This is a genomic window from Pseudomonas artemisiae (assembly GCF_057128685.1).
Genome location: NZ_JBSKHS010000004.1, coordinates 1 through 114,174, shown reverse-complemented (window position 1 = coordinate 114,174; position 114,174 = coordinate 1). Strand labels below are relative to the sequence as shown.

Below are 114,174 nucleotides of genomic sequence, written 5' to 3'. Positions count from 1 at the left end.
TCAGCATGGCCTCGTCCTGGTTGTGGGTGACCATCAGCGTGGTGATGCCAAGCTGGCGCTGTAGGCTGCGCAACTCACTACACAGGTGCTCGCGCACCTGCGCATCGAGGGCCGACATGGGTTCATCAAGCAGCAGCAAGGACGGGCTCGGCGCCAGGGCACGGGCCAACGCGACCCGTTGTTGCTGACCACCGGAGAGCTGCGCCGGATACTTGTGCTCGCTGCCGGTCAGGCCAACCAGATCGAGCATTTCGGCCACACGATTTCTACTCGCCTTGCGACCCAGCGCGGCCAAGCCGTAAGCGATGTTCTGGGAAACGGTCAGGTTGGGAAACAGCGCGTAGGATTGGAACAGGATGCCGTAATCACGCGCTTGCGGCGGCAAGGTGGAGACGTCGCGGCCGGAGAAAAGGATGCGTCCCTGGTCCTGTCGCTCAAGGCCGGCGATACAGCGAAGCAGCGTGGTCTTGCCGCAGCCGGACGGGCCGAGCAGGCAGACCAGCTCCCCAGGGGTCACATCCAGCGAGACTCCATCGAGTGCTTTGAACGTGCCAAAGCCCTTGTGTATGTCGTGCAGGTGCAGATCGACGGTGGCCATCAGCGGAACCTCGTTTGATTCGAACGAGGTTCATGATGGGGCCGCCGTACTAAGGCTTTATGGCACTTTGGCAAAAGCTGCCGATAGTCACATCGGTATATCTGCGAAGGCCCGCAAGGCCATCAGCGCTCGGAAAATTCCCGCGCGATGGTCAGGAACGCGGCTGGCAGCCGAGCCTGACGGCGCTCGCGCAGGCAATATAGGTACTCGGGGATCACTGGCGCGTCTTCGAGCTCGATGACGCGGAGATCGGGATTATCAGGGACTTCATGGCGGGCAATGACGCTGATACCGATGTTGCGCAGTACCGCCTCGCGGATCGATTCGCGGCTACCAATCTCCAACAGCGGGCCGGGAGCGCCACCTGACTGCTGCAACATCTGCTCGGTGAGCATGCGCGTCGTCGAACCGGCTTCACGCATCAGCAGGCTGTGTCCGGCCAGTGCCGATGGTGGCAACCGTTTGTGAGCCGCCAGCGGATGGCTGCGGTGAACGGCGAGCACCAATGGATCGTGGCCAAGCGTCAGCCGGGTGAAGCGGGCGTCTTCTTCAAGTTGGGATGAGGCAGCGAGGTCGACCCGGTATTCCTCAAGCGCCTCGATCACCTGCTGAGAGTTGCCGATCTCCAGGGTCACCTGGATCTGCGGCATGCGCTCACGGAAGCGCTGGACCAGATCCAGCACGTAATACGGGGCCGTGGCAGCGAGGCGCAAACTGCCCCGCATCTGTCCGCTGTTGCGCAGTAAAAATTCGATGTCGGCTTCCTGCTCCAACAGTTTCTGCACCATCGGCAGCAAGCGTGCGCCTTCTTCGCTGACGGTCAGTCGTCTGCCGCCGCGGTAGAACAGCTCGACCCCATACTGCGATTCGAGGTTACGAATTTGCGTGGTGACGGTGGGCTGGCTGAGTCCGAGCTTTTTCGCCGCGTGAGTGATGCTGCCCATTCGGGCCACCATGTGAAACGACTTGAGTTCGGCTGATAACATTCACAAGCCCTAATGGAGGCGGACCATCTGACATTCAATTAAGTGGTGCGACGTTAACAATGTTGACACAACAGCGGAGTGGCTATGGGATAAAGCGTCGATGACGTGACGATAGTGCAGCATCGAAGTAAGCCTTGTGGCCGGCTGCTTTCGGCGACGCCGACTACAGGCTATCTGCCCCATTATTTCAACCTGGACGGGTATAGCAGGCAGGTGCGAGGAGACTTCACAACTGCTACCTTTATCAAGCAATACCTGCGCTGAGTAGACGTTGGCCCGGTCCTGCAGCGCTCACTTGCTGAAGGTCTGCTATTGGCCGATTCTGTTGAAAAAGTCGGTTTTCTCAAATTGCCAAGAACCTGATCGGTGGAGGGGTCTGTTTTGCGCGTTGCTACGTGAAATCTGTGTCCGAATGTCTCTCTGGTCTGGGAATTCAAGTTTTCAATCTCATGCGCGTGCTTTTCTGCCGTGAAAACCGAGTCCGACTTTTTCGACAGATTCGGCCGATTGCTGCCTTTCGCGAAGGGCAGCTATGGGTCCCATAGCTGACGCTCAGCGGTATTTAAGAAAGCCGAGGGCGGTTCAGTGTTCACAGGCGAGATTCAAATTCCTGAAGTCGATCGAACAGCCTGAACCCGACATAGTCAGGTTTACGCTGGTACAGCCAGCGATGGTAGCAATCCCAGTAGCTGATCATTCGGTCTTGTGTGGCCTGAAAATACTTCTGGTTATCCCTGATGAAGGAGCCGTAAAGCACAGGATCAAGAAGGGACAAGTGGCTTTCGCAGGTGTCGAGGATCTCGATCACATACTCGCCAGTGAGCTGAACAACGAATGGAACGACCCAGGTTTCGGAGACAGGGAGAATGTGCTTAAGATGGCGCTGACGGACATAGCCATTGTGGTGCCTGCTCAATAGGCACGAGTACATAATGCTTTGCGTTCGGCTCAGAGGCTTACAATCCTGCTCGCTGCCCTCGGGGTAGATTCGGTATGGAACGATCACATGATCTCTACCTGCTGTGACCTCTATGCCTGGATGATCACCACATCTGGTATTGCCCATAACCAAACTCAGACGATCTGCCTCCAATTTCAGGTAAGGCGGAAAGGCGTTAGCGATTGATTTCAGCGTGGCTGAAGCCTGTAGCGTGACATCGCTTTCCATGGCGAATCCTTTCTTCATTCAGCTTTTACGACAGGTCTGTCATTGACAATAACGACCTCGGCCGCACTCGTCTGCTATTGGCCGATTTCTGATTTTGGCCGGGTAGTGACGGCTTTGGATCGATTTCCTCGGGTAATCCCCCCATTTTTAGTACGCGCCAGAAGTAGATATCAGGCCACAAGGGCCAACTTCTGTTTGGGGGTGATGCCTCCGAGGGCCATATTCGGACGCTTGTGATTGTATGTCCAGATCCAGTTTGTACCGTAATCCTGAACCTCTGCGATTGATTCAAACAGGTAATGACCTAGCCAGTCATAACGTACTGTGCGGCTGTAGCGCTCAACATAGGCATCTGCTGTGGATTACCCGGTTGAATGTAGTCCAGGAGGATACCCCGTTTCTGGGCCCACAGTGTCAACTTCGTGCTGATGTACTCAGGGCCGTTATCGCTACTACGGATGGCGTGTGGTTTACCACGCCACTCAATCACCTGATCCAATGCCCGCACCACACGCTCGGCCGGTAGCGACAGATCAATCTCCATGCTCAAGGCTTCGCGGTTGAAGTCATCAATCACATTGAACATCCGAAAGCTGCGCCCGTCAGCTAATTGATCGTGCATGAAGTCCATCGACCAGCACTGATTGATCGCCTCGGGAACGGCCAACGGCTCGGGCTTTTCCCGCACGATGCGTTTGCGCGGTTTAATCCGCAGATTCAACTCCAGCTCGCGGTAAATCCGGTACACCCGTTTATGGTTCCAGCGATAGCCCTTCACATTACGCAGATACAGGAAGCACAAGCCAAAACCCCAGTTGCGCTGGTTATGGGTAAGCCGAATCAAGTGATCGGCAATCTCGGCATTTTTCGTCGCTAGACGCGGTTGGTAGCGATAGCAGCAGAGGCTGACCTTGAAGGCCATACACGCCAGCTTGATGCCGATTTTTCCGGAACGTACAGCCTGTTGCGCCATCTCTCGTCGTCGAGATGGCTTCACCACTTTTTTGCCATCGCTTCTTGGATGATTTCGGCTTTGAGGCGCTCCTCGGCGTACATTTTCTTTAAGCGACGGTTTTCTTCCTCAAGCTCGCGCAGCCGAGCCATCAACGATGCGTCCATACCGCCGAACTTGGCGCGCCACTTGTAGAAGGTAGCTGAGCTGACGCCGTGCTCACGACACAGCTCTGGCACTGGGCTTCCAGCCTCGGCTTGCTTGAGGATGGCAATGATTTGGCTGTCTGAAAAACGTGATGTCTTCACGCAGAATTTCCTTGATCCGATTAGGAGAAAATTCTACTTCCGACGAGTACTTTTTTCAGGGGGGATTACCGACAGTACTCATCTTGAAATCGATACCTTTCTCGCGTAGAGCGACAAAGACCGACATGGCATAGGGGCTAGTGAATTGCAAGTCGACGTATAAGCGCAGAGGGCTCATAAAATGATGTCCTTATGCAGAAGACTGCACCCTACGAGATTGAGAAAGGATAGTGAAATCGATGATTTTCATAGGCGCATTCCTGGGCGGAATGCACCAGGTTGAAATATAAATCGCTCACCCAAGATGCCCCTGCGCCTCAATGTTGGACCGCGACAGCCCCATCGCTAGGAGTAGCTGTTTCTGGCCGGTTTCGGCCCATGCTGAGCGGCTGCAATGGGTCGGGAGCGGCCCGTCGCAACCGGCAGCAACCGACCCATAGCAGCCGGTTGTGACAGGTTTCAACCGACCCAAAGCGGACTGGGTATCCCCAGCCCGCAAACTAGGATCAGCTTTGGCAGAACCGGATTCGATTGCCGAATGGGTCATAGACTTCCAGCACTTGCCCCCAGCCTTGCTGAACGATATCTGGCCGTCCGTATCCGTAGCGTTTGCCCTGCAATTCGTCGCGTAGCAGCTCGATATTTTGCATCGGGACGAAGACGGTCGATCCCGGGCTCGCATCGCCATGATGTTCGGAAAGATGGAGTTGCAGGCCGTTTCGGCTGATTCCCAGGTATAGCGGCAGATCTGCTTCGAATCGGTGCTCAAATTCGACCCTGAACCCTAGAAAATCTAGGTAAAACTCGCGTGCCTTAGCTTCGTCGAACATCCGCAATATCGGGATGGCTTTGTCGAAGGTCATGACGGGTTGGGCCGGTTCATGGGGAAGCATCGCAGACGCGGTGTTCCAGTCCTTGAAACCCAATTGATGTGCTACCAGTTCAAGCACCGTTGAGTGAGACGCCTCTTGATTGCGCGCCTCAAGCGAGGCACGCAGCCTCTTGGCCATCTGCTTGGCTTGTTCGATTGAAAACATCGCTCCTCCTGTAGCCGAGGCATTCTGGTGCTCGCGTTGCCAAACCTCGACTCTCAAGAGTTGCGACAGGATTTGGGGGGAGAAGGAATGCTTTCACCTTTCCTTTCAGGAGCGAGCGGCGGGCAGCATCAGCCCGCTCTGATGATACATAGCGGCTCCCGCCAGCGAAAGTTCTCCCGGTTGCATGTCTCCGGCAGGAATCATCAGTCTGCTTTTGGCCGGTTTCAGCCTGTCCCCACCGTCAGCTATGGGTCGGTTGCTGCCGGTTGCGACAGGCCGCTACCGACCCGAAGCGGCCATTGACAGTCCAAGGTATCAGACCCAGGATCGGCCTCCGATAGAGAAGGATCGCGTTGACGAGCCGATGCAATTCATCTAGGACATGACAGCTACAGGCGTGCTGGCCTAGCTTGGTAGGCTACTGCTGAATTGCCGACCCAAACCCAGCAATTCAACCCACTCAGGATCAATACTGTGCCTACAGCCTCCAAAATTGCCCTGCAAGCCGCGCTCGATGAGCAAGTCACAGTTCATTATGAAGGCTCATTCACTGCCTACCAGGGAACGTCGGGCGATGATGTGATTACCGGAACCTCTTGGGTAGATCACATATTCGGCGGCGCTGGGAATGACACCCTTGATGGAGGTGGTCGTAACGACACATTAGTAGGCGGCGCCGGGGTCGATACCCTAAGTGGCCCCGCCCTCCCCAGATCTGGGCTGAAATACGTATTTACGTCGCTCACTGACAGTTACGCCGATGCCCAGGGCTCTCATTCCGATCTGATTACCAATTTCTTCGGCCCATACGATGTATTGGACCTAACTGCCCTTGGCTTGGAGCGGATCGGTAACGGCCACAATGGGGATTTGGCCGTCAGCTATGATGCCGCCACGGACATTACCTACGTGCGCTCGCTAGACAAAGACGCCGACGGCAGGTTCTTCGAGGTACGCCTGGCAGGCGATTTCCAAGGACAGCTAAGCACGACCAACTTCGTACTGCGCCATGACGGCACAGCCGGCAACGATACCCTGGACTTAAACTTCAGCACCAAGCAATACGTGCTCAATGGCCTGGACGGTGACGATACGCTGACCGGCGGGAAAATCGCTAGCGTACTGGATGGCGGCGAAGGTGCTGATCACCTGATCGGCAATAAGGGCCACGACACTTTCCTCTACCACCAGCCCAGCGACAGTTTCGTCAACGACGCCTCGGGTGTGTCCAGCGTTGACCTGATCAGCAATTTCAACCTGTTCCGCGGGGACGTATTGGACGTTTCCGCGCTGGGCTTCACTGGGCTGGGTGACGGCTACAACGGCACGCTGAATTACGCCTATGACAAAACCGCAGGGCATTTTGTGGCGCAGTCGTTCGAAGCCGATGCCCAAGGCAACCGCTTCAAGGTGTATATCGACCAGGACTACCGCCACGGTGACGGCGCTTATCAAGATGTGGATGGCTTTATCTTCGCCGGTGACAACTACTCTGACGAAGCTAACCAGACCCTGACCGGAAAGCCGACCTGGGATGCTCTCTATACGGGATGGGACGGCGGCATTCTGATCGGCGGAGGTGCGGGCGATTTGCTGAACGGCAATGATGGAGTCGATACCTTCCGCTACTTGGACAGCAGCGACAGCATTCATGGCGCCGCAGACCTGATCAAGGATTTTGACGTGACCCAGGATAAGATCGACGTGGCGGCCCTGGGCTATACAGGTCTAGGGGATGGCACCAATGGCACCTTGAAGCTGGTGTACGACACAGACCTGCACCGCACCTATTTCAAGGACTACGACCTGAATGCCGAGGGTCAGCGCTTCGAGATCGCTTTGGAAGGCGGCTACACCAGGACCTTCACCGCAGACAACCTGATCGTTGCGAGCACCGTTTCAATAGGCGAGTACGTTCCTGATGCGCCTATTAAATTAGTAGGTGTTGCGCCTAGTGATATCCATGCTGCTTAGGTGAGGAGCCGCTTAGGCCGCCGGCTCACACCGGCAGGCCTCTGTACTGCTGTGCGTTACTTCGTGACCACGTTCTGTTCCAGTGTTACTGGCATGGCCTTCAATGCGCCACTCAAGGCCAGGTAACGCACATACCCTTCCCCTGCGGGCAACACCTGCCCCCGTTCCACCACACGCTGCCCTTCCACGACATAACGCAAGGTGCGTTCTGCCTGGTCGCTGGTTGCGCGTCCTTGCAGGTCCAACGCCACCAGCGCCATCGTTTCATTCACACAGGTCGCAAGTGCCGCCTCGACCTGCGCCTGTGCCAAACGCCCGTCGTCAACGCACGCTGAACCGCAGCGGCGCAACGACGGGCTACCTACATCCACCTGAGCGCTGTAGAGCGCGCCACCGGCGATGTCTTCGAGGCGCACCTGGGAACTGAGCACGAAATGCATGCGGTCGGCGCTTAATACCAGGCGCGGGGCGATTACCCAGCGTGCTGTGACTGCACCACTGCCTTGCGGCAGCCCGGCACGCACGGCGGCCTGGCGGTAACGCTCGGTGAGCTGTGTTTCAGGGGGGGACGCGCTCAGCAGGTCGGCCAGTGGCTTGGCCTCCTGATCGGCAGCGGCCTGCGCCTTGCGTTGCAAGGCTCCCACACCCGAATGAGCATTCACCGCGGCGGTAACCGCGAGCCCGGCCAGGCCAGCTATGCCATTAGCGCGCAGATTAGCGGCGGTTTGATCCGTGTTGGCCTGGGCGGCCATGGTGGCAGCGCCATCGATGATCGGGGCGGCGCTGACCCATGGCCCCTTAGGCAGGTTCAGCTCCACGCGCGCGCCGTGCTGGTTCAGGTAACCCTGGGCCTGGCTGTCAACGAAATGCGCAGGGCCTGCGGGCACCTGGGCGCAACCTGCCAATGCTCCGGTCAATCCCAGGGCTACCCATAGCGTGCCGCGGGTCATGGGGCAAAAGGCGCCAGCACTTGCTGACGGCCGTTGTCCACGGCTTGGTAATAGGCATTGGAGAGGTTGGCGTAGCCGGGCTGGTCCCACTCACCCTGGCTGGTCTGGGCAGCCGCGAATGGCTTGTACCACATCAAGCGGTTGTCGGCGGTATCCATCAGCAAGCCCCAGCCTGCCACTTGCGGCGTCGGTGGGCTGGTGGGTACCACGCTGTAGTAGCTGCGCATGGCACCCGCAGTGTTCACCGACACCAGCAGCAAGCGGTCGATGCCATATTGCGCCTTGAGCGCGCTCAAGTCCCGGTCCAGATAGCCTTCGCGCCACGAGGTCTGCTTGTATTTGCTGAGGTCGACGTACTCCGGAATACGCTTGACCGTAAACCCTTTGGCTTGCAGCCGCGCGACCAAGTCGTCTGGCAGGCTCTTTAGATCGTCGGTCCCCCACGTGGCGACCTTGCTGCTGAGCGCACTGTTCACTGCCGTGTTGATACCGAACTCGATCAGCCCCTGGTTGCCGGTCAGGGCCAGGCGCGGTGCAGGAAGCGGTCCCATGGCCACGCCAATCACCGGGTTGGTATCAGCAAAGAATTGAGGGTCCAGCCCGACGGGATTTTGAGTGTGGGCACAGCCGGTAAGCGCTGCCAGGGCAAGCAGCATGAGGCACAGCGAACGAGCGAAACGGTAGCGCATGATAGGCAATCCATTCAGACAAGAATCCAAGGGCGGGTGAGGGACCATGCTCTGTGTACCCTCCCCGATACGGATCCAAGGCTAGTGGAAGGATTGTCAAATAACTAGCGTCAAATTTTAAATTACTGTGCACTGGGTCACAAATGCCGCCTACCGGCTACCAACTAATACCGATATGCGGGGTCACTCACGTCTGCCGGTAGGCCGCACGTGCAGGAACAGGCAGATCACGGCGCAAAAAGCGGTCCCTTCCTGGCTCGCTGTCAACCGTTTGCCAAACATGCGGCTACAGCAGATCATCTGTTAAGTGGGTCTGGGTCGTCCAGTTCCAGGCATGGCGTACCCGCGAGCTCACATGCGGTTTTCTCTAGGACCATGCTAAATTTCTTTGGGTCGATAGCGGCCTGTCGGCACCTGTTGCCACCGACTCATAGCGGCCCTTGGCAAATGCCAGCCTTGATTAGAAAGCGGAATACAAAATCTTTAGGTTTTCCCAACCCTGAACGGTTAGATTGATAGGAATAGGCAATATTCCAAGTGGATCCGACATAGGCTCTCCTCACTCCTGACCTTAGCATTGCCTCGTTGCAAATCTCAGGAGTACCTCACATGAATGCAGAGAAAACCCTTTTCGTCACTGGCGTCAGCAGCGGATTTGGCCTAGCGCTGGCCAAGGAGGCGCTTGCCCAGGGGAATCAGGTAATCGGGACCGTGCGCAGCGAATCCGCACTGGCGGCCTTTGCGGCGCTCTCGCCAGAGCGGGCCCATGGTGTGATTCTAGACGTTACCCAATTCGATGCCATCGACGCTGTGATCGCTGAGGTCGAACATCGGCACGGCCCGGTAGATGTATTGGTCAATAACGCGGGTTATGGCCACGAGGGGATATTCGAAGAGTCACCGTTGGCTGAGATGCGCCGCCAGTTCGACGTGAATGTGTTCGGAGCCGTAGCGGTGACCAAGGCATTCTTGCCGTATTTTCGCCAACGGCGGAAGGGGCATATCCTCAATATCACGTCCATGGGCGGGTATATCACCATGCCCGGTATTGCCTACTACTGCGGGAGCAAATTTGCTCTGGAAGGTATATCCGACACCCTGAGCAAGGAGCTTGCCCCCTTTGGCATCCTTGTCACGGCCGTGGCGCCAGGGTCGTTTCGCACGGACTGGGCAGGCCGTTCGATGCAGCGTACTCCACGCAGCATCAGTGACTACGATGCAAGCTTCAACCCGGTACGCAAGGCGCGTGAGGAAAAAAACGGCCAGCAGCTGGGCGACCCGCAAAAGGCCGCATGCGCCATCTTGACGGCTATCGCTAGCCCAAACCCGCCAGCTCACCTACTGCTGGGCAGCGACGCCCTCACCTTGGTACGTGACAAGCTGCGACAAACGCTTGAGAGTATTGATCAATGGGAGGCGCTTAGCTACTCGACCGATGGCTGGGGATAATGATGCAGGGAGAAGTGCAGACAATCGCTGGATCCAGGGACCCGTGCACAGTGCGCATGGTGCAGCTGATGGGCCGATTGGCTCCGTTGGAGGGCTATAACCTGAGCCCGTTGGATGATGTGCGTTTTCTGCGCTCCAACCGATCGCTGACACGCACACCGGTGCTGTATGAGCCTGGTATTGTCATCCTCTGTCAGGGTCAGAAGCGCGGCTATCTGGGTGACCAGATTTTTGTCTACGACCCTCAGCATTATCTGGTTGTGTCGGTGCCGGTGCCCTTCACCATGGAGACCGACGCCAGCCAGGCGGAGCCAATGCTGGCGGTATACCTGCGCCTGGACTTCACTCTGGCCGGCGAGTTGATCCAGCAGGTGGATGAGGTGCGAGGGTTCGGCGCGGCCCGGCCTATGGGGATGTATGCCTCGCCTATGGATGAACCCTTGCGCCGGTCCATCTTGCGTTTTCTGGAAATCATGGAAGAGCGTACCGATGCGCAGATCCTTGGTCCGGCGATGCTGCGCGAACTCTACTACCGTATCCTCACGGGTGAACAAGGTGGCAGCCTGCGCTTGGCCATCGCCCAACAGGGCCAGTTTGGCAAAGTGACGCGCGCCATTCACAAGATCCATCGCTGCTATCACGAGCATCTGGATGTAGAAGCACTGGCCCAAGAAGCGCAGATGAGCGTGCCTAACTTTCATCTGCATTTTCGCAAGGTTACCGACACCTCACCTATGCAGTACCTTAAGTCGACACGCTTGCACCAAGCGCGATTACTGATGCTGCGTAACGACCTAACGGCAGCGAGAACGGCTTTTCTGGTGGGCTATGAAAGTGCCTCGCAATTCAGCCGCGACTTCAAGCGCCTGTTCGGCCGCACACCTTTGGCAGAGGTGGCGTGGATGAAGCGGACCTATGCGTTGCCGGCGCCGATAACACCGTCCCCTTTCGTATCGTCACACTAGTTATTTGTCAGCCTGTCGTCAGCGTCTCCTATGGGTCGGTTGCTGCCTGTCGCAACAGGCCGCTACCGACCCATTGCGGTCGTTCGTGAAAGGTAACAAAGGCCGTAAGCTGACGTCCGCATGCAAACCCCACATCAAAAGACATCAGGTTGGAGTTTACGAAGTAGTAATGGGGTATGTTGTCGCTCCACTCTCCAAACTGACCTGTCATTCCTGCGTGAGTACTCAATGCTGATCTCTACCCTTATCGACGGTCGACTTATAACGCCATCCTTGCAAGGCGAACCCCTCGTGCCCTGGTGGAGTTTCACGAAAACAGTGTTAGCCGCGACCGCCCTTACATTGGTGCGCGACGGTAGGCTCGACTTGGATGCTTCGCTTCCCGAAGGTGTTTTCACTCTGCGCCAACTGCTGCGTCACGAGGCAGGCCTTGCGGACTATGGCGAACTTCCCGAGTACCACGCTGTTGTAGCCAACCATGAGTCCGCATGGCCCGCAGGCGAAATGATGCAGCGCCTGGATGGGCATCGACTCCGATACAACCCCGGAACGGGTTGGCGTTACTCGAATGTTGGTTTCATGCTGGTAACCCAAATCATCGAGCGTGCCGCCGATCTGCCGCTCGCAGACGCTATCAGGCAGCAAGTCCTGAGTCCGCTTGACATAGCGACGGCTCGCTTCGCAACAGAGCGTGCTGAGCTGAATGAAAAGCTCTTCGGTAGTTCGTTGAATTACGACCCCGGCTGGGTCTACCACGGATTGCTGATTGGTCCTGTGTCACAGGCTGCCCGGCTGCTGGATGGCGTGCTCGCTGGAGGCCTCCTACCCGACAATCTGCTTCAGGAAATGCAGGCGACGCGAATACTGGGTGGCCCAATAGCAGACCGGCCTTGGCTAGCGCCCGGTTACGCTCTCGGCATGATGCGAGGCGGAGTCAAAGGTGACCTGATGTTGGCTGGCCATACCGGAATGGGGCCAGGAAGCGTTATTGCGGTCTATCGGTGTGCCGTTGGTGGCTCCGCCGCATGCTGTGCAGCTCACTCGATTGGAACGGACGAGGCAGGTATCGAAAAGCTGGTAGTTCAAGAAATACGAGGAGCGCTGGAAACGACACGCTGAAGCTTCGCGTGCCCCTCGGAACGCCCTCTCTGCGCAATGTCCGCAATGGGTCAAGCCTGTTGAAATGGAAGTCGCCTTATGTTCGAACGTAGCAAACTGGTTCCAGAGTTAATGGTCACTGACTTGGCTAACAGCCTGTACTTTTGGGTTTCTTGCCTGGGACTCGAGCTAGCTTATCAACGTCTAGAAGACGGATTCGCGTATCTCGATTTGAACGGCGCTCAGGTAATGCTTGAGCAGGTTCATTCGGAAGCTGGTCAATGGCTGACTGCTGCCCTGTCTAAGCCGTTTGGAAGAGGAATTAACCTACAGATTGACGTTGTGGCTGTCGAACCCATCATCCAAAAACTCGATCAGGCTGGATTTCCACTCTATCGAGAATGCAAAGACACCTGGTATCGGGCTGACGAAATAGAAGTAGGTCAGCGCGAATTCATCGTTCAGGATCCCGATGGTTATCTTGTAAGGTTGGTAGAGCGGTTGGGTGAGAGACGGGCTTGCTCAGTCTGAACCTAAGCTAAGCCGACCGTCAGCTATGGGTCGGTAGCTGTCTGTCGCCACCGGCCGGAACCGACCCAAACTGGACGTTTTTCAGGCCTACCCACACGGTACGAAGCGAATTGTTGCGATGGCAGTGTTCGGCCTTTTACCACGATTCCGACATATCTAAAGGAGAAACACGAGCCGTCGGCAGACACCTAGTACTTCCTCGCAGTCATAAGCCAGAGCTCAGCTCGTGGGCTGGCTTTGCAGCAGCGGATACAGCGAAAGCACCAACAGGGCCGCCATGCCCCAGTTGAACAGGCGCAACCAGCGCGGCACTCGCAGAACATTACGCAAGGCGCTGCCGAAACCGACCCATACGCACACGCTCGGCAAATTAACGAGTGCAAACACTGCGGCGATGACCAGTACATTAAAAATGTAGCCTTGCGTCGGTACATAAGTAGTAATAGCCCCAACCGCCATCACCCAAGCCTTGGGGTTTACCCATTGAAAGGCGGCCGCGCCCAAGAAGGTTACCGGCTTGCTGCCCTGTCCGCCCGTTTCGCTCATGCCCCCCGAGGTGGCGATGCACCACGCCAGGTACAGCAAGTAAGCAGCGCCTATCCAACGCAGTGCAGTATAGGTCCACGGCACGGCGTGGAAGATTTCACCCAGGCCTAGTCCCACCGCCACCACAAGCAGCATGAATCCCAGACTGATGCCTAAAGCGTGGGGAATGGTGCGCACGAAACCAAAATTTACCCCTGAGGCTAGGAGCATGGTGTTGTTAGGGCCTGGGGTGATTGACGACACCAGGGCAAAAAGCGCGAAGGCAGGCAGCAGATCGAGGAGCATATCCGTATGTTCTCTAGGATGTTGTAAAGGTGACAATACCTGACAACTCACTCTGCGGGTCCGTACAGCCAAGGTTAAATTCAGCGCTACAATCGATGCATTGAGCCGCTTAGTTTTTCTGACCTGCCGGCGATCATGACCGACTACATCCGCCCCATAACAGCCCTTTGAGGAGGAACGGCATTGACAAGAAAACAGCAACCGACCTGGTAGCACAGGCCAGAGGACAAGCCAGCGTGGTCACCACCAAGGTTGGCCGATGCGCACGCACCGAAGCTGGAGGCCGGTCTTCAAGCGAGGCGGTGCAAGATAGGCTTTGTCGCTGCATCAGGGGTACTTGATACTTTCTTATTTTAAAGACCGGCCTGACCGCGCTCCCGCCAGCCCCCTTAAATTCTTTGTCTATTCTCAGGTCGATTCAAGCACTGTGCACTGAACAGTCCCAAATCAAGGAACAACCTGATGGCCACTATTTTCAATGTCAAAGACTACGGCGCTGTCGGCAATAGCCGCACCGATGACACCCAGGCGCTGCAAGCGGCAATCGATGCTGCAGCGGCGGCCGGTGGCGGTACGGTGTACATACCCGATGGCAGATACAAAGTAAGCACCCACTCCCCTAGCACGGTGCTAGTGCTCAAGGATAACGTCAACCTGCAAGGGCAAAGCCGTTCGGTCACTATCGAGCTGGATGAAAAGACGTCAACCGGTGATATCGACGGCATCATTCATATCAGTGGCACCCATACCAGCGCCCAGGACATTAGCGTGGACGGCTCTGGCGCCTATGACGGCGAAGTCAGTGCCTGGTCCATAGGTGATGGGGTAAAGGTGACCCTTGACCGCATCAGCGCCAGCGGCGTTACCGGGTTCGGCATGGACCTGCGCGCAGAGGGCAGCCAGGTTCAGCTCACCAATTCGAGGTCCGACGCCAACGACGGGGGCGGTATCGTCGCTGCGGGGCTGGTGAACAGCACCTTGAGCGACACCTCGGTTTCAGACAACGGTGGAACCGGGTTGGACGTGACCGGCCCGCTGACTGTCCAAGACATGCACATCTTCTATAACAGCGGACACGGCATTGTCGTCCAGGGCGACGACCAGGGGCGAGCCGCGACGTTGGTGGCGGGCAATTCCAACAGCAATTCAGGCGCAGGGGTGGTGATCAGTAACGCCCAAGGAGCTGTGGTCGACCATGTGTGGGTTGAGGCCAGTGCAGGCTCAGGAATCGTTGTTAGACACTCTGGCAGTACCAAGATCATCTCCAGCGAGCTGGAGAGTAATGTCCAGTACGGGGCTGGGCCAGAAATCCTGCTGGAAGACAGTACCGGAACCTTGGTGCAGGGCAACACTATCGGCGATCAGACTACGTCCGAGGCGGGGCATGCTACCTATGGGGTTGAAGAGCGCGGGCAAAGCGACGCAAGCCTGATCGTCGATAACTTCATCACCGGCACGTCCAAAGGCGAGGTCAAGGTGGTCGGCGCAAGCACCCGCGCAGGCAATACTGCGGTAGTAATGACCACCTTCGGCACCGCTGGCGACGATACGATTTCGCATTTTCGGGCGGCATACAACACCCTGGTATACGGTGGTGGCGGGCGAGATACGCTTATTGGCGGTACCGGGGACGACACCCTGATAGGCGGCGCGGGGGCCGATCTGATGTCCGGATACCAGGGTAGCGATACCTTCCGTTTTACCCGCCTGGGCGATAGCTACTCCACCGGCACCGCACGTTTTGCAGACACCATCACCCGCTTCGACGCAAGCCGCGACAGCATCGATGTCACCAGCATTGGCTTTAAGGGCCTGGGCGACGGTCATAACGGTACCCTGGCAGTCACGTACAGCGCTTACGACAATCTGACCTACCTAAGAAGCCTTGATGCCAACGCCCATGGGCAAGCCTTTGAAGTGATTCTGGATGGGAATCACCAAAACAGCCTGACCAATGACAATTTCCTTGCGCTGGTGAAGGGAACCCCGGGGAACGACATTCTGTATGGCACCAGCGATGGGCGCGATACGTTGGTTGGCGGCGCTGGCGCTGATTTGCTTTCTGGTCGTGACAGCGCCGATCGCCTGATTGGGGGCGAGGGTGCGGACCGGCTCACGGGGGGTGCTGGTGCCGATACCTTCACCTTTACCCGCACCAGCGACAGCCAGGTCGACGCGGCTGGCAGGGATCAGGGGCGCGACCTGATTCTGGATTTCAACGGCACGGAACATGACCAGCTTGACCTCACCGCCTTGGGCTTCACCGGCTTGGGTGATGGCTACGGTACGACGCTCAAGCTCTCCTACGACCCTGGCGCCAATGTCACTCGGCTAAGCTCGCTTGAGCTGGGCGAAACAGGTAACCGCTTCCAAATCGCCTTCGCGGGTGATCGCCTGCTGGACCTGGGCTCTAATACCCTACAGTTTGCAGTGGCCGACCAGCCCAGGGTCATGTCATCGTTCGATAACGATTACGTCGATATCACTGGAACTTCGGGAAGCGACACGCTGACCGGGTCAGCGGGCGACGAGCATATATATGCGCTGGCGGGTAACGATGTGGTGAAAGGGGGCGCAGCCCAGGACACCCTGGTGGGCGGATCAGGCGTGGACCGAATGACAGGTGGCACCGGTAATGACTACTTCGTTTTCCAAACCGTCGAAGACAGCTATCGCACTGCGGACCGTAGCTACAGCGATGTGATTACGGACTTCGGCCAGGGCTATGATTATCTCGATGTGCGCGCCTTGGGCTTTACCGCCGAAGGTAACGGCCTCGACCGCACGTTGAAAATCGATTACAACGAAACACTTGACCGGACCTATGTTCGTAGTCTTGAAGCTGATGACAAAGGGCGGTGCTTCCAGGTGACGGTGGAGGGCAACCACTTGGCCGACTTCCAGAATGGCGACGGGATGTTTTTTGCCCCCGCCGACGCCTTCGCGCCGGTTGAGCTGTTAGGTGCCGCCACCACCTCCGCCGACCACGCCGTAGGTTGACCGCATTTCATGCCCTGACGTGCTCGCCACACAACAGCGAGCATATCAGGGTGTAAAACGCAGCACTGTTTGCACGCGATAGCGATCACGCCGCCAGTTCATGCTCACTCAGCGGTGTGACACCAACGAGGGCTACGTCCGCGGGCGCGTTTTCGAGAGTTGCCGAATCGCTGGCCACCGTCGCGTGCTGCGTGCTGGGCGCGAACACGAAGTTACGGTGTGCCAGGCCAGTAAGGTCCCCTTCGAGGGCCAGTTCAAAGGTGTGGCCTTGAGCATCGGCTTCCAGGCTGCGTACATAGGTACGGTCCGAGCCTTCGCTGTAGATCACCTTGAGGGTGCCCTCCTTGCCATCCCCCAGGCCCGTATAGCCCAGCGCGGCTACGTCCAGCGTGTCCTTGCTCAGCTCAAAATGGCTGATCAGGTCTGCTTGGCCCCGGTAGGTATCGTTGCTGTTTTCGAAGCAGAAGCTGTCCTTGGCCGTGCTGCCAATCAGCCGGTCGGCGCCGCCGCTTCCCACCAGGACGGTGTTTTCACCAGGGTTGTAGAGCACGTCATACGCCTGGCTGCCCGTTAGGGTGTTGTAGAGGCTGCCTGTGGCAGGCCCCTGGGCAAAGATAAACTGATCCGCATCGCTGCCTACGGCGGACGCGAGGCGCCCCGCATAGTCCAGGTTCAACACGAAGCGACCGTCGTAAAAGTCAGATTCGTAGGATTGCACCACTACATGGCCTACGGCGGCGTCGTACCTGTAATGGAGGGTGTTATTGTAGCCATCCCCCAACCCGGTGAACCCCAGGGCCGAGACGTCGATCAGGTCGCCTTTGCCGTAGGCGAAGTGGGTGATCAGGTCGACGGCGCGACTGTTGTTGCCATCCCTGTCATTGATGAAGCTGTCGGTTGGGTTGCCGTACCGGTAGGTATCCTCGCCGCTGACGCCATGCAGTTGGTCAGCGCCTGCGCCGCCAATCAGCACATTGCCCGCGGCCTTGCTGCCGTACAGCGCATCGGCGCCGCCCCTGCCATCAAGCACGTAGGGCGTGGTGGAAGCATGGTAATCAAGCGTGTCACTGTTCTCAGTGCCTACTCCGCCGAGCACGAAGTTGCCGGTGCCCAGGCTGGCACTCACATCACCTTTGATGCGCACCTCGAAGTAATAGCCATCGTAGCTGGCTTCCATGGAGCGGACGTAGGTCAGGTGCCTGCCTGCGTCATAGCTCACCGCCAGGTCACCGTTATAGCCATCACCCACCCGCTGAAGGCCCAAAGCCGTCAGGTCCAGGCGCGAGGAGGTGTTCCAGTCAGTGATCAGGTCGGAATGGGACACCCCATTGATCCCATAGCTGTCGTACACCGATTTGAACAGGTAGGTGTCAGCCTGGCCGCCGCCGGTGAGGGTGTCTACGCCAGTGCCGCCTTCCAGGACGTCCCGCCCGGCACCGCCGTGCAATACATCGTTGCCTGCATCGCCATACAGATAATTGGAACCGGTGTTGCTGGCGGTTATGGTGTCGGCAGCCGCGGTGCCTTCCCAGTAGGCTTGGCCGCGAGGGCCTGCCTGCGGGGTAATCTGCGGGTTGGTCATCGCGGTAATCAGGTTGGCGTTGGTGAGGCTAGTGGCCAGGTTCCCGTCGAGCGCCAGTTCGAAGCGGCTACCGTCCCGTTGCAGCTCATAATTACGCAGCAGCGTAAGGTTGTTCGCGGGGTCATAGATGACTTTCAGCGTGTCGTGATTGCCGCTGCCAAAGCCGGTGAAGCCAGCAGCGGATACATCCAGGAGGTCTTTACTAACGTCGAAATTGAAGACCGTGTCTTCTTGCACGTCGGGATCCAGTGGGTTTATGAAGGCTGCGCGTTTGCCCTCTGTGCTGTCATGGCGGTCCAGATATACAAAGGTGTCGGCACCGGCACCGCCGTAAAGATCATCGCCATCGTCATAGCCAATCAGACGCGCTCCTTCGCTGCCTGCAAGGAGTTCGTCGCCCCCTCCGTCCGAGCCGGTGACTGTGTTGTACTGTGCAGCCGTTGGGGTGTTGCCTGCGAAGTAGAACAGGCCCTTGTCCACTTCAGTGGCCGGATAACCGTCCCGGTACCAACCGTCCAGGTAGAAATGCATCAGGAAGCGGTTGCCTTGGGCATCGGCTTCCTCAGACTCGGCCACGTAATAGCCATGGAGCTGGTCATAGCTGAACTTGAGTGTGCCATTGTAGCCATCGCCCAGCCTGGTAAAGCCTAGAGCGGACACGTCTATGACGTCACGGCCGCTGAGGACGGACCAGATATGGTCGACCCGCGCCGCTCCGGTTTTGTCGTTGACGAAACTATCGGACACCGCTTTGTAGAGGAAGGTGTTCTGAGCGCCGTCGTCCCAGTGGGCAGCAAGATAAATCGTATCGGCGCCCCCGCCGCCATAAAAAGTATTGGTGCTGTCCTGGTCACCGCCGTCAGACAGTTCGTCATTGCCTGGACCGCCATTGATGACGTACGAGCCCTCAGAGGGTCGATCATCAGATTTGTAATCCTCGGAGGTCGCATCCACCCGCAGGATGAAATTGTCCTCGGTGAGGGGTTGGCTTAGCTTCCCCTGCAGGCGGACTTCGAAATAGTCGCCGTCGCTGTTGGGTTCTGTGGCGCGCACAAAGGTGATGTCGCTTGCAGTGTCGTAGCTGACGGTCAGCTCATCAAGCTCCAATCCCAGCGCGGTCAGGTCCAGGCGGTCCGTGGCGGCCCAGTCGGTGATCAGGTCTGAATGCGATCCCTGGGCATTGCCATAGCTGTCGCTGAGGGCGGTAAACACAAAGTTGTCCCGACTGGCGCCACCGGTCAAGGTGTCCACGCCGGCGCCGCCGACTAACACGTCGAAACTGCTGCTCGCGACCAAGGTATCCGACCCTGCGCCTGCCTGCAGGTAGAGCGCGGATCTGCCCCGGATGGTCAGGTCATCACCAGCGTTAGTACCTTCGTAGGCAGTATAAAAACCACGGCTTTTGACAGCAATGTCGCCTTGTATAGCGGCTGCAGCGTCCTTCTGGATGCTCATGAGTAGTCCTCGTCAGGCAAGAGACAGGCACCGACGACGAACTGGAGCCTAATAGATTCAGCGGATCAGACAGTTTCCAGTAAATACCGTTCTGACTTGAGCCCGTACTTGACCGAGCCCCCTATCCTGGCAATGGTCACGATAGGGCATGGGCTATGCCCTTTCGGCCTTATCTGTGATGACACAGGCGGCGCAATACAGGGCCCGCAACAGGCCCCATTCGGTCATTGGCCTGCCGAAGCCGGTAGATCAACGCACTGTTTGCTGCCCTGCCAGCGGACCGTGGACAGCAAGCATGCTGTAACGATCAACCCCCCGCCCAACCAAGCTTTGAAGGTGACCACTTCGCCAAGCCAATACACTGCAAACAAGGCGCCGAACAAAGGTTCGCTCCCCATCAAAAGCGCCACACGGGTGGGGTCGCTGCGCTTAAGTGCATAGTTCTGCGCGAAGAAGGCAAATAACGTACACGCCAGTACCAAGTAAGCAATGTATCCCCAGCCGCCAAGCGCATCGACGGGCGCGTCCAGCCCGGATGGTGACGGTGGTGCTAGCAGCAACAGCGCAGCGCTGCCAAGCGCGACTGTACCCGCTTGCACGGCTGTTACGGTCAGCGCCGGAAGCGCCATGGTACGACCCAAATGTTTAAGCCAGCAGACCTGCGCTGCCCTGAACGCCGCAGCCAACACTACCAACGCCTCCCCCAGGCCAAACCCCGAGGGCTGGCCTGCGGCTAATAACCCGGCACCGATGAGGCAAAGGACTACTGCGCAGACCTCCCGCGCCGCGGGGCGACGCTTGAGCGCTGCCCACTCTACGAGCGGTGTAAGCATCACGGTAAGGCTGATCAAAAACGCAGCATTGCTCGCCGAGGTATATAAAACGCCAAACGTTTCGCAAAGAAAAACACAGAGCAGCAACCCGCCCGTGCCGACCAAGCCCCAAACCTGGGCGCGGGTCAGCCTTCGCAGATGCCCCAGGCTGGGGCTTAGCAGAACAAAGGTGAGCCCAAAGCGTAACGCCAGCAGCCCGAGCACCGGGTAAAACAGCAGTGCCGCCTTGACCACCCCGTAGCTGGTGCCCCATACCACCGCAACTGCCACCAGCATCACATCACTCACACCCACTGATTTACCCTGCGTACTCATGGCCAACTCCTGTGCATGAAGGCTTGCAGTGTGGGAGAAAGTATCCAGCCCGATAATGCACAGTGACGGCACATCATTTATGCTCACGGCGCATAAAAGAGGAAGACCCGGCCATGGACTCAACCGAGCTTTTTGAATCGCTACCTGATATGGCTGTTCTGGTGCGGGTGGTGGAAGGCGGTAATTTCTCCGTTGCCGCTCGCCAACTGGGCGCCCTGCCGTCCACCGTGAGCCGGCAAATGAAACGCCTTGAGCAGCGGCTAGGCGCACGACTGTTCGAGCGTTCAACCCGGAGCATTCGTCTCACTGAAGCGGGCGCCGAGGTGTACCGGCATTGCCGCGATATGCTCAATGCCGCCGGCCATGCGGTAGATGCTGCCGGGGTGGCAGTTGCCGAGCCACGTGGCCGGGTGAACCTCAGCGCGCCAACGGCCTTCGCCAAAACCGTGCTGCATCCATTGATCGTCGAGTTTCTTCAGCGCTACCCCGAGGTGGACGTTCAACTGGTGTATAACGACCACCCCACCGATCCCCTGGTGGACAACCTCGACTTGGTGATTCGCCTTACCCACAATCCTCCCCTTGGGCTCGCTGGGCGCATCCTGGGCAGCGTGCGTTGGCTGCTGTGCGCCTCGCCGGCCTATTTGGCAGCCCATGGCACGCCTTGCGCTCCAAGCGAATTAGCCCACCATCAGTGTTTGTACTTGGGTGAACAGGCCAACGACAACCGCTGGCGCCTGCTTCGAGGCGATGACAGCGAAACGATAACGGTGCGCGGTCGCTACATTGCCAACCACGCCGGGGCGCGTCTGGCTGCGGCCGAGGCTGGGCTAGGCATTGCCAGCCTGCCAGACTTCGCTGCCGAGACGGCTATAAAGCAAGGCCGGGTGGTACCGGTGCTTACGAACTGGGAGTTGGACGCAGGCGCCTACCTAGGGCCTATATGGCTACTTTACCCACCGAAACGGCATCTGCCGCTGAAGGTAAGGTTGATGATTGATTATTTGGCGGAACGATTTGAGCGTGTGGGGCGATCTTAACCAAATACTGAAATTGACGATGACATAGGCGGTCGAGCGTTCTGCAGGTCGACTGATGCAATGTCTTGTTCCATCCTGGGCCCGTTAGACCTCTCACGCTGCCTTTCCCCTTCTTTGCTGGCCGCGTGCCCGCAGGCTTTCCCTCTGCGCGGGGGATCACTTGGAAAAGCACATCTGCTTGGAAGAGCTGTTCGACCACACGGCATCCATCAGGGTGTTGGAAAAGATTGGAATGCACCAGCGTGGCGTGCTCGATGATTTACCGGGGAAACCATCGAGCTTGATTTACGAAATCCACAGCGTCTGGGCAGGTTCAAGCAGAGCGTAAAATGCATCTCTCTGGGATCGGGTGCTCGTTGCCACTCGACGAGCGTCCATTTTGGATCGAAAGGGGCTGGCGTTACGGGCAGCTACCGCCCCGAGGGTGCCCTTCGCGACATGCGGCAACCGGCTAAAAGGGCTCATCCTTTTTTCAATTGAGTCGGGTCAAGCGATTCAACCCCTTGGTTCCAATTACGGAATATCGGGGCTCGGTGATGCCGCGTTGAAACTCAGCACGGCCCGGCCTGACAATAGCTGTGTGAAGGCTGAAACCTTTTTGTCAGCGCGCCCGTCAAGCCAGGCGCGCATTGACCGATAACCCAATAAGCCCCTCATCAGCCCTCTCGAGCAAACTCATGCCGTCTACGCGAAGCTCCCAAAGGGTTCGAAACAACCTATACGCGCTCTTGGCGTTTTACCTGTTCACTATGTTTTTACTGTCCTTGGCCTGGGAGTTTAAACTCGAAGCGCTGGCCATGGGCGCCGTTGGCCTGCCCTACGATGGAGACTTCGAAACCTCCGAACGGTGGCGCTTTGTGTTAACGTCCACCACCTTTGCCATGCTCTCGATGGTGGCGCCCTTCCTACTGGTGCGTCGGCTGTTGCAGCGGTTGCAATTCAGCTACCGCAACCTGATGGCCTCCCAGGCGCAAAGCGAAGCCTTGGCCCGCCATGACCCGCTCTCCGGGCTGCTTAACCGCCGTGTGTTCCATGAGCAGCTGGCCGCCCGCCTGAACCAGGCCGGGCAGGCTACGGCGGTGTTTTTGATCGACCTGGACAGGTTCAAGCAGGTCAACGATACCCTTGGCCATGCCGCCGGGGACCTGGCCATCTGCACCGTGGCCGACCGTTTGCGTGAGGCCACCAGCGGCTGGCAGCCCTCCCTCGCACGCCTAGGCGGCGACGAGTTCGCCCTGGCGGTGAGCGGGCAGTTCACCCGTGCCGACCTGGCAACCCTGGCCGAGGTGGTGTTGGCCAGCATCGCCGCGCCAGTGCCAGGCGCGCCACTGGTCAGCCTCAGCGCTACGCTAGGGGTCGCCGTCGCGCCCATGGATGGTGTTGTGGCCGAAACCCTGCTGCAACGGGCTGACAGCGCCATGTACCGGGGCAAGAATGTGGGCCGGGCGGTGTTTCATTTCTACGAAGCCAGCTTCGAGCGCGAGCAGCGTGAGCAAGCCCAGTTCGAAGACAAGCTGCGCCACGCCATCGAGCAAGGGCAGATCCAACCCTTCTACCAGCCCATCGTCAGCCTGCCGGAGCAACAGTTGGTGGGCTTCGAAGTGCTGGCGCGCTGGGCCCACCCGGAGCGCGGCATCGTGCTGCCGGTGGAGTTCGTGGCCGTGGCCGAACAGCTGGGGCTGATCAAGCCGCTGACCGAAACGCTGCTGCGCCAGGCCTTCGTGCAGGCCGCCCAATGGCCTGGCGCGCTGACCTTGGCGGTGAACATGAGCGCCTCGATGATCGAAAGCCTGGACCTGCCTCAATGGTTGGAGCGCCTGGCCCAGGAAGGTGGTTTCCCCTTGAACCGCATCGAGGTGGAGGTCACGGAGAATACCTTGGTGGCGAACATGGCCAATGCGCGGCACAACCTGGAGCGGCTGCGGGCCATAGGCGTGACCGTGGCCCTGGACGACTTCGGCACCGGTTACTCGGGGCTGTATCACCTCACTCAACTGGCCATCGATAAGATCAAGATCGACCGCTCCTTCCTGGACTCCTCCCTAGACAACCAAAACGAGATGGTCCGCGCCATTCTTGCCTTGGGCAAAAGCCTGCGCATGCAAATCACCGCGGAAGGCGTAGAGCATGAGCGCCTGGCCGAATGGCTGGCCGAGCATGACTGTGATTTCGCCCAGGGGTATCTGTTCGGCCGCCCCCTGCCCATGGCCCAAGTCATGGCGGTGGTGCAGGGCCAGCAGCAGCCGGGGCGATTGCGGGCGCAGGCCTTCGGGGTAGGCGACGCCGCCGGCTAAACCCGTACTGAACGCTGACGTGTAAAGGTTTGTGTCTACGTTGGTTTACGTGCCCTGTGTTTACCCGCGCCTGATCGGCGCGGCGCAGGCGCTTACGTGCGTACCTACTTGCGAGGCTAAGGGGTGTACTCGCCTATAACGTTAGCGCCAACAAGGCCGCGCCCAGGCTTTTGCCGTGGGCATCCAGAGCCAGGGAGCGGGTTACGCCACCTTTGAGCATGCCCGGCAGCACGAAGTTAAGGGCATGCAGGTGGGGCAGTTCATAGCGTTGCACCGCCGCGCCGGGCCCTAACGAGAGGGTGAAGTGCTCGGCTACCGCCCGGGCGGTAAGGCGTTCTACCAGCAGGGGGTAGTCTTCGGCACGGTAGGCAATCACGCAAATGTTGGAAGTATCGCCTTTATCACCGGTGCGGGCGTGGGCCAGGTCGGCCAGGATCATCGGGCTGCTCATGAAAGGTGCTCCTGCAGTTGAAGGGCAATAGCTGCACGGGGCATCAGCAACGAGGCCACCGCCACCACTTGGCGCAGGGCTTTGCTTGCCCCGCCGCCCCCGGCCGGGCCATTGGTGTACAGGGTTTCCACCTCATTACCGATCAGCGCTGCCGTGGCCCGGTCGGGGCAGCGGGCGGTGACTCGCAGGCGCACTTCGGCAGGTACCTGCGTCGAGGCCAGCACCTCCTCGTACAAGGCGTTCATCCCGATCAGGTCTACCCGCACCTCCTGGGTAGCCACGCCGGTCAGGCGCAAGCGCTCCAGTACAATCTCCCCGGCCAAGCGCGCCCGTGCTACGGCATTGGGCCCACCGTAGGACATTTGGCCCTCGCCGATCCAGCCATCGAGGTAGCCCACTGACACTTTCAGGCACTCCGGGCGGGCGTTGCCACTGGCGCCCTGGGCGGTAACCCGGTTCTCTCCCGCAGGTACGAAGTTCACCGCAGAAAAGTCCGCGGTCACATCCGGGGTGAGGTAGCGGGCCGGGTCATGGACTTCGTAGAGCAACTGTTCGGTACAGGTGGCGGTGTCCAGGCGCCCACCGCTGCCCTGTACCTTGCTCAGGGTCGCCTGACCGCTAGCCTCGATTTCCGCGAGGGGGAAACCCAGGCGGGCCAGGTCCGGTACGTCCTTGCGACCAGGGTCGGCGAAATAGCCGCCGGTGACTTGGCCTGCGCATTCGAGCAAATGCCCGATCAGCGTGCCCTGCCCCAGGCGCGGCCAGTCATCGCTGGCCCAGCCGAACTCGAACAGCTGTGGCGCGAGAAACAGCGAAGGGTCTGCCACCCGCCCGGTGATGATTACATCCGCGCCGTTCTGTAAGGCCTGAACGATGCCTTCGGCGCCCAGGTACGCGTTGGCCGAGACCAGCCGCTCGCCCAACTCGGCCAGTTGCAAGCCGTTATCGAGCAGCGCGTGCGGCTGCTGGCGCAGGGTGTGGAGCACATCATCGCCGCTCAGGGCGCAGACCTTCAGGCCAGTCAGCCCGAGGCTACTGGCAAGCTCGGCCACGGCTTTGGCCGCCGCCTGGGGGTTGGCCGCGCCCATATTGGTAATCACCCGCAAGCGGCGCCCGCCCTTGGCTGACTGCGCCACTGCCGGCAATACCCGGCGCATCCGTTCGAGCAATAGCGGATCGTAGCCGCCGCTGGGGTTGCTCAGGCGTTCCAACTGAGCCAGGGCGATGGTGCGCTCGGCCAGGCACTCGAACACCAAGTAATCAAGCTGGCCTTTTTCCGCCAACTCCACCGCAGGCTCGATCCGGTCGCCCGAGTAACCTGCCCCGCAGCCAATTCGTAGGGTTTTCATTCAAATCACTCCCAGCAACAGGGCGGTCAAGGTCATCAGCACGGAGGCTGCGAACAGGAACGGGATGGTAAAGCGCTGGTGGTCGGCCAGTTCAACCTTGCACAAGCCCACCAACAGGAAGGTGGCCGGAGTCAGCGGGCTCACGGGGAAGCCGGTGGTATGCACGCCCAGCAACGAGGCCTGGGCCACCTGCAAGGGGTCTACACCCAGGGACCGGCCCACTTCCGCGATCACCGGCATCACCCCGAAATAATAGGAGTCTGGGTCGAACAACAGGCTAAGGGGCATGGACAAAAAGCCCACCACGGCCGGGATCAACGTGCCATGGCCTGGCGGAATGCCGGCCACGGCCACTTCAGCCATGGCCTTGAGCATGCCGGTGCCTTGCATGATGCCTGTGAACACCCCAGCGGCCAGAAGGATGCTGGCCATGGTCAAGGCGGTTTTGGCATGGGCATCGATGCGCCCGCGCTGAGCGTCCACGTTGGGGTAGTTCAGGCAGAGCGCGGCCACCGTACCCACCATAAACATCACCACGGGGTCCACCCAGCCGGCGATCATCACGGTCATCACCGCCAAGGTCAGTAGCAGGTTTACCACGAACAGCCTGGGCCGGCGCAGGGCCTTTTCTTCGGGGGTAAGGAGGCGCTGAGGCACCGCCTCGGTGGTTTGCGAATTCGGGCCCAGGCCCAGGCGGCGTTCTTCACGCAGGCCCAGGCCCCAGGCGCACGCGAACACGAACGCCAGCCCCACCAACTGCACCACAATCAATGGCTGGAACAGCTCATTGACTGGCACATGCAGGGCCGCGGAGGACCGCAGCACCGGGCCGGTCCAGGGCAGGAAGTTAACCCCCGCCGCCATGGCCGCCACGCACGCCAGAATGCGTTTATCCATCCCTAAGCGGGTATAGAGCGGCAGCATGGCCGGGACGGTCACCAGGAAGGTTACCGCGCCGGAGCCATCCAAGTGAACCAGCAAGGCCAGTAGCGCGGTGCCGAACACGATGCGTGTGGGGCGGGTGCCCACGGCCATGAGGATTCGGTCGATAATGGGGTCGAGCATGCCGGCGTCGGTCATCACGCCAAAGAACAAAATGGCGAAGACAAACATCCCCACCACGGGGGCGACGTTCTTGATGCCGGTAATGATAAAGGTGCTGGTCTGCAGGCCAAAGCCTGCGATCAGTGCCGCCAGGATCGGCAGCGCGATCAAGGCAACCAAGGGTGACAGGCGCTTGCTCATCACAGCCACCAATAGACAAACAATGGTGGTCACACCGACGATCGCGAGCATGGCAGCTCTCCGTGGGGCTATCCGTACCTCTGGGGTCAGGCAGCGAGTTGTTGTTGTAAGGCCAGTATTCAAAGGTTGCGAACGTGTTGTAAATTGAAATACATCTGCTCTCACGTTCGAAAAAACAAAATGAAGAATTCGATCCAATGCATCCGCGCCTTCGTTACCGTGGCCCGCGCCGGTCACTTCGGCAAAGCCGCCGCCCGGCTGAACCTCTCTGCTTCGGCCCTGACCGTGCAGGTAAGGCAATTGGAAAGCTGGCTGGGGGTTCACCTGCTGGACCGCAGCCCACGCCATGTGGCCCTGACCAACGCTGGGCGGCAAAACCTGGGGCCGATGGAAAAACTGTTGATGGACCTGGACAACCTGGTGGAGCAGAACCAGGACCTGACCGCGCTCAAACGCGGCGTGGTGGAAATCGCCGCGCTGCCGTCATTGTGTTCAGGGGTATTGCCGCCGATTCTCAAGGCCTTCAGCGACGCTCATCCAGGCGTGGAGCTGCGCCTGCGGGACGTGGTCGCTGGGCAGATCGAAGACCTGGTGCGAGCGGCGGAGGTGGATTTTGGCTTTGGCGTACGCACTCATGCCGCCAGCGGCCTGAATTTCCAACCGCTGCTGATGGACCGTTTATGCCTGCTACTGCCGCCGACCCACCCCTTGAACGATGGCCGTCGCCTGACCTTGGCCGACCTTGACCAGCAGCCGATGATTCTGACCGGGCGCGATAGCAGCGTGCGCATGCAAGTGGAACGGCTATTCGAAGCCCAAGGCCTTACCCTGAATCGGCGCTGCGAGGCCAATTACATGTCGACGGTCATCGCCTTGGTTATGCAGGGCCTAGGCATCAGCCTGTTGCCGGAGTCCGCGGTGCAAGGCCATGAAGCCTTGGTAGCTCTGAGGCTCGATGAGCCCGATTTGAATCGGGGCCTGGGGTTGATCACCCGTGTCGAAACCCGCCCCAGCCCTGCCGCCAACGCCATGGTGCAACGGTTGGTCAGCGCGTTCACGGCGCCGACAGCAGATCACTAAGGGCATACCATCTGGCGGATGCGTTCGGCCATCTGGTCGAGCGCAAAGGGCTTGGTCACCACTACGCCATTGGCCGGCAAGCGGCCGGTGCCCTGTATGGCGTCTTCGCTGTAGCCGGTGATAAATAGCACGTCCAAGTCTGGGCGTACCGCCCGAGCCGCGTCCACCATCTGTGGTCCATCCATGCCACCTGGCAAGCCGATATCAGTGACCAGCAGGTCGATACGCACATTTGACCGTAGGATGTGCAGGCCAGCCACACTGTCGCCGGCTTCCAGGGCGTTAAGCCCAAGGTCGCCGAGAATGTCGATCAACAGCATGCGTACCGTAGGTTCGTCGTCCACCACCAGCACGGTTTGCCCCTGGCCAAAACGGGGCAGTTCATTAGCCTGAGCGTGCTGCGCCTCAACCTGCACCTCGCCTGGATGGCGAGGCAGGTACAGGGCGACCGTGGTTCCCCGGCCGGGCGCAGACTCAATACGCACCTGCCCCCGGGACTGCTGGGCGAAACCGTAGATCATGGACAGGCCCAAGCCCGTGCCCTGCCCTATGGGTTTGGTGGTGAAAAACGGCTCGAAGGCGCGAGCAACCACTTCAGGGGCCATACCGACCCCGGAATCAGTGACCTTCACGGCTAAGTATTGGCCTGCTGGCACGTCATAGGTGCTGGCCGCAGCCCCGTCCAAGTCGGTATTGGCCGTTTCTATCAAGATACGCCCACCCTCAGGCATCGCATCCCGCGCATTGATACACAGGTTAAGCAAGGCGTTTTCCAGCTGCGACGGGTCGATCAGCGCAGGCCAGGCGTTAGCCTGACCACGCACCTCAAGGCTGATGCCAGGGCCTACGGTGCGCTGGATCAACTCGACCATGCCGCCGACCAAACCGTTGACATCAGTCGCCCGTGGCGCCAGCACCTGACGCCGAGAGAACGCCAGCAGCCGATGGGTCAAGGCGGCGGCCCGGCGAGTCGCGCCCAAGGCCGCCGCGGTGTACTTCTCTACATCCCGCAGGCGGCCTTCGCGCATGCGCGCCTGAATCAGTTCCAGGCTGCCGGACACCCCACCGAGCAGGTTGTTGAAGTCGTGAGCTAGCCCGCCGGTCAATTGCCCTACCGCTTCCATCTTTTGGGATTGCCGCAAGGCTTCCTGGGCTGACCGCAGCACCTCGGCGTGTTCTTTCTCGGCCGTCACATCCCGGCCATTGCAATACAACAGGTCGCCTTCAGGTTCGATGGTCCAGGAAATCCAGCGCCAAGCGCCGTCCCTATGGCGGTAGCGGTCCTCGAAATCCACCGAGTGGTAATCGCCAGCTTGCAAGCGCGCCAACTCGGCGGTGCTGGCTTCTAGCTCATCAGGGTGCTTGAATTCCGCGGTATTACGGCCTGTCAACGTGCTAGGGGCGCGGCCCAGGATACGTTCCCAAGCCGGGTTGGCATTGAGGATGGTGCCATCCATACGGGCCACTAGCATCAGGTTGGCCGATAGCTGCCAGATACGGTCGCGCTCGGCGGTACGGCTGGCTACCTGGCCTTCAAGGTTGTCGTTGAGCTGGCGCAACGCCTTATCTGCTCGTACACGCTCAGTGGCGTCGGTCACGTAGTGAATGACCGCGCTCACTTCCCCAGTGGCGCTCAATACGGGGGTATTGATGGGGTCCCACCAGCGTTCTTCGAAGCCTGCGCCGGGCCGGGCAATGTCGTATTTTTGCACCGGCATGTGGTCCGGCTGCCTACTGGCGATGGCCCGCTCGATAGAGGCCTGGAGGTTGGCCACGCCGTTGGCGCTTGTGTCTTGGGGGTTATCCGGCATCGCCTCGAACAGTGCCAGCCCTACCAACTGTTCGCGGGTTTGCAGGGTGGCCTCAAGGTAGGCATCGTTTACATCCAGAATGGTAAACCGCGGGGCGTCGGTCGCGATGACCAACAAGGGCGCGGGCGCTTTGTCGAACAGCGCCTGGTAGTTTATCGCGGGTGTAAGCGTGCTCATCCGGGTCCGTCGCTTTTGCTGCCATAGTTAACTGACCCGCCTGTATAGCCCTTGTTCCCCCGATTGCACCTGCGCCGCTTCCTGAACTAACAGGCCCAAATCTCTGATTAAGGGCTATTCCTTCTGCCCGAACACCTGGGAGGGGCGCCGTAATATAGGGTCAAAGGGGTTGATCTTTTGGCTGATGGCCACCGCCTCGCGCTTGAGCAGTTCGACCACCGTGGGCATGCGATCGGCGTTAAGGCGGTCGCTCAGGGTGGCCACGCTCAAAGCCGCTACCGCGCGGCCTTCACGGTCCAGGATCGGTACCGCCAAGCCGGCCATACCGGCCAGAACGCCCGTATTGCGCGCCGCATAGCCCAGGCGCCGCACGTTTTCTACTTCCGAACGCAGCAGCACTTCATCGTAGAGGTGAAGGTCGCGCAGCCGTGGCAAGTTGTAACGAATGACCGTCTCGCGCTCTTCTTCAGCCAAGAAGGCCAGGATGGCCACGCTCCCTTGCCCTACCCCCAAGGCCACTCGGCCACCGATGTCCCCGGTGAAGGTGCGAATGGGGTATGGGCCTTCGCTGCGGTCCAGGCATACCGCATCAAAGCCACTGCGGGCGAGCAGGAACAATGAATCGCCCAAGGAGGCCGACAGCCGCAACAGGCTAGGCCGCACGATATCTCGCAGGTTGCCGGACTGCCCAGCGCAGGCGGCCAACGCGAAGAACTCCAGGCTCAGGCGATAGCGCTTGGTGCGGCTATCCTGCTCTACCATGCCCTCGTCCAGCAGGTTGCGCAGCAAACGGTGCGTGGTGGGTTGCGACAACCCTATCTGCTGGGCCAACTGGGTAACCCGTGCGCCCCCATCGGGGCCGCGGCCCAGGCAACGCAGCAGCGCGAATACGCGAGACACCGCACCCGTGCCTACCTCTGTGGCTTGAGTATTTCGCTCAGCGGAATCTTTGCTGGCTATGGCAAAGTTTTTATCCAATGGATGAATAGACTTCAAAAAATTACTCATTCAGTGAAATTGATCGTTGAGGCCACTCTAAGCTTGGGCCTAGTATTCGTCCATAGGGCGATTTGAATAACAGTGGTAGCCGACCCCGTTCGAGCACCAGCGTCCATGGCATCACGCAGCCTTTCTTATCGCATCTGCCCATAACAAAACGCGCGCTTCGGCGGGCTCTAATACGGTGGAACGCAGCCATGGCTTTTCTTCAGCTCGAGGCACTGGGTAAGCGCTATGGCGCGGTGGATGCGGTGGTCGCCACTGACCTTGCGGTAGAACAAGGCGAGTTCGTGTCCTTGCTTGGCCCCTCCGGCTGCGGCAAAACCACCACCTTGCAAATGATCGCAGGCTTCGTGGACGTAACCTTCGGGCGCATCCTGCTCAACGGCCGCGACATTACTCACGCCAAGCCCGCCAGCCGGGGGCTGGGGGTGGTGTTCCAGTCCTATGCGCTGTTCCCCCATATGAGCGTGCGCGATAACGTGGCCTTCGGCCTGAAGATGCGCAAAGTGCCCCAGGCGGACCTGGAACAGCGGGTCAAACGCGTGCTGGCACTGGTACACCTCACCCCCCATGGCGAGCGCTACCCCAGGGAGCTCTCCGGTGGGCAGCGGCAACGGGTGGCCCTGGCCAGGGCCCTGGTGATCGAGCCGCCGGTGTTGCTGTTGGATGAACCTCTGTCGAACCTGGACGCGAACCTGCGCGAGGAAATGCAGTTCGAGATCCGCCGTATTCAGCGGGAAGTCGGCATTACCACCCTGATGGTGACCCACGACCAGGCCGAGGCGCTGTCCACCAGCGATCGGGTGGTGGTGATGGAAGCTGGGCGCATTACTCAGATCGACGAACCCTATAAGCTCTACGAGCATCCGCGCACGCGGTTTATTTCAAGCTTCGTGGGCAAAGCTAACCTGCTGCCCGGCGAACATGATGCGACCGGCACCCTCCAGGTACGCGCGCAGGCCGGGGACGCGGCGCTTAGCCTCAGCCTGCGCCCGGAGAAAATCGACCTGCTGCCCGCCGGTGAAGGCTGTTTGCAAGGCCAGATTCTCACCCGTTATTTCCTCGGCAGCCAGTGGCTGTACCGGGTGGGCACACCCTTGGGCGAGCTGACGGTGGTACGCCGCAACGACGGTCAAGCCCCGTACACCGAGGGCACCGCTGTGGGCCTACAGTGGCCTGCGGACCTGCTGCGGGTGCTGAGCGTGGACGAGGCGCGGCCATGAGCGGCGCTGGGGTGTTGCGTGATACCGGCCGCGGCTACCTGTTGTCCGCCCCGGCATTGGCGCTGTTTATCAGCCTGCTGGTAGTGCCGCTGCTGTTGACCCTGGTGCTGTCATTCAACGTGTTCGACTACGAGGTAGGGGTCAAGGCCGATGCCTGGACCTTCGCCCATTACGCCACGCTGTTATCCGACGCCTACTTTTACGAGATTTTCTTCCGCACCCTGTGGATCAGCGCCGTGGTCACCCTGCTCTGCGTGGTGATTGGCGTGCCGGAGGCGTACATCCTTAGCCGCATGGGCGCGCCTTGGCGCTCGATTTTCCTGATTTTAATCCTCACCCCGCTGTTGATTTCAGTGGTGGTGCGGGCCTTCGGCTGGAGCCTGTTGCTGGGCGCCGAAGGCTTGATCAACCACGGCATTCAACTGCTGGGCGGGCGGCCGATGAAACTGCTCTATACCCCGTTCGCGGTGATCCTGGCACTGGTGCACGTGATGCTGCCTTTTATGATCATACCGGTGTGGACCTCCCTGCAAAAACTCGACGCCTCCGCCGAGCAGGCCGCGCTGTCATTGGGCGCGACCCAGGCCAAGGTGATGCGCCTGGTGGTGTTGCCCCAGGTAATGCCCGGTGTGCTATCCGGCACCTTGATCGTATTTGGGCTGTCGGCCAGCTCTTTTGCCATCCCCGGCCTGCTAGGCGGGCGGCGGCTGAAGATGGTCGCCACCGTGGTGTATGACCAATACCTATCGGAGTTGAACTGGCCCATGGGCGCTACCCTGGCGGTGGCGCTGCTGTTGCTTAACCTGGTGGTGATGCTGTCCTGGAACCGCCTGGTGGAAGGCCGCTACAAAAAAAGCCTGGGAGCCTGAGCCATGTCTAAGAACGGCCCGTTGGCCCTGTGTTTCCATGCCCTGGTGGTGGTGTTTATGCTGGCGCCCTTGGCGGTGGTATGCCTGGTAGCCTTTACCCCCGAGAACACCCTGAGCCTGCCCTGGAACGGTTTTTCCCTGCGCTGGATGAACGCGGTGTTCGAACGCGCCGATTTCATTCAGGCGTTTTACAACAGCGTGCTGCTGGCCCTGGTGGCGGCCACCCTGGCAACCTTGATCGCCGTACCGGCAGGCCTTGCGATCACCCGCTATCAGTTCCCCGGCCGGGGGTTGCTCAACGGGCTGTTTTTGTCCCCGATCATCATCCCGCACCTGGTGCTGGGGGTGGCAATGCTGCGCCTGTTCGCGCTGATGGGCGTCAATGGCAGCTTCGCCTGGCTGATGCTGGCCCACGTGGTGGTGATTACCCCCTATGTGCTACGGCTGGTGATCGCCGCGGCCATTGGCATCGACCGTACCGTCGAGCAGGCGGCCGAATCCCTGGGCGCCAGCCGCTTCACCCTGTTTCGCAAAATCACCTTGCCGATGATCCTGCCGGGGGTCGCCGGTGGCTGGTTGCTGGCTTTTATCAACAGCTTTGACGAAGTCACGCTGTCGATCTTCGTAACGTCACCGGCCACCCAAACCCTGCCGGTGCGCATGTACGTGTACGCCACCGAATCCATCGACCCGATGATGGCGGCGGTGTCCACCTTGGTGATCGCGCTGACCGCCGCCACCATGATCATCCTGGACCGGGTGTATGGCCTGGACCGGGTATTGGTAGGCCGGCACTGACTGCCTTCAGGTGTTATCGACTGCTGCCCACGGAGAACGCGCCATGGCCTTGCTCAAACGGCTGGTAGAACAGGATCGGCCTGTGCTGCCCTTCACTCTCGATGGCCAGCCTGCGAGCGGCCTGCAGGGCGACACCTTGCTGACCGCCGTGCTGACCACGGCCGATCATCTGCGGGGCAGCGATTTCACGGGCGAGCCACGGGCGGGCTTTTGCCTGATGGGCGCCTGCCAGGATTGCTGGGTAAAGCTAGGCAACGGTGACCGAGTGCGTGCGTGCGCCACCTTGCTCGAAGCCGGGCACTGCGTAACCCGTGAACCGGGGCGCACACTGTGACCGGCCCGGCTCAGGTAGTGGTGGTGGGCGCGGGGCCAGCGGGCATTCGCGCGGCCCAAACCCTGTTAGCCCATGGCCAGGCGCCATGCCTGCTGGACGAAAGCCTGCGCGGTGGCGGGCAGATCTACCGCCGCCCGCCAGCGGCGTTCAAGCGCTCGGCCAAGGCGCTGTATGGTTTTGAAGCGGGCAAGGCGAGCAAGCTGCACCGCACCTTCGATCAATTGGCCGGGCGGCTTGATTACCGCCCCCAGACCCTGGTGTGGAACGCCGAAAACAACAGCCTGGATACCCTGACCGGTAACCTGGCTAAAACCGTGCCGTATAGCCACCTTATTGTGGCCACCGGGGCCACCGACCGCGTGCTGCCCGTGCCTGGCTGGACACTGCCCGGTGCCTATAGCCTGGGGGCGGCGCAGGTAGCGCTGAAATTCCAGGGCTGCGCCATCGGCGAGCGAGTGGTATTCGCCGGTAGCGGCCCTTTGTTGTACCTGGTGGCTTATCAGTACGCCAAGGCCGGTGCCCAGGTGCTGGCGGTGCTGGATAGCTCGCCCTTTTCCGCTCAGGTACGGGCACTGCCCGCCTTGCTGGGTCAGTTGGGTACCTTGGGCAAGGGCCTGTATTACCGGGCGTGGCTTACCGCCCATGGGGTGCCGGTCCACCAGGGCGCGCAGCTTAGCGCCATAGAAGGCGAGCGCCGGGTGACCGGCATCAATTGGCATCAAGGTGGGCAGCTTCACCGCCTGCCTTGTGACGCCGTCGCCTTTGCCCATGCTTTGCGCAGTGAAACCCAACTGGCCGACCTACTCGGCTGCCAGTTCGCCTGGAGCCCCTTGAACCGCGCGTGGCTGCCCACCCGCGACCCTGTTGGGCGCAGCAGCGTACAAGGGGTGTACCTGGCCGGTGATGGCGCGGGCATCATGGGCGCGGACGCCGCCGAAGCGGCCGGCGAGCTCGCCGCCCTGGCCCTGCTCAGCGACTTGGGCCTGCGGGTAGACGACGCCCGCCAAGCCCAATTGCAGCAGCGCTTGCAGCGCATCGAGCGGTTCCGCCATGGCTTGGAAACCGCCTTCCCTTTCCCCGAAACATGGGCCACTGATGCGCCGGATGAGTTGATAGTCTGCCGCTGTGAAAGCATCAGCGCGGGCGAGATTCGACACACCGTGGCCGACGGGCATTGGGAGATCAACCGGGTAAAGGCCATGTGCCGCGTGGGCATGGGCCGCTGTCAAGGCCGCATGTGTGGCGCGGCGGCTGCCGAGCTGATCGCCCAGGCCTCGGCCCGGGACGTAGCCAGCGTTGGCAGGCTGCGCGGGCAAGCACCCATCAAACCTCTGCCGTTTGGCCTGGAGATGGACCGATGAGCACGCCGATCAAGGCCGACGCGATAGTGGTGGGCGGTGGTATCGTTGGCGCTTCGGCCGCGCTCTTTCTCGCCCGCGGCGGGCAGCGCGTAGTGCTGCTGGAGCGAGACTTCTTTGGCGCCCACTCCAGCGGCGTGAACTACGGCGGCGTGCGTCGCCAGGGCCGGCCATTGACCCAATTGCCGCTGTCCCAACGCGCCCACGCCCTGTGGAGCGACCTGCCCAACCTTATCGGTACCCAGGGCGAATACCAGCGCTCTGGCCATTTGAAGCTGGCCCGCGGCGACGCGGACATGGCCGCACTGGTGGCCTATGAAGCCGCCGCCCGCAGCTTTGGGCTGAACCTGCAATTGCTCGACCACGCCCAACTTCGGGCGCGCTTTGCCTGGGCCGGGGACATTGCCATTGGCGCCTCACTGTGCGCCGAAGACGGCCACGCCAACCCTCGGCTGGTGTCCCCGGCCTTCGCCCAGGCCGCGCGCAAGGCCGGTGCGCACGTGTTCGAACAGGCCGAGGTAACCGAAACCGACCACGACGGCCAGGCCTTCGAGGTGCTAACGGGCAGCGGTTTGCGGGTACGGGCCCCCTGGCTGCTTAACTGCGCCGGGGCCTGGGCCGCCCGCCTGGCCGAACACTTTGGCGAGCCGGTGCCCCTGCGCACTGGCCACCCGGCCATGCTGGTGACCGAGCCGCTGCCGATGTTTATGGACGTGAGCACCGGCGTGGAAGGCGGCGGCATCTATGCTCGGCAAGTGGCCCGGGGTAACTGCGTACTCGGCGGCGGCCAAGGCTTCCCCTTGGACCGCACCACTGCCCGCCCGGGCCAGGTCGCAATCCTGAACATACTGCGCAACGCCGTGGAACTGTACCCGCCTTTGGCCGGCGCCCAGGCCATCCGCACCTGGACCGGCACCGAAGGCTACCTGCCCGACCGCGAACCGGTACTGGGCCCCAGCACCACTCAGCCTGGGCTATTGCACGGCTTTGGCTTTGCCGGCTCCGGTTTCCAGATCGGCCCTGCCGCCGGGGAAGCCCTGGCGCAAATCGTCTGCGCTGGCGCGCCAGCCCTGTCGCTGGAGGCCTTTTCCATCCGCCGTTTCCAGCCCGCCCCTACCCTTACCGCCCTGCCCCTTGCCGGTCAAGGCATTCCCCCATCGCTCAGAGAAAGGCCCAACCCATGACCCCTATCAAGCGCGTTGCCCTTGCCCGCCTCTCCTGCCTGCCACTGGCCGCCCTGCTAGCACCCCTGGCCGCCCACGCCGAGCCCACGCTGTACTTGGGCATGAACGGCGGCACCATGGAGCGGCTGTACGCCGACCAGGTGCTGCCGGCGTTCGAGAAGGCCAACCAGGTCAAGGTGGTGATCGTACCGGGCACGTCCTCGGACATCCTCGCCAAGGTCCAGGCCAGCAAGGACAACCCCCAGATGCATGTGATGTTCCTGGACGACGGCATCATGTACCGGGCGATCTCCATGGGGCTGTGCAGCAAGCTCACCCCCAACGCTGCCCTGGCCGACCTCCCCGCCCAGGCCAAGATCAAGGACCACGCCGCGGCCGTAAGCCTGGGCGTAACAGGGCTGGCCTACAATACCCGGCTGTTTAAGGAAAACGGCTGGAGCGCCCCCACCTCCTGGGCCGATATGGCAGATAAGCGCTACAAGGAAAAACTGGTGTTCCAGTCCCTGGCCTCGTCTACCTTCGGGCTGCACGGCTTCTTGATGTTCAACCGCCTGCAAGGCGGCGACGAAACCAATGTCGAACCCGGCTTCAAGGCCTGGCCGAACACGGTGGGCCCCAACGTGCTGGAGTACATCGCCAGTTCGGCAAAAATCTCGGAAATGGTCCAAACCGACGAAGCCGCGCTTTTCCCCCTCACCCCTACCCAAGTTACCGCGCTCAAGCTCAAGGGCGTGCCCGTGGAATACGCCCAGCCCAAGGAAGGCGCCGTGGTGCTCAATGTGGCCGAATGCGCCATCGCCAACAACGACCAACCCGAATTGGCACAGAAGCTGGCTGAATACCTACTGACCCCCGAAGCCCAGGGCCCTGCCTTGGAAATGGGTGACCAAATCCCCTCCAACCCCAAAACCCCTACCACCGAGCGCACCCGTGGCCAGGTAGACGCCATGAACAAGTACCTGGAAACGGCCATTACCATCGATTGGGACAAGGTTAACGAAGTGCGGCCGGCGTGGAATGCGCGTTGGAGCCGGTCTATTGAGCGGTAGGGCCGGGCCCGACAGGCTCCAGTGCGCCTTGAGCGCGTGACCGAAAAACACCGCGCTTTGACGTACCTATAAGGCATGTGGGTTTACCCGACCACTTCATGAACGAGGCTTTCATCGAAAAGCCTCTTGGATTAAACACTCAAGCGCAGCGCCAATGCACTGAGCGTAACGATCAGAATCGGTAGCGTGAGCACAATGCCTGTTTTGAAGTAATAACCCCAAGTGACGGTGATGTTCTTCTTGGCCAAGACATGAAGCCAGAGCAAGGTGGCCAAACTGCCAATGGGGGTGATTTTCGGCCCCAGATCACAACCGATGATGTTGGCGTAGATCATGGCTTGTTGAACCATGCCATCGACCTCTGCGCCATGGATGGACAAAGCCCCGATCAGCACGGTAGGCATGTTATTCATGATCGAGGACAACAGCGCGGTTAGCAGCCCAGTACCGAGCGATGCACCCCAAATACCATACCCGGAAAAGGCGCTCAGAACCTGCGAAATATGATTCGTAAGGCCGGCATTCTTCAGCCCGTAGACGACCAGATACATGCCTAGAGAAAAGATAACAACTTGCCAAGGCGCGCCCTTTAACACTTTCCCTGTATCGATTTCGTGCCCACGGGCCGCTACCACATAAAGGATGAGCGCACAGGTTGCAGCGATGACGCTGACTGGCACGCCTAAGGGTTCGATGACGAAAAAACCAATCAGTAGAAGCACCAAAACCCACCCGCCCGTGACGAAGGTTGCCCGATCGCGGATTGCTTCTGAAGGGTGACGCAGTTGAGCAAGGTTATAGGTTGCGGGCAGTTCCTTACGAAAGAACCACAGCAGCATAAGGAGTGTCGCCGCAACGCTGGCAACGTTGACTGGCGCCATGACCGAGGCATAGTCGGTAAAGCCTATAGCGAAGTAATCGGCGGAAACGATGTTTACCAGATTAGACACCACCAGCGGCAGGCTTGCAGTATCGGCAATGAAGCCCGCTGCCATCACGAATGCGAGCGTAGCCCTGGGGGAAAACTTCAGCGCCAGCAGCATCGCGATCACGATTGGCGTGAGAATCAGCGCCGCGCCATCGTTGGCAAACAGCGCCGATACGGCGGCACCCAACAGGATGATAAAGGCGAATAGCTTGTGAGTACTGCCCGCTCCCCAGCGGGCTACGTGCAGTGCAGCCCATTCAAATAAACCGGCCTCGTCCAACAACAAACTGATGAGAATGACCGCGATAAACGTGGCGGTGGCATTCCACACAATGTGCCACACCACAGGGATGTCCCCAACGCTCACCACACCTGAGATCAAAGCCAGCGCGGCACCAAGGCTTGCGCTCCAGCCCACGCCCAAGCCCTTGGGTTGCCAGATGACCAGCACGATGGTGACGATAAAAATCAATACGGCAATTAGCATTTCAAACACTCGAAAAAGGGAGTACCACACCGCGGGCCCTCGCCATTACCCCTTCACGCAGACGACTTGCCGTAAGGTGTGAACCACCTCTACCAGGTCTCGTTGTGCAGCCATCACCGCATCGATATTCTTGTAGGCCATGGGAATCTCGTCAATGACGGCCTCATCCTTACGGCATTCGACGTGGGCAGTCGCCCGAACCTGGTCTGCGACAGTGAAAATCGCCTTCGCCTTGGTGCGGCTCATCACTCGGCCGGCGCCATGGGAGCAACTGCAGAACGCCTCTTCGTTCCCTAATCCACGCACGATGAAGCTTTTGGCCCCCATAGAGCCGGGAATGATCCCCATTTGCCCTTTCTGAGCGGAAACCGCCCCTTTGCGGGTAAGCAGAATGTCCTCTCCAAAGTACGTCCCCCGCTCCACGTAATTATGGTGACAGTCCACGGCGAGCAGGCGCGACTCGAACGGTTTGGAGATAACCAACCTAACGGCCTCGAGGACCGCCAGCATCATCACGGCACGGTTTTGCTTGGCAAAGTCCTGAGCCCACTCCACTGCCTCCACATAGTCGTCGAAACTGGTGGTCCCCTCGCGCAGGTAGGCCAAATCGTGGTCCGGCAGGTTGATCCTATGCTTGCGCATTTCCTGCCGTGCCTTCTCGATGAAGTACGAGCCGATCATGTTCCCCACGCCACGTGAACCTGTGTGCAGCATCACCCATACGTGCTCGCGCTCGTCCAGGCACACCTCGACGAAGTGGTTACCTGTTCCAAGCGTGCCCAGGTGTTTACGGTTGTTAGACTTCTCAATCCTTGGATGTTTGTTGGTGATCAGGCTGAACCGCCCCGCGAGCGCCGACCAAGCCTGATCGACGATAGGCGGCGGGATTTCCCAAGACCCTTTGTCGCGCCCGCTACGACCAGAGGTGCGGCCATGCGGGACGGCTTTCTCAATGGCAGTGCGTAGGCCAAACAGGTTGTCAGGCAGATCACTTGCACGCAGGGAGGTACGAACAGCGGACATGCCGCAGCCCAGATCGACCCCTACCGCCGCTGGGATGACCGCGCCCTTGGTAGGGATCACACTGCCTATGGTCGAGCCCTTCCCAAGGTGGACGTCAGGCATTACCGCCATGTGCTTGAACACGAATGGCATCTGTGCGGTGTTGATCAGCTGCTGCCTGGCTTCGGGCTCAACCGGCACGCCCTGGGTCCACATTTTGATTGGCTTGCCATTGTCCACTTCAAGCAGTTGATAGGTTTGGGTGGCCACTTTCTTTACCCCTGTATACGGCTGTTGTGGAGTCTGTGAATGAGCTGAAACGCCTGCGCCGGGCCTGGAAAACTCCTGTCTACCGTGGATCGCTAAGCAAGCGGATCAAGTTAATCCCAGCAATGGGGCGCTCAAAACAAAACGGCCCCTGGCATCACACCAGGGGCCGCGCTTCTAACACTTACCACCTTACTTGTTGCGGGTCACTCGCCATACGGTGTTGGCCAGGTCATCGGCAATGATCAGCGCACCGCGTGGGTCGACAGTAACGCCCACTGGGCGGCCACGGGTTTTGCCGTCTTCGCCGTAGAAGCCTGTGGCGAAGTCCACCGGCTCGCCAGCGGGGTGGCCGTTGCTAAAGGGTACGAAGATGACGCGGTAGCCTACCGGGTTTGGCCGGTTCCAACTGCCGTGCTCGCCTACGAACACACCGTCGGCGAATTTCTCGCCCATGGCCGGCACCGAGAAGTCCACGCCCAGTGCGGCAACGTGGGAACCCAGGCTGTAGTCAGGTTTGATGGCGGCTGCCACCTTGGCCGGGTTCTGCGGTTGGGCACGTGGGTCCATGTTCTGGCCCCAGTAGCTGTAGGGCCAGCCGTAGAAGGCGCCTTCCTGCACGGAGGTGAGGTAGTCGGGTACCAGGTCTGGGCCTAGCTCGTCACGCTCGTTGACCACCGCCCACAGCTTACCCGTGCCGGGCTGAATCTTCAGCGCCGTGGGGTTGCGTAGGCCGGTGGCGAAAGGCCGATGGGCGCCAGTGGTGGCGTCGATCTGCCAGACACGGGCGCGGTCCAGCTCCACTTCCATGCCGCGCTCGGTCACGTTGCTGTTCGAGCCAATGCCCACGTACAGCATGCGCCCGTCTTCGCTGACCGCCAGGGACTTGGTCCAGTGGTGGTTGATCTCCGAAGGCAGGTCGGTAAGCCGGGTAGGCGCGCCGTTGGCTTTAGTCTGGCCGTCCTGGTAGTCGAAGCTGAGCAAGGCATCTTGGTCAGCCACGTATAGCTTGCCGTTGGCGAAGGCCAGGCCGTAGGGGGCGTTGAGGTTCTCGGCGAAGACGGTATTGACCTCGTACTTGCCATCGCCGTCGGCGTCGCGCAGTAGGGTCAGGCGATTCCCGCCTTTAACTTGGGTGTTGCCCTTGGCCTTGATGTAACTGGCGACCACATCCTTGGGCTTGAGCTTGGCGGCGCTACCGCCGCGCCCTTCGGCCACGATAATGTCACCATTAGGCAGTACCAAGGTCTGCCGAGGAATGGCCAGGCCGGTAGCGATGGCAGTGATGTTATAGCCATCAGGCACGGTCGGCTTTTTATCGCCCCACTGGGCAGGGTCTGCGATTTTCATGGCCGGCAGTAAACCACGTTGCTGGTCGGGCATTTTAGGGTCCGGCCCGCGTGCTTGAGTCGCCTCCCCTTCCCCACCACAGGCGCTCAACAACAAGGCCATGCTCAAAGCCGTCAGTGCGTTGGAATGCTTCATTGGGCCACCTCCGAACGCAGGTTGGTCAAACCGACCCAGGCAGTAATCACTGCCAACACGGTTACGATCACTGACAGAATAAGCGCCGAGGGCATTACCGCCCAAGCGTCCTTGGCATGCTCGAAGGAGTTGATCAAGCCCAGCACCCAGGTCACCAGCAACAGAAGAAAATACAACACGGGACGCCCGGCCTTGTGGGGGGCGCGGATCAGATTCACCAATCCATACAGCAACGCCAGCCCGCAGAACAGCTCGGCACCCGCGAGCAGCCAGGCGGCGAAGTTACTCCACTGGATTTGATAGGTTTGGGCGTAGGCGATATCGCTGAGCAACGCACCGAGAAACAGCGGCACGGTACCGGCGAGCAGGATGGCGTGAAGCGGGCTTGGCGTCCGTCTGTACAGAGGGTAGGCGGTAGTGGTAGCGGTCACGGTGGTTCCTTATCCTTGAGCAACCCCCCTGGGGGCGCCCTGCGAATGCAGGCCGCTTGAAGGGTCGCGCTGACTGGGTATAGGAAAGAGCCTGAGTTCGCTGTCTAAGTTCACCGCGTTTTAACCGCAACGCGGTGTTTGTTCTTGAGCCAGGCCCGAAGGCCCTGCCTAGGCCAGTTTGAAGCGCTGTACCAGGGTACCCAGCTCACTGGCCAGCCCAGAAAGCTGTAAGCCGGCTTCCACGGTCTGGCGGTTGCCGCCTTCACTGGCGATGGACAGGTCGCGGATGCTCACCAGGTTACGATCCACTTCCCGGGCCACATAGGCCTGTTGCTCGGAGGCTGCCGCGATTTGCAGGTTGCGGTCCTCGATCAGCCGTACCGCCTGCAGGATGTCGGTGAGCGCAGCGCCGGCGGCCTGGGCGATTTCATAGGTTTCGCGCACCTGAACGGTGCTGGCCTGCATAGAGCCCACGGCGTTGGCCGACCCTAACTGAATGGCGCCGATGATCTGCTCGATCTCCCGGGTCGACTCTTGGGTACGGTGGGCCAAGGCGCGTACTTCGTCGGCCACCACGGCAAAGCCACGGCCTTGCTCGCCGGCCCGGGCCGCTTCGATGGCGGCGTTGAGCGCCAACAGATTGGTCTGTTCGGCAATCGCGCCGATCACGCTCAGTGCCTTGGTGATGTCCTTGGCCTGGCCTGCCAGCCCTTCCACTTGGGACGAGGTAGTTTGCACTTGGGCGGTCAGCCGCTGCATGGCCTGCAAGGTTTTGTTCACCTCGTGGTTACCGGCTTCGGCAGCGGCGCTCGAATGACGTGCCGATTCGGAGGTAGAACTGGCGTTACGGGCGACTTCTTCCACGGCAGTGGTCATTTCAGTTACAGCGGTAGCCGCCTGGTCGATTTCCGCGTTCTGCCGCAACAGGGTTTCACTGGCCTGGCTGGTCACCCCGTTCATGGTCTGGGCCGCTACATTCAAGCGGGTGGATGAATCGGAGATTCCCCGAATGGTGTCTTTAAGGTTGTTCTGCATCCGCGCCAAGGCTTTCATCAAGCCAGCGGCTTCATCGGCGCCGGCCTGCTCGATCTTGCCGGTCAGTTCGCCGGCGGCGATGGCATTGGCCACCTCAAGGGAGGCGTTGATCGGCTGAGCCAGGCTGCGGGTCAAGCGCCAGGCCAGTAGCAGGGTCAGGATCACCGCGGCTACTATGATGACGAGCATGGTGCTTACGCTGTGGTCGTAAATGTCGGTGGCGTAAACTCCGGCCTGCTTGGCCCCCTGGGCGTTGGCCTCGCGCAGCTTGGTCAGGGTGTCTTGGTAAGCCTGGGCGCGGCCACGTTGCTCGCCGTTGGCCAGGGCCAGGGCGGCGTCGCGGTCGGTACGGGCCAGGCTGACCACTTGATCGAGGCCGTCGAGGTAATTTTTCATGACCTGAGCGGCCTGAGCGAACCGGGCCTTTTCGCTGTCGGTGCTTAGCAGGTGGTCGCGGTAGAACGCGGTGCGCTCGTTCATCAGGTTCTTATAATGCTCTACCTGCTCAATAGCGGTGTTCATGGCACTGGCGTCGGTGCTGGCCAACAAGCGGACGCTTTCAAGGCGGGTGTGCAAAAGGGCAATCTGCAAATCATCGGCGGTCTGAATACTGGCAAGCCAGTTGGACTCCATGGCTTGCTCGGTGGAGCGCAGCTCTTTGATCTGCACAAAGGCAAAGGCCCCCAGCACAAGAACGAACAGCGTAATAGTGCCAAAACACAGAATCGCCCGGGGGGCGATGCGCAATGAGCGAAGGTTCATCCAAGCTACTCCCAGAAAGTCGACGGTGGCCACGCACGGGGCCTTGAAGGCTATCTGCTAGAAAGGAAAAAGCTTGAACCGATCACCTGCCAGAAAGTAAAAGATCGAACCGTTCACCGCCCTGGGGAGCGCGGCCGCATCATCTGCCGCCAGAACCGGCCACTGTCCATGATGCGGGTAGCGGTACTGAGCAAGTGGTCCAAGGCAAAGGGTTTGCGCAGTACAGGCCCGACCGCGTCACCCTGCCCCTCGGTGGAAAACCCGGTCATGGTGATCACCGGGATTTCCGGAAAGCGCCCGGCGATCACATGGCCAAGCTCCAAACCGTTCATGGAGCCGGGCATTTGAACGTCTGTGACCACCAGTTGGATGCGCTGCGCGGTGGCGCTGAGCATTTCGAGGGCCTGGTCAGCGCTGTTGGCCACCAGTGAGCTATAGCCTTCCTCTTCGAAGGCTTGGGACATCATCACCGCAATCAGCGGTTCGTCGTCAACGATCAGCACCAACTTGGTGGGGCTACCCGGTGCGTCTTCGTGCATGCAGTTACTTCCTGATTCGCGAATGCAGCTGACGAGGATACCACTTTCGCTCTAGCCTGGGGCCCCTGCAGGGGTCAGTAGGCAGACGCGGCCGCGCTTTGGCCGGTGACGATGCTTACCCCGGAGCTGGTGCCCAGGCGGGTAGCGCCGGCCTCGATCATGGCCACGGCGGTGGCGTAATCGCGCACGCCGCCCGAGGCTTTTACGCCCATCTCCGGGCCCACGGCGCGGCGCATCAGGGCTACGTCGTCCAAGGTAGCGCCACCGCGGCTAAAGCCGGTGGAGGTTTTCACGAAGGCCACGCCCAGCGCTCGGCATATTTCACAGGCGCGGGTTTTCTGCGCGTCGTCCAGCAGGCAGGTTTCCAGGATCACTTTCAACGGCACCTGACCACAGGCGCGGTGCACAGCGGCGATATCATCGCGCACCACTTCGAACAGGCCGTCACGCAACGCACCGATGTTCAGCACCATGTCAATTTCACCAGCGCCCGCGGCGATGGCCTGGGTTGCCTCGAACGCCTTGCTCTCAGCCAGCCCCGCGCCGAGGGGAAAGCCCACCACCGCGCAGACCTTGACCGCCTGCCCGGCCAGCAGTTCGGCGGCATAAGGCACCTGGCCAGAGTTGACGCACACCGAATAAAACCCATGGGTTTGGGCTTCGCTGCACAGGGCGGCGATCTGAGAACGGGTCGCGTCAGCGGCCAACAGGGTATGGTCGATATACTTAGCCAGTGCCGAAGGTTCGAGAGACGTCATGGTGTAAGGTCCTGATGAAAGAATCGAGAAAAGTGGTCAACGCTGTACGCAACGCCGGAATGTTAATAGAGTACCAATTAATGGTAAATTTACAACACAACCTGAGGCTTGGAAGTACCCGTGGACAGTAAACGCGCAGAACGCATCAAAGTGATTCAGCAAGCCCTTCAGGAGCAGAAAGCCATCCACCTGCGGGAGATGGCAGCGCTGCTGGATGTGTCGGAGATGACCCTGCGCCGAGACCTGAACCGCTACCCGGAACGCTTTCATTTGTTGGGCGGCCACATCACCCTGGCGTTCGACCCCAACGAGGCAGCGGACTATAAAGTCAGCGAGCAAGGCACTCGGCATGTGGAAGAAAAACGCCGAATCGGCAAGCTGGCGGCGAGCTTCATCAAACCGGGAGACACGGTGTTCTTCGACTGCGGCACCACCGTGCCCTTTGTAGTGGATTTCATACCCGACGAGCTTGAGTTCACCGCCGTGTGCAACTCGCTGAACCTGCTACTCAAGCTTCAGCAAAAACCCAACTGCACCTTGGTGTTGTGCGGGGGTACCTTCCACCGCAAGAACCAGGTGTTCGAACATCGGGATGAAGCCAGCGTGCTCGACAGCCTGCGCCTGACCTGGGCCTTCGTGTCCGCGGCGGGGGTGAGCCACACCTATGGGGTGACCTGCTTCAACCTCAATGAGGTGGAGGTCAAGCAGAAGGTGCTGCGCCAGGCCCAGCACCGCATGCTGTTGGCCGACCACAGCAAATTCGACGCTGTGCGTACCGCGCACTTCGCCACCCTGGAACAGTTCGAGGTGGTGGTGTCCGACAAAAAGCTACCCAAGGCCTACCGGGCGCTGATCGAAGGTCAAGGCGCACGGGTGGTGACCTGAACCTCCCTGCGCCCCGCCGCTGCTTGCTGAGCTAAATTAAAGCGCAGCAGCGCTCAAGCCTTTAGCTCGGCCACCAGCCCTTCTCGCTCCTCGGCGGTCAGGTAGCCAGTGGTCACGCTGAAGGCCGCCCGGGCGCCCGGGGCCAACTGCCTGAGGTTGCCCTTGGCTTTCTCCACCAGGTAGCCCTCCGGCTCACAGGTTGCCGGCAGCACAAAGGCCGCCACCGCGTGGTCGGCGTTGTTCAAGATCCAACGCGCGCCGTGGGAAAACTGATCCGGGCGATAACGGGTATAGAAGGCACTCCCTGCCGGGTGCTCCAACAGGAAGTGCGCCTCGCCAGCGGCATCGGCAGTCACGCTTTCGAAGAAGCACACAATCTCCGGGTCATACATCGCCGGCGCATCCAGCGTGGTCAGCCGCTCAGGCGCTGCGCTCAGCTCTGCCATATAGGCAGCCCATTCCGGCGTGGGCTTCACGTGAGCCGGCACGCTGTTGCGTACCCGAGTCACGGCCCGCCCCAGGGGTTCGACAAACCGCGCGCCTGGAACATAGGCATGGTTCATGTGGGCCATGTACATCAAGTCCATAGGCTTGCCTGCCAGGTTGACCACCTGCATCTGAATATCGAACAGGGCAGAACCGGCATGCAGTGTGACCGAAGGCTCGGCGCGGTAGCGGTCGCCGAAGCCTTGCACGTACTCGAACGTACCGCCCAGGCGCAGATAGGCACCGGCTTGGTCCTCGCCGACTTCCAGCCAGGCGCTGTCCATGGGCGCGCAGGGCATCTCGCCGTGCAGCGGGTGGTCATCCTCCGGCGTGGGGCAGCCATTGCGCAGCAGGCCTGCATGGAACATAAAGCAGCCGTAGGTGCCCAGAATGGAAGGCGTTGGCCGTGGCTGGTCGAACAGGCTGCGCATGGTCAGGTCGCAGCCGTCGAACACCGCCGACCAGACCATCTGGCCTTGATACGGCAGCACCACCACACGCCCACGGGCGTTTTCCAAGGCCAGGGCCTTGACCCCACTGGGGTAGGTCCAGGCCAGCACGCGAAAGTCCGCGGATTCGAGCAGCAAGTGCTCCGCGCCGGCGAATTGCTCGGCGCACAGTGTGAAAGTAGTGGGCTTCATGAGGCGGTTACCACGTTGGCGGATACGGGATGGCGACGGCTATGACGCAGGCAGCTCACGGCGTAGGCCACGATCACCACGAAGCACAGCAGCGGCACGCTATAGGCGACCTGCATATTGCCATGGGTGGCGTCGGACAGCAGCCCTTGGAAGATCGGAATCACCCCACCACCGACGATGCTCATCACCAGCAATGAGCCCCCTACCCCGGTGTCCTCCCCCAGCCCCTCGATGGTCAGGCCGTAGATGGTCGGCCAGCACGGGCCCAGGAAGATGCTTACGCCCACCGCGGCATACACCGCGCTGATGTTCGGTACCAAAATAGTATAAGCCAGCAGCACGATCGCCAGTACGCCGTAGAGCGCCAGCACCTTGGCCGGCTGCATCTTGCGCATTAGCAGGTTGGCGACCATCTTGCCCACGAAATAGGCCGCGAAGGTAGTGAGTAAGAACCAGGACGCGCTGCGCTCGTTCATCCCGCCCATTTGCATGGCCAGGCGAATGGTGAAGCTCCATACACCCACCTGGGCACCTACATACAGGAACTGCGCCAGCACCCCGAAGGTAAAGCGCGGGTTGCGCCATAGGCGGCCAAGGCTCTCACCGATACCGGCGGTTTTAACGTTGGCCTGGGCATTGCCTTTGCACGCCGGAAAGCGGGTGATGGCAACCAGCACGAACACCAGAATCAGCACTGCGATCATCCACTTGTACGGCAGCAGGGTGGACTGGATCATCTGCAGCTGTTGCACCGCGGCATCCGCGGCGCTCATCTGGGTCAGTTGTTCATGGGTGGCATCGGTGTCCTTGAACATCACGAAGCTACCCACGTACACGCCAGTCATCGCGCCGAAAGGGTGAAACGTCTGAGAGATGTTCAGGCGGCGGGTACCGGTTTCCCGTGGCCCCATCAGGGTGGAGTAGGTATTGCAGGCGGTTTCCAGGAACGCCAACCCTGCCGCGATCACGAACAGCGCAATCAGGAACATTTCATACTTGGCGGCGGAGGCTGCCGGGAAGAACAGCATGCAGCCGAACATGTAGAGCAGCAGGCCTACCAGGATGGTGGTCTTGTAGCTGAAACGCCGCACCACCAAGGCCGCCGGAATGGCCACGAAGAAATACCCCAGGTAAAACGCCGACTGCACGAAGGCGGTCTGGAAGTCACTGAGCAAAAAGGCCTTCTTGAAGTGGGCGATCAGCACATCGTTCATGCTGGCGGCAGCCGCCCAGAGCGCGAAAATGCTGCACAGCAGCAGGAAGGCGAACCAGGGCGTACGGTTGAGGTAAAAACCGTCCGGGGTCTGTTGGAGCGCGGGCTTTGTCATTGTTGTTCTCCAGGGTGAACAGGCAGGCCCCGCCTCGGGCAAAGCCGAGGCAGGTAGCGCGGTTTAACGGGTGGCGAGAAAGTGGGCGAATTGCGCGGCGTCCGGGTAGGAGCTTTGGGTACCGCGGCCGGTGACCGAGCAAGCGGAATAGGCAACGGCTTGGGTCATGGCGTTGCGCATATCGCCGTTCTGGCTCCAGTGGTGTGCAAAGCAACCGATAAAGGCATCGCCCGCGCCCGTAGTGTCCTGGGCCGCCACGCTCAAGCCCGGCACATGGAATTCACCCTGCTCGCCCACATAAAGCGCGCCGTTCTCACCCAGAGTCACGATCATATGGCGAACGCCCTGCGCTACCAGCTGGCGGGCAGCTACCGCGGCGGATTCGGCACCCTTTACAGGCTTGCCGGTAATCAACGCCAGTTCGCTTTCGTTGGGCACAAAAAAGTCCAGCTGGGTCAAGTGCTCACGGCTCAGCCCTGCTACCGCAGGCGCGGGGTTGAGCAGCACGGCAATGCCGTGGCGCTTGGCGAATTCGATGGCGTAGTACACGGTGGCCAGGTCGATTTCCAACTGCAATACAATCAGCTTGCATTCGCGCAGTGCCGCTTCGGCGGCGTCAATGTCCGCCGGCGCCAAATGCGCGTTGGCGCCTTTGACGATCAGGATGCTGTTGTGGGAGTCAGGCTGCACGAAAATCGGCGCTACTCCGCTGGAGACACCCGGTACCCGACTAACGAAGCGCGAGTCAATGCCATGACGCTGGAAGTTGGCCAGGGTGTTGTCGGCGAACATGTCGTCACCCACCTTGGTCAGCATCACCACCGTAGCACCCAGCTTGGCGGCGGCCACCGCTTGGTTGGCACCTTTGCCCCCGCAGCCTAGGGCAAAGTCAGGTGCCTCCAGGGTTTCGCCCTGGCCGGGCATCCGGTCGATATAGGTGATCAAATCCACCATGTTGCTGCCGATGACCGCGATCTTGTTCATGAATGTCTTTACCTTGTTCACGCCCGGCAGGCACCGGTGCGTCTTTATTTTTGTTATTTAAATAACATTCCTTGTGAGTATTCAACCTTTTTCTGGTGTTTGGCCCTATAGGATAGGGCCCGGTGTGGCGCGCCGAACGGTTATATAAGCCAAAAACCTTGATTTAGAGCGGTTTTACCACCTATCACATGGGCATGCGCGTGCCTAGCAAACGTTTGCGCCACTGTACGCCCTTGCCGCTGGGCGTAACAGGGCCAGGGAGCACTCACAGCCACCCCAAGCTTTAGCGTAAAGTCGCGTTTTTTTTTAAGCCGATGTCAGTTGGGGTGGGCTTTATTAGTTTCAGGCCGCTGACCGATGTAGCGCTCGAGATAAGTCCACGCTTGGGCGTGAGGAAAGTTAATGCACAGGCAAGGGTGTACAGGTGACTGACACGTTCAGTGGTTTTACCCGGCAGGCCCTAGAGGCCGAAGTCACACGTTTGCGCCAGGCCCTGGCCGACGCGGGCGTGGCGCACAGTGCTGCCTCGCACCCAGCGCACGGCAGCGGCACGCCAGACCTGGCCGCCCAGCTTCAGGCGAGCCAGGTTGCGCTGGCCAGTAGCGAGGCGCGACAGCAGGCCATCTTTGAGAGCGCGGTGGATTTCGCCATGGTGCTTACCGACCGTCAGGGGGTAATCACTGACTGGAACTCCGGCGCTCACCACGTGATGGGCTGGACCCAGGATGAAATGCGTGGCCAGAACGCAGGGCAGTTCTTTACACCCCAGGATCGCGCCGAAGGCCGCCCCGAGTATGAGATGAACCATGCCTTGGAGCACGGCCGTACTTCGGACGAACGCTGGCACCTACGCAAGGATGGCCAACGGTTCTGGGCCTCCGGTGAAATGATGCCCTTGTATGGGGACAACAAAACCCACCTGGGCTTTGTGAAAATCCTGCGCGACCGCACCAACGAACACCTGAGCGGCCGGGCGATCGAAGAAGCTCAGACCCGCTACCGGCTTGCGGTAAAGGCCACCAATGATGCCATCTGGGACTGGAACCTGGCAGCCAACCATGTGCTGTGGAACGACACCCTGGAACAGGCTTATGGGCATGTGCTGCCGACCCCGGAAACCACCGGGAACTGGTGGATCGACCATATCCACCCTGACGACCGAGCACGTATCTACAGCTCTATCCATGAGGTGATCGACGGTGCTGACAATGCCTGGACAGGCGAGTACCGCTTCCGCCGCGCCAACGGCACCTATGCCGAAGTGCTGGACCGTGGCCATGTGACCCGCAACGCCGAAGGCGAGGCGGTGCGGATGATCGGCGCCATGCTGGACCTGACCCGCATGCGCAGCACCGAAGAAGCCCTGCGCCGCAGTGAGGAACGCTTCCGTACCATTTTGGACACCATCGAAGCGGCCTTTGCCATTGTGCAGGTGAAATTCGACGCCAACGATCAACCCGTGGATTATCGATTTCTGGAAGCCAACCCCGCGTTCGAACGCCAGGCCGGGGTGGACCTTCGCGGCAAGTGGGTCACCGAGTTCGCCCCAGACCTTGAGCGCTTCTGGTTCGAAACCTATGGCCGGGTAGCCAAAACCGGCATACCGGCAACCTTCGAAAGTTACGCGCAAGCCTTTGACCGCTGGTTCGACGTGCGCGCGGTACGGGTAGGTGAACCCGAGGAACGGCAGATCGCCATTCTGTTCAACGACGTTACTGGCCGGCGCAATGCCCAAGAACGGCTACGGGAAAGCGAAGCCCTGGCGCGGGAGAACGTTGAACGGGTGCAGTTGGCCCTGGCGGCGGGTGCGATCTTCGGCACCTGGCATTGGGACCTGCCTAACGACAGCTTCACCGTGGACGAAGCCTTTGCCCGCGCCTTCGGCCTGGCGCCAGGCTTGGGCCTTAAAGGGCTGAGCCTGGAAGAGGTGATCGCCACCGTGCACCCCGAGGACCGTGAGGGGTTGATCCGGGCGATAAATGAAGCAGTCGCCCGTGGTGGTGCCTATGCCCATCAGTACCGGGTTCGCCGCGCCGATGGCCGCTATTATTGGATCGAGGCCCATGGCCGCGTGGACCACGGGCCAGACGGCACGCCACTGAGCTTCCCCGGGGTGCTTATCGATGTAGAGGAACGCCGCTCGGTAGAAGCCCAGCGCGACCGCGCCACCGCAGCCCTGCGCGCGCTCAACGAAACCCTGGAGCAACGGGTGATGGCGCGCACCGCCGAGCTGATGCAGGCCGAAGAAAAACTGCGCCAGTCGCAGAAGATGGAGGCGGTCGGGCAACTTACCGGCGGCTTGGCCCATGACTTCAACAACTTGTTGGCGGGGATGTCCGGCGCGCTGGAAATGATGGCCATGCGCATCGCCCAAGGCCGCCTGACCGACGTAGACAAATACCTGGTTACCGCACAAGGCGCGGCCAAGCGCGCCGCTGCCCTCACCCACCGCTTGCTGGCGTTCTCGCGCCGACAAACCCTTGACCCTCGCCCAACGGATGTGAACGCCCTGGTGGACGGGATGATCGAGCTGATCCAGCGCACCGTGGGCCCGAGCATTGCCGTGATGCCCTTGAAGGCCGATGACCTGTGGTCTGCCCTGGTGGACACTAGCCAGCTGGAAAACGCGCTGCTCAACCTGTGCATCAACTCCCGCGATGCCATGCTCGGAGGGGGGCGCATTGTGATTGAAACCGCCAACCGCTGGCTTGACGCCGAGGACACCGCGGCGCTGGACATCCCCGAGGGTGACTACCTGACCTTAAGCGTTACCGATACCGGCGCGGGCATGCCCCCAGACGTAATGGCCAAAGCCTTTGACCCCTTCTTCACCACCAAACCCATCGGCCAGGGCACCGGCCTTGGCCTATCGATGATCTACGGGTTCGCCAAGCAATCCGGCGGGCAGGTACGCCTGTCTTCTACCCTGGGGGTAGGCACCACCATCTGTATTTACCTGCCGCGCTACCAGGGCCCGACGCTGCCTAGCGAACGTGTGGCCGCCGCCGCCGCCGCCACCCCTGCTGCAGTAGGCGAGACCATCCTGGTGGTGGACGACGAACCCACGGTGCGCATGCTGTTGACCGACGTGCTCAGCGACCTGGGCTATACCCTGATCGAAGCGGCGGACAGCGCGGCGGGCCTCAGGATACTGCGATCGGACACCCGCATTGACCTGTTGATCACCGACGTGGGCTTGCCCGGCGGCATGAACGGCCGGCAAATGGCCGACGCCGCCCGTGAAGCGCGGCCAGGCTTGAGCACCTTGTTCATTACCGGCTACGCTGAAAGCGCCGCCATCGGCGACGGCCAGCTGGAGCCGGGGATGCATGTATTGACCAAGCCGTTTGCGATCGATGCGCTGGCTGCGAGGGTCAGAGAATTAATGCGCAACTAGCGGCTGGATTTGCCAATTCCCTGGATTGCTTTACTATCCCCGCGCCGGTTACCAGAAGTATTAAAAGGGAATCCAGCGGGCCACGGCCCGAAACGGAACTGCCCCCGCAACTGTAGGCGCCGAGCTTGTGTCCGTGATGCCACTGGGTGAACCCGGGAAGGTGGACACAAGCGCAGACGCGCCAGTCAGGAGACCTGCCGGCCAAGGTTTCACCACTGACCGGCGGGGTGCCCGGGAAGGGCATCTTTTCGGCCAGGCCCATTGCGCCCTGGCGCCGGGGCTCGAATGCCGCCCGGCTGGCCGCTAGGGGTGTGCTTTCCGCGCCGCGCCTGGCCTGCCCGACGCTGGAGAACGCGCACTTGACCTTACCTCGCCTATTGACCCTGGCCCTCGCCTTGGGCCTGCCCACCCTGGCCTCGGCCGCCCCTACCCAGTACCCCTTGACCCTGGAGAACTGCGGCAAAGCCCTCACCTTTGCCCAGGCGCCAGCGCGTACGGTGACCATCGGCCAGGCCGGTACCGAGATGCTCTATGCCTTGGGTTTGGGTGACCGCGTAACGGCGACTTCGCTCTGGTTCAACCCGGTGTTGCCACAGTATCAGGCGCTCAATGCAGGCATAGAGCGGCTGGCGGACAATGAGCCGAGTTTCGAAGCGGTGATCGCCAAGCGGCCGCAACTGGTGACCGTACAGTTCGAATGGATGGTAGGCCCTCAAGGCGCGGTCGGCACCCGTGAGCAGTTCGAAGACGTGCGCGTACCTACCTATATCTTCCCTTCCGACTGTGAGGGCAAGAACAACCTGGTCGGCGCCGACGGCACCCGCCTGCAGGCGTTTTCCATCGACAGCCTGTACAAAAGCATCGAACAGCTGGCGCACATTTTCGACGTGCAGGACCGCGGCGCGGCGCTGGTGCAGAACTACCAGGCCCGGCTGGCCGCGGCACAGGCTAAAGCCAAGCCGGCCAGCGGCAAGGGCTTGTCGGCGGTGATCTGGTTCTCCAGCGCCAACCTTGCCACCGAGCCCTTCGTGGCTGGCCGCCAGGGCGTGGCGGACTACATGCTCAGCACCTTAGGCATTCACAACGTGGTGGAGTCCACCGAAGAGTGGCCCACGGTGGGCTGGGAAACCCTGGCCAAGGCCAACCCTGGGTTTATCGTCATCGCACGGATGGACCGCCGGCGCTTCCCCGCCGACGACTACGAGAAAAAGCTCGCGTTTCTTAAAAGCGACCCGGTGACCCGCAACATGGACGCGGTTAAGCGTGACCGTATCCTGATCATCGAAGCCGATGCCCTGCAAGCCAGCACCCGGTTGATCACGGGCATCGAGCAACTGGCCGATGCCAGCCAGCGTTACGCGCCATGATGGTTCGAGGGGCGCTACTGGCGGTGTTGCTGCTGGCCGTGGCTGTATTGGCCGCCATTGCCATAGGGGAAACCGCCATCGAACCTACGGTGGTACTCAAGGTGCTGGCCAATGAGTTAGGGGGCGCGGCCTTCCCGGTAGACCCTATCGACGTAGGCGTGGTCTGGAACTACCGCCTGCCCCGTGCGCTGGTGGCGGGGGCTTGTGGCGCGGGCCTGGCGCTGTGCGGGCTGATCCTTCAAGCCTTGCTGCGCAACGCTTTGGCCGACCCCTACCTACTGGGCATTTCCGCCGGCGCCTCTACCGGCGCGGTGCTGGTATCGTTGATTGGTTTTGGCGGCGGCTTGCTCTCGCTCCCCGCCGGGGCGTTTCTGGGCAGCGTGGCTGCGTTCTCTTTGGTGGCGCTGCTGGCCAGGGCTTCGCGGCTAAGCGGTGGCAGCGGGTTGATCATCCTTGCCGGGGTGGCCAGCTCCCAGCTGTTCAACGCCCTTACCGCCTTCTTGATTGCCCGCTCGGCCAACGCCGAACAGGCCCGCGGAATTTTGTTCTGGCTGCTGGGCAACCTGGGCGGCGTACGTTGGCCCTCGGTGGCCTTGGCGGTGCCAGCGGCCCTGTTGGCCCTGGCCGTTTGTGCGTGGCACAGGCGCGCGCTGGACGCCTTTACCTTTGGCGCCGACTCGGCGGCCGCCCTGGGGGTACCAGTGCGGCAGGTACGCATCGTGCTGATCGGCTGCGCGGCGCTGGTCACCGCCGTGTTGGTGTCGCTGGTAGGTTCCATCGGTTTCGTGGGCCTGGTGGTGCCTCACGCGCTGCGCCTGCTGGTAGGTACCCGGCATACCCGGCTGGTGCCCTTGGCCGCCGTGGCTGGGGCGCTGTTTCTGATGGCCGCCGATGTGCTGTCGCGCACCCTGATCAAGGGCCAGGTGCTGCCTGTGGGGGTGATCACTGCCTTGGTGGGCGCCCCCGTGTTCGCCCTGTTGCTGCTGCAAGGGGACCGCAAGCGATGAGTGCGCCTGTGCTGGCCTGCGAAGGCGTGAGCGTAACCAAGGGCGGCGCCGCGCTGCTAACCGAGGTAAGCCTGGCGGTGATGCCGGGTGAGCGGCTGGGCATCGTTGGCCCCAATGGCTCGGGCAAATCCACCCTGCTGCATGTGCTGGCCGGGCTACTCAAGCCGAGCGCGGGCGAAGTGACCCTGTTCGGCCAGGCATTGAGCAACCTGAGCAGGCGGGACGTGGCGCAACGCCTGGCGGTGGTGGAGCAGCATGCGCAAACCTCTGACCGCATCCGCGTGCGCGACGCGGTGGAGCTGGGCCGCACCCCGTGGCTGTCTGCCCTTGCCCCTTGGGGCAACGAAGACGACGCTAAGGTAAGCGAGGCCTTGCAAGCGGTGGAGCTGGAGCACCTGGCTCAGCGGCACTGGCACAGTTTGTCGGGCGGTGAGCGCCAGCGGGTGCAGATCGCCCGCGCCTTGGCTCAGCAGCCAAAGGTGCTGCTACTGGATGAACCCACCAACCACTTGGACATCCACCACCAGTTGTCCCTGTTGCAGTTGATCCGCGCCTTGCCCCTCACCAGTGTGATGGCCTTGCACGACCTGAACCAGGCCCTGACCTGCGACCGACTGGCCTTGCTCGACCGCGGCCGCCTGGTCGCCTTGGCCCCCCCGGCCACCGTGCTCAGCCCCGAGCGGTTGCGGGCCACGTTCAACGTGGAAGGCCACTGGCTGCCTGGGCCAGAAGGTAGCGCGCCGGTGTTGGCACTGCGCGCCATCGGTGGCTAAGCCCTGCTGCCCGGCCGGGAGCTGAAGAAAGGTTCATCCGCCCCGCCCACCCCAGACAGCCTGCTGAAAGCCAGGCTCCGGTACCCTCGGTGAGTTTTGCAAGCTGCCGCGGCAATACGATACCCATAATAAAGGAGTACCCTTGGTGGAACTGACCCCCGTTGCCTGGCTGGCCCACGACAGCCGCCTGATGCTCTGCTGCGCCCTGGCCATTGCCAGTATCATCGTGCTGATCAGTGGCACGCGCCTGCCGCCTTTTCTATCAATTTTGGTCGGTACCTTTATCGCCGGTATCGGCACGGGCCTGGCCCCGGAAGAGGTGGCCAAGGCCTTTAGCAAGGGTGCCGGGGGGATTCTCGGGGAAGCGGGCATCATCATTGCCCTGGGCGCCATGCTAGGAGCGCTAATGGCTGAATCTGGCGCCGTCAACCGTATCGCCACTACCCTGCTCACCCTGGGCAAAGGCCGGGCGCTACCTTGGGTCATGGCGGTGGTGGCAATGATCATCGGCCTGCCGCTGTTCTTCGAAGTAGGCCTGGTGTTGATGGTGCCGATTATCTTTGTGATGGCGCGTCAGTCCGGCCAGCCGTTGCTGAAAATCGCCATCCCGGCCCTGGCTGGCATGACCACCCTGCATGCCTTGATGCCGCCCCATCCGGGGCCGTTGATCGCGGTCAGCGCGCTGCACGCCGACTTGGGCCTGACCATGTTGCTTGGCTTCACCCTGGCGGTACCAGCGGTCATCCTCGCCGGGCCCTTGTATGGCCTGTGGTTGTCCCGGCGCTTGCAAGTTGAGATTCCCGCCGAGCTGGGCGAGCTATTCGCTGGCCGCCCCGCTGCCACACGCCAACCGGGTTTCGCGGTATCGCTTGGGATCATCCTGCTACCGGTGGTATTGATGCTCGGCAGCACCCTGGCCAAGGTGGCGCTGCCGGCGGAAAACCACCTGGCGCTGACCTTGAAGTTCCTGGGCGAGCCGCTGATTGCCTTAGGCATTGCGGTACTGGCGGCAGTGGTGCTACTGGGTTGGGCTAACGGCCTGGGGCGCGAGCAGGTAGGCACCACCCTGCGCAAAAGCCTGGCGCCCATCGCCGCGTTGCTGTTGACCATCGGCGCCGGTGGCGGGCTTAAGCAAACCCTGCTTGATGCAGGCGTGAGCCAGACCATCAGCAAAGTGGCCGAGGGCGCCCATTTGCCCTACCTGCTACTGGCTTGGCTGATCGCCGTGGCGCTGCGCCAGGCCACTGGCTCGGCCACTGTGGCCACGACCACTACCGCGGGCATTCTGGCGCCGCTGATGGCAGGGCTGGCCCCCACCCAGAGCGCCCTGATCGCCTTGACCATCGGTGCAGGCTCGGTGTTCTTTTGCCACGTCAACGACGCAGGCTTCTGGATGGTGCGCGAGTACTTCGGCCTGCAACTCAAACAAACCCTTTGGGTATGGTCAGTCTTGCAGACCATCGTCTCGGTAGTAGGCTTGATTGGGGCTTCCCTGCTCTGGCTCTGGCTGGTGTAGCCGGTCCGCTGGCCGCTGCAACGGCGGCCAGCGCTTTAGGTAAATTCACAAGATTTCACGCCCGCCTTCATATTGGCTCCATTGACCGGCCTTAACCTTGGCCGTGCATTGCCTATTGCCTATTGCCTATTGCCGGCGCTGGCCGCGCGCTATGCGAGTTCAACGCTGCCTGTGTTGCTCGCCAGCCCCCGGCACGGTTAATTCTCAAGGAGCCAGTCCATGTCCGTTACGGTTGAGCAAACGTCCACACCTACCGATTCGAACAATTCAGAAAACCTGTGGGGCAACTCGGTGGACCGGGCCAAGGCCAAGGACGCCGGTATCGAATGGCAGCGGCCCGAGGGCGACCAACGCTCGGCCCAAGAGATCATCGACGACTGCCCGCTGCTGAAAAACCTGGGCAACCAAAGCGGCGTAAAGGACACGCTCAAGGAGCGCGTGGGCGACTTCGAAAAAGACCCGGATGCCGCTTACCGGGCGGTGCAAGTGTTGGACCACGTGGAGCTGATCAACGAAGGCGGCGAGCGCATCGTCAAAGGCAGCGCGGGCAATGGCCGGGTGGACGGCTTTACCAAGGGTGGTGACGCCAAGCACGGCACCGAGGCCGGCCGTCTGCAGGATTTTGGCAAGTACGGCTGGGAAAACCTCAAGGGCGAGCTCAAGCACGTGGACAGCGCAGGCGAGCATTCCGACGCCCGCGAGCAGGCTGAAGCCGTGGGCATTCAGTGGGTGCGCCCGGACGGCGACACCCGCTCGGCTCAGGAGATCATCGACGACAACCCGCTGCTCAAGCACCTGGGTAACCAAAGCCATGTGAAAGACATGCTCAAGGAGCAAGTGGGTGATTTTGAGAAGGACCCAGACGCCGCCTTCAGGGCTGGCCAGGTGCTGGACCGGGTGGTGGGCTACGACGAAAGCGGCAAGGTGTTGACCGGCGGCGACGTAGCCGACACCCGCATCAATGGCTTTACCAAAAGCGGCGAGGCCAAGCACGGCACTGAAGCCGGGCGCCTGCAAGACTTTGGCAAGTATGGGTTCTCCTCCTTGCCCAAGGCCCAGGCCAGCAGCGATATCGCCAGCTACAAGGATTTTCTCAAGGCGCACCCCAAGGCCGATGCCGGCTCCCAGATGGTGGCCCAGTACGCGGCCATCCTCGACCAGCACTACGACGCAATCCTGAGCAAAACCGGTGCCGATGGCGCGGTGACCGCGCAGAACATCAAGGATTACAAAGACGCTAATCCACAGTTGAGCGCCGACGAAAAAGCCGCCCTGGACTTCTGGTCTGAGCCGGGGGCGTTCAAGATGCTGGACACCGCCGCCAATACCCTATCCAAATCCGCCGACGGCAAGGCCAACCGCGCCGATGTGCAGGCCTGGCTGAAAACCTCGGCCCCCGCCGACGCCACAGGCCTGAGCAACCTACTGTCCACCGTAGTGTCGGGCAACCTGACCAGCAAGGTGGACACCAGCAAGCTGGATAAAGACGTCTTCGAACACCCTGAGAACTACACCGCCGAGCAAAAGGCAGCCGTGCTGATGGACCTGCAACAGGCACAGAAGCTGGTGGTGGACGGCGCCAATGCCGGGATGTGGGCCGATGACTACGGCAAGGTGGCTATCGCCAATGCCTCCGGGGCGCTTTGGGAGCCGGAGAAGGTCCTGCAAGACATCAATGACCACATCAGCCTGCTGCAAAACGACAAGGCCACCGCTGAGTTTCTGCAAAACAGCAATGCCGATGCCATGAAAGCGCTGTTCGAAGGCAGCCCGGGCCTTAAAGACGCGGTCACTAAAACCTACGAGGACGAGATCAAATCCGGCAAGGCGCTGGACGCGGCCTGGGATGCGGCCACCAAGGACGGCAAGACCGACCAGACCACGGCCCTGACCAACTTCTACGCCACCGCCCAAAGCCTGCAAGGCGCGCTGGGGATCAACAACGCAGCGCAGATCCAGGCAGGGGTAGGCAAATCTTCCCATGGCGAAGCCTTGAAAACCTATTACAAGGATTCGTTGGCCTCCGGCGAGCGCATGCGCGAGCTGCTCAAGAACAACTCGCCAGAAACCGCCGCCAGTTTGTTCAGCATGGAAGTGGCGCTGTACAACGCCAACCTGGACCCGACCTTTACCGCAGAATTCGATAAACAGCTCAATGACAACTTCTCCACCATCGCCCAGGAGAACCTGTTCAAGGGCGCTACCTTCGAGGACATGCAAAAGGCCTATGGCAAGGACGGCGGCCCGGAGCTTGACGAAGACAAGGTACGCAAGCTGATCGACCAGATGCGCCAGGAGTCCCCTGAGCTGCTGATGAACAAAGACGGCACCGTGGCCACCACCGACCAGGTACTGTCGGGCTTCCGTGGCAACTGGGATATGTTCCGCCAGGGCACCAAGGCGCTGGACAAGATGGGCTCGCTTTCCCAGTTCGATCTCAGTGGCAACGCCAAGGGGGCCTACGATAGCGGCACGCTCCATGGCGTGAGTGGTTTGTTCCTGGCGGGCATGACCATCGCTCGGGGCGCGCAGGGCTCGGGCAAGCTCACTGACCGTAATATCGTGGACATTACCACCGGCTCGGTACAGGCGGCGACCGTGCTCACCGAAGGCGGCACCAAGGCCTACCAGCAGAGCCTGGATACTTCCATCAAAAACGGCGAGGCTAAGCTGACGGGGCCAGACAGCAGCAAGCTGACCAGCGAGATGCTCGATAAGATCAAAGATAACGTAAAAGACGGCAAGAATTACAAAGCCGTGGCCAAGCAGTTCGAGGAAGGCGCCAAGGGCTTGGGTGGCCTGGCGGGTATCGCGGTAGGGGCCTATGGGATATTCGATGGCGTGGCGGCGATCCGCAAAGGGGACCCACTCTCCGGCGGCTTTGGCATCACCGCCGGCTCCCTGGGTGTGTTGGCCGGTTCCGCCTCGGCGGCCGAAGGCGGTATCGGTTTGCTGATGGCCTCTAACCTGCCCCGCTTCCTCCCCGCGCTGGCCAGCGCCGCCGGGGTACTCGGTTTCCTCGGCGCCGGTGTTGCCGTGCTGGGCGCGATCATTCCCGGCCTGGTCAAGGAAGGCCAACAACAAGCCAAGGCCGATGACTTTGCGCAAGTCTTGGGCGACAGCATCGAGCGTTACGCCATCGACGGGGTAAAAGACGGCACCATCGACGACCTCCCCACCAAGGACTGGCCAGGCGGCGAAGACTCCACCATCGCCTCGTAAGGCCGGTCGCTGGCAAGCCAGGCTGCTACGGCAGATCCCAACCCGTAGCCGCCGGCCTTGGCGCCAACCGCGTTGCCACGACCAGGCTTTACACCCTAGCTTGGCCAGTCGCTGGCAAGCCAGGCTGCTACGGCAGATCCAACCCGTAGCAGCCGGCCTTGGCGCTAACCTTGGCTCGAAGGCTTCTATATTAAAAGGGCTATAGCAGAGTCAAGTTACAATTTTTATATAACCTAAAGTCATTTCGATTAACAACAGGTTATCTTTTAAATAACCAACATGACCCACTCTAGATATTTCAGTTTCGGCAAATTCTTTAATGCCTAATTCAACTTTTTCACAAGTTTTCACAACCCTTATTAGTTGCCTTCAGTAGTATTCGAAGTGTGCAGCGCAGGCCAACGCGTCACCTGGCACTGACTGCGGTGTGCACCTTTCAGCTCGCCCTGGGCAGCTGAGCTAACTGATCCGAATCCTTAAACCCGCAAGGAGAAACATCATGGCCGAAACTCCAACCGTAAGCTCAGGCAATGCCGACGGCGCTATCGCCAAAATGGAAGCCACCTTCAACATGGCGATCGAAAAATCCGCCAAGATCACCGAGATCTCGACTGCCAAGAAAGCCGAGCTCGACGCCACCAAACAACGTCCGCAGAACTGACGTTGTGCCGTATGGGCGGCCCCGCGCCGCCCGTACACCCCGCCCTACCCCGCCTGCCGCAACTTCAGTAAACACACGCTGGTATCGCGACCATGACCGCCATGATTTCCTACGCTCAGCGGCCCACTCACGAAGCAGACAGCCCGGCTACCACGGTGCTCGAGATTATCGCAGGCCTCCATCAAGGCGTCAGCCTGAGGCTTGACCGCCCTGATTATATGATCGGCCGCGCCAGTACCGCCGACGTGGTACTGCACGACCCTAGCGTGACCGACCACCACGTTCGCCTGCGCTTGCAACGGGGCCAATTGGCCATCGAAGCCGTGGGTGGCGATGTCACGCTGTCCGGCCCCCGCTGCCCTGAACGGACCGTGCACCACGGCCACGGGGTAATCGCCGCGCTGCCTTTGCAGCTACAGGTCGGCGAAGCACGCCTTGCCCTGCAGGCGCCCGCGCAAACGTCTAATAAGGACGCCTGGCGTACTCCACGCCTGGCTGTGGGCGGCGCTTTGCTGCTGGCCTGTGGCGCGGTGTTCGCTGCGCTGCATCAGGCCCCAGTCGAAGATTTTTCCCGAACCCTGCCACCCACGGCCGCAGCCGCCAAGGTGATCCCCACGGTTGCCCAGGCCCGCGCCTGGCTTGGCCGGCAACTGGAGCAGGCTGGTCTAACCGGTATCACTTTGCACGGCGACGAACATCAGCTCAGCGTGACCGGCAGCTACAACGCCGCGCAGCAGGCAAGCTGGGCCACGGTGCAGCAAGCGTTCGATCGTCGCTATGGTCAGTACCTGGTACTGCACGGCAACGTGACCGAGGCCACGGCCCCTACCATCCCTAGGGTGCGTTTCCAAGCCGCCTGGTTCGGCAAAAACCCCTATGTGGTCGATGGTAGCGGCCGCCTGCTCTACCCGGGCGCGGCGTTGGATGACCATTGGGTACTGGATGCTGTTGCCGACGGCAAGGTGGTCCTGGCCCGCGGCGCCGAGCGTTTTACGTTCACCCTATGAAGATCGAACCCCGCGCGCTGCCTCCCACGGGCGGCCAGGCACCAGAGCGCCCCCAGCAAGTAGCTCAGGCACTGCCAGCAGCGCGGCAGGTGGCGCGGTTCGAAGCCCTGTTGGGCCACAGGCAGGCCAACGCGCGCAAAACCCTGCGTGAGGTCGCCGAACAGGCTGGTGACGTACAGGCCCTAGACCCGGCGCTGTTTTCTGGGCCGCGCTCACTGCGGCTGCTGGACCATATTCTGGATGACCTACTGCCGCGGCTGAACCTGGAGCCGGACATTCGCGCCCTGGCCGAAGACTTGCTGCGCGAGGAGATACACATGCGTCACCTGTTGCAGCACCAGCGTAGCGAGGCCGCGGTATGACTAGCCGCCTGACCCATGACAGCCTGGACCTGCTGCGCGGCCTGGGCGACCTCTACCGCCGCGCTGGTGAACCCCGGCGCGGCCTGGTGCTGTTGCTGATCGGTGCGCAGATCGCCCCAGAGGACCCGGCGCTGTTACGCAGCCTGGCCCTGGCCTTTACCGACAGCGGCAACCCGACCCGGGCGCTAAACGCGTTGGACCGCCTACAGGCCTTGGGCGGCGGTCAGACCCACGATACCCTGCTGCGCGCCCGCGCGCTCTGGCACAAGGGCGAGCATGACCTCGCGCGCGCCTGCTTCCAGGACTATCTGGCGCTACCTAAGGCCCGCCCATGAAGATGTTGGACCGCCTTTCCCACCTGGCCCAAGTCGCCGCCAAGCGCACCGATGTAATCATCGTCGCCTTTATGCTGATGGCCATCGTGATGATGATCATCCCCTTGCCCACCGCGCTGGTGGATGGGCTGATCGGCATCAACATCGCCTTGAGCATTCTGGTGCTGGTGGTGGCGTTCTACATTTCCCATTCGGTGGAATTCTCCGCCCTGCCACCGCTGATTTTGCTCAGCACGCTGTTTCGCCTGGCGCTGTCGATCACCACTACCCGGTTGATCCTGCTGCACGGCAATGCCGGGCATATCGTGCAGGCCTTCGGCGACTTCGTGATCGCCGGCCAAGTGGTGGTGGGCCTGGTGGTGTTTCTGATCATCACCGTGGCGCAATTCGTGGTGATCACCAAAGGTGCCGAGCGCGTAGCGGAGGTGGCCGCGCGCTTTACGCTGGACGCCATGCCTGGCAAGCAGATGAGCATTGACAATGACCTGCGCAACGGCGACATCGACCAAGCCGAGGCCCGCCGTCGGCGTTCGCGACTAGAGCGCGAAAGCCAGATGTTCGGCGCCATGGACGGGGCCATGAAGTTCGTCAAGGGCGACGCCATCGCCGGGCTGGTGATCCTGGCGGTCAACCTGCTCGGCGGCATGCTGATCGGCATGCTGCAACGGGACATGGGCTTTGCCCAGGCGGTGCATACCTACTCGTTGCTCACCGTGGGCGACGGGCTGATTGCCCAGATTCCCGCGCTGCTGATCTCGGTGGCCGCGGGCACTGTGGTCACCCGGGTCAACAGCGAGGGCTCACCCCAGGACTTGGGCAGCGAAATCATTAGCCAACTGGGCAACAGCCACCGCGCTCTGGCACTGACCGCCATTATTGTATTGGGCGTAGCCCTGCTGCCGGGCTTTCCGGCCCTGGTGTTTTTGATCCTAGGCGCTGGCCTGGGCGCATGTGCGTTCGTGCTATGGCGCCGGCAACAACGCGCCGAGCGGCAGGCCGCCCTGGATGACTTGCCCGTGCATGAACCGGCCATCCCCCTCAGCGCGGAGCTGATCGAAGACGTTCAGCCCAAGCCCGTTGACGCTCGGGTGCTGCTGTGCGTAGGTACCCGCCTGGCCGAGCAGGCACCTGGGCAACTGATGCAACAGCGTCTGGAAGCCCTTTGCCACGACCTGCGCGCGGAACTGGGTATCGACCTGGCGGTGCCGCGGCTGTACCTGGACCCCACCGCCCCGGCCAATGGCTTTGTGGCGGAGCTTGAAGGGGTACCGGTCACCGAGGGCGAATTGCCCCCCGGCCAGTTGCTGCTGCGCGACGACCCGGTTCACGCACAGCTGCTGGGGATCGAGCCCGAGCAAGGCCCGTCCCCCTTGAGCCTGCGCGGTGGTCATTGGGTAGGCCGCGAACACCAAGAAGCGTTACAGAACGCAGGGATTGGTTTTTTGCTGCCCGATGAAGTGCTGCGTGGGGTGATGGAGCACGTGCTGCGCCGGTACGCGGCAGACTTTTTAGGCATTCAGGAAACCCGCGTACTGCTTGAGCGCCTCGAAAGCCAGTATGGGGAGCTGATCAAGGAAGCTGGCCGGGATGTGCCACTGCAACGCATGGCCGAAACCCTGCGCATGCTGGTGGCCGAAGGGGTATCGATCCGCAACCTGCGGGCGCTGCTCGAAGCCATGGTGGAATGGGGCGGGCGTGAAGCGGACACCGCCCGGCTGGGCGAGCACCTGCGCGCGGCCTTGGCGCGGCAGATCAGCCATCAATATGCCGACGGCCAGCGGGTGATCCGCGCCCTGGCGTTGGCCCATGGGGTGGAAGAGCAACTGCGTGGGGCCCTGCGCCGCCATGACAAACAGGCCGAGCTTCTGCCCGAAGCCTTGAGCCGCACCCTGACCGCGCAACTGCGCCAAGCCTGGGAACGCTTGCCCGAGGATGACCACACCGTGCTGTTGGCCCACCCGGAGCTGCGCCGCGCCTTGCGCAAACTGTGCCAGCGCGCAGACCTGCCCTTGGCCGTGCTGTCCTTCCGCGACCTGGCAGCCGAATACCATGTGCAGGTGGTGGCCCACGTTAGCCTCACCGACCCCACTCCCCACACCGCGCCCCAGGGCGCGTTGACTACCCCCCTGGCGACTGCTTGATGACCTTTTACCCTCACTTGGCCGTTACGCGCTGGCTGCTCGGCGCTACCACCCTGTTGCTGGCAACCTTGGCCCAAGGGCAGTCCATCGCGTCAGGCGAGCACTCTACCCTGGGCCTGAGCAGTGGCCAGGGCCGTATCCTGCGCTTTGCCGCGCCGGTGGCCTCGGTGCTGGTGGCCGACCCGGAAGTCGCCGACCTGCAAGTGGTGGGCCCTGGTGTGCTCTATGTGTTCGGCAAGCATAGTGGCAGCACCAGCTTGATCGCCCTTGATAACGGCAACCAAGAAGTGGCCAACCTTACCCTGAACATTGGCGCCAGCACCCAGGCGGTGACCGCGCCTTTGAAGCAGCTGCACCCGCAAAGCCGGGCCCAGGTCAGCGCCGCGGGCAGCCGCCTGTTGGCCCAGGGCGCGTTGGCCGATGTGGGCGAAGCCACCGACTTGAATGCACTGCTTAGCCTTGAGGGCCAAGGGTTGCAACCGGCGGTGAACACCACCACGGTACCGGGCTCGGCCCAGGTGAACATTCGCGTGCGCTTTGCCGAAGTGTCACGTTCGCAACTGCTCAGCTATGGGGTGAACTGGAACGCCTTGTTCAACAACGGCACCTTTTCTTTCGGGCTGCTCACCGGCGGCCCCCTGGCCTCGGCGGCGCGGGCAGTAGGCGCGACCAATACCATCAGCGCGGGGCTGTCCAGCGGCAACGTGAACATAGACGCGGTGCTCGATGCCCTGCAAAGCAATGGCGTACTGGAAGTGCTGGCCGAACCCAATATCACCGCCATGACCGGGCAAACCGCAAGCTTCCTTGCGGGCGGCGAAGTACCGGTGCCGATCCCGGTGAACCGGGACACGGTGGGGATCGAATACAAGCCCTACGGCGTGTCGCTGCTGTTCAACCCTACGCTGCTGCCCAATGGCCGCATTGCCCTGCAGGTGCGGCCGGAGGTGAGCAGCATCACTAACCAGAACGCCACCCTGGCCAATGGCATCGAAGTACCGGCATTCCGCGTGCGCCGCGCTGACACCCGCGTAGAGGTGGGCAGCGGGCAAACCTTTGCCATCGCCGGCCTATTCCAGCGAGAAAACACCCAGGACATGGACAAAGTACCGGCGCTTGGCGAAATGCCGGTGCTGGGCAGCCTGTTTCGCTCCAAACGCTTTCAGCGCAACGAAACCGAGCTGGTGATCCTGATTACCCCCTACCTGGTGGAGCCGGTACGCGAGCGCACCCTGGCCACCCCCCTGGACGCCCTGCCCGCCAACAGTAACGCCCAGGCTGCCCTGCGCAGCGGTGGCGCGTTCGGCTTTTACCTCAACTGAGAGGCGCACCGATGAAGCCTATGATCCTCGCGGCTACCTTGGCCTGCCTCGCTGGCTGCCAGACCCACCTGCCACCGGCCAGTTATTCCCCCCATTACCAAGGGGTGGCCGATGCCAGCGGGCGCGCCGCTTTATTACCCGTGCAGTGCCTGGCCCCGGCCACGGAGGATGAATTCGACCTGGAGCAGGATTACCGCCCCAGGCTAGCCCCGGGGTGCGCCAACAACCTGGTGCTGCTGCAGATGGTCGAGGCCCGTGGCGACTTGCGCCAGGGCCGCGTCACCGGCCCTACCCTGGCCGCGCCGGTAGGCCGCGCCGCCCAGGTTTATATTGACGGCTATGACCGCGAAGAACTGCGCCGGCGCCTGAAGGAACAGCAGGCCGCCACCGACCAGGGGGGTGCCCGCTGATGGCGTTATTGGGCCGCGATCAACCCCAGCGCGCGGGCCTGGGCCACTGGGCCGTCAAGGGCTTTGATCTGCCGTGCCTGCTGCAGCAAGGCCGCGCGCTGCTGGGCCGTCAGCTCGTCCAGCGCCAAGCCGGAGAGCGTATCCTCGCGCCCGGCCAGCACGGCGATCAATACCGTGTTGCGTTGGTGGCGAGCCTGCACCCGGGGCGAGCGCAACACAGTGCCCATAGTGTTCAAGGCGGCCTCGCCCTGCCTAGCCAGGGCCAAACCCAAGGCTTGGTTGCACTGGATGTCCAGGTCGTCCGGGGCCAGGCCGCGCGCCTTGGCGAAGGCCGCCTGGCCTGCGCTGGTATCGCCGCGCAATACCTGAGCGATGCCCAGGCTGCTGTAGGCGCGTGCCAGGTTGGACAGCCGCGCGGCTTCTTCGAGGGCTGTGACCGCCCGCTCGAAGCGCCCCTGACGCATTTGCACGCTGCCCAGCCCCAGCAGGGCCTCGGTATTATGGGGGGCACCTTGCAACGCCTGCTGGTACGCGCGCTCGGCGCCAGTCAGGTCGCCTGCGTCCAGCCGTGCCTGGCCCAGCTTCAACCACGGCTCGACGCCGGCGCCCGGCAGCTGCGCGGCTTTTTCGTACAACGAGCCGGCACTGATCGGGTCCCCCCGGCTGGCGAGGTCGTCCCCAAGGCGCATATAGCGCGGGTAAGCAGGGTCTGCACTGGGCGCGGTGGCGCAGGCGCTGAGCAGCAGGCTGCCGAACAGCACACCCGCAAGGGGCAACAGGGTAACGCGACGGGGCATAGGCAAGTCTCTTCGAACGGGCCGGGCAAGGGATATCAACCCAGGAGTATGCCGTTGTCCATGTTACAACCCTGGGTTCAGGCCGGGCGCTCGCGCATAAAAACCTTCAAGTGCCTGGTGCGCGCCGGCTGCTGGGCACTGGTGCTGGCCCTTGCCGCCCCCGCTGGCGCCAGTACGGCGGCGCGGCCGGCCTGGTTCAGCGAGCCCTACCCGTACGTGTTGGTCGAGCAAGACCTGCGCAAGGCCATGGACGCGTTCGCCCAGCAACTGAACTTGACCCTGGTGCTCTCCGACAAGGTGCGGGGTAAGTCCAGCAGTGTGGTGCGCGGCGAACAGGCCGGGGATTTTCTGCGCAACCTGTGCCAGGCCAACGGCCTGAGCTGGTACTTCGACGGTAACGTGCTGTACCTGGACCGTGACGATGAAGTCAGCAGCCGCCTGTTCACCCCGCGCGACGTACCCGTTGGCCAGTTACGCCAGTACCTGGCCCAGTTGCCGGTGTACGGCGAGCGCCTGAACGTGCGCGATAACCCAGGCGGTACCGACCTGCTGGTATCCGGCCCGCCGGCCTACCTGGCCCTGGTGCAACAGTACGTCGATCGGGCGCACCGCCCCAGCCCTCCGCCCTCCCTTGCGCCCCCCCAGGGCGTGCGGGTGTTTCGCGGCAACAGCGTCAGCGAAGAACTTCCTCGCTGATTGTCATCCCTGTGTAACAAGGAGCAGCAAGCATGGCCGTCACCCCAGTAGACAACACGCAACCCGCTAGCAGCACCCAAGCCCAGTTCGACGCCGCGGTGAACAGCTCCACGGACATGACCGACCAAGAGCTGACCGATGCGTTGGTCAACCAGGGCGTAATGATCGGTGGGCAGTTCATCCTGATGCCGAAGGCCCAGGAAATGCTCAACGAAGCCATGTCGGACGATGACGAATAAGAGGCCGCTTAATGAGCGTGAACCTATCAGCGACCACGGCGGCTCTGCCGCCGGGAGGTAACCAAGCCTCGCAGAACCTGTTCGAACACATGGCCAGTTCCGCCAGTGCCGCCCCGGGCGGCTCCAGCCCCCAACAAATCGGGCAGAGCCTGATGAACCGCCTCGATGGGTTCATGGACCGCTCCCACGCCTTCAACGCACGGGCCGATGCGCTGACCGCCAACCCCGCCAGTGCCCCGGGCGCTACACAACCGGCGGCAAGCGTTCAGGCCCCGGCCAACCCTGGGCCCTCGCCCACCACCGCCCATGTGGACCAGCTGGTGCATTCGTTGGGCAAGATGTTCGACTACTCCATCGAAACCCAGATGGTGGTGCGTGGTGCTACCCAGATCTCCGGTTCCGCCAACACCCTGCTCAAAGGTCAATGACCCATGAAGCTTGCCCGTATCTTGTTCGTTCTGGTATTCGCCGGCCTGTTGGCGGCCTGTGACACGGCCCTGTACAGCAACCTCGACGAGCGCTCGGCCAATGGCATGGTCGCGGCACTGTTGCAAGCTGGCATCCCGGCCTCGCGCAAAGTTCAGGAAAACGGCCAGCTTAGCGTGATGGTGGACGAAAAACGCTTCGCCCAGGCCATGGCGGTACTTGACGGCGCCGGCCTGCCCGGCGAGCGCTTCGCCAACATGGGGGAGGTGTTCAAAAGCAATGGCTTGGTATCGTCACCCGTGCAGGAACGGGCACAGATGGTCTTTGCCCTGAGCGAAGAACTCTCCCATAGCGTGTCGCAGATCGACGGCATCGTCTCGGCCCGGGTGCATGTGGTGCTGCCGGACAACGACCTGCTCAAACGGGTGATTTCGCCCTCGTCTGCCTCGGTGCTGGTGCGCTACGAACCGGGCACCGACATCGCCCGCCTGCTGCCCCAGATCAAAACCCTGGTGGCCAACGGTATTGCCGGGCTGACCTACGAGGGGGTCTCGGTCACGGCTATCGAGGCCCGTCTGCAGCCAGCCTCGGCCCAGCAGCCGGCCATGGCCAGTTTTATGGGCGTCTGGATGCTCGAAAGCGACCTGCCCAGGGCGCAGTGGTTGTTCGGCGGCGCGCTGGTGCTGGCCTTGGCCTTGCTGGGTACGGTGGGCTGGCATGGCTACCGGCAGCGCCGGGGCGCGCGCACCTATGCCTTGAAGGAGGCGCCATGAGCTGGCAGGCCTTGAGCGCGGAGCCACTGGCCTTCGTACGCCCTGAGGTGCTGACGGCCTGCTTGGCCAAGGCCCCGGCGCGTTGGCGCAGCCAACTGCTAGCCCTGCCGCGTTTTCGCGGTCGCCTGATCGAACACTTGCACGCCACCCATGGCTTGCAACCCCTGGCTAGCCTGGCGCCACCGAGCGCGGCGGCGCTGGCGGTGGCCCAGCTTACGCCGGAGCGTTGCGCCCGGTTACCCCGCTTGTGCGGGGCTATCTGGCACAGCGCGACGCTGGCCCGCGAGGTGCGCGCCGACCTGCAACAGCGCCTACGCCAGCAGCTGGGGGAGGACCTTTACACCTTGGCCCTGGCCCAGCGGGCGCTGGCTGGCGCCGCCGACTTGCTGCGCGACCCCGATGCATTGGTCGTTAGCATCGACCAGGATGGCGCTGCCTGCTTGAGCCAATGGGCCGCCACCCTGCCCCAGGCCTTGCGCGCCTGGCTGGCCCTGCGACTAACCTTGCCCGCACCGCAGCCCGGCGCGCCACTGATCGACCCTGCCCTTGTAGAGGCGGCGGCGCACAGCCTGCTGGCCACCCAGGCGCCCTCGCCATGACGCTGCCCGCGCGCCCGCCGGGGCGTATTCTACGCCGCGAAGACGCCCAGGCCTGGCTCGATGGCTACGGCTTTCTCAGCGCCGCCCAGGCCGAGGCCGAGCGCCTGGTTAGCGAGGCCGAGCAGGTGCAGGCCAATGCCCGGGCCCAAGGCTTCGAGCAAGGGCTGCGCGAGGGCCGTGAACAACTGGTCACGGCCATGGCCGAACAACAGGCCAACCTGGAACGCTGGTTGGCCCAGGCGCAGGTTGACGTCGCTGACCTGGCCTTGGGTATTGCCCGGCAGCTGGTGGGCGAACTCAGCAGCGGCGAGCGTATCCTGGCGCTAGCCCGCACCGCCATCCAAGACTTCGCCCACGACCAGGCGTTGCGCGTGCAGGTGCCCGCCAGCGACGTGGTACATACCCGCCAGGCCCTAAGCCAGGCAGGCTTGGGCTTGACTGTGGACGCTGACAACCTGCTGCAAGCCGGCCAAGCCCGCCTGGTGGGGCCATTGGGCTCAGTGGAGCTAACCCTTGAGACGCAACTGCAGCAGCTGCGCCGGGCCCTGCTGCCCTTTGCCGACGAGGCCGAGGCATGACCGCTTTAAGCCTCAAGACCCTGGTACCCCACCTGGCCCAGCGCTTGGAGCAGGCACGCCCCCGGCCCATGCGGGGGACCTTGCGCAGTGTGCGTGGGGTAGTGCTCCGGGCCACCGTAGGGGGCGTGAGCATTGGTGAACTCTGCCACCTGTGCGACCCGGTCAGTGGCAAAACCCTGGGTGCCGAGGTAATTGGCTTTGAAGGCGCAGAAGCGATTCTGTCCCCGCTGGGCGACTTGCAAGGGTTGTCCGGCAGAACCTACGTTATTCCCAGCGGCAGCCCGCTCGGGGTGGTGGTAGGCCTGGGGCAGCTGGGCCGGGTGGTCAGCCCCATGGGCGACTGGCTGGACGGCGCCGCGCCTACCTCGGGGCTTACCCGTTACCCCTTGCATGGGGAGCCGCCAGCCCCTTTCGCCCGAGCGCTGATCGAACAGCCCATGGCCCTGGGCATACGCGCCATCGACGGCCTGCTGACCCTGGCTCGCGGCCAACGCGTGGGGCTGTTCGGCGAGCCCGGGGTGGGCAAGTCATCGTTGCTGGCCAGCATGGTACGCCACACCGACGCCGAGGTCATCGTAATCGGGCTGATTGGCGAGCGTGGCCGCGAAGTGCGCGAGCTGCTAGACGTGCAATTGGGTGCCGAGGCCCGAGCCCGCACCGTGGCGGTAGTGGCAACCTCCGACCGCCCCGCCGCCGAGCGGGTACGCGCAGCTTTTGCCGCCACGGCCGTAGCCGAATACCACCGTGACCAAGGCAAGCATGTGCTGTTGCTGATGGACAGCCTTACCCGCTTTGCCCGCGCGCAACGGGAACTAGGCCTGGCCGCTGGAGAGCCGCCTACCCGGCGCGGTTATCCGCCTTCGTTTTTCTCCGCCCTGCCGCGCCTGCTGGAACGTGCCGGCCCTGCGGCCACCGGCAGCATCACTGCGCTGTACACGGTGCTCACCGAAGGCGATATGGCCACCGACCCGGTCGCCGAGGAAGCCCGTTCCATCCTCGACGGGCACATTGTGCTGAGCGCGCAGCTGGCCCAGCGCAATCATTTTCCAGCGGTGGACGTATTGCGCAGCCGCAGCCGCCTGATGGACCAGGTCGCCAGCGAGGCGCACAAGCAGATGGCCCGGCGCATACGGGAATTGATGGCCCAGCACGAGGCCGTCGAATTGCTGGTGCGGGTGGGCGAATACCAAAGCGGGTCAGACCCGCTGGCGGATGAAGCCTTGGCCCGTGCATCGGCCATCGAAGGTTTTCTGCGCCAGGGGGCGGGCGAACCCAGCACCCCGGCGCACACCCAACAGCACTTGCGCAAGGTATTGGCATGAACGCTCGGCAACTTCAACAACTGGTAGAGCTGCGCCTGATGCGCGAACGGCGAGCGGTTCAAAGCCTGGCCCAGCAGCGGCGGCAACAGCGGCTGGCGAGCGACACCTTGGCCGGGGCCTGTGCGGCCTTGGCCGCGCAGCAGGCTCAGGAACGCCAGTTGGCCGAACGCCTGGCGGCGCAGCTGGCCACACCGTTGTCGGTCAACCAATGGCACCAGGGCCAGGAGGAACAAGCTGCCTCGGCCGAAGCCACTGCCCACTGCCTGGCACAGGTCAGCGAAGCCAGCGTACGCCTGGCCCTGCATCGAGCCGATGAAAGCGCCCTGCGCCGAGCACTGCTGCGCTGTCAAGGGCAACGGGAGGCCAGCGAGCAGTTGCTTGAACGCTATCGACCTGCCGAAGAGCCTAGCGACCTCGTCGATGACGGCCTGCCCCCTCCTCACTGCCAGGTGCCGGCATGAACCGCGCCGCCCCTGCGCTGCCCTTAGCCCTAAACAGTTTGCCGGCTTTCACCCCGCAAGACGTCACCCTGCTTAACCACCTTCACCGGCGCTGGCAGCCTTGGCAACGCCAGGGCCTGACCCTGAGCTGGCACGCCAGTGCGCCTCAAGCCTGCCAGTGGTTCAGCCTGACCTGGGGCCAGGCGCCCTTACGGGTGAGCCTGCCTTTGGCATTTCTGGATACTCTGGAAGTGATTGCAGGCGAGGGCCCGGTGGCGGCCATGGTGCTGGAAGCGGCGCTGCTGCCTTGGCTGGAGCCCTTGGAAGCCGCCAGTGGCGCGCCTGTCAGGGTGCAACCCTCCGCCATGCCCATGGCCAGCTTCACAACGCTTCACTTGACCCTGAGCCTGGGTGACGGCGGCCCACTGCCGCTGATGCTGGAACTGAGCCGTGACGCCGCGCAGTTGCTGGCTCAACAGCTGCAAGGCCAGCCCCAGGCGCCTGCCGTTTTGGACCACCTCACCCTGCCCGCTCAGGTAAGCGCCGCTGATATTCCCCTGACCCTGGCCGAACTGCGCAGCCTGCGCCCTGGGGATGTATTGCTGATGGACGAGCCGGCCACACCCACCCTGCACTGCGCCGGGCGCCAGGCCGGGCTGCGCCGCGAGGGCTCGGCCCTGACCCTATTGACCCGTTTAGCTTCAAGGAACCCGCCTGCCATGACCGATACACCTCCCACCCTGGGCCCAGACGTCACCCTGGATGATCTGGACCTGACCCTTAGCTGCCAACTCGGGCGCCTGGAACTGAGCCTGGGGGCCCTGCGGGCACTGGGCGAAGGCAGTGTGCTGGCCATGGCCTGCCGTGAAGATCAGGTCGAGCTGATGGTTAACGGCCGCCGCCTGGGTCACGGCCAACTGGTGCGCGTCGGTGACGGGCTGGGTGTGCGGGTTCTGAGCTTCACCAGCCTATGAGCGGGTATCAACCCAACCTGATCGAGATCATCCTGGTCGTTGCCACCATCGGCCTGATTCCCCTGGCCGTGGTGACCCTCACCGGGTTTATGAAAATCTCCGTGGTGCTGTTTTTGATCCGCAACGCCCTCGGCGTGCAGCAAACGCCACCGAACCTGGTGCTCTATGGCATCGCGCTGATTCTCTCGGTGTACGTGACCACTCCGCTGATCGGCGATATGTACCAGCAAGTGCAAGGCCGAGCCTTAACGTTCGAGAACGCCGCGCAACTCGAGGCCTTGGGCGACGCCCTGCGCCCGCCGTTGCAGAACCACCTGCTGCGCTTTGCCAACCCCAGCGAGCGCGGGTTTTTCATGCAGGCCACGGAAACCGTATGGTCCCCCGAAGCCCGGGCCAACCTGCGCGACGATGACCTGGTGGTGTTGATCCCGGCGTTCGTCAGCTCCGAGCTGACCCGGGCCTTCGAGATCGGTTTTCTGCTGTACATCCCCTTTCTGGTGGTGGACCTGCTGGTGTCCAACGTGCTCATGGCCATGGGCATGTCCATGGTCTCGCCCACGTTGATCTCCATCCCCTTGAAAATCTTTCTGTTCGTTTCGCTCAGTGGCTGGTCGCGGCTGATGCACGGGCTGATCCTCAGCTACGGAGGTTGAACCGCCATGGGCCAGGATGTGTTCCTGTCATTGATGAAACAGGCGCTGATGACGGTGCTACTGCTGTCGGCGCCCGCGCTCGGCGTGGCCATTGTGGTGGGCCTGTCGGTGGGGCTGCTGCAGGCACTGACTCAGATCCAGGACCAGACCTTGCCCCAAGTGGTCAAGCTGGTGGCGGTGCTGTTGCTGATCGTATTCGTGGGGCCGCTGCTGGCCGGGCAGATCATGGCGCTGGGCAATCAGGTGCTGGATAACTTTCCCCTGTGGACCCGCTAGCCGATGGACGCCTCTTTTGCCACGGCATTCGTGGAGGTGGCCTACCCGGTGATCAGCTCAGCGGCGCTAGCCGCGGCTCGGGCCACAGGGCTGGTGCTGGTGACCCCGGCCTTTAACCGGCTAGGGCTGACCGGGATGATCCGCAGCTGCGTGGCCGCGGCCATTTCGGTGCCAATGTTCTTCCCCATCTTCGAGCAGTTCAGCGCCTTGCCCGAACACGGCAGCCTGTATCTCTCAGGCCTGCTGATCAAAGAGCTGTTGATCGGCGTATTAGTAGGCCTGCTGTTCGGCATACCCTTCTGGGCAGCGGAAGTGGCTGGCGAGCTGGTGGACCTGCAACGGGGCTCGACCATGGCCCAATTGGTAGACCCACTGGGCTCCAACGAAACCAGTGTCATGGCCACCTTGTTGGTGGTCACCATCGTGGTGCTGTTTTTTATGTCCGGGGGCTTCACCTTGATGGTCGACGGCTACTACCACAGTTACCAGCTATGGCCGGCCATGGCCTTCACCCCGATCTTCGCCCAGCACGCGTTGCTGGCGGTGCTGTCGATCCTTGATCAGGTCATGAAGGTGGGCGTGCTGATGGTCTCGCCACTGGTTGTAGCGCTGCTGGCCACGGACCTGATGCTGGCGTATCTGTCGCGCATGGCGCCGAGCTTTCATATCTTCGACCTGTCGCTGCCGGTGAAGAACCTCTGCTTCGCGGTGCTGATGGTGGTGTACGTGGTGTTTCTGATTCCAGTGATGCTGGACCAGCTCGGGGAGTTCCGCGCCACGGTAGAGCTGCTCAAGACCCTAGCCCAGGGCGCCTGAGCCATGAGCGAAACCAGCGAGGAAAAGTCCCAACCCGCCACACAGAAAAAACTCAAGGAGGCCCGAGAAAAAGGCCAGGTCGCGAAAAGTCAGGACATGGTGTCTGGCGTGGTGATCCTGTGTTGCAGCCTGTGCCTGTCGGTGATGGTGCCCAAGGCCCAGGCGCAGGTGAGCGCCTTGCTCGACCTGCTCGCCGGCCTCTACCTGCAACCCTTCGCCCAGGTCTGGCCCCGCGCCTTGGACACCGCCGGGCAACTGCTGATCACCCTCACCCTGCCAGTGGTGGCGGTCACGGTGGCGGCGGTCATTCTCACCAACCTCATTACGCAAAAAGGCGTGGTGTTTTCCGTCGAGCCCATCAAGCCGGACTTCAAGCGCATCAACCCCATGGAAGGTTTCAAACGCCTGTTCGCGCTGCGTAACCTGGTGGAGTTTTTCAAGGCAATGTTCAAGGTCGCCTGCCTGGCGCTGGCCCTGTATTGCGTGGGCCGTTATGCGCTGCAAGCCTTGATGGAAGCCTCGCGCTGTGGCGCGGGTTGTATCGAAACCACCTTTTACCTGACCCTCAAGCCCCTGATGTTCACCATCATCAGCGCGTTTCTGGTATTGGGCGGCGTGGATGTTTTGATGCAGCGCTGGCTGTTTGGGCGTGAAATGAAAATGACTCGTTCCGAGCAGAAACGCGAACGCAAGGACCTGGACGGCGACCCGTTGATCAAACGCGCCCGTAACCGCCAGCGGCAGGAGATGCAAGCCATGGGCGGCCGTACCGGCGTGGGCCAGGCGTCGATCATTCTGGCTGCCAGTGACGGTACTCTGGTGGGCCTGCGCTACGTACGTGGTGAAACCCCTGTGCCGCTGGTGGTGTGCAAGGCCAGCCCCGAGGAGGCCCCCGCCACCCTGGCCCAGGCGCGCCAGCTAGGTATTGTGCAGGCCCATGCCCCGGCCCTGGCCGCCGATATCGCCCGGCGCAGTGTGGCCGGTGAGCCTATCCCGGACCATACCTTCCAGGCGGTAGCGGATATTTTGGTGGCGGCGCGGCTTATTTAAACCCAGGCTGTCCACGTTAGCCCGCCCGTTCCAGCGAGCCACCATTGAGGCTGCTGGCGGTGCCGCGCTGGCCTTGCACGTTAGCCAAGTCAGCGCTTACCCGGGCGGCCCAGAACCCAGCGCCCTGGGCTTCGGCCGCCACCCGCGCCTGATGCAGGCCCGTGCACACCACTTGACGGCTGGCGCCACTGCGTTGCAACAGAGACGCTCTTAACCGCAGCAACTCAGGCAGGAACCAGTGCTCTCGCCGCGCACGAACCCGCTCCAGCGCATGCTCCAAGGCGTCCAGGCCCCACTGGGGCAGGCCAAGCGCAGCCAACCCCTGGGCATGCTCGGCGGCAAACAGCGCATAAAGTGGCGTGTCATGGCTTTCTCGAAGCTGGCCCAGCAACGCCCCTAGGGCAGTCACCGTGGCTTCGTCGGCGTGGGTGCGCAGGCGTAGCACACAGGCGAAGCACTGGCTGTAGCGCAACCATAGGGCAAAGGGCTGCTCGCCCAGGCTCTGTCCCAGCAGCTTGAGGTACTCGGTGGCCTTGCTTAGCGTACCGGCTAACAACGCCAGGGGCAGCGCGCTGTAACACAGGCAGTACCAAAGCGTGGCTGGGTGGTTCAGGCCGATGGCGTCATGCACGGTGCCTGCAACCAACAGCAACCCCTGCCGATGATGGCCTTCGAGCAATTGCACTTGAGCTTGCAGCGCCCGGGCTGCCAGGCGCTGGTCGAAATGCACGTCAATCACATGGGAGGCTGGCACCACGGGGGCCGCCAGCGCCTCGCCCAGGGCCTTGCGGGCCCCGGTCAGGTCCGCCTGGTAGAACAGCGCCACCGCCTGCATGCGCTTGCCTATCAACCTGTCCGGGCCGCCATCAAGACCTGCGTCCAATGCCAGGTAGCGTTGGGCAAACACCAGCGCCTGGGCGCCCTGGCCGCTGATCACGGCGTCATGCCACAGGCCCCACAAGGCGCGTAATTGATGGGGCGAGTCCTCGCAGGCTTGGGCGTCGGCCAGTACAGCGCTCCAAGTGTGGCGCACCTTGGTGCCACCCCCCTCGGTAAGGGTCAGCAGGCTCGCGGCCAGGGTACGCAATTGCATGCGCGCCCCTGGCGGGGCCAGGGCACAGTGCTCGGCGCGCAGTAGCCCGGTATCGATCCAGGCCTGGCATTCGCGCACCCTCGATACACGCAGCCATAACGGCGCGCTAAGCAACGTGAGTTCGACCCCGAGCCCAGGCTCCGCGCCTTCGGAAAAGGCCCACTGCAAGGCCGTGCGCACACCATCGATATGCGGGGCGTAACGGCTTAACCATTGGCTCGCCGGTAGGCGGTCAAGGAGCGTTACCGCTTCACTCAATTGAGCCTTGACGAACCGAGCCTGGCGCGCGGCGGTGGCTTGGGTTTCCCGGTGCTGGTCGAGTTTCTCGCGAGCATACAGCCTCGTGGCCTGGGCCAGGCGATAGCCCTTGCCCTCCGGGCTGCTTAACGGGATCAGCAGAGACTTGCCTACCAAGGCCTCCACTGTCGAGGCAACGTCGACCCCATGGCGCGAAGCCGTCTCCACTGTGGCCCTGGCCGCGCCCAAGCTAAAGACGCCGCTGAACACACCGAGTTGCCGAAAAGTGCAACGTTCGGCTTCGCTAAGGGCGGCGTAAGTCCAGTCGTGGCTGGCGGCCAGGCTACGATGGCGGGGAACAGCGCTGCGTAGCCCGGTCATGTGCAGGCAAAAATTGCCCTCCAACAACCCGGCCAGGTCGTGCAAGGCAAAGGCTCGAACCCGGGCGGCAACGATTTCCAGTGCCAGGGGGTTGCCGTCCAATTGCTGGCAGAGGGCCGTCAGGGCGTTTAGGTCCTGTTCGTGGAGAGTAAAGCCGGGGTTATGGGCGGCGATTCGGCTGACCAGAAGTTCAATGCTCGGGTAAGCCATGGCTTCGGCCATGCTTAGGCCGTCGGTGGCGCTAGGCAAGGCTAGCGGTGGCAAGGCTTGAATCTGCTCACTCAAGGCTTGCAGGGGCTCGCGGCTGCAAGCCAGTACGTAACAGTTTGCTCGCTGGCCGAGCAGGCTTTGCACCGCCTCGGCCAGCGGCTCCAACACCTGCTCGGGGTGGTCCAGGATCAACAAGAATCTCTGTTCGCTTTCGACAACCGGACGGCTGGGATAGGCCGCTAAACCATCGGCCAGCGCTGCCTTTACATGGCGAGGGTCGGTGGCCGACGCCAGGTCCACATAGGCCGTGCCGAGGTTGAAATCCATCTGCAATTGCCAAGCCGTAGCCAGGGCCAGGGTAGTCTTACCCACGCCCCCGGCCCCGGTCAGTGTCACGAAGCGCCGCTGCAGCAGTTGCTGGCCTAGCGCCTGAAGTTCAGCAGCGCGGCCAATGACGTGGGTTGCTAACGTTGGAAGGCTTACCTTGGCCGTGAGCGGGGCTTGATGCGCGGCCGCCACAGCGGCGTGGATAGGTGCGACAAACCGGTAGCCGCGCCCCGGTACCGTGGTGATGTAGTTCGCCTCACCGCCCTCGCCCAGTGCCTTGCGCAGCGCCACCACCTGGGCTCGCAGGTTGCACTCTTCCACCACGGCCCGGGGCCAGGCCAGGCTCATCAATTCCTGCTTCTCCACCAGCTCACCCGGGCGCCCGGCCAGCGCCAGCAAAAGGCTCATGGCCCGGCTGCCCAGGCTTACCGTTTCACCCTCGCGCAGCAACAGCTGCTGGCGCGGGTACAGCACGAAAGGCCCAAAGGCCAGGCAGCGATCCTCAGTCACTGGGGCTTGCACGCCGCCGCGCATAGGTGTCATGGGTAACCCTTATTGGTCGGTTTGTCGCCAGCCGCCGCAGCCGGCCGTGTAGGCAAAGTGCCCCGTGCCCGTCGGAAATTGGCATAAGTAATGGGCAGATTCTCGCAAGGCTTGGTTACGGTTTGGGGTCTGCTACAGTGGGCTAGGCTTTTTTAGGGCGACCTTGCGTCGCGCTTCTTTCCGTTGATAACAGGCGCCGGCAATGATCGACTTCAACAACAAAGGTTTTTTCAAGCTCAAGCAAAACAACGAATACGCCGAACGGATCACCGCCTTGCTGCTGGAGGGCGAACAGGTGATCGACGCCTACAAGTCGATGCGCGACGGCGTGGTGTTTACCACCAAGCGCATCATCGCCGTGAACGTGCAGGGCATCACCGGCAGCAAGAAGGATTTCACCTCCCTGCCCTACAAGAACATCGTGGCCTATTCGGTGGAAACCTCTGGGACCTTCGACCTGGACTCTGAACTGGAAATCTACTTCTCCTCCCTGGGCCAGGTGAAATTCGAGTTCACCGGCAAAACTGCCATCGTGGAAATTTCCAAGGTCATTTCCAAGCACGTGTTGGGCTAAACGCTGTTCGACAGTTGTCGAGTGAAAGCCAGGCATTGATCAAGTCACGCGGCCTGCCAGCGTACTTACTCGCAGGCCAGGCCATCGTTTAGATGGCCACTTTCGGAACCCACCAGCCCTTTTTGCCACTCAATGGATCCCGGTCGCTGCGTGCGGCCGATGAGCTCATAAGAAAAAAGGCCAATAATGATTTCGCTCAAAGGTGCTCCGGCCCAACCTATCCTTACGCCAATCGATGTCGAGCGCGGGGCGCAAGCGCCAACGCTTCCCGCCCAGCTTCCTCACCCCGACAAACTCTCACCTTCCCGACTCAGTGACAACGCTATTTTGGGGCTGAAAAACGCTGAAACTCGTTCTGACAAAAGCGACCTGCGGATTACATCATTGGTAAGAGACGCTTTGCGTCACGAGGCCTTTCAACTTCATTCCGTTACCCCAGGGCACGTGATCTATAAAGCGGCGGTTAAACCTCCAGCGGGCGCTAACATCACGGGGGCCGCTAACTTAACCAGCACATTGACGCTCGAAGCTCGATTAAATGGTCCATCCCATTACGACCTCATCAGCGCTCGTTTGCAGGGCCCTAAAGATGACGCATTCCTAGACCTGACTAGCCCTGATTCCCCCTCCGCCTCTGCTCAACAGGCTCCCGCTGCTGGCGAGCGGGCACAATTAGGCCTCAACCGTACCTTCTTGCAGTACGCGGTGCCGCCTAGGGAGAACGAAGACCAATGCGTGATGGTGATCGACAAAATGCCGCCACCCAAGGATGGAAAAATGGCGTATTTCCGTGCAACCACTGACCTGAGCACACTCCCCCAGGAGATGGAAAAGGGTGGATTGAGCGATTTGAAGTTGGCGGGCTGCGAGCGTATTTCGTCGGTAAAACAGGTTAATGATATTCGCCATGCTCTTGGAAATGGACCACTCACGGTGCTGGATTTGCGCGAAGAACCGCATGCCGTGATCAATGGTTTACCTGTCACGTTCCGTGGGCCGATGGACTGGGCTCATCCGGGCCTACCTAAAACTGAGCAAGCTGCACGCGAGAAGGCCATCTTTAAGCAACTTAAGCAAAACGACTCGATAACACTGGTCGATGCCGCTTATGTGAAAGGTACTAAAAGTGACCCGCAAACAACAAAGCTGGAGGGTTTGCACATTCAAAGCGAAGAGCAAATAGTCACCTCCGCCGATGCCACCTATCGCCGCGTAGCCATTACCGACCACAACCGGCCCAGCCCGGAAGCGACTGACGAACTGGTGGAAATTATGCGCCACTGCCTGCAGGCAAACGAGGCGATCGTGGTGCATTGCCTGGGGGGTCGCGGTCGTACCACTACGGCTATGACCATGATGGACATGCTCAAGAACGCACAGAAGTATTCTGCGCACACCATCATCGACCGTATGGCCAAGCTGAGCTACGACTACAATATGACGGATGTCGACCGAGGGTCGGACGTCAAGCGGCCGTTCTTGAAGGACAGGCTGGAATTCTTACATGCATTCCACAACTACGCCGCCCACAACCCCGGCGGGCTACCTCTGAACTGGACACAGTGGCGGGCAAAAATGATGGTCAAATAAGAAATAGATCGACGGCGGAATTTTGAAACCGCTGCCTGGTGAAAGCTCCCAGCGCAGCTTCACCGAGTGGCTTTACCACCGGTACACCGCCTGAGAATCTGGCCCAGCTCTTCGGTGGAGTAAGGCTTGTTCAAGAGTTCGTAGCCTCGGGCGCCGTCCTGGGCCAGTTCGTGGCTGTAACCGGTGGCAAGCACCACCGGCAGCCGAGGCAGGCGCGCCTTGAGTATGCGGGCCAACTCTAGCCCGCCCATGCCAGGCATGACCACATCGGAAAACACGACATCGAAGCCAGCCCCATCGTGGCCCAGGATACTCAGGGCCTCTTCGGCGTTCACCGCCCAGGCGGGGCTGTAGCCGAGGTCTTCGAGCATCTGCGCGGCGAAACGGCCAACCTCGATGTTGTCCTCCACCACCAATACCCGCTGGCCCGTACCCATGGGTGCTGCGGTTTCATCGGTCATCGTCAGTGGCAAGGGATCGGAAGCCGGTACGATTTCCGGTAAGAACACGCTGAACACCGCGCCCTGCCCAGAGGTGCTGTGCACCGTAACGTCACCTCCGGACTGTTTGGCGAAGCCGAACACCTGGGACAGCCCCAGCCCTGTGCCCTTGCCCACTTCTTTGGTGGTAAAGAAGGGTTCGAAGATGCGCCCCAGGGTGTCCTCTGGAATGCCGCCACCGGTGTCGGTCATCTGAATCTCGGCGAAACGGCCTGGAGCGGCGGCATGGCCGCGGATGGCCGGCAGCGGCACGTTGGTTCGCAGTTCCACCACCAGGGTACCGGCACCGGCCATGGCGTCGCGGGCGTTGACTGCCAGGTTGATCAGCGCGTTCTCGAACTGGTTGGTATCAGCCTCGATAAAACAGGGTGTGCTCGGCAACCGGGTGCTCACCAAAATGCGCGCGCCCATCAGGGTATTGAGCATGTCGGTGAGTGCCCGAAGTTTTTGCCCCACCTCGAACACCTCAGGCTTTAACGCCTGGCGGCGGGCGAAGGCCAGCAACTGAGCGGTAAGCTTGGCGGCGCGGTCCACGGTTTCAGAGACCGCCGTGAGGTAACGCTGGCGGCGGGTTTCAGTGAGGTCTGGGCGGCGCAGGAAGTCCACCGACGAGCGCATGATGGTCAGCAAGTTATTGAAATCGTGGGCCATGCCACCGGTCAACTGCCCCACTGCTTCCATTTTCTGGGACTGACGCATAGCGTCTTCGGCAAGCACCAGCGCGTCGATCCGCCGTTGCTCGTCGGTAAAGTCCCGGCCAACGGCATTGATCGTCCCGTCGCTGGCGCGGGTCGACCAGCTGATCCAGCGGTAACTGCCGTCTTTATGCCGGTAACGGTTATCGAAGCGGGTATGGCCGATGCCCTGGGCGAGCTCGGCGGCCCCTGCCTGGGTAAGCGCTAGGTCATCGGGATGCACCAGCGCGAACAGGTTGCCGCCCAATAGTTCGGTCTCAAGCCAACCCAGGCATTCCGTCCACGCGGGGTTGACCGCGGTGATCAGGCCATCGAGGGTGCAGCGCAGCATCATGTCTTGGGACAGCTGCCAGAGCGCATTACGGTCTTCGGTGCGCTCTACTACCAGCTCTTCGAGATGGGCATTCATATCCTTGAGACGGCGCTCGGCAAGGATGCCACGGGTCGTTTCGGTGACTACCAGGAAGATCCCGGCGATCTGGCCCTGATCATCCCAGAGGGGGCTGTGGCAATGGGTGAAATACGCCTCGCGGCTGCCACCGTCACGGTCCGGGGTGTAGCAGGCGTCTTCGACATAATAGGCCTTGCCTGCACGTACCTGGTCAAAGATGGGCGTGAGCTGGTCCCACATTTCAGCCCACCATTGCTTGGCGGGGCCGCCGAGGTTGCCCGGGTGCTTGTTGCCAAGGCTCGGGGCGTAGGCGTCGTTATAAAAGGTGATCAACTCCGGGCCCCAGTGCACCATCATGGGGAACTGGGAGTTGAGCACGATGCGCAGCGCGGTTTGCAAGGACAACGGCCAGTTGTCGACTTCACCCAATGGGGTGTTTGCCCAGTCAATGCCGCGCAGCCGCCGCGCGCACTCCCCCTCGCCTGCCAAGCAGCCATGCTGAACCATAAACCTTGCGACCTCTTATGCCCGTGGCGCCTCTGCGCTCGCCGGAAATTTACCATACCCCTGGGCAGGCCGATGGGAATTAGTACCCAGCCAAGGTACCTCACCACTCACGCCCTGCCCTTATGGGTAAGCTATACCTGTAATGCTAGGCCCCCGCTGGAAATGGAGGACACGGACATGGGCAAACCACACAGGGGCGCGCTGATAGCGCTGGGCTTGGCGCTGCTGGGCCTGGCCCGCGAGGCAGCAGGCGCCCCAGCGATAGAAGTGGTCACCGAAGAGCTGCCCCCTTACAACATGACCGAGCACGGGCGGGTCACTGGCCTGAGCACCGAGATCGTACAGGCGGTGATGCGGCACGCCGGGGTGGAGGCGCCGGTACACGTGATGCCCTGGGCGCGAGCGTATGACCGTGCCCTGAGTGTGCCGGGGGTGCTGATCTATTCCATCGTGCGTACCCCTGAGCGGGAGGCTGCTTTCCAGTGGGTAGGCGAGATCGCACCGATGAAGTGGTACCTGTTCAGCCTGGCCGAGCGGCCACTGCGCCTGAACGGCCTGGATGATGCCAGGGGGCATCAGATTGCCGCCGTCAATATGGACGTGGGCCAGCAGTACTTGATCAGCCGAGGGTTCAAGCCTGGCTTCGAAGTGCAGTCCACCAACCGCTACGAAACCAACTACCAGATGCTCAAGGTCGATCATGTGGAGTTGTGGATCTCCAACGAGCTCAACGCCCTGTACCTCACCCGCCGCAACGGCGAGGACCCAGCCAAGGCCTTGGTACGCTCCTTGGAGTTGCACGAGCTCAACAGCGAAGGCGGCATCAACATGGCATTCAGCAACGGCACACCGGCTTCGCTGGTGGCCAGCTTTCGCCAAGGCCTGGCGGCCATCAAGGCCAACGGTACCTATGATGCCATCGTCCAGCGCTGGCTGGCCGGCCATGCCCTGACCAGCCCTTGACCGAACACTGGCGGTACACACCTGCCGTGAAGCGCACCGGCGCCCGATCCTGTGGTCTGAGCACATCATCCATGGGCATCCTGGGAACAAAACAATGGTCTTGAAGCTCACCGGCGCGCTGATGGCGCTGTTTGCATTGGCATTGCTCTACATGGGCGGTGAGCTAGCCTTGGCTGGTGGTTCGCCAGCCTATCTGGCCATTGGCGCTGCGGTACTGGCTACGGCGGTGCTGCTGTACCTGCGCAAAAAAGCAGCGCTGACGCTTTATGGCTTACTGATGTGGGCTATTTTGGCGTGGATCGTCGCCGAAGCCGGCTTGGACAAATGGCAATGGATTCCCCGTGGCGACCTGTTCGCGCTGCTTGGGCTGTGGCTGGCCATGCCCTGGGTCGTACGGCCGCTTGACCCCGCTGGCCAGCGGCGCGTTCATCCGTTTCTTAGCGCAACCTTGGCCGTGATGCTGGCGTTGGTGGCAGGGCTGATGTGCTATGACCCCTACCCGGTCGAAGGCACCCTGGGAGGTTCAGCCACCATCGAGCGCGCGCCTGGCAGCGCCGGTGAGGACTGGACCGCCTATGGGGGTACCCAGGACGGTCAGCGTTTCTCCAGCCTGGAGCAGATCAACCGCAAGAATGTTCACCAGCTGTCGGTGGCCTGGGAATACCACACCGGCGACCTGCGCGACCCGGCCAAGGATGCTCGGGAATACACGTTCGAAGCCACGCCCTTGAAGGTCAATGATCGGGTCTACCTGTGTACCGCCCACAACGAAATACACGCCCTGAACCCTGAAACCGGTGCGCTGGCCTGGAAGTACGCGCCAGAAAAAGACCGCTCCTACCTGCAGCAGCATCAGACTTGCCGGGGCGTAAGCTACTTTGCCACCACCTCCTCTACCGATACTGTCGGGCACTGTGCCAAGCGCATCTTCAGCGCCACCGCCGACGCCCGGCTGATTGCCTTGGATGCTGACACCGGTGAGTTTTGCCCAGGCTTTGGCAATGCGGGAGTCGTGGACCTTTCGGCCAATATGGGGAGGATCCGCCCCCACGCCCTGATGCAGACCGCCGCGCCCCTGGTAGCCGGGGGGTTAGTGGTGGTGGGCGGCTCGGTGATGGATAACGGTTACGAGCAAGGCAACCCCTCTGGGGTGATTCGCGCCTATGACGCGATCACCGGCCGGCTGGTATGGAACTTCGACCCTGCCAACCCCAGCGACACCACGCCCTTGGCCCCTGGCAACACCTACCCCCAAGACACTCCCGTGGCCTGGGGCACCTTGAGCGCGGACCTGAACAACGGGCTCGTGTTTGTGCCCTTTGGCAATGCCTCGCCCGATGAACTGGGCGCCAAGCGCAACCCTGACAGCGCCGCCGAAGCCTCCCGGGATGCCCTGGTAGCCCTGGACCTGCACACCGGCGCGCTGAAATGGCGCTTTCAGACCGCCAATCACGACCTGTGGGACCGGGACATTCCATCCCAACCCAGCCTGCTGAACCTGGGCCACGCCGGCAACACCCAACCGGCGATCGTGGTACCCACCAAGGTGGGTAACCTGTTTGTGCTCAACCGCCTTACCGGCCAGCCGATCCTGCCGGTGCAGCAGGTAAAGGTCAGCACCGAGGGTGGCGTAACGGGTGAACGCTTTGCCGCTACCCAACCGGTATCGGCGCTTAACTTCATCCCGGAACCGCTTAAGGAGGCCTCTATGTGGGGCCTGACGCCCTTCGACCAGATGAGTTGCCGCCTGAGTTTCAATCAGCTGCGCTACGACGGTAATCCCTGGACCCCCGCTACGGAAAAGGGCTCGTTGATCTTCCCCGGCAACATCGGGGTATTCAACTGGGGCTCGGTCGCGGTCGACCCGGACCGGCAACTGCTGATCGCCGCCCCGGTGCGCCTGGCTTACAAGTACCAGTTGATCAAACGCACCGCCAATACCGCCGAGAAGCGGTTATTTACTGAAGAAGGCACCCCTTACTGGAACGAGAACTTCCAAGGGGAGTACGCCATTCGTATCAAACAGTTTGCGTCAGGCTTGGGTATTCCCTGCATGGCGCCGCCCTGGGGCCGGTTGGTGGGGGTGGACCTGAACACCGGCAAAACCCAGTGGATGCGCCGCGCCGGCACGACCAAGAACCTGAAAACCGCCTTTTTGCCGGGGCGTTTCCCCGTGGGCTTCCCGGTGGGCATGGTGGCCCACGGCGGCCCATTACTGACAGCCGGTGGCGTGGTTTTTCACGGCGCCACCGCGGATAACTTCATTCGCGCCTATGCGGTAGACACCGGCGAGCTGCTCTGGGAAAAAGAGCTGCCCGCCGGCGCCCAGGCTACCCCTTCTACTTACCAGGGCCGGGATGGCAAGCAATACGTGATCATCGCCGCCGGTGGCCATAGCGGCCTGGGTACCACCCTGGGGGATAGCGTTATCGCGTTTCGCCTGGATTGATGCTGGCGCTGGTAGTCAGCGCCGGTCTCAAATACCACGCGGTACTCACCCGGTTCGAAGGCGTTACCGGGGAGCGCCGCGGGTGGTTAGCGCAAAGAGGGAGCGGTGTTTTCGAGGGGAGTCAAACCCTATTTAAATCAAAGCCCTATGCCGGAATACTTACCCTGAAGCTCACTTCGCCATTGCCCTGCTCGGCAACGATTCGCCCACCATGGGCACGGGCAATGGCGTCAGAAATGTACAGTCCGAGTCCAAGCCCATCACGGTTGCTCTGCTGGCTGGTTGTGCCCTTGAGCGGCGCGAACAGGTTTTTCAAGCGGTCTTCGCTCATCGGGGCGGCGGCATTGGCAATGGCCAAGTTCAGTTCGCCAGCACCACCACGCAGGCTTAACCGCGCACGGTTGCCAACCCCATGCTGGCTGGCGTTACCGATCAGGTTGATCACCACTTGGGCCAGGCGATCAGGGTCCAGGCTGGCCTTGAGGTTCGGTTCGATATCTCGCTCCAGGTACAGGCCTGGGTAGGCCAGCTCCGCCTCGCTGGCCAGATCTTCCAGCAAGGCGGAAATGTCCGTAGGTACCCGGGTCAAGGCCATGCCCAACCCGGCCTGCAGGCGGCTCAGTTCCATCACATGGCTGACCAGCCGGCTCATACGCCCGGATGACGTGGCGATGCTCTGGCGTAGCCTGGCGGTTCGCTGCTCGTCGCTCGACAGCATGGAAGCTGCCATGGTGATGGACTGCAAGGGGGTACGCAGGTCATGGCCCAGGGCGGCGATCAGCATCTGGCGCATGCTATTGATGTTGCTCACACGGTTGTACACCACGTTTGCGATGGCCTGGCGCAGTTGCTCGGCCACTGTGCGGTCGATACGCGACCAGGGCGTGGACTGCCCGCGCACCACCTCTTCCCAGGCTTCGAATGAACCGCGAGGGGTCAACCGGGCGCCCGAAGGGCCAATGTCCACGATTTTTTCCGGCTTGCCGCCCCAGCGCACGTTCTCTACCTGCTCGGGGCGGAACCACATGATCCAACCGTCTTCGCGCCGGTCAAAGCGCACCGCCAACACGCCGCACAAGCCCTGCTCTGGCTCAGGCTGTGCCTCAGGCCAGCGCTCCAAGGCATAGAGAGGGTGTTCGCTCAGGTAGCCTAAATAGTCATACACCCGCTTCGCCGCGCTGTCGGCAATGCCATGGAGCGTTTGAATTCGCCCCTTCAGGCACACGGCGACGTCCACGCAGTTCACTAACTGGCCCAGCCCTGGGCCCTGGCACAACGCGGCTATCAGGTCGTCCGCATCGTGCAGGTTCTCCTCAAGGGCGTGGATACGGGTCTGCGCCAGGTTGATGGCCTCACCCTCCTGGATCTGCTCCAAGCGTTCCACCAGGGCCGAGCAAATCTGCGAGACCATCTGGAACGACAACCGCACCGAGTAAGCCAAGGTTTTGGTGGAATCGTGATGGCAGGAAAACAACCCCCACAGCTTGCCGCCTACCACGATGGACACGCTCATGGAGGCATGCACGCCCATGTTGCTCAGGTATTCGCAGTGAATGGGCGATACGCTGCGCAACTCACAATAGCTAAGGTCGAAGGGGCGGCCGGTTTGCGGGTTGAGCAAGGGCTCAAGGGGCGACGGGCTGTAAGCCACGTCTGCAATCAACCGGGTCGGATTCTGGATATACAGGCGCCGGGCCTGGGCCGGAATGTCCGACGCTGGATAACGCTGCCCAAGGTAGGACACCAAGCCAGGCCGATGGGCTTCGGCCACTACCTCTCCCGAGTCATCGGAGCGAAAACGATAAGCCATTACCCGATCGAAACCCGTGAGGTCGCGGATACGCGCGGTGACTCGCGCCAGCAGCACTTGTGTGTCCTGGGCATGGCGAATCTGCGCAATGATGCGCTGGGCGTCGCCGGCCAAGTGGTAAAAGGCATTCTGGGGCAGTGATTGCGGCTCGAATTCCAGGTACATCACGCCACGGTAACGGTGCGCGATTACATCAAAGCCATTGTTGCCATGACAGTAGCGGCTGCTATCGGACCAGCCATCACTGGCGGCCAAGCCGGCCTCCACTAAGTCTGCCAGTTGCTCAAGCAGGGCAGCGGGCAAGGTTTCGCCCAGCCGCGCCTCTGCCCCCACATGGTTGTGGAAGTTCTGGCTACGGGTAAGCACCTGCCCTTGGTCACCGAGTGCAACCAAGGCGCCGTGGGGCTGAATCGAGCCCGGCGTGTGGATAGGCTCGTTTTCGCAGTTTTCTAGTGTGATCTGGCCGGGCAAAGCGTAGGGCATGGCGAGCCTATAGCGCTGGGAAGCATCCACATTAACATGCAGCGTATTGCTGTGACATCCAACCGCCGCCGGCGTGCCCTGCGCTTTGCGCCCAATGGCTCGCCAAAGGCTTGCTGAATATCCTAGTACGCCATTCATGCGTTTACAAAGAAGGTGTTTCGAACCAGTGCCTGGTGGGGGTTTCCATATCCGGGTAACGCACCCGCCACTCCCCTGACAAAAGGCCTGACATGACCTACCTAGCAGCCAGTGATCGCTACGAACGTATTCCCTATCGCCGCGTGGGCCGCAGTGGGTTGGTACTGCCCGCCCTGTCCCTGGGGCTATGGCACAACTTCGGCGACAGCATGCCCATCGACCGTCAACGGGCATTGCTGCGCACGGCCTTCGATTTGGGCATCAACCATTTCGACCTGGCCAACAACTATGGCCCGCCCTACGGCAGCGCCGAAATTAACTTCGGGCGCCTTCTGCGTGAAGATTTTCACGCGTACCGGGACGAGCTGATCATTTCCACCAAAGCCGGCTGGGACATGTGGCCCGGCCCTTATGGCCAGGGCGGAGGCTCGCGCAAATACGTATTGGCCAGCCTTGATCAAAGCCTCCAGCGCATGGGCCTGGAGTACGTGGATATTTTCTACTCCCACCGCTTCGACCCCGATACGCCGTTGGAAGAAACCGCAAGCGCGCTGGCTACCGCGGTGCAACAAGGTAAAGCGCTGTACGTGGGAATAAGCTCCTATTCCGGCAGCAAAACCCGGGAAATGGCCGCACTGCTAACGCAATGGAACATCCCGCTGCTGATTCATCAGCCGGCTTACAACTTGCTTAATCGTTGGGTGGAAAAAGACCTGCTCGACACCACTGATGAACTGGGCGCTGGCGTAATTGCCTTCACGCCTTTGGCACAGGGCTTGCTGACAGACAAATACCTCAACGGCACCCCGGCCGATGCCAGGGTTAACCAACCCGGGGGCCAGTCCCTACAGGCAGGCCATCTTTCCGAAGAAAACCTGGCCCACGTACGAGCCCTTAATGACATTGCCAAGGCCCGTGGCCAAAGCCTGGCGCAAATGGCCCTGGCGTGGACCCTGCGCGACCCTCGGGTGACCAGTGCGCTGATTGGCGCCAGCCGGCCTGAGCAGATCGTGGAAAATGTCGCAGCGTTGAGCCGCCTAAGCTTCACCGATCAGGAACTGGCCGAAATCGACCGCTTTGCGGTGGAAGGCAAGATCAACCTGTGGGAAAAGCCCTCCAGTGCCGAGTGACGTTATGACTAAGGCTTAGGACCTTAAGCGCACCGCGATACGCCCGCCTTTCATGGTGGCGGCCAGGCGAAAGGGCAAATCCGCTACCAGAAACTCCCGAGGGTGGCCTACCACTTCATTGAAAGGCAGGCCAAACCCCACCAGGGCTGTGGTGCGTTCGTCGAAGGCCGGGTGTTGCCTGGCCTGCTGGTTGTTCGGTGCGGTGGTCATACCCGGCTCTCTTGAAATCATCTCAAAAGGGGTATCGGCCGCCGCTTGGCAAAGTTTGAGGCCCGATGGTCGGGTTTGGCTTTTTTAGCGTGCTAGAGCGATACAACCCGTTTTTGCCGGGTCGTAGCGGCCCTCGAACGCTTCGTTAAACAGCCTGCTTCTAGCCTAACCGACCAGGCAGGTCACAGTGCCAATTATGGGATGACTCCAGTGTGAGTATCAGGCCAAATTCACACTAGAAAATAAACTGATTTCTCGTCGGAACTGAGTTAAAGCCACGCCCCACTTAGGCTTCAAAAGGAGGGGGACTCAATGCCTATAGGGATAGATAAATCAGTGCGGCCTGCAATAGCGGAGGTCGGCTCGCAGCCTGTCAAGCATCCGGCATTATCAGGCCTGTCACAGCGCCGGCAAGCTCCAAGTATCCTGGGTAGCGGTGGTATCAGTGATGATCACCTCAGGGTTGCGCCTTTAAAGCTCGGGCAGAATGCGCATGCAGCACCACTGCTGAGTCTACCCCCTGGCAAATTGGCCCACTCTGCCGAGACCAACGCTATAAACATAGCGTCTCCCCTTATTGCAGCCTTTAAAAGCCGTGAGCGGTTTTTGAGCCCTGAGCTACAGCAGCAACGTAGGCTTGAGCAAGAGATCTTGACGTTGCTTGATTCAAACACCAGCCTTGACGCAAACCGACTATCCCCAAAAACTTCACCGCAGGCTTCGAAGCCGCTAGGCCCCTTAGAAGATCCACAAACAGCATTGACTCCGCCGCTGCCCCTCAAAGATCCACGGCGGGGTTTGATGCCGCCGGGATCTTCAGAAAATCCACGAACAGCGTTGGCCCCACCACTGCCCCTCAAAGATCCACGGCGTGGATCGACGCCACCCCTGGGATCTTTAGAAAATCCGCGGGTTGCTTCGACACCTACGTTAGCCTCGCCCCCGCCGCTACCCTTTGAAAATCCGCGAACAGCGCCGACGCCGCCAAAGCGAACTCTGAACAACGAAACGCCCGCGCGGCCCAAGGCCGCCCCAGAGCCCGGTAAGGCAGCTAGATTGATCAATAAGCTGGCACCGGGCACCAAATTAATGAATAAGCTCACGACGTCGCCAACCCGTAAGTTGAAAAAAAAGCCTCCCCTGGAGTCGCCCTCCGGCGGCAGCGGTATGCCTACCCGCTTGACCCGCAACGCCGTGCTGGGCCTGCAGCTCGATTCACTGGACAGTCAGCGCCCTACGCTCAGGCCTGGCGCAACCATGAGCTCGTCCTGGTCAGCAACGACCGTGGCTGACAGATCTCTCGCAAAAAGAGTACTCGACAAAGTGACCCCCAGCTTCGGGGGTCACTTAAATCGTTTCTTCAAAACAAAGCCACCTGAGCTGCCTGTCGAGAACGATAAGTCATCTGTTTGGACCGAAGAGCCACCCATGCAGAACAAAGAGCCCTCCCAATGACCCCTCACCTTAAGATGAACGAGTTGCTTGCTCACCTTTCAAAGGCCTGCGGTAGCACGCTTAGTTTGGAGAACGGCGTATGCGCGCTTTATAGGGATGGGCGGGACGAAGCCGCGACGCTGGAATTCCCGCCGGGTGCCACCCAGGTATTTGTTCACAGAGCAATGCTCGACCAGCGAGTGATTACTCCAGACATCTACGAGCTGTTATTGCGCTTGAACTTTGAAGCCAACGCCATGCGCGGCTGCTGGGTGGCGATGGACAGCTATAACACCCTTCGCCTGTGTACTCAGTTTGACCCACTAACCATCAGTGGCCAGGAATTCGTCTCGACGCTAACAGGCTTTATCGCTCTGGGTCAGGAACTCGAAGCCGTATTGAGGCAGCACGCATAACGGCGTGGCCCGGCGCGGAGCCGGGCCGGTGTGAAGGGGTAAACGGCTGATAATCAGCCCGCCACCCTGCCCTGCGCTCGGCGGTGCGGAAGGCCTTGGCGACCACCTCCCGCTTGGCGGGCGCATCCGTGCCGTTGAATACAGCCCTTTCCAGGCGGTCGGCCAATGCCGGCTCCAGTTCCTCAGCGCCGCCATCGACCGGGTATTAGCGCCACGGCGCAGGGCATTGGTGCCCCTGGTTTGTTTGTCCGGTCTCACCAGGCTTTGCACCGGTAGCCCCAACAGCTCGGGCAATACGTGTTAGGCGTAGCGGCTTTTGCCGGTGCCGGGAGCGCCTGCGAGCCAATGGGCAATACGCCTGGGCGTTTAAGTGAAAACTTCGAAGCGCTTCGATCAATCACATCCACATCCCAAGCTCACCTGCTCATCCACCTCTCGATTCAAGGCAAAACCCTCATCCAGCCACCCCGTGATGCCGCCCAGCATCTCCTTGACTGCGAACCCCTGGGCGGCCAGGCGTGCGGCAGCGCGGTGTACCGCGTTGCAGTGGGGGCCGGCGCAATACACCACGAACAGCGTATCGGGTGCGTAAGCGGCCATGTGTTCAGCGGTGAGGTTGCGATAAGGCAGGTTGATCGCCCCTGGAACATGCCCCGCCGCAAACGCTTGGGGTGCGCGTACATCCAGCAATACGTAGTCCACCTCCCCTGCCTGAAAGCTTGCGTGAACATCCGAGCAGTCGGTTTCGAAGGCCAAGCGGTTGCCGAAATGAGCGAGCGCTCTCGAAGAAGCGGCGGCGGGGATTTGACTGACGAGGCTAGGCATGCTGAACGCTCCACAAAAAAGAAGCCTCACTGTATTTGCCAGGGCCCCGCCGCTACAGTGGCTGATACGACAAGCACCGGCAGGTTTCCGCCAAATGCACACGACACCCGGCACCATCGCCATACTGGCGTACGACGGCCTTTGCACCTTTGAATTTGGCATCGCCGTGGAGATTTTCGGCCTGGCCCGGCCAGAGTTCGAATTCCCCTGGTACCGACACCGTATCGTCGCCGCCGAACCTGGCCCATTGCGCGCCATGGGTGGCATACAGGTGGTGGCAGAGTGCGGGCTGGAAGGTCTGTTAACGGCAAGCACCCTTGTGATCCCCGGCTGGCGTGACCGGCATCTGCCGCCACCGGCTCCATTATTAAACGCGCTGCGGGCGGCCTATGAGCGCGGTACAAGGCTGCTGTCGATCTGCTCAGGGGTATTCGTGCTCGCCGCCGCCGGCTTGCTGGAGGGTCAACGCGCTACTACCCATTGGCGCTATACCGCTGAATTAGCTGCCCGCTACCCGGCTATCGAGGTAGACCCCGGAGTGCTGTATGTGGATGCAGGGCAGATCATCACCTCCGCCGGCAGCGCCGCGGGTATCGATGCCTGCCTGCACGTGGTGGCCCAGGACTTCGGCACGGCAGTGGCCAATAGCGTGGCCCGTCGGCTGGTCATGGCGCCCCAACGGGCCGGGGGCCAGCTGCAATTCATTCCCGCGCCGGTGGCCAAGAGTGCTCGCAATGACGTGGCACCGGTGCTGGACTGGGCTAGAAAGCGGCTCGATCAACCGCTGACCGTAGCCAATATGGCGCGCCAGGCACTGATGGGCGAGCGTACCTTCTTACGGCGCTTTACCGCCGCCACCGGCATGAGCCCAAAGGCGTGGCTGCAGTCCGCGCGCTTGGCGCTGGCCAGGGAGCTACTGGAAAGCAGCCCCCTGCCCCTGGAGCGACTGGCGGAGCGCTGTGGCTTCGGCTCGGTGGAAGCACTGCGCCGAGCGTTTCGCAAGCACAGCGGCCTTCCGCCCTCGGCCTACCGGCTGCGCTTCGGGGAGAAGGCCGGGGTACGCCCGACGCCCCAAGGGAACGTCTGTGCGCCTTTACCGGTCGGTTAAAGGGTACATCCCTGCATCGGCGTTGACGCTGGTCGTCATCAGGAGAACGCTCATGAGCTTACGTCCCTACTTGACCCCTTTGTGTTTGGCCCTCGCGCTGGCGTCTGGCACCAGCTGGGCGGCTTCGGGCAAGACCACCGAAGATACCGCCCCAGCCACGCCAGGCATGGGCGCCCCGGCCGCGACCGACGTGCCGGGGGCGGCCAATGGCGGCAATGCCCCAGTCACTAACCCTAGTGGGGCTAATGGCGCGCTGGATATGCAGCATGTCGACCCGTCCAAAACGCCAACGGGGAAGCATGATCAGCACACCACCCCTAGTAAAGAACACAAAGATAGCTCCAGGGCACCGGCCCGGCCCTAACAGGCCGAGTTGTTGACACCGAGCGCATATTATTTCAAGGAGACACCCATGAGCTTTTACAAACCTGCCCTGGCTGGCCTGATGCTGGCCACTTCACTGCTGGCAACCTCTGCAATGGCCGCTGACACGACTCACAATAAAGATGGCGTTCATACCGAAATCAGGTCGGGCGCGGCGGAAACGCCTAAATCCAATCAGGGAACCGGTACTGGAATTCTCGATACCGGCCCTGTGAAGCAGCGTAAAGAAGATCAGATGCCTGGCAAGTCGGAAAAAATGAACGACAACCAATACGAAACCGACAACACTAAGAAGAAAGGCGAAGGCGCAAACAAGTAACACGCCTACGACCGGCCAGGCGCTCGCACTGGCCGGCATCCACTGCATGCACGCTTGGATGCAGCATTACCCGTTTCGCTGTGGTCTAGGAACACTACGGCTCCGAAACATAAGGTAACAACATGCGCCGCCTCCAGCCTGTGCTCGCCCTGCTCATCACATCGCTAGCGCTAATGGTCGTGCTATTGGGGGCCTATACCCGGCTCACTGGCTCAGGGCTAGGTTGCCCTGACTGGCCTGGTTGCCATGGGCACCTCAGCGTACCGCCTGGCGCCCCTGGAGCGCCCCAAGCCTGGACAGAAATGATCCATCGCTATGTGGCCGGTGCCCTGCTGCTGCTGGTGGCAATACAGGCCTGGCTCAGTTGGCGAGCGCACACGTGGCGCCAGCCTATAGCCCTGATCATGCTGGCGGTGATCGCGGTTCAGGCCGCCTTGGGCATGTGGACCGTTACCCTCAAGGTATGGCCGCAGGTCGTGACCCTGCACCTGTTGGGTGGGCTGACTACTCTGGGGTTGGGCTACCTTCATTGGCGTCGGCTCCGCATTACCACACCGCTCCTGCCGGCATCGAAACCCGCGCGGCGTTTAGCTTGGTGTGCCCTGATGGCGCTGGTTGCCCAAGTTGCCCTGGGCGGCTGGGCCAGTACCAACCATGCCGGTGCCATCTGCCCCACGCTGCCTGGCTGCACGGGCGTGCCCTGGCAGGCCTTGGATTTTTCTAACAGCCTTCAGCTCCGGCAACCTCTCGGGCCTAGCTACCTTAGTGGCAGCCTGTCATTTGAAGCGCGGGCCGGGTTGCATATGGCGCATCGGCTGAGCGCTTTGGTTTTGACGTCGCTATTGGCGGCTTTGAGCCTGGCGCTTTATCGCCAAGGCCTGCGCCGCCACGCGGCCGTCCTCATGGCTGTAGGCCTAGGGCAAGGTGTACTGGGCGCGGTGACGGCCTTACAGGCGGCGGCGCTGCCCCTGGCGTTGGCCCATACCGCCGGTGCCGCGGCGCTAGTGCTGGTAATGGCGCAGGTAAGCCTTCGCGTGCATGGCGTGCGGGTTCAAGTTCGACAGCCTTTGCCGACTGCTCGCTGGCCCACCCCGCCCGCGCTTGTGCGCGATGCGCCGTGACGGCTGCTGATCATGGGGCAGATCTTCTCGCGCAGTGCGGACCTTTGGCTGCGCCTGACGCTGCTAGGGCTATTCGGCGGGCTTGCTGTCGTGTTCCTGTGCGCCGAGCTGCTGGCTCGCTCGGACTACACCACCCTGCGAGGCTGGACGATCGACCAGCCCATTCCGTTTTCACACCAGCACCATGTAGGTGGGCTCAAACTGGATTGCCAGTACTGCCACACCAGTGTGACCACCAGCGCCCAGGCCAGCCTGCCCCCTACCGAAACCTGCATGACCTGCCATTCGCAGATCTGGACCAACGCCGACCTGCTCGAACCCTTACGGCAGAGCCTGACCCGCAACGAGCCCCTGCATTGGAACCGCGTGGCGCAAGTGCCGGACTACGTGTACTTCCAACACGACGTGCATGTCACCGCGGGCGTAGGCTGCGTGGAGTGTCACGGCCGGGTCGACACCATGGCGCTGATGCGCCGCGCCGAACCCTTCCAGATGCAATGGTGCGTGGACTGCCACCGCGACCCGGCACCGCGCCTGCGGCCGCGCGAAGCGGTCACTCAAATGGACTGGCAGTCGCCGCAAGACCGTCGGGCGCTAGGCGAGCAACTGCTGCGCGAGTACCACATCGACACCGAAGGGCTAACCTCATGCAGCGTGTGCCACAGGTGATGCCATGAGCGTAAAGCACTTCGATCCCACCCTTGCACCCGCCGCCGCCCCGCAGCCTGCCGAGGCAGGCCATTACTGGCGCAGCCTAGAGGCTTTGAACGTGCAAGCCCTGGCCGAGCACCCGGAGCTGATGGCTCAGGCTCAGGCAGAATTTGCCGAAGCCGCCGCCCCCGACGGCATGGACCGCAGGCGTTTTTTGCAATTGATGGGCGCATCCCTGGCGTTGGGTGGGCTCACCGCCTGCGGCCCGGCGCCGGATACCGCCGTGCCTTATGTGTTCCAGCCCGAAAATACGGTACCGGGCATCGCCCGCTGGTACGCCACTTCGGTGTGCCTGGGGGGCTATGCGCAGCCGGTACTGGGGCGCACCCATGTAGGCCGGCCTACCAAACTTGAGGGCAACCCGGACCACCCGGCCAGCCTCGGACGCTGCGACGCCTTTACTCAGGCGGCCATCCTGCGCCTGTACGACCCAGACCGCGCCCCGGCACCCCGCAGCCATGGCCAGGAAAGCAGTTGGCAAGCGTTTATTGAGCACCAGCAGGGCATGGTCAGCGCGCTGGATACAACCCAAGGCCGAGGCCTGCATGTACTGATTGGGGCGAACAGCTCCCCTACCCTTGCTCGCCAACTTCAAACGCTCAAGGACCGCTGGCCGGGGCTGCGGGGGTACCGGCATGAACCTTTCGAAGGCCTGGGGTACGCCGCCACCGAAGCAGCCTTTGGTCACCCACTGGAGACCTGCCCGCACCTTGAGGCCGCTGAGTGGGTGCTGGCCCTGGACGCGGACCTGCTTGGCCCTGGCCCCTGGCAGACCGCCAATGGGTTGGGCTGGGGGCAACGGCGCAAGGCAGCCGCCGAAGGCCAGGGCGAAGCCAGGTTGATCATGCTGGAAGCCGGGTGCAGCCTGACCGGCGCCAACGCCAGCGAGCGTCGGCAAGTGGCGCCCGCCGAACTGCGCGCTTATGTACAAGCCCTCTGCGCCGCCTTGGGCGAACCTAACACCGGCGCGCCCTTGAACCAGGCCAACCAGCAGTGGGTCGCGCAATTGGCTCGGGACCTGAAAGCCCGTGCTGGCCGCTGCCTGGTCAGCGCTGGGGCCTATGCACCGTTGGACATTCAGGTGGCAGCCCATCGCCTCAATGCCCTGCTAGGTAATGTGGGCCGTACCCTGACCTACAGCGAGCCGGTGTGCCTGCTGACCTTGGCGGGCGAGCCCTTGGCTGGCCTGGCTGATTTGGTTCAGGCCATGGACGATGGTGAGGTGAATACCCTATTGGTGCTCGATAGCAACCCTGCCTATGACGCGCCTGGTGAACTGGACTTCGCCACCCGCATGGCCAAGGTGCCGCTGCGCCTCTCCGCCAGCCTCTACTATGACGAAACCGCCGCCCTGTGCCATTGGCACCTGCCCCTAAGCGACGCCTTGGACAACTGGAGCGATGCCCGCGCGGTGGATGGCAGCCTGTGCCTGCAACAGCCGCTGGTGGCACCCTTCTATAACAGCAAGGCGCTGGCGGAGATCCTCCCACTGTTTGCCGGGCAGCTTAACGCCAATGCCCGCGCCGAGGTACGCAAGACCTTCCCCGAGCTCAACGATGCCGCTTGGCGCGAAGCCCTGGAACTGGGCTACGTAAAAGGCAGCGCCTACATCCCCGTAGTAGCCGAGCTTGCTCGCGACCGGCTCTACCATGGTGTTGAGCCCGGTCGCGGCCAAGGCCCGCCGCTACAGGCGCCACCTCCCCCCGTAGCAGCCGAGCTTGCTCGCGACCGGCTCTACCACGGTGTTGAGCCCGGTCGCGGCCAAGGCCCGCTGCTACAGGCGCCACCTCCCCCCGTAGCAGCCGAGCTTGCTCGCGACCGGCTCTACCACGGTGTTGAACCCGGTCGCGGCCAAGGCCCGCTGCTACAGGCGCTACCTCCCCCCGTAGCCGCTGAGCTTGCTCGCGACCGGCTGTACCACGGTGTTGAGCCCGGTCGCGGCCAAGGCCCGCTGCTACAGGCGCCACCTTCCCCCGTAGCAGCCGAGCTTGCTCGCGACCGGCTCTACCACGGTGTTGAGCCCGGTCGCGGCCAAGAGGAGCGGCCAGAGGAACCCCCAACTACCGGCTTGCAAGTCATCATTCGCCCCGACCCTTGCCTTTGGGATGGCCAGTTCGCCAACCTGGCCTGGCTACAGGAGCTGCCCAAACCCTTGAGCAAGCTGACCTGGGCCAACGTAGTCGCGGTAGCACCGGCGCTGGCCGAGCGCCAGGGGCTGCGCAATGGCGCCCTGGTGACCTTGGCCGTGGGTGACCAGGCCGTGACCGGGCCGGTATGGCTCATGCCGGGGCAACACCCTGATACCGTGGTGCTGTACGGCGGCCACGGCCGCCATCGAGCAGGTAAGGTGGCCGACGGTGTCGGCTTTTCCATTACGCCTTTGCAAACCGCCCGCGCTCCATTCCAGCGCAGTGGCGGGCAGTTGACTGCCACCGGCGAACATCAAGCCCTAGCCAGCACCCAGATGCAACATGACATGGGCCATACGGCGTTGATCCGCCGGTTCACCCAGGAGCAAGCCGCGGCGCCTGCCCCCGAACCTGTCATGCAGCCCTCGCTGTACCCGCCGATTCCTGCCAGTGACACCCGCTGGGGCATGTTGATCGACCTGGACCAATGCATCGGCTGCAACGCCTGCGTGGTGGCCTGCCAGGCGGAGAACAACATTCCCGTGGTAGGCGTGGAAGAAGTCGCTAAAGGCAGGCAGATGCACTGGCTACGGGTGGACCACTACTACCAAGGCACGCCTGATGCGCCGACCTCGCACTTCTTGCCCGTGCCCTGCATGCATTGCGACCAAGCCCCGTGCGAAGCGGGCTGCCCGGTCAATGCCACGGTACACGGTACGGGCGGCCTCAATGAAATGGTCTACAACCGCTGCATCGGCACCCGCACCTGTTCCTCCTTCTGTCCCTACAAAGTGCGGCGCTTCAACTGGCTGGACTGGACCGCCGATGATGCCCCCGCTACCAAAGCCATGCGCAACCCAAACGTGACGGTACGGGCAAGGGGCGTGATGGAAAAATGCACCTACTGCGTGCAGCGCATCAGCGAAGCCCGCATCACCGCCCGCAAGGAGGGCCGCGCCGTGGCCGATGGCGAAGTGGTCACCGCCTGCCAGCAAACCTGCCCGACCCAAGCGATTACCTTCGGCAACCTGGCCGACAGCGCCAGCCGCATCAACCAGGGCCGCGCCTCGGCCCGCCACTACGGGCTGCTGGAAGAGCTCAACACCCGCCCCAAAACCACCTACCTGGGTGAAATCGCCGATGGCCCTGCCGGCACGGAGGCCAGCTGATGGCTAACACGCCCCACTTCCTGCCCTTGGATTTGCCTGCCCATGCCGTTACCGCGCAGGTGATGGACATTCCTTTGCATTTCACTCAGCGCAGGCGCTGGTGGTATTTGCTGGGGGCGTGCTCGGTATTGCTGGGCATCTATGGGGTGGCGGTGATTGTGTTATTCAGTCGCGGCGTGGGGGTGTGGGGCAATAACACGCCGGTGAGCTGGGCCTTTGACATCCTCAACTACATCTGGTGGTTGGGCATCGGCCACGCCGGGACCTTTATCTCCGCCCTGTTGCTGTTGCTGGAGCGCCCCTGGCGAAATTCGCTAAACCGCCTGGCGGAGCTGATGACCCTGATGGCGGTGTGTTGCGCCGGGTTGTACCCGATCATGCACTTGGGCCGGCCACAATATTTTTACTGGATCGCGCCCTACCCCAGCACGCTGGGCCTCTGGCCCCAGTTCAAAAGCCCCACGGCCTGGGACTTTTTCGCTGTGCTGTGTTATTTGCTGGTATCGCTACTGTTTCTGTATATCGGCGCCATCCCGGACTTTGCCTCTGCCAGAGACCGCGCCAAGCACCGTGGCCAGCAGGTGTTCTATGGGGTATTGGCCTTGGGTTGGCGCAACGCGGCCAGCCACTGGCGCTACTGGCGCCAGGCGTATCGGCTAATCGCCCTGCTGGCGGTGCCCCTGGTGTTTTCAGTGTCCAGTGGTTATTCCTTCCTGCTCAACCTGGGCCTGGCCGCCGGCTGGCACTCCACGGTGTTCCCGCCCTACTTCGTGGCTGGCGCGGTGTTCTCAGGGTTCGCCCTGGTAGCGTTGCTGGCCTGCGGCGTACGCAAGCTATTGTTGCTGGAGAACCTGATCACCGACCGCCACCTGGACATGCTAGGCCGGTTGATTCTGGCCACGGGCTGGATGACTGCCTATGGCTACCTGGCCGATATCTTTATGGCGTTTTATTCCGGCGAGCCCCAAGAAATCGAGGTAACGCTCGCACGCATGGTCGGCCCCACGGCGTGGAGCTTCTGGCTGGCCATTGTTTGCAACGTAGTGATACTGCAAACCCTATGGTGGCCCTGGGTGCGCCGCCACGCGGGCTGGCTGAGCCTGGTCGCGCTGGCGGTGCTGCTGGGCATGTGGTGCGAACGCTTTATGTTGCTGGTTACCCCCCAAACCCGGGACTTCATGCCCTCGGCCTGGAGCGATGCTTATAGCCCCAGCTTCTGGGAAGTGGCGCTGTTTATCGGCACCTTTGGCATCTTTGGCGTGCCTTTCTGCCTGTTTCTGCGCTTTGTGCCTATGGTCTCGGCCTTTGAAGTCAAAGAGGCGCTGCACCACGCGCGGGAGGCCACATGAGCGCCCCGGCGCAACCCTATGGCCTGCTGGCCGAGTTCAGCGACGCCCAGGCACTGATCGATGCCTGCCACGAGGCGCGGGTGGCTGGCTTGACGCGTATGGAAGCCTTTAGCCCCTTCCCCTTGGAAGCCCTGGACGCGCCCCTAGGCCTTGGCAATAGGCGTATCGCCGCCTTTGGCATTATCGGTGGCCTGGTGGGGGCCTGTTGTGGTTTTGGCTTACAGGCATACGCCAACGTGGACTATCCCTTGAACATCGGTGCCCGGCCATTGATCGCGCTGCCAGCCTTTACCGTCGTAACCTTTCTGTTGGCGGTGCTGTTTGCGGCAGTGGCGGCGGTACTGGGGCTGTTGGTGCAGTGCCGCTTGCCCCGGCTGCACCACCCTTTATTCAACGCCTCGGCCTTTAATGGGGCCTCCAACGACCGCTTCTTGCTCTGCGTGCTGGTCGAGGACCCGCGGTTCGACCTGCAACACACCCAGGCCTGGCTGGCGGGCCGGGCTCTCTACGTGACTGAGGTGTGGCCATGAGAGGCTGGGCGTTGGTGTGCGGCGCCTTGGCCGTGGTGATAAGCCTCAGTGGTTGCGACAACCTTGAGCGCCAGCGCAAGGCCCGAGACCAGGCCGCCAGTGACTTCTTCCCCAACGGCCAGGTACAGCAGCAACCGCCCCCCGGCACGGTCGCCAGGGGCGATGGCCAACGCAGGGCTCAGCTCAGTCAACGGCCCCCGCTTACTGAAGAACTGCTCGAACGGGGACGCGAGCGCTACCAGGTGTTTTGCACCCCGTGCCACGGCCAGGCCGGTGATGGCCACGGTACCATCGTCGCCCGCGGCTTTCCTGCACCGCCAGACTTCACCGAACCGCGATTGCTGGCCGTGCCCGATGGGTACTTTGTTAACGTGATCACCAGTGGTTACGGCCAGATGTACAGCTATGCCTCACGGGTGGCGCCGGTAGACCGCTGGGCCATTGCCGCCTACATACGCGCGTTGCAGCTCAGCCGCCACGTGCCCGTGGAGCAACTGCCCGCCGAAGACCGCCAGGCCCTGGGAGAGGCGCCATGACCAGTCGCGCGCGGCTAGGCCTGGGTGTCACTGGCCTGTTACTGCTAACTGGCGCGCTACTGGACGGCCGTGGGGTGATGGCTGCGGCCCTGAGCGCGGCGCTGGCCTGCGTTACCTTGCCCCTAGGCTGCCTGCTGTGGGCGTTGATGCTGCCGTTGATCCGTGGCCAATGGCAGGCCGGGCTTGCCCCGGCGTTGAACGCGGGCCTGGCCAGCCTGCCTTGGGCCTTACTGGGGCTATGGGTTCTACTACCCGCCGCCTGGCTGCTCTACCCTTGGAGCGAACACCCCAGCGATGGCTTTCGAGGGGTGTGGCTGCACCCGGTGAGCTTCATACTGCGGGCCCTGGCATATGCCGTGCTGTGGGGGTGGCTGGCCCGACGAGTGCGTGCCGGCAACGGCCAGGTTGGCGCAGGGCTGGGGCTGATCCTGGCGGTGCTAAGCTTCTCGGCTGCCGGCATTGACTGGTGGCTGAGCCTGGATAAAGAACTGGCGTCCACGGTATTCGGGCTGTTCTTCGTCACCCGCGCGCTACTGATGGGGCTGGCCTGGGCGGGGCTTAATGGTGGTGAAGAGAACCTGCGCCTAGTGCGCGCCTTGCTGCTCGGCACGGTGCTGTTTTGGGCGTACCTGCACTTTATGCAGTACCTGGTGGTGTGGGGCGGCAACCTGCCACGGGAAATCCACTGGTACTTGGCGCGTTCCCGCCAGGGCTGGGGTGCGGTGGGTCTGCTGCTGATAACCACCCAGGCCCTACTGCCGTTGGTGATGTTGGCCCTGCCTTGGGGCAAGCGGCCCCAGGTGCTGCGCTGGGCCTGCGGCTTGACGTTATTCAGTGCGCTGTTGGAAAGCGCCTGGCTGGGCCTGCCTTCGCTAGGGTTGGCCCCCTCCCTTTGGTTACCCATAGCTGGGCTGGGCTGGGCCGGCGCGATCACCTGGCTGACCCAGCGAGGGCACCGCGATGAAGCCTGAACCGCAACAGGTTGAGCCGGATGCCATCTCGGTGCGGGGCATTCTCTACGCCGGTGCCGGGGTGCTGGTGACCCTGCTGGTCAGCGGCGCGGTGATCGGCGTGATCATGCATTACTACCCCATCATCTATGAGCGCCACCAGCCGCCGCTGACCGAGGTCGAGCAACAGCGCACGCCCCCACCGCGCCCGCGCCTGGAGGTCAACAGCCCGGCCGAAGGCGCTCTGGTCGTGGAAGCTGGCAAAGCCAAGCTGCAAGGTTACGGCTGGGTGCCCGGTCAGGCGGGCGTTGCGCATATTCCTATCGAACGGGCCATGGCGTTGCTCAAGGCCCGTGGCTGGCCCCAGCCCCAGCGAGGCGCCACGCCATGAGCCGGGCCTGGTTGTGGGTCCTCCTCGCGCTGTTCTCAAGCGCTGCCACCGCGGCGCCTGCCAGCGGCGGCCCCTTTGCCGGGGCGGGTGTGCAGGATCACTTGGGAGCAGCGTTGCCGCTGGATGCGCCCTTCGTGGACCAGCACGGCCACCCTGTGACCCTGCGCCAGTACAGCGGCAACGTGCCGATGATCGTGGTGCCGGTGTATTTCACTTGCCCCAATGTGTGTTCGGCCCAACTGGCGACCTTGTTTATGCTGCTCGATGCCTTGGGCTATCAGGCAGGGCAGGATTACCAACTCATTGCCTTTAGCTTCAAGCCTGAGGAAACCGCCGCCGACGCTGCCGCCCAACTCGATGCCCTGGCCCGGCGCTGGCCGCTGCTGGCCAATGGCACCGGCGTGCACTTTTTGGTAGGGCCCCAGGCGTCCAGCGCCGGGCTGGCTCAGGCCATGGGGTTCGAGTACCGCTTTGACCCGCAGTTGGGGGAATATGCCCATACCTCGGCGGTAGCCACGGTTACGCCACAGGGCACACTGGCCCGTTGGTTGTACGGGTTAGGTTATCAGGCCGGGGACCTACGCCTGGCGGTTACCGAAGCCGGCCAGGGGAAGGTGGGCAGCTTGGGCGACCAGCTATTGTTGCTGTGCTTCCACTATGACCCCCGCACCGGCGCCTACGACAGCCTGGTGGTGCGCACGCTACAAGTAGGCGGCGTATTGACCTGCCTGCTGCTGGCCGGGGGCATTGCCCTGGCGGTGATTCGTGAACGCAAGAGGGCCGGCGGGTGAACGGGATATACGAATACCTCTGGCCGGTTGCAGGCTCGGCGTATGCCAGCCGGGTGGATTGGCTAGTGATGACCTTCACCGGCGTGATGCTGCTGTTTGTGGTGCCGGTGGTGGTGTGCCTGATCTGGTTCAGCCTGCGCTACCGTGAAAGCAAAAACGTTCCCCGGCACAGCGCCGCCTTGGGCAACCACAAGTTGGAAATCGCCTGGATCGTCATCCCCTTCATTGCCGCCATGATCCTCTTTGGGCTGAGCGCACGGTTGTTCTTCGAAGCGCGCACGCCCCCCACGGACGCTTTGGAAATCCAGCTCACCGGCAAGCAATGGATGTGGAAATTCCAGCACGCCAGCGGCCAACGTGAGCTTAACGCGCTGCACGTGCCCGCCGGGCGGCCGATCAAGCTGAACATGATTTCCGAGGACGTCATCCACAGCTTTTACATCCCCGTGATGCGGGTAAAACAGGACCTGCTGCCGGGCCGTTACACCCAAATGTGGTTCCAGGCCGACCAGCCCGGGACCTATGAGGTATTCTGCGCTGAGTTCTGCGGCACCGACCATTCGGCCATGCTGGCCAAGCTGGTGGTGCAAACCCCGGCGGACTATACCCGGTGGCTTGGGGTGGCTGAAGCGCCTGGCAGCCTGGCCGAGCAGGGCGAAGCGCTGTACCAGCACATGGGCTGCAGCGGCTGTCACGGGTCCGCCGCCGCCGTGCACGCGCCCAAGCTCGAAGGCCTTTACGGCCGCCCGGTCCCCTTGGCTGACGGTAGCACCGTGACCGCCGACGCCGCCTACCTGCGCGACTCGATCCTGCTGCCGCAAAAGCAGGTGGCCGCAGGCTACGCACCGATCATGCCCACTTACAGCAATGTGCTGGACGAAGAGGCGGTCGTGCGCCTGGTGGCGTTTATCCAATCTTTAGGTAACACGGAGCCCGCTCAATGACCGCCCCCACCCCTGCCCCCAGTTATCTCGAGGCCGGCCACAGCCTGCGTTCCTGGTTGCTGACCACCGACCACAAGCGCATCGGCGTGCTCTACATGCTGGCGGTGACCTTTTTCTTTTTCATCGGTGGGCTGGCGGCAGGGGTGATCCGGGTGGAACTGCTGACCCCGGACGGGGACGTACTGTCGTCGGACGGCTATAACCGCGCCTTCACCCTGCACGGGGTGATCATGGTGTGGTTCTTCCTGATCCCGTCCATCCCGTCGGTGCTGGGCAATTTCCTGATACCGCTGATGATTGGCGCCAGGGACATGGCCTTGCCGCGGCTCAACATCGCCAGCTGGTACCTGCTGATGGGTGGCGGCCTGTTCACCTTGTTTGCGTTGTTGGCGGGCGGCGTGGACACCGGCTGGACCTTCTACACGCCGCTGTCGACCATGTTCAGCAACGGCCATGTGGTGGCGGTGATTGTTGGCGTGTTCGTGACCGGGTTCTCGTCGATCTTTACCGGCATCAATATCGTAGTAACTGTTCACACTATGCGCGCGCCGGGCATGACCTGGTTCCGCCTGCCTTTGTTCGTATGGGCGCTCTATGCCACGTCGGTGATTTTGATTCTGGCCACCCCAGTGCTGGCGATTACCCTGGTGCTGGTGGCCGCCGAACACCTGTTCAAGATCGGTATTTTCGACCCGGCCCTGGGGGGCGACCCGCTGTTGTTCCAGCACCTGTTCTGGTTCTACAGCCACCCAGCGGTGTACATCATGCTGCTGCCGGGCATGGGTGTGGTCAATGAGCTGATCACCTCGGCGGCCCACAAGCGGATTTTCGGCTACGGCTTCGTGGCGTTTTCCAGTATCGCCATCGCCATTTTGGGCTTTATGGTGTGGGGGCACCATATGTTCGTGGCCGGGCAGTCCATGTACGCCAGCCTGTTGTTCTCTCTGCTGAGCTTTTTGATCGCCATCCCCTCGGCGATCAAGGTCTACAACTGGACCGCGACCCTCTATAAAAGCCGCCTGGTGATCACCGCGCACTTTCTCTACGGCTGCACCTTTATTGCGCTGTTCCTGCTTGGCGGCTGCGCCGGGCTGTTCCTGGCATTGCTGGCCGCGGACCTGCATGTGCACGACACCTATTTCGTGGTGGCGCACTTCCACTACATCATGGTGGGCGCGGCCGTGTCGGCGTTCTTCGGTGGCCTGCACTTCTGGTGGCCAAAGATCACCGGGCGCATGTACCCGCAAACCCTGGCCAAGCTGGCGGCTGTGCTGATCTTCCTAGGCTTTAATCTCACCTTCCTACCGCAGTTCATTCTTGGCTACGAAGGCATGCCCCGCCGCTACCACCAGTACCTGCCGCAGTTCCAGGTGCTCAACGTGCTTTCCACCGCCGGTGCCGGGGTGCTGGCGGTTGCCTATATGCTGCCGTTCGGCTACCTGCTGTGGTCCTGGTTCAAGGGGCCAAAGGCCGAGGCCAATCCCTGGAAGGCCGCCGGGCTGGAATGGAAAGTCGCCTCGCCGCCACCGGAACATAACTTCGAGCGCATCCCGACGGTGGACTTCGAGGCCTACGATTATCCCCCGGAGGCCACCCATGGCCGGGATTGAACGGCCCATCACCGATCAGTTCGTCAGCGCGGCCCAGCACCGCGAGGCGGTGCAGCAAGGGATGTGGCTGTTCCTGGCCACGGAAACCATGATGTTCGGAGTACTGCTGTTCGCCGCCACCTATGTACGCCTTGGCCACCCCGCAGCCGTGGCCGAAGCCGTGGCCAAGCTGCATTACCTGCTGGCCGGTGCCAACAGCGCCTTGTTACTCACCAGTAGCCTGGCGGTAACCCTGGCCCTAAGGGCTGCCCGAGCAGGCCGTAAGGCCGGCGTGATTCGCGGTTTGCTGGTGGCCAGCGCCCTGGCGGCGGGTTTTCTGGTGCTCAAGGGCTTTGAGTACCACAGTGAGTTCAGCGAGCACCTGCTGCCTGGCCAGGCCGACAACCCCTTGCAAGCACCTCCGGCACGAATGTTTATAGGGCTGTACCTGGTGATCACCGGCGTACACGCCGTGCATGTAACGGTGGCCATCGCGCTAGCCCTTGCCTTGTGCTGGCGGGTGCGCGCCGGCCGGTTACCACTGCCCGAGCGAGCCCTGGTGCTGGATACCTTTGCCCTCTACTGGCACGTGGTGGATGTGATCTGGCTGTTCGTGTATCCCACCCTCTACCTGATCGGGCGGCCCCTATGAGCCTTACGCGCGTGCTATTGGCCTATGCCGCCGCCCTGTTGTTGCTGGGCCTGACTATCGCTATCAGCGTATCGCCCCTGCCCTGGCGGCCGGTATGGATGTATGCCTGCGCCGCCTTTGAGGCCGCATTGCTACTGGGGTGTTTCGTGGAGCTGCAGCGCAGCAGCCCCTTGGTACGACTGTTTGCGCTGGGCGCGCTGTTCTGGTTCGTGATCCTGTTCGGGATCGGCTTGATGGACCTCAGCTGGCGGTTACAGGGGGGTTGAACTGCCCCCGGGGCACCCCGCGCTACTCTACGTGCCGGTCCAGCAACCCATTGACCACCATTTGCAATTCGGCCACCTGAAAGGGCTTGGCCAGCAAAGGCACGCCTGGGAAGCGTTGACGGGCCTCATCACAGTTGTAGCCGGAGGCAAACGCGAAGGGAATGCCCCGTGCCTGCAACAGCTGGGCCACGGCAAAACTGGGTTCGCCATTGAGGTACACGTCCAGCAACGCAATATCGAAAGCGCCGCTTTGCGCAAGCCAGTTAGCGGCCTCAAGGGATTGAGCCACTTCAACACGCTGCTCGACCCCAACGGTCTCGAACAGGCTCTCCAGGAATAGCCCTATCAAGGCATCATCCTCCACCACCAATACCTTCAGGTGGCGAATGCGATCAGCCCAGTGGGCGCCAGATGCTTTCATAAACACACTCAGCCGCGTCCATACAAGTCACGCCAGTCGTGCTGGCGGGCTAACGCTACGGGGCCAAGCGGGATTTGTCGAGCAACCGTTGGCTCCCACCAGGAATCGCGTTTTCGCGCCAGGCTGCTATTCAACCTAAAAATAGCCAGTCGATGCAGGGAGCCATGCGCTATTGCTGTGGATTCGTCTAGCCGTCTTAGCCCTGTTTCTTCGTAGGAACCTACAAGCGCTTCTGACGACCAGGAACCTTACAAGGAGGTGATCCTCTAGTCTGAAAACCTGGCCTACTCACACGGGTTTATCTTGGAAAGCGATGAAATAACGATGGGCGCGGGTTAAGCGTGGAATCGCCAGGCCCGCTCGACCGACGATCTCACCTTCCATTTTGTCTCGGGCTTAAAGCCCAGGCCTTGGGCCACAGCCTTCGAAAGCCGGCGAATTCCGTTCTTCAGAACCTTTCCGTTTTGACATCTTTGCAACGCCGCTCTATATAGATGCAACCTTTTCAACACGCAGGGTGCACTTCATGGAATCAAGCAACCCTGGTCAGTCTCGGCAGTCGGCCACTGAACGTAAGTTCCTTACCTCTCCAAACCGTTTCGATATCCCGCCCCATCGCCTGAGCCTGGCCATCGTGCTGGCCCTCGGCAGCTTGGCCACCGCGCCGGCTAGCCAGGCGGCGGGCAGTTGTGCGGCGGGCGGCACCACGGTCATTAACAGCGCGCAAAGCCAGGGGTGCAACCTTGGCAGCGGTGCCAGCGTGAGCATCACGCCTGCCGGCGCAATTACGCCCGCCAGCGGGCCGGCGGTCAGCGTAGAGAACATCACCGCGCGGGGCATCCTCAACCAAGGCCTGCTGAGTGGCGGCGATACGGGCGTGGTCGTCCGCCAAGGCGGGCTCAGTGGCGGGCTGGTCAATGCTACCGGCGGCACCATCGTCGGCCCCTCCTCAGCGGTGTTGATCGAGAACAGCCGCATCGACGGCGGCATTGGTAACGCGGGCACCCTCACCGGCTCGTTGACCGTGCGCGACAGCCAGGTCACCGGTGGCCTGGACAACAGCGGCGGGATCGAAGCCAGCCAGGATCACGCCATTGGCCTGTTCGGCAGCACCTTGACCGGGGACCTGAAGAACAGTGCGTCCATTGAAGCCGGTACCGCCCTGCACCTGGATGCGACGCGCCTCGAAGGCTCGCTGATCAACGCGGGGGATTTGGCCGGCGGCAGCTACCCGCTGCTCGTCAGCAATGGCTCGGTCATCACCGGCAACCTGATCAACAGTGGCACGCTCTTGGGTGATACCCGCATCGTGGACAGCATGATCGAAGGGGCCTTTATCAACACCAGCACCGGGAGGCTAAGCAACAACCCGACCGCGCTGACCATCTGGAACACCACCATCGCCGGCGGGATCATCAACCACGGCACCATTAGCTCGGGCTCCGGCATCTGGCTCGACAACGATGTGCTCGGCGGCTTTCTCAACACCGGCACGTTGGACGTGAGCAGCGGCGACTTGTCCATAGACAGCACTACCATCAACGGCGATCTGGTCAACAGTGGCAGCATCGTGTCGTCCGAAGTGGGTTATGGCGATATCTCCCTTTACCGGGGCCTGGTCACTGGCGACGTGGTCAACAGCGGCAGCCTGGACGCCGGTAACGTTGGCAGCGCCATCCGGCTTTGGACTGGTCAGCGTGTCCAGGGCGATGTCATCAACACCGGCGACATCATCGGCTACACCGGCTTCGACCTGGCTAACGCCGAGGTCGATGGCGGCCTCTACAACAGCGGCGTGCTCAACGGTGTCGACCGTGACAGCCGCCGGGAAGGCATCGGCGTGTCCATCGTCGACAGTACGGTCCACGGCAGCATCGACAACAGTGGCACCCTCAAAGGCCGTGCGCAGGCGGTGGTGGTCAAAGGCTCGACACTAGGCGGCAACCTGGTCAACAGCGGCGATCTCCTCGCGGCCAAGACCGCCATCTTGCTGGAGAACAGCAGCCTTCGCGGCAGCGTGCTGAACAGCGGGGCCCTGGGCGTGGACCATGACCTCGACGTGGACATCCTCGACCCCGAAGCCAGCGCGATTACGCTACGCAACGCCAGCGCGAAGAACCTGGTAAACAGCGGCAGCATCGAGGGCAACCGCTACGGGCTCAACCTCGAAGAGAGCCATTTCATCGGCCGCATTACCAACGAGGCCGGCGGCACCCTGGCGGGGGCGGCGGGTGCCATTCGCCTGCTGGGCGGCCAGGTCGATGGCGGTATCGTCAATGCCGGCCTACTCAGCGGCGGCGATACGGCGCTGCTGCTCGATGGCACTCAGGTCACCGGCACGCTGCGCAACGCCGGAACGATCCAAGCCGGCGCCGGCGGCCGCTACGGCCTACGGCTGGCGAACGCTACCCTGGGCAGCGAATGGGTGAACAGCGGGCGCATCGCCTCCAGCGCCACCGCCGTGAGCGTCGAACAGTCCACCCTCGCCGGGCCACTGCGCAACCTGGGGGAAATCGTCGGCAACCGTGTTGGCCTGCGTATCACCGACAGCACCTTGGCCGGTGGCCTGGTCAACGCCGGCACTTTGTCGGGGCGCAGCTATGCGCTGTACGTGGACCCTTCCAGCGCCCTCGCCAACCTCTACATCGCTGGCGGCGACACGGCCCGTTTCCGGGGCGCGGTCTATGCACCCAACACCACTGCCACGCTCTACAGCAATGCCACCTACACTTTGGCGGCCCGGGACCAGTGGACGGTGGCCAGCTTGGTCAACCGCGGCACCCTGAACCTGGCCGCACCCTCGGCCCGCGCGGCCACCCCGGCCACCGTCAACGGCGACTACAGCCAGCGCGCCGGTGCGGTGCTGCGTACCCAGGTGCTGGATCAGACCCACTACGGCAAGCTAGTGGTCACCGGTACCGCCACCTTGCCCAGCAATGCCCGCTTCGACGTGGACGTGGCCAACGCCAACCAGCCGTTCAAGGTCAGCCAACTGACCGACGTCCTCAGCGCGGGCACTCTCGCCTCCAACGGCACCTTCGCCGTCAGCGGCAATTCGGCGCTGTTCGACTTCGGCGCGGTGAAGGACGGCAACACCGTGGACCTCACGCTCTCCGCCAAAGCCGCCAACGGCGTAAGCCGCGCGGCCAGCGCCGCTGGCCTGACCCAGGCCAAAGGCCTTGCGCGGGTGCTGGACGCAGAACTCGCCAAGGGCAGCGCCAGCGCCCTCACGCCCTACTTCGTCTCCGCCAGCAGCAGCGTCCAGGTCGCCAGCGCGGTGACCCAGACCTTACCGATGGGCAATGCCAGCCTGCGCGCCAGCCAGGCTGCGCTGGGCGAAATCAGCCAGGCCTTGCAAGATCGCCTGGTACCCGCTGCCGGCGAAACCCTTAGCCTGCGGCCCACAGCGAGCCTCTGGACCAAGCCTTTCACCAGCCTGGCCAGCGGCGGCCATGGCAGCAGCGGCAACAGCGGCCAGGTCATCGGCCTCGACAGCCTGGTCGCCCCCGGCCATCGCGTGGGCCTGGCCTTCGCCTACGCCAACGGCGACACCCAAGGCGATGCCCTCAGCGCCGCCCAAGACAGCCGCCTCGACCTGTGGCAATTCACCGGCTACAACGCCTACACCCTGGCGCCCGACACTGAACTGATGCTCTACGCCGGCGCTGGCCACGGCACGGTCAATGGCCAACGCAGCCTGGCCCTGGGCGGCGCCAGCGGCAAAGCCCGCGCCGAGTACGACAGCCTGGCTACCACGGTCGGCGCCAGCCTTGGCCACGCCTACACGTTGAGCGACAGCACCCGGCTGACCCCCGCCTTGCGCCTGGACTACAACCACATCCACGAAGACGCCTACCGCGAACGCGGCAGCAGCGCCGTGTCACCACTGCTGCTGGCCGTGGACGCGCGCGAGACCTACCAGCTCGTCGCCGGCCTCGACGGCCGCTTGGAGCACCGCTTCGCCGACGCCCTCGGCGGCACCGCCAGCCGCCTGCAACTAAGCCTGGGCGTGGGCTACGACCTGATCAACGACCCCGGCAGCGTCAGCGCCCGCTTCGCCAGCGCCTCTACCCAACGCTTCAACGCAACCGTCAACGAGGCAGATCCCTGGTTGATGCGCGCGGGGTTGAGTTTGGTGACGCCGCTGACAGCCAGCGGAGCGGAGTTGTCGGTGAGTTATAGCGCGCAGACGCGGAGTGACTATAACGAGGCGGCGGGGACTGTGAGGGTGGTGGTGCCGTTTTAGTAGGGCTTTGGGGCGCCCATGCCGCTGGGGGGCATGGGCGGCTCCGTCGAAGGCGCCCGTCAGTGCGGGCAGGCAGGTTGATGACGGCTGTGATTATCTGATTGATCTTGTCCAGGCCTGCCTTAGGCCTTGCGCCGTCGCTGACCATCAGCGACCGGGTTTGGCGACCCGACACGTTAGGCGCAACAGTGCAACTCTTGCGCAAGCAGGTGCCCAGGCGCACAGCTTTTGCGTGTTATGGCGGCTGTGCGTGGGAGGCCCTCGGGCCTGCCGGGGCGTAACGTCCCGGTTCGCCAACCTGCGTACAGCCGCCACTCATTCGTTTGGCGATGAAGGCTGGTGGCTCCTTTCAACGTTAGGAGCTTTATTATGTTTGCCCGTTTGGTTTTCGACGCTTTGCCCTTGGCCTTTACTTGGGCACCCTGTAGTGGTCAACAATTCCCGGACACAGAATTAAGTTTTTCTTCTGCTACAGCCGGCGGTACGAAGCCGTTGTGCTG

The 114,174-nt window shown here is 61.9% G+C and carries 97 protein-coding genes, 4 pseudogenes and 1 riboswitch (1 of these 102 only partly in view); of the genes and pseudogenes, 66 read left to right on the top strand and 35 right to left on the bottom strand.

From position 1 onward, the window contains the following. The 6 genes and pseudogenes from ACWKV4_RS06665 to ACWKV4_RS06640 all read right to left on the bottom strand — a co-directional run. On the bottom strand, positions 1–598 hold the 5' portion of the coding sequence (locus ACWKV4_RS06665) for a putative 2-aminoethylphosphonate ABC transporter ATP-binding protein (RefSeq protein WP_483831290.1). The gene continues 443 nt to the left of window position 1, outside the view; 598 of the gene's 1,041 nt are visible here — the first part of the coding sequence; it begins with the start codon at positions 596–598; the stop codon falls past the left edge of the window. Positions 599–720: 122 nt separating this feature from the next. Further along, positions 721–1,584, bottom strand: coding sequence for a LysR family transcriptional regulator (locus tag ACWKV4_RS06660; RefSeq protein WP_483831289.1), 864 nt, complete (start codon positions 1,582–1,584; stop codon positions 721–723). A gap of 589 nt (positions 1,585–2,173) precedes the next feature. Further along, on the bottom strand, positions 2,174–2,752 hold the full coding sequence (locus ACWKV4_RS06655; protein WP_483831288.1) for a hypothetical protein: 579 nt from the start codon (positions 2,750–2,752) through the stop codon (positions 2,174–2,176). Positions 2,753–2,922: 170 nt separating this feature from the next. Then, positions 2,923–4,012: pseudogene (locus ACWKV4_RS06650) on the bottom strand (IS3 family transposase). 76 nt (positions 4,013–4,088) lie between these two features. Then, positions 4,089–4,190: pseudogene (locus tag ACWKV4_RS06645) on the bottom strand (glutathione transferase); the annotation flags it as partial. 328 nt (positions 4,191–4,518) lie between these two features. Beyond that, complete coding sequence (locus tag ACWKV4_RS06640) at positions 4,519–5,049, bottom strand: glyoxalase superfamily protein (RefSeq protein WP_483831287.1); 531 nt, start codon at positions 5,047–5,049, stop codon at positions 4,519–4,521. A gap of 474 nt (positions 5,050–5,523) precedes the next feature. Between ACWKV4_RS06640 and ACWKV4_RS06635 the strand changes: the two genes are divergently transcribed. Continuing rightward, entirely contained in the window at positions 5,524–7,023 is a 1,500-nt protein-coding gene (locus tag ACWKV4_RS06635) for a M10 family metallopeptidase C-terminal domain-containing protein (RefSeq protein WP_483831286.1), read from the top strand. Between the two features lie 56 nt (positions 7,024–7,079). On the opposite strand, the gene ACWKV4_RS06630 is transcribed toward ACWKV4_RS06635, so the two are convergent. The 3 genes and pseudogenes from ACWKV4_RS06630 to ACWKV4_RS06620 all read right to left on the bottom strand — a co-directional run. After that, the gene (locus ACWKV4_RS06630) at positions 7,080–7,973 is read right to left on the bottom strand and encodes a hypothetical protein (protein ID WP_483831285.1); all 894 of its coding nucleotides are present in this window, start codon (positions 7,971–7,973) and stop codon (positions 7,080–7,082) included. Next, a complete protein-coding gene (locus tag ACWKV4_RS06625) occupies positions 7,970–8,662 on the bottom strand; it encodes a hypothetical protein (RefSeq protein ID WP_483831284.1) in 693 nt (230 codons plus the stop codon). The genes ACWKV4_RS06630 and ACWKV4_RS06625 overlap by 4 nt, the downstream gene beginning before the upstream one ends. A gap of 261 nt (positions 8,663–8,923) precedes the next feature. Continuing rightward, positions 8,924–9,051 (bottom strand): annotated as a pseudogene (locus tag ACWKV4_RS06620) (DNA polymerase V subunit UmuC); the annotation flags it as partial. Between the two features lie 220 nt (positions 9,052–9,271). On the opposite strand from ACWKV4_RS06620, the gene ACWKV4_RS06615 reads away from it, so the two are divergent. The 4 genes from ACWKV4_RS06615 (at position 9,272) to ACWKV4_RS06600 (ending at position 12,705) form a co-directional block, all read left to right on the top strand. Further along, the gene (locus ACWKV4_RS06615) at positions 9,272–10,111 is read left to right on the top strand and encodes an oxidoreductase (RefSeq protein ID WP_483831283.1); all 840 of its coding nucleotides are present in this window, start codon (positions 9,272–9,274) and stop codon (positions 10,109–10,111) included. Positions 10,112–10,179: 68 nt separating this feature from the next. Further along, entirely contained in the window at positions 10,180–11,076 is an 897-nt protein-coding gene (locus tag ACWKV4_RS06610) for an AraC family transcriptional regulator (protein ID WP_483831282.1), read from the top strand. A gap of 228 nt (positions 11,077–11,304) precedes the next feature. After that, complete coding sequence (locus ACWKV4_RS06605; protein WP_483831281.1) at positions 11,305–12,195, top strand: serine hydrolase domain-containing protein; 891 nt, start codon at positions 11,305–11,307, stop codon at positions 12,193–12,195. Between the two features lie 78 nt (positions 12,196–12,273). Further along, positions 12,274–12,705: a bleomycin resistance protein gene (locus tag ACWKV4_RS06600; protein WP_483831280.1), complete on the top strand. Its 432-nt coding sequence runs from the start codon at positions 12,274–12,276 to the stop codon at positions 12,703–12,705. A gap of 219 nt (positions 12,706–12,924) precedes the next feature. On the opposite strand, the gene ACWKV4_RS06595 is transcribed toward ACWKV4_RS06600, so the two are convergent. Beyond that, positions 12,925–13,536, bottom strand: a complete 612-nt coding sequence (locus tag ACWKV4_RS06595) for a LysE family translocator (protein WP_483831465.1) — start codon at positions 13,534–13,536, stop codon at positions 12,925–12,927. A 462-nt stretch (positions 13,537–13,998) separates the two neighbouring features. Between ACWKV4_RS06595 and ACWKV4_RS06590 the strand changes: the two genes are divergently transcribed. Continuing rightward, positions 13,999–16,536, top strand: coding sequence for a glycosyl hydrolase family 28-related protein (locus tag ACWKV4_RS06590; RefSeq protein ID WP_483831279.1), 2,538 nt, complete (start codon positions 13,999–14,001; stop codon positions 16,534–16,536). A gap of 85 nt (positions 16,537–16,621) precedes the next feature. On the opposite strand, the gene ACWKV4_RS06585 is transcribed toward ACWKV4_RS06590, so the two are convergent. Both ACWKV4_RS06585 and ACWKV4_RS06580 read right to left on the bottom strand, forming a co-directional pair. After that, positions 16,622–19,573, bottom strand: a complete 2,952-nt coding sequence (locus ACWKV4_RS06585) for a calcium-binding protein (protein ID WP_483831278.1) — start codon at positions 19,571–19,573, stop codon at positions 16,622–16,624. 224 nt (positions 19,574–19,797) lie between these two features. Continuing rightward, on the bottom strand, positions 19,798–20,721 hold the full coding sequence (locus tag ACWKV4_RS06580; protein WP_483831277.1) for a DMT family transporter: 924 nt from the start codon (positions 20,719–20,721) through the stop codon (positions 19,798–19,800). 113 nt (positions 20,722–20,834) lie between these two features. Between ACWKV4_RS06580 and ACWKV4_RS06575 the strand changes: the two genes are divergently transcribed. Continuing rightward, positions 20,835–21,761 (top strand): LysR family transcriptional regulator, encoded by a 927-nt coding sequence (locus tag ACWKV4_RS06575; protein WP_483831276.1) that lies wholly within the window; start codon positions 20,835–20,837, stop codon positions 21,759–21,761. 797 nt (positions 21,762–22,558) lie between these two features. Continuing rightward, complete coding sequence (locus ACWKV4_RS06570) at positions 22,559–24,055, top strand: putative bifunctional diguanylate cyclase/phosphodiesterase (RefSeq protein WP_483831464.1); 1,497 nt, start codon at positions 22,559–22,561, stop codon at positions 24,053–24,055. Between the two features lie 133 nt (positions 24,056–24,188). Here ACWKV4_RS06570 and ACWKV4_RS06565 read toward each other — a convergent pair whose 3' ends face one another. Genes ACWKV4_RS06565 through ACWKV4_RS06555 form a run of 3 tightly spaced genes read right to left on the bottom strand, consistent with a single transcriptional unit; the run spans position 24,189 to position 27,151 of the window. Beyond that, positions 24,189–24,494, bottom strand: coding sequence for an AtuA-related protein (locus ACWKV4_RS06565; RefSeq protein WP_483831463.1), 306 nt, complete (start codon positions 24,492–24,494; stop codon positions 24,189–24,191). An 8-nt stretch (positions 24,495–24,502) separates the two neighbouring features. Then, a complete protein-coding gene (locus ACWKV4_RS06560; RefSeq protein WP_483831275.1) occupies positions 24,503–25,855 on the bottom strand; it encodes an acyclic terpene utilization AtuA family protein in 1,353 nt (450 codons plus the stop codon). Continuing rightward, the gene (locus ACWKV4_RS06555; RefSeq protein WP_483831274.1) at positions 25,856–27,151 is read right to left on the bottom strand and encodes a CitMHS family transporter; all 1,296 of its coding nucleotides are present in this window, start codon (positions 27,149–27,151) and stop codon (positions 25,856–25,858) included. 129 nt (positions 27,152–27,280) lie between these two features. Between ACWKV4_RS06555 and ACWKV4_RS06550 the strand changes: the two genes are divergently transcribed. Then, on the top strand, positions 27,281–28,180 hold the full coding sequence (locus tag ACWKV4_RS06550) for a LysR family transcriptional regulator (RefSeq protein WP_483831273.1): 900 nt from the start codon (positions 27,281–27,283) through the stop codon (positions 28,178–28,180). On the opposite strand, the gene ACWKV4_RS06545 is transcribed toward ACWKV4_RS06550, so the two are convergent. Beyond that, on the bottom strand, positions 28,177–30,168 hold the full coding sequence (locus ACWKV4_RS06545; RefSeq protein ID WP_483831272.1) for a hybrid sensor histidine kinase/response regulator: 1,992 nt from the start codon (positions 30,166–30,168) through the stop codon (positions 28,177–28,179). The genes ACWKV4_RS06550 and ACWKV4_RS06545 overlap by 4 nt on opposite strands. A 114-nt stretch (positions 30,169–30,282) precedes the next feature. After that, the gene (locus tag ACWKV4_RS06540; RefSeq protein WP_483831462.1) at positions 30,283–31,155 is read right to left on the bottom strand and encodes an IclR family transcriptional regulator; all 873 of its coding nucleotides are present in this window, start codon (positions 31,153–31,155) and stop codon (positions 30,283–30,285) included. A 209-nt stretch (positions 31,156–31,364) separates the two neighbouring features. Here ACWKV4_RS06540 and ACWKV4_RS06535 point away from each other — a divergent pair, with 209 nt between their 5' ends. Genes ACWKV4_RS06535 through ACWKV4_RS06505 form a run of 7 tightly spaced genes read left to right on the top strand, consistent with a single transcriptional unit; the run spans position 31,365 to position 37,985 of the window. Beyond that, a complete protein-coding gene (locus tag ACWKV4_RS06535) occupies positions 31,365–32,393 on the top strand; it encodes an ABC transporter ATP-binding protein (protein WP_483831271.1) in 1,029 nt (342 codons plus the stop codon). After that, positions 32,390–33,262, top strand: a complete 873-nt coding sequence (locus tag ACWKV4_RS06530; protein ID WP_483831270.1) for an ABC transporter permease — start codon at positions 32,390–32,392, stop codon at positions 33,260–33,262. The genes ACWKV4_RS06535 and ACWKV4_RS06530 overlap by 4 nt, the downstream gene beginning before the upstream one ends. Before the next feature lie 3 nt (positions 33,263–33,265). Then, on the top strand, positions 33,266–34,060 hold the full coding sequence (locus ACWKV4_RS06525) for an ABC transporter permease (RefSeq protein ID WP_483831269.1): 795 nt from the start codon (positions 33,266–33,268) through the stop codon (positions 34,058–34,060). A 43-nt stretch (positions 34,061–34,103) separates the two neighbouring features. Further along, positions 34,104–34,394, top strand: coding sequence for a (2Fe-2S)-binding protein (locus ACWKV4_RS06520; RefSeq protein WP_483831268.1), 291 nt, complete (start codon positions 34,104–34,106; stop codon positions 34,392–34,394). After that, a complete protein-coding gene (locus ACWKV4_RS06515) occupies positions 34,391–35,755 on the top strand; it encodes an FAD/NAD(P)-dependent oxidoreductase (RefSeq protein WP_483831267.1) in 1,365 nt (454 codons plus the stop codon). Before ACWKV4_RS06520 ends, ACWKV4_RS06515 begins: the two co-directional genes overlap by 4 nt. Further along, the gene (locus ACWKV4_RS06510) at positions 35,752–36,936 is read left to right on the top strand and encodes an NAD(P)/FAD-dependent oxidoreductase (RefSeq protein WP_483831266.1); all 1,185 of its coding nucleotides are present in this window, start codon (positions 35,752–35,754) and stop codon (positions 36,934–36,936) included. The genes ACWKV4_RS06515 and ACWKV4_RS06510 overlap by 4 nt, the downstream gene beginning before the upstream one ends. Beyond that, complete coding sequence (locus tag ACWKV4_RS06505; protein WP_483831265.1) at positions 36,933–37,985, top strand: ABC transporter substrate-binding protein; 1,053 nt, start codon at positions 36,933–36,935, stop codon at positions 37,983–37,985. Before ACWKV4_RS06510 ends, ACWKV4_RS06505 begins: the two co-directional genes overlap by 4 nt. Positions 37,986–38,116: 131 nt before the next feature. Here ACWKV4_RS06505 and ACWKV4_RS06500 read toward each other — a convergent pair whose 3' ends face one another. From ACWKV4_RS06500 to deoC, 8 genes and pseudogenes are all read right to left on the bottom strand, one after another. After that, positions 38,117–39,400 carry an arsenic transporter gene (locus tag ACWKV4_RS06500; RefSeq protein WP_483831264.1) on the bottom strand — a complete coding sequence of 428 codons (1,284 nt, stop codon included), beginning with the start codon at positions 39,398–39,400 and terminating at the stop codon, positions 38,117–38,119. Positions 39,401–39,445: 45 nt separating this feature from the next. After that, on the bottom strand, positions 39,446–40,618 hold the full coding sequence (locus tag ACWKV4_RS06495; protein ID WP_483831461.1) for an RtcB family protein: 1,173 nt from the start codon (positions 40,616–40,618) through the stop codon (positions 39,446–39,448). A gap of 243 nt (positions 40,619–40,861) precedes the next feature. Further along, a complete protein-coding gene (locus ACWKV4_RS06490) occupies positions 40,862–42,154 on the bottom strand; it encodes a PQQ-dependent sugar dehydrogenase (RefSeq protein WP_483831263.1) in 1,293 nt (430 codons plus the stop codon). Continuing rightward, on the bottom strand, positions 42,151–42,585 hold the full coding sequence (locus tag ACWKV4_RS06485) for a DUF2231 domain-containing protein (RefSeq protein WP_483831262.1): 435 nt from the start codon (positions 42,583–42,585) through the stop codon (positions 42,151–42,153). Before ACWKV4_RS06485 ends, ACWKV4_RS06490 begins: the two co-directional genes overlap by 4 nt. Before the next feature lie 168 nt (positions 42,586–42,753). Next, a complete protein-coding gene (locus ACWKV4_RS06480) occupies positions 42,754–43,545 on the bottom strand; it encodes a methyl-accepting chemotaxis protein (RefSeq protein ID WP_483831460.1) in 792 nt (263 codons plus the stop codon). A gap of 66 nt (positions 43,546–43,611) precedes the next feature. Then, positions 43,612–44,382 (bottom strand): annotated as a pseudogene (locus ACWKV4_RS06475) (MCP four helix bundle domain-containing protein); the annotation flags it as partial. A gap of 113 nt (positions 44,383–44,495) precedes the next feature. Then, complete coding sequence (locus ACWKV4_RS06470; protein ID WP_483831261.1) at positions 44,496–44,921, bottom strand: response regulator; 426 nt, start codon at positions 44,919–44,921, stop codon at positions 44,496–44,498. 74 nt (positions 44,922–44,995) lie between these two features. Then, entirely contained in the window at positions 44,996–45,679 is a 684-nt protein-coding gene (deoC, locus tag ACWKV4_RS06465; RefSeq protein WP_483831260.1) for a deoxyribose-phosphate aldolase, read from the bottom strand. Positions 45,680–45,799: 120 nt separating this feature from the next. Here deoC and deoR point away from each other — a divergent pair, with 120 nt between their 5' ends. Continuing rightward, complete coding sequence (deoR, locus tag ACWKV4_RS06460) at positions 45,800–46,564, top strand: DNA-binding transcriptional repressor DeoR (protein ID WP_483831259.1); 765 nt, start codon at positions 45,800–45,802, stop codon at positions 46,562–46,564. Between the two features lie 53 nt (positions 46,565–46,617). On the opposite strand, the gene ACWKV4_RS06455 is transcribed toward deoR, so the two are convergent. From ACWKV4_RS06455 to rbsK, 3 genes are all read right to left on the bottom strand, one after another. Continuing rightward, entirely contained in the window at positions 46,618–47,691 is a 1,074-nt protein-coding gene (locus tag ACWKV4_RS06455) for an aldose 1-epimerase family protein (protein WP_483831258.1), read from the bottom strand. Continuing rightward, on the bottom strand, positions 47,688–49,019 hold the full coding sequence (fucP, locus tag ACWKV4_RS06450) for an L-fucose:H+ symporter permease (protein ID WP_483831257.1): 1,332 nt from the start codon (positions 49,017–49,019) through the stop codon (positions 47,688–47,690). Before fucP ends, ACWKV4_RS06455 begins: the two co-directional genes overlap by 4 nt. Positions 49,020–49,082: 63 nt before the next feature. Then, positions 49,083–50,003 (bottom strand): ribokinase, encoded by a 921-nt coding sequence (gene rbsK / locus ACWKV4_RS06445; RefSeq protein ID WP_483831256.1) that lies wholly within the window; start codon positions 50,001–50,003, stop codon positions 49,083–49,085. 559 nt (positions 50,004–50,562) lie between these two features. Here rbsK and ACWKV4_RS06440 point away from each other — a divergent pair. The 13 genes from ACWKV4_RS06440 (at position 50,563) to ACWKV4_RS06380 (ending at position 67,523) form a co-directional block, all read left to right on the top strand. Then, complete coding sequence (locus ACWKV4_RS06440; protein WP_483831459.1) at positions 50,563–53,400, top strand: PAS domain-containing hybrid sensor histidine kinase/response regulator; 2,838 nt, start codon at positions 50,563–50,565, stop codon at positions 53,398–53,400. A gap of 28 nt (positions 53,401–53,428) precedes the next feature. Then, positions 53,429–53,616, top strand: a riboswitch (cobalamin riboswitch). A gap of 143 nt (positions 53,617–53,759) precedes the next feature. Next, positions 53,760–54,767: an ABC transporter substrate-binding protein gene (locus tag ACWKV4_RS06435; RefSeq protein ID WP_483831255.1), complete on the top strand. Its 1,008-nt coding sequence runs from the start codon at positions 53,760–53,762 to the stop codon at positions 54,765–54,767. After that, entirely contained in the window at positions 54,764–55,774 is a 1,011-nt protein-coding gene (locus tag ACWKV4_RS06430) for a FecCD family ABC transporter permease (protein WP_483831254.1), read from the top strand. The genes ACWKV4_RS06435 and ACWKV4_RS06430 overlap by 4 nt, the downstream gene beginning before the upstream one ends. Then, positions 55,771–56,547 carry an ABC transporter ATP-binding protein gene (locus ACWKV4_RS06425; RefSeq protein ID WP_483831253.1) on the top strand — a complete coding sequence of 259 codons (777 nt, stop codon included), beginning with the start codon at positions 55,771–55,773 and terminating at the stop codon, positions 56,545–56,547. Before ACWKV4_RS06430 ends, ACWKV4_RS06425 begins: the two co-directional genes overlap by 4 nt. A gap of 190 nt (positions 56,548–56,737) precedes the next feature. After that, positions 56,738–58,063 carry a GntT/GntP/DsdX family permease gene (locus ACWKV4_RS06420; protein ID WP_483831458.1) on the top strand — a complete coding sequence of 442 codons (1,326 nt, stop codon included), beginning with the start codon at positions 56,738–56,740 and terminating at the stop codon, positions 58,061–58,063. 219 nt (positions 58,064–58,282) lie between these two features. After that, on the top strand, positions 58,283–61,285 hold the full coding sequence (locus tag ACWKV4_RS06415) for a type III effector HrpK domain-containing protein (RefSeq protein WP_483831252.1): 3,003 nt from the start codon (positions 58,283–58,285) through the stop codon (positions 61,283–61,285). Between the two features lie 499 nt (positions 61,286–61,784). Next, positions 61,785–61,946, top strand: a complete 162-nt coding sequence (locus ACWKV4_RS06410; protein WP_483831251.1) for a hypothetical protein — start codon at positions 61,785–61,787, stop codon at positions 61,944–61,946. A gap of 92 nt (positions 61,947–62,038) precedes the next feature. Continuing rightward, complete coding sequence (locus ACWKV4_RS06405) at positions 62,039–62,953, top strand: SctD/MshK family protein (protein ID WP_483831250.1); 915 nt, start codon at positions 62,039–62,041, stop codon at positions 62,951–62,953. Further along, positions 62,950–63,315 carry a hypothetical protein gene (locus ACWKV4_RS06400; RefSeq protein ID WP_483831249.1) on the top strand — a complete coding sequence of 122 codons (366 nt, stop codon included), beginning with the start codon at positions 62,950–62,952 and terminating at the stop codon, positions 63,313–63,315. Before ACWKV4_RS06405 ends, ACWKV4_RS06400 begins: the two co-directional genes overlap by 4 nt. Next, a complete protein-coding gene (locus ACWKV4_RS06395; protein WP_483831248.1) occupies positions 63,312–63,650 on the top strand; it encodes a tetratricopeptide repeat protein in 339 nt (112 codons plus the stop codon). The genes ACWKV4_RS06400 and ACWKV4_RS06395 overlap by 4 nt, the downstream gene beginning before the upstream one ends. Further along, the gene (sctV, locus tag ACWKV4_RS06390; protein WP_483831247.1) at positions 63,647–65,791 is read left to right on the top strand and encodes a type III secretion system export apparatus subunit SctV; all 2,145 of its coding nucleotides are present in this window, start codon (positions 63,647–63,649) and stop codon (positions 65,789–65,791) included. The genes ACWKV4_RS06395 and sctV overlap by 4 nt, the downstream gene beginning before the upstream one ends. Continuing rightward, entirely contained in the window at positions 65,791–67,113 is a 1,323-nt protein-coding gene (locus ACWKV4_RS06385; RefSeq protein ID WP_483831246.1) for a type II and III secretion system protein family protein, read from the top strand. Before sctV ends, ACWKV4_RS06385 begins: the two co-directional genes overlap by 1 nt. Before the next feature lie 11 nt (positions 67,114–67,124). Then, complete coding sequence (locus tag ACWKV4_RS06380; protein ID WP_483831245.1) at positions 67,125–67,523, top strand: hypothetical protein; 399 nt, start codon at positions 67,125–67,127, stop codon at positions 67,521–67,523. A 5-nt stretch (positions 67,524–67,528) separates the two neighbouring features. Here the strand turns inward: ACWKV4_RS06380 and ACWKV4_RS06375 are convergent, their stop codons facing one another. Continuing rightward, complete coding sequence (locus tag ACWKV4_RS06375) at positions 67,529–68,320, bottom strand: tetratricopeptide repeat protein (RefSeq protein ID WP_483831244.1); 792 nt, start codon at positions 68,318–68,320, stop codon at positions 67,529–67,531. Between the two features lie 60 nt (positions 68,321–68,380). Here ACWKV4_RS06375 and ACWKV4_RS06370 point away from each other — a divergent pair, with 60 nt between their 5' ends. From ACWKV4_RS06370 to ACWKV4_RS06310, 13 genes are read left to right on the top strand one after another with little or no spacing between them, the layout of a single operon-like run. Beyond that, positions 68,381–69,016 (top strand): type III secretion protein, encoded by a 636-nt coding sequence (locus tag ACWKV4_RS06370; RefSeq protein ID WP_483831243.1) that lies wholly within the window; start codon positions 68,381–68,383, stop codon positions 69,014–69,016. 32 nt (positions 69,017–69,048) lie between these two features. Then, entirely contained in the window at positions 69,049–69,255 is a 207-nt protein-coding gene (locus ACWKV4_RS06365; RefSeq protein WP_483831242.1) for a hypothetical protein, read from the top strand. An 11-nt stretch (positions 69,256–69,266) separates the two neighbouring features. Continuing rightward, positions 69,267–69,683: a hypothetical protein gene (locus ACWKV4_RS06360; RefSeq protein ID WP_483831241.1), complete on the top strand. Its 417-nt coding sequence runs from the start codon at positions 69,267–69,269 to the stop codon at positions 69,681–69,683. A gap of 3 nt (positions 69,684–69,686) precedes the next feature. Beyond that, the gene (gene sctJ / locus ACWKV4_RS06355; protein WP_483831240.1) at positions 69,687–70,454 is read left to right on the top strand and encodes a type III secretion system inner membrane ring lipoprotein SctJ; all 768 of its coding nucleotides are present in this window, start codon (positions 69,687–69,689) and stop codon (positions 70,452–70,454) included. Then, positions 70,451–71,053 (top strand): type III secretion protein, encoded by a 603-nt coding sequence (locus tag ACWKV4_RS06350; RefSeq protein ID WP_483831239.1) that lies wholly within the window; start codon positions 70,451–70,453, stop codon positions 71,051–71,053. The genes sctJ and ACWKV4_RS06350 overlap by 4 nt, the downstream gene beginning before the upstream one ends. Then, positions 71,050–71,631 (top strand): FliH/SctL family protein, encoded by a 582-nt coding sequence (locus ACWKV4_RS06345; protein WP_483831238.1) that lies wholly within the window; start codon positions 71,050–71,052, stop codon positions 71,629–71,631. Before ACWKV4_RS06350 ends, ACWKV4_RS06345 begins: the two co-directional genes overlap by 4 nt. Next, the gene (locus ACWKV4_RS06340) at positions 71,628–72,953 is read left to right on the top strand and encodes a FliI/YscN family ATPase (protein WP_483831237.1); all 1,326 of its coding nucleotides are present in this window, start codon (positions 71,628–71,630) and stop codon (positions 72,951–72,953) included. Before ACWKV4_RS06345 ends, ACWKV4_RS06340 begins: the two co-directional genes overlap by 4 nt. Further along, a complete protein-coding gene (locus ACWKV4_RS06335) occupies positions 72,950–73,414 on the top strand; it encodes a hypothetical protein (protein ID WP_483831236.1) in 465 nt (154 codons plus the stop codon). Before ACWKV4_RS06340 ends, ACWKV4_RS06335 begins: the two co-directional genes overlap by 4 nt. After that, positions 73,411–74,367 (top strand): type III secretion system cytoplasmic ring protein SctQ, encoded by a 957-nt coding sequence (sctQ, locus tag ACWKV4_RS06330; RefSeq protein ID WP_483831235.1) that lies wholly within the window; start codon positions 73,411–73,413, stop codon positions 74,365–74,367. Before ACWKV4_RS06335 ends, sctQ begins: the two co-directional genes overlap by 4 nt. Then, positions 74,364–75,020 (top strand): type III secretion system export apparatus subunit SctR, encoded by a 657-nt coding sequence (sctR, locus tag ACWKV4_RS06325; RefSeq protein ID WP_483831234.1) that lies wholly within the window; start codon positions 74,364–74,366, stop codon positions 75,018–75,020. The genes sctQ and sctR overlap by 4 nt, the downstream gene beginning before the upstream one ends. Before the next feature lie 6 nt (positions 75,021–75,026). Next, positions 75,027–75,296 (top strand): EscS/YscS/HrcS family type III secretion system export apparatus protein, encoded by a 270-nt coding sequence (locus ACWKV4_RS06320; protein ID WP_483831233.1) that lies wholly within the window; start codon positions 75,027–75,029, stop codon positions 75,294–75,296. Between the two features lie 3 nt (positions 75,297–75,299). Then, positions 75,300–76,112: a type III secretion system export apparatus subunit SctT gene (gene sctT / locus ACWKV4_RS06315; RefSeq protein WP_483831232.1), complete on the top strand. Its 813-nt coding sequence runs from the start codon at positions 75,300–75,302 to the stop codon at positions 76,110–76,112. Between the two features lie 3 nt (positions 76,113–76,115). Then, positions 76,116–77,162 (top strand): EscU/YscU/HrcU family type III secretion system export apparatus switch protein, encoded by a 1,047-nt coding sequence (locus ACWKV4_RS06310; protein ID WP_483831231.1) that lies wholly within the window; start codon positions 76,116–76,118, stop codon positions 77,160–77,162. A 16-nt stretch (positions 77,163–77,178) separates the two neighbouring features. On the opposite strand, the gene ACWKV4_RS06305 is transcribed toward ACWKV4_RS06310, so the two are convergent. Next, entirely contained in the window at positions 77,179–79,953 is a 2,775-nt protein-coding gene (locus ACWKV4_RS06305; protein WP_483831230.1) for an ATP-binding protein, read from the bottom strand. Positions 79,954–80,155: 202 nt separating this feature from the next. Here ACWKV4_RS06305 and ACWKV4_RS06300 point away from each other — a divergent pair, with 202 nt between their 5' ends. Further along, positions 80,156–80,527: a PH domain-containing protein gene (locus ACWKV4_RS06300; RefSeq protein WP_483831229.1), complete on the top strand. Its 372-nt coding sequence runs from the start codon at positions 80,156–80,158 to the stop codon at positions 80,525–80,527. Between the two features lie 186 nt (positions 80,528–80,713). Beyond that, positions 80,714–82,117 (top strand): phosphatase domain-containing putative toxin, encoded by a 1,404-nt coding sequence (locus ACWKV4_RS06295; protein ID WP_483831228.1) that lies wholly within the window; start codon positions 80,714–80,716, stop codon positions 82,115–82,117. Positions 82,118–82,176: 59 nt separating this feature from the next. Here ACWKV4_RS06295 and ACWKV4_RS06290 read toward each other — a convergent pair whose 3' ends face one another. Further along, positions 82,177–84,210, bottom strand: coding sequence for a hybrid sensor histidine kinase/response regulator (locus ACWKV4_RS06290; protein WP_483831227.1), 2,034 nt, complete (start codon positions 84,208–84,210; stop codon positions 82,177–82,179). Positions 84,211–84,387: 177 nt separating this feature from the next. Here ACWKV4_RS06290 and ACWKV4_RS06285 point away from each other — a divergent pair, with 177 nt between their 5' ends. Both ACWKV4_RS06285 and ACWKV4_RS06280 read left to right on the top strand, forming a co-directional pair. After that, on the top strand, positions 84,388–85,173 hold the full coding sequence (locus ACWKV4_RS06285; RefSeq protein ID WP_483831226.1) for a substrate-binding periplasmic protein: 786 nt from the start codon (positions 84,388–84,390) through the stop codon (positions 85,171–85,173). A gap of 94 nt (positions 85,174–85,267) precedes the next feature. After that, positions 85,268–87,622 (top strand): membrane-bound PQQ-dependent dehydrogenase, glucose/quinate/shikimate family, encoded by a 2,355-nt coding sequence (locus ACWKV4_RS06280; protein WP_483831225.1) that lies wholly within the window; start codon positions 85,268–85,270, stop codon positions 87,620–87,622. A 145-nt stretch (positions 87,623–87,767) separates the two neighbouring features. On the opposite strand, the gene ACWKV4_RS06275 is transcribed toward ACWKV4_RS06280, so the two are convergent. After that, on the bottom strand, positions 87,768–89,915 hold the full coding sequence (locus ACWKV4_RS06275; RefSeq protein ID WP_483831224.1) for a GAF domain-containing protein: 2,148 nt from the start codon (positions 89,913–89,915) through the stop codon (positions 87,768–87,770). A 230-nt stretch (positions 89,916–90,145) separates the two neighbouring features. Between ACWKV4_RS06275 and mgrA the strand changes: the two genes are divergently transcribed. Further along, on the top strand, positions 90,146–91,183 hold the full coding sequence (gene mgrA, locus ACWKV4_RS06270; protein ID WP_483831223.1) for an L-glyceraldehyde 3-phosphate reductase: 1,038 nt from the start codon (positions 90,146–90,148) through the stop codon (positions 91,181–91,183). A 15-nt stretch (positions 91,184–91,198) separates the two neighbouring features. Here mgrA and ACWKV4_RS06265 read toward each other — a convergent pair whose 3' ends face one another. Beyond that, the gene (locus ACWKV4_RS06265) at positions 91,199–91,393 is read right to left on the bottom strand and encodes a hypothetical protein (RefSeq protein ID WP_483831222.1); all 195 of its coding nucleotides are present in this window, start codon (positions 91,391–91,393) and stop codon (positions 91,199–91,201) included. Positions 91,394–92,844: 1,451 nt separating this feature from the next. Here ACWKV4_RS06265 and ACWKV4_RS06260 point away from each other — a divergent pair. Next, positions 92,845–93,243: a type III secretion system chaperone gene (locus ACWKV4_RS06260; protein WP_483831221.1), complete on the top strand. Its 399-nt coding sequence runs from the start codon at positions 92,845–92,847 to the stop codon at positions 93,241–93,243. A gap of 393 nt (positions 93,244–93,636) precedes the next feature. On the opposite strand, the gene ACWKV4_RS06255 is transcribed toward ACWKV4_RS06260, so the two are convergent. Next, positions 93,637–94,068, bottom strand: a complete 432-nt coding sequence (locus ACWKV4_RS06255) for a rhodanese-like domain-containing protein (RefSeq protein WP_483831220.1) — start codon at positions 94,066–94,068, stop codon at positions 93,637–93,639. A gap of 94 nt (positions 94,069–94,162) precedes the next feature. Between ACWKV4_RS06255 and ftrA the strand changes: the two genes are divergently transcribed. From ftrA to ACWKV4_RS06175, 16 genes are all read left to right on the top strand, one after another. Beyond that, a complete protein-coding gene (gene ftrA / locus ACWKV4_RS06250; RefSeq protein ID WP_483831219.1) occupies positions 94,163–95,176 on the top strand; it encodes a transcriptional regulator FtrA in 1,014 nt (337 codons plus the stop codon). 52 nt (positions 95,177–95,228) lie between these two features. Further along, positions 95,229–95,540 (top strand): hypothetical protein, encoded by a 312-nt coding sequence (locus tag ACWKV4_RS06245; protein ID WP_483831218.1) that lies wholly within the window; start codon positions 95,229–95,231, stop codon positions 95,538–95,540. Positions 95,541–95,588: 48 nt separating this feature from the next. Then, positions 95,589–95,879: a hypothetical protein gene (locus tag ACWKV4_RS06240; RefSeq protein WP_483831217.1), complete on the top strand. Its 291-nt coding sequence runs from the start codon at positions 95,589–95,591 to the stop codon at positions 95,877–95,879. Between the two features lie 122 nt (positions 95,880–96,001). After that, positions 96,002–97,000, top strand: coding sequence for a COX15/CtaA family protein (locus tag ACWKV4_RS06235; RefSeq protein WP_483831216.1), 999 nt, complete (start codon positions 96,002–96,004; stop codon positions 96,998–97,000). A 12-nt stretch (positions 97,001–97,012) separates the two neighbouring features. After that, positions 97,013–97,669, top strand: coding sequence for a cytochrome c3 family protein (locus tag ACWKV4_RS06230; RefSeq protein WP_483831215.1), 657 nt, complete (start codon positions 97,013–97,015; stop codon positions 97,667–97,669). A gap of 4 nt (positions 97,670–97,673) precedes the next feature. After that, positions 97,674–101,009, top strand: a complete 3,336-nt coding sequence (locus tag ACWKV4_RS06225) for a TAT-variant-translocated molybdopterin oxidoreductase (RefSeq protein WP_483831214.1) — start codon at positions 97,674–97,676, stop codon at positions 101,007–101,009. Next, the gene (gene nrfD, locus ACWKV4_RS06220; protein ID WP_483831213.1) at positions 101,009–102,358 is read left to right on the top strand and encodes an NrfD/PsrC family molybdoenzyme membrane anchor subunit; all 1,350 of its coding nucleotides are present in this window, start codon (positions 101,009–101,011) and stop codon (positions 102,356–102,358) included. The genes ACWKV4_RS06225 and nrfD overlap by 1 nt, the downstream gene beginning before the upstream one ends. Beyond that, positions 102,355–102,888 (top strand): DUF3341 domain-containing protein, encoded by a 534-nt coding sequence (locus ACWKV4_RS06215; RefSeq protein ID WP_483831212.1) that lies wholly within the window; start codon positions 102,355–102,357, stop codon positions 102,886–102,888. The genes nrfD and ACWKV4_RS06215 overlap by 4 nt, the downstream gene beginning before the upstream one ends. Next, a complete protein-coding gene (locus ACWKV4_RS06210) occupies positions 102,885–103,424 on the top strand; it encodes a c-type cytochrome (protein WP_483831211.1) in 540 nt (179 codons plus the stop codon). Before ACWKV4_RS06215 ends, ACWKV4_RS06210 begins: the two co-directional genes overlap by 4 nt. Next, on the top strand, positions 103,421–104,395 hold the full coding sequence (locus ACWKV4_RS06205; RefSeq protein ID WP_483831210.1) for a hypothetical protein: 975 nt from the start codon (positions 103,421–103,423) through the stop codon (positions 104,393–104,395). The genes ACWKV4_RS06210 and ACWKV4_RS06205 overlap by 4 nt, the downstream gene beginning before the upstream one ends. After that, a complete protein-coding gene (locus ACWKV4_RS06200; RefSeq protein WP_483831209.1) occupies positions 104,385–104,765 on the top strand; it encodes a hypothetical protein in 381 nt (126 codons plus the stop codon). Before ACWKV4_RS06205 ends, ACWKV4_RS06200 begins: the two co-directional genes overlap by 11 nt. Beyond that, positions 104,762–105,556, top strand: a complete 795-nt coding sequence (locus ACWKV4_RS06195; protein WP_483831208.1) for an SCO family protein — start codon at positions 104,762–104,764, stop codon at positions 105,554–105,556. Before ACWKV4_RS06200 ends, ACWKV4_RS06195 begins: the two co-directional genes overlap by 4 nt. Continuing rightward, positions 105,553–106,500 carry a cytochrome c oxidase subunit II gene (gene coxB, locus ACWKV4_RS06190; protein WP_483831207.1) on the top strand — a complete coding sequence of 316 codons (948 nt, stop codon included), beginning with the start codon at positions 105,553–105,555 and terminating at the stop codon, positions 106,498–106,500. The genes ACWKV4_RS06195 and coxB overlap by 4 nt, the downstream gene beginning before the upstream one ends. Continuing rightward, complete coding sequence (locus tag ACWKV4_RS06185; protein WP_483831206.1) at positions 106,497–108,110, top strand: cytochrome c oxidase subunit I; 1,614 nt, start codon at positions 106,497–106,499, stop codon at positions 108,108–108,110. Before coxB ends, ACWKV4_RS06185 begins: the two co-directional genes overlap by 4 nt. Then, positions 108,097–108,741, top strand: a complete 645-nt coding sequence (locus tag ACWKV4_RS06180) for a cytochrome c oxidase subunit 3 (RefSeq protein ID WP_483831205.1) — start codon at positions 108,097–108,099, stop codon at positions 108,739–108,741. The genes ACWKV4_RS06185 and ACWKV4_RS06180 overlap by 14 nt, the downstream gene beginning before the upstream one ends. After that, the gene (locus ACWKV4_RS06175) at positions 108,738–109,007 is read left to right on the top strand and encodes a hypothetical protein (protein ID WP_483831204.1); all 270 of its coding nucleotides are present in this window, start codon (positions 108,738–108,740) and stop codon (positions 109,005–109,007) included. The genes ACWKV4_RS06180 and ACWKV4_RS06175 overlap by 4 nt, the downstream gene beginning before the upstream one ends. Positions 109,008–109,029: 22 nt before the next feature. Here the strand turns inward: ACWKV4_RS06175 and ACWKV4_RS06170 are convergent, their stop codons facing one another. After that, the gene (locus ACWKV4_RS06170) at positions 109,030–109,428 is read right to left on the bottom strand and encodes a response regulator (RefSeq protein ID WP_483831203.1); all 399 of its coding nucleotides are present in this window, start codon (positions 109,426–109,428) and stop codon (positions 109,030–109,032) included. Between the two features lie 526 nt (positions 109,429–109,954). On the opposite strand from ACWKV4_RS06170, the gene ACWKV4_RS06165 reads away from it, so the two are divergent. Next, complete coding sequence (locus ACWKV4_RS06165; RefSeq protein WP_483831202.1) at positions 109,955–113,674, top strand: autotransporter domain-containing protein; 3,720 nt, start codon at positions 109,955–109,957, stop codon at positions 113,672–113,674. The last annotated feature ends 500 nt before the right edge of the window (positions 113,675–114,174 follow it).

Coding starts and splice junctions, on each gene's coding strand:
- ACWKV4_RS06610 (WP_483831282.1), top strand. CDS start 10,180: ATGGGCCGATTGGCTCCGTTGGAGGGCTATAACCTGAGCCCGTTGGAT.
- ACWKV4_RS06365 (WP_483831242.1), top strand. CDS start 69,049: ATGGCCGTCACCCCAGTAGACAACACGCAACCCGCTAGCAGCACCCAA.
- ACWKV4_RS06405 (WP_483831250.1), top strand. CDS start 62,039: ATGACCGCCATGATTTCCTACGCTCAGCGGCCCACTCACGAAGCAGAC.
- ACWKV4_RS06370 (WP_483831243.1), top strand. CDS start 68,381: ATGTTACAACCCTGGGTTCAGGCCGGGCGCTCGCGCATAAAAACCTTC.
- fucP (WP_483831257.1), bottom strand. CDS start 49,019: ATGACAAAGCCCGCGCTCCAACAGACCCCGGACGGTTTTTACCTCAAC.
- ACWKV4_RS06320 (WP_483831233.1), top strand. CDS start 75,027: ATGGGCCAGGATGTGTTCCTGTCATTGATGAAACAGGCGCTGATGACG.
- ACWKV4_RS06310 (WP_483831231.1), top strand. CDS start 76,116: ATGAGCGAAACCAGCGAGGAAAAGTCCCAACCCGCCACACAGAAAAAA.
- sctT (WP_483831232.1), top strand. CDS start 75,300: ATGGACGCCTCTTTTGCCACGGCATTCGTGGAGGTGGCCTACCCGGTG.
- ACWKV4_RS06495 (WP_483831461.1), bottom strand. CDS start 40,618: ATGTGGACCCAGGGCGTGCCGGTTGAGCCCGAAGCCAGGCAGCAGCTG.
- ACWKV4_RS06185 (WP_483831206.1), top strand. CDS start 106,497: ATGACCGCCCCCACCCCTGCCCCCAGTTATCTCGAGGCCGGCCACAGC.
- ACWKV4_RS06195 (WP_483831208.1), top strand. CDS start 104,762: ATGAGCCGGGCCTGGTTGTGGGTCCTCCTCGCGCTGTTCTCAAGCGCT.
- ACWKV4_RS06425 (WP_483831253.1), top strand. CDS start 55,771: ATGAGTGCGCCTGTGCTGGCCTGCGAAGGCGTGAGCGTAACCAAGGGC.
- ACWKV4_RS06280 (WP_483831225.1), top strand. CDS start 85,268: ATGGTCTTGAAGCTCACCGGCGCGCTGATGGCGCTGTTTGCATTGGCA.
- ACWKV4_RS06615 (WP_483831283.1), top strand. CDS start 9,272: ATGAATGCAGAGAAAACCCTTTTCGTCACTGGCGTCAGCAGCGGATTT.
- ACWKV4_RS06605 (WP_483831281.1), top strand. CDS start 11,305: ATGCTGATCTCTACCCTTATCGACGGTCGACTTATAACGCCATCCTTG.
- ACWKV4_RS06205 (WP_483831210.1), top strand. CDS start 103,421: ATGACCAGTCGCGCGCGGCTAGGCCTGGGTGTCACTGGCCTGTTACTG.
- ACWKV4_RS06505 (WP_483831265.1), top strand. CDS start 36,933: ATGACCCCTATCAAGCGCGTTGCCCTTGCCCGCCTCTCCTGCCTGCCA.
- ACWKV4_RS06655 (WP_483831288.1), bottom strand. CDS start 2,752: ATGGAAAGCGATGTCACGCTACAGGCTTCAGCCACGCTGAAATCAATC.
- sctQ (WP_483831235.1), top strand. CDS start 73,411: ATGAACCGCGCCGCCCCTGCGCTGCCCTTAGCCCTAAACAGTTTGCCG.
- ACWKV4_RS06420 (WP_483831458.1), top strand. CDS start 56,738: ATGCTCTGCTGCGCCCTGGCCATTGCCAGTATCATCGTGCTGATCAGT.
- ACWKV4_RS06490 (WP_483831263.1), bottom strand. CDS start 42,154: ATGAAGCATTCCAACGCACTGACGGCTTTGAGCATGGCCTTGTTGTTG.
- ACWKV4_RS06245 (WP_483831218.1), top strand. CDS start 95,229: ATGAGCTTACGTCCCTACTTGACCCCTTTGTGTTTGGCCCTCGCGCTG.
- ACWKV4_RS06345 (WP_483831238.1), top strand. CDS start 71,050: ATGACGCTGCCCGCGCGCCCGCCGGGGCGTATTCTACGCCGCGAAGAC.
- ACWKV4_RS06340 (WP_483831237.1), top strand. CDS start 71,628: ATGACCGCTTTAAGCCTCAAGACCCTGGTACCCCACCTGGCCCAGCGC.
- ACWKV4_RS06200 (WP_483831209.1), top strand. CDS start 104,385: ATGAAGCCTGAACCGCAACAGGTTGAGCCGGATGCCATCTCGGTGCGG.
- ACWKV4_RS06510 (WP_483831266.1), top strand. CDS start 35,752: ATGAGCACGCCGATCAAGGCCGACGCGATAGTGGTGGGCGGTGGTATC.
- ACWKV4_RS06600 (WP_483831280.1), top strand. CDS start 12,274: ATGTTCGAACGTAGCAAACTGGTTCCAGAGTTAATGGTCACTGACTTG.
- ACWKV4_RS06415 (WP_483831252.1), top strand. CDS start 58,283: ATGTCCGTTACGGTTGAGCAAACGTCCACACCTACCGATTCGAACAAT.
- ACWKV4_RS06570 (WP_483831464.1), top strand. CDS start 22,559: ATGGGCGCCGTTGGCCTGCCCTACGATGGAGACTTCGAAACCTCCGAA.
- ACWKV4_RS06640 (WP_483831287.1), bottom strand. CDS start 5,049: ATGTTTTCAATCGAACAAGCCAAGCAGATGGCCAAGAGGCTGCGTGCC.
- ACWKV4_RS06470 (WP_483831261.1), bottom strand. CDS start 44,921: ATGCACGAAGACGCACCGGGTAGCCCCACCAAGTTGGTGCTGATCGTT.
- ACWKV4_RS06545 (WP_483831272.1), bottom strand. CDS start 30,168: ATGAGCACGCTTACACCCGCGATAAACTACCAGGCGCTGTTCGACAAA.
- ACWKV4_RS06165 (WP_483831202.1), top strand. CDS start 109,955: ATGGAATCAAGCAACCCTGGTCAGTCTCGGCAGTCGGCCACTGAACGT.
- ACWKV4_RS06560 (WP_483831275.1), bottom strand. CDS start 25,855: ATGAAAACCCTACGAATTGGCTGCGGGGCAGGTTACTCGGGCGACCGG.
- ACWKV4_RS06175 (WP_483831204.1), top strand. CDS start 108,738: ATGAGCCTTACGCGCGTGCTATTGGCCTATGCCGCCGCCCTGTTGTTG.
- ACWKV4_RS06285 (WP_483831226.1), top strand. CDS start 84,388: ATGGGCAAACCACACAGGGGCGCGCTGATAGCGCTGGGCTTGGCGCTG.
- ACWKV4_RS06210 (WP_483831211.1), top strand. CDS start 102,885: ATGAGAGGCTGGGCGTTGGTGTGCGGCGCCTTGGCCGTGGTGATAAGC.
- ACWKV4_RS06300 (WP_483831229.1), top strand. CDS start 80,156: ATGATCGACTTCAACAACAAAGGTTTTTTCAAGCTCAAGCAAAACAAC.
- ACWKV4_RS06375 (WP_483831244.1), bottom strand. CDS start 68,320: ATGCCCCGTCGCGTTACCCTGTTGCCCCTTGCGGGTGTGCTGTTCGGC.
- ACWKV4_RS06290 (WP_483831227.1), bottom strand. CDS start 84,210: ATGGTTCAGCATGGCTGCTTGGCAGGCGAGGGGGAGTGCGCGCGGCGG.
- ACWKV4_RS06360 (WP_483831241.1), top strand. CDS start 69,267: ATGAGCGTGAACCTATCAGCGACCACGGCGGCTCTGCCGCCGGGAGGT.
- ACWKV4_RS06180 (WP_483831205.1), top strand. CDS start 108,097: ATGGCCGGGATTGAACGGCCCATCACCGATCAGTTCGTCAGCGCGGCC.
- ACWKV4_RS06385 (WP_483831246.1), top strand. CDS start 65,791: ATGACCTTTTACCCTCACTTGGCCGTTACGCGCTGGCTGCTCGGCGCT.
- ACWKV4_RS06170 (WP_483831203.1), bottom strand. CDS start 109,428: ATGAAAGCATCTGGCGCCCACTGGGCTGATCGCATTCGCCACCTGAAG.
- ACWKV4_RS06265 (WP_483831222.1), bottom strand. CDS start 91,393: ATGACCACCGCACCGAACAACCAGCAGGCCAGGCAACACCCGGCCTTC.
- ACWKV4_RS06235 (WP_483831216.1), top strand. CDS start 96,002: ATGCGCCGCCTCCAGCCTGTGCTCGCCCTGCTCATCACATCGCTAGCG.
- sctJ (WP_483831240.1), top strand. CDS start 69,687: ATGAAGCTTGCCCGTATCTTGTTCGTTCTGGTATTCGCCGGCCTGTTG.
- ACWKV4_RS06585 (WP_483831278.1), bottom strand. CDS start 19,573: ATGAGCATCCAGAAGGACGCTGCAGCCGCTATACAAGGCGACATTGCT.
- sctV (WP_483831247.1), top strand. CDS start 63,647: ATGAAGATGTTGGACCGCCTTTCCCACCTGGCCCAAGTCGCCGCCAAG.
- ACWKV4_RS06410 (WP_483831251.1), top strand. CDS start 61,785: ATGGCCGAAACTCCAACCGTAAGCTCAGGCAATGCCGACGGCGCTATC.
- deoC (WP_483831260.1), bottom strand. CDS start 45,679: ATGACGTCTCTCGAACCTTCGGCACTGGCTAAGTATATCGACCATACC.
- mgrA (WP_483831223.1), top strand. CDS start 90,146: ATGACCTACCTAGCAGCCAGTGATCGCTACGAACGTATTCCCTATCGC.
- ACWKV4_RS06500 (WP_483831264.1), bottom strand. CDS start 39,400: ATGCTAATTGCCGTATTGATTTTTATCGTCACCATCGTGCTGGTCATC.
- ftrA (WP_483831219.1), top strand. CDS start 94,163: ATGCACACGACACCCGGCACCATCGCCATACTGGCGTACGACGGCCTT.
- ACWKV4_RS06350 (WP_483831239.1), top strand. CDS start 70,451: ATGAGCTGGCAGGCCTTGAGCGCGGAGCCACTGGCCTTCGTACGCCCT.
- ACWKV4_RS06400 (WP_483831249.1), top strand. CDS start 62,950: ATGAAGATCGAACCCCGCGCGCTGCCTCCCACGGGCGGCCAGGCACCA.
- ACWKV4_RS06225 (WP_483831214.1), top strand. CDS start 97,674: ATGAGCGTAAAGCACTTCGATCCCACCCTTGCACCCGCCGCCGCCCCG.
- ACWKV4_RS06625 (WP_483831284.1), bottom strand. CDS start 8,662: ATGCGCTACCGTTTCGCTCGTTCGCTGTGCCTCATGCTGCTTGCCCTG.
- ACWKV4_RS06480 (WP_483831460.1), bottom strand. CDS start 43,545: ATGAACGGGGTGACCAGCCAGGCCAGTGAAACCCTGTTGCGGCAGAAC.
- ACWKV4_RS06595 (WP_483831465.1), bottom strand. CDS start 13,536: ATGCTCCTCGATCTGCTGCCTGCCTTCGCGCTTTTTGCCCTGGTGTCG.
- ACWKV4_RS06580 (WP_483831277.1), bottom strand. CDS start 20,721: ATGAGTACGCAGGGTAAATCAGTGGGTGTGAGTGATGTGATGCTGGTG.
- ACWKV4_RS06335 (WP_483831236.1), top strand. CDS start 72,950: ATGAACGCTCGGCAACTTCAACAACTGGTAGAGCTGCGCCTGATGCGC.
- ACWKV4_RS06660 (WP_483831289.1), bottom strand. CDS start 1,584: ATGTTATCAGCCGAACTCAAGTCGTTTCACATGGTGGCCCGAATGGGC.
- ACWKV4_RS06275 (WP_483831224.1), bottom strand. CDS start 89,915: ATGCCCTACGCTTTGCCCGGCCAGATCACACTAGAAAACTGCGAAAAC.
- ACWKV4_RS06295 (WP_483831228.1), top strand. CDS start 80,714: ATGATTTCGCTCAAAGGTGCTCCGGCCCAACCTATCCTTACGCCAATC.
- rbsK (WP_483831256.1), bottom strand. CDS start 50,003: ATGAACAAGATCGCGGTCATCGGCAGCAACATGGTGGATTTGATCACC.
- ACWKV4_RS06215 (WP_483831212.1), top strand. CDS start 102,355: ATGAGCGCCCCGGCGCAACCCTATGGCCTGCTGGCCGAGTTCAGCGAC.
- ACWKV4_RS06430 (WP_483831254.1), top strand. CDS start 54,764: ATGATGGTTCGAGGGGCGCTACTGGCGGTGTTGCTGCTGGCCGTGGCT.
- ACWKV4_RS06520 (WP_483831268.1), top strand. CDS start 34,104: ATGGCCTTGCTCAAACGGCTGGTAGAACAGGATCGGCCTGTGCTGCCC.
- ACWKV4_RS06555 (WP_483831274.1), bottom strand. CDS start 27,151: ATGCTCGCGATCGTCGGTGTGACCACCATTGTTTGTCTATTGGTGGCT.
- ACWKV4_RS06240 (WP_483831217.1), top strand. CDS start 95,589: ATGAGCTTTTACAAACCTGCCCTGGCTGGCCTGATGCTGGCCACTTCA.
- ACWKV4_RS06530 (WP_483831270.1), top strand. CDS start 32,390: ATGAGCGGCGCTGGGGTGTTGCGTGATACCGGCCGCGGCTACCTGTTG.
- ACWKV4_RS06455 (WP_483831258.1), bottom strand. CDS start 47,691: ATGAAGCCCACTACTTTCACACTGTGCGCCGAGCAATTCGCCGGCGCG.
- ACWKV4_RS06255 (WP_483831220.1), bottom strand. CDS start 94,068: ATGCCTAGCCTCGTCAGTCAAATCCCCGCCGCCGCTTCTTCGAGAGCG.
- ACWKV4_RS06260 (WP_483831221.1), top strand. CDS start 92,845: ATGACCCCTCACCTTAAGATGAACGAGTTGCTTGCTCACCTTTCAAAG.
- sctR (WP_483831234.1), top strand. CDS start 74,364: ATGAGCGGGTATCAACCCAACCTGATCGAGATCATCCTGGTCGTTGCC.
- ACWKV4_RS06575 (WP_483831276.1), top strand. CDS start 20,835: ATGGACTCAACCGAGCTTTTTGAATCGCTACCTGATATGGCTGTTCTG.
- ACWKV4_RS06380 (WP_483831245.1), top strand. CDS start 67,125: ATGAAGCCTATGATCCTCGCGGCTACCTTGGCCTGCCTCGCTGGCTGC.
- ACWKV4_RS06395 (WP_483831248.1), top strand. CDS start 63,312: ATGACTAGCCGCCTGACCCATGACAGCCTGGACCTGCTGCGCGGCCTG.
- ACWKV4_RS06630 (WP_483831285.1), bottom strand. CDS start 7,973: ATGACCCGCGGCACGCTATGGGTAGCCCTGGGATTGACCGGAGCATTG.
- ACWKV4_RS06565 (WP_483831463.1), bottom strand. CDS start 24,494: ATGATCCTGGCCGACCTGGCCCACGCCCGCACCGGTGATAAAGGCGAT.
- ACWKV4_RS06535 (WP_483831271.1), top strand. CDS start 31,365: ATGGCTTTTCTTCAGCTCGAGGCACTGGGTAAGCGCTATGGCGCGGTG.
- ACWKV4_RS06525 (WP_483831269.1), top strand. CDS start 33,266: ATGTCTAAGAACGGCCCGTTGGCCCTGTGTTTCCATGCCCTGGTGGTG.
- ACWKV4_RS06230 (WP_483831215.1), top strand. CDS start 97,013: ATGGGGCAGATCTTCTCGCGCAGTGCGGACCTTTGGCTGCGCCTGACG.
- ACWKV4_RS06305 (WP_483831230.1), bottom strand. CDS start 79,953: ATGACACCTATGCGCGGCGGCGTGCAAGCCCCAGTGACTGAGGATCGC.
- ACWKV4_RS06550 (WP_483831273.1), top strand. CDS start 27,281: ATGAAGAATTCGATCCAATGCATCCGCGCCTTCGTTACCGTGGCCCGC.
- nrfD (WP_483831213.1), top strand. CDS start 101,009: ATGGCTAACACGCCCCACTTCCTGCCCTTGGATTTGCCTGCCCATGCC.
- ACWKV4_RS06590 (WP_483831279.1), top strand. CDS start 13,999: ATGGCCACTATTTTCAATGTCAAAGACTACGGCGCTGTCGGCAATAGC.